The sequence below is a fragment of the Streptomyces sp. NPDC033131 genome, from assembly GCF_055578365.1.
Genome location: NZ_JBVIPA010000034.1, coordinates 1 through 108,241, shown reverse-complemented (window position 1 = coordinate 108,241; position 108,241 = coordinate 1). Strand labels below are relative to the sequence as shown.

Genomic DNA, 108,241 nt, shown 5'->3' with positions numbered 1-108,241 from the left:
GTCGCAATCCACACCGAACCCGAAAGGCCCTCACCCGTTCAAGATCCCCCAGCCGAGATCTGACTCACCTGTCCACAACCTCCCGAGACAGAACACCTAGTCCTCCGGGAGTTCCACGGGCGCGATCTCGTCGTACACGTCCCCCGGTCCGGGGTTCGTCGCGTCGGTCGCCCCGCCGAAGTGGTGCATGACGCCCCACACCGCGTTCAGCGCGGTCTGGACGGCGCCCTCGGCCCAGCCGGCCGTCCAGGAGATGTCGTCTCCGGCGAGGAAGACGCCCCGCTTGTCCTCGGGCAGCCGGTCCTGCATGAAGTGGGTGAACAGGCGCCGCTGGTAACGGTAGTGGCCGGGCAGGTTGGCCTTGAACGCGCCCATGAAGTAGGGCTCGTTCTCCCAGGAGACCGTCACCGGGCTGCCGATGACGTGCTTCCTGATGTCGACCTTCGGGTAGATCTCGCCGAGCGACTTCAGCATGACCTCCATCCGCTCGCCCGCGGACAGCGGCAGCCACTTCAGGCTGTCGTCGCACCAGGTGTACGACAGACAGATCACGGCCGGCTTGTCCGGACCGTCGTCGAGCAGATAGGTGCCGCGCGTCATCCGGTCGGTGAGCGTCATCGACATGACGTCCCGGCCCGTCTCCTCGTCCTTGTCCAGCCAGAAGGGCCGGTCGACCGGGACGAACAGCTTGCTCGACTCCATGTAGTGGGTCCGCTCGATCGCCGTCCAGTGGTCGATCGGGAAGAGCGAGTCGTCGCAGGCGATCTTCGACAGCAGCATCCAGGACTGGGCGGTGAAGATCGCCGCCTGGAAGGTGCGGATGTCGCCGCCCGCGTCGGTCACGGTGATCCGGTTGCCCGCGGTGCGGTGCAGCCGGGTCACGGCCGGGCGGGGCTCGCCGCCCTTGTGGAGGCTCGCGAGCGACGTGCCGTACGGCCAGTGGACGATCTTTTCCGGCTCGCGCTCCCACAGGCGCAGCGGCAGCTGCTGGGAGCCGCCGACGATGCCGCGGTGGTGGTCGTCGGCCTCGCTGTAGACGACGCGGAGGATTTCGAGGATGGAGTTGGGGAAGTCCGTGTCCCAGCCTCCCGTCCCGAAGCCGACCTGGCCGAAGATCTCGCGGTGCCGGAAGGACCTGAAGGCCTCGGAGTCGCAGAGGAAGCCGTAGAAGGTCTGGTTGTCGAGCTTCTCGACGAGCTTGGCCCAGATCTCGCGGATGCGCGGCACGTCCCGTTCGCGCATGGCGTGGTTCATGTCGGAGAAGTCGGCACCCTCTTCGAGGCACTTGTTCCAGGCGGCGGCGACGTCCCGGTAGACCTGCGGCAGGTCGTCGGCCCTCTCGGCGTAGTGGGACTCGCCCTTGAGGTCGACGACGGTCGAAGGCGTGGTCTCCGCGAGGGGGTTGGGGAAGGGCCGGGTCTTGAGGCCCACCAGGTCGATGTAGTGCTGCAGCGCCGTGGAGGAGGGCGGGAAGCGCATCGCGCCCATCTCGGCGGTGAGGGAGGGGTCGCAGCCGTCGAAGCCGACGGTCCGCAGCCGGCCGCCGATCCGGTCGGCCTCGTAGACGACGGGCCTCAGGCCCATCTTCATCAGCTCGTACGCCGCCACGATCCCGGACAGGCCGCCGCCGATGACCGCGACCTCGGTGCCGTGCTCGGTCGCGGGTATCTGGCCGAGCCCGGCCGGGTGGGCGAGGAAGTCGTCGTACGCGTAGGGGAAGTCCGGGCCGAACATGGTGATCGGCGGCTGCTGCTCGTCTGCGTGCTCGACGGCGTTGGGCACGGTGGACGTCATGGGGTACGGACTCCTTGCACGAAAAGAATCGGGGGGAAGCTGAGGGGGTTTTCAGACCAGGGACCCGTAGAGGCCGGGGCGGCGGTCCTGCAGATACGGGTTCGCCTCGCGGGACGCGGCGAGGAACGCGGGGTCGACATCGGCGAGGAGAAGTTCCTCACCGCGTCCGGCGCGGGTGCGGGCTACACCGTCGGGCCCGGCGAGGGCGGAGAGTCCGACGAAGTCGAACTCCCCTTCCCGGCCGACCCGGTTGACGTACGCCACGTACATCTGGTTCTCGAAGGCCCGCACCGGCACGACCGACTCGGCGACGAACTGGAACGGGTGCATCTGCGCGGTCGGTACCAGGAGGAGGTCGGTACCGGCGAGGGCGTGGGCGCGGACGTTCTCCGGGAACTCGACGTCGTAGCAGATCATCAGCCCGACCCGCAGGCCGTGGAGCTCGGCCTGTACGACGGTCTCGTCGCCCGGCGTGAAGTGGTCGCGCTCGAAGCAGCCGAAGAGGTGGGTCTTGCGGTAGTTGGCGAGGCGGGTGCCGTCGGCGGAGATCAGCTGGGCGGAGTTGTACACCACGTCCGCGGCCCGCTCGGGATAGCCGTAGGCGATCGCCAGGCCGTGCCGACCGGCGATCTCGGCGATCGCGTCCGCGGCCTCGCCGTCGGCGGGCTCGGCGAGGCGGCCGATGTCGTCGCCGATCGCGTACCCGGTGAGGAACAGCTCCGGCGCGGCCAGGAGCCCGGCGCCCGCGGCGGCGGCCCGGCCCGCGGCCTCGTCGAGGACCTTGAGGTTCCAGGCGCTCGAGCCGGGGCGGCCGGAGCTCTGGAGCAGGGCGGTGCGCATGCGTGTTCCTCACCGGGGGCGAAGGGTTTGGGGGGGCCTTGTAGACGGTACGGTCGGCGGGCTCGGGCGGACAAGAAGGAGCCGTTGCGCGTCGATGCGCTGATCGTTGCGTGCGCAGGCCGTCCGGCGGCGATTCGTTGCGCTCACCCCGCCGGGCACCGGGCGGGCTAGGTCACGGCCCGCCGCGCCCTGGCCGCCAGCACGACCGCCGTCACCAGGTACGGCACGGCGAGCATCGCGAACACGGTGCTGTGCGAAGCCCGCGTGCCGAGCGTCGCGTACACGCCGAACACTGCGACCGTGACCAGTTCGGTGCCCAGGCTCGCGACCGAGGTCAGGGTGGCCCGGCCGGTGCTGTCGATCCGGTGCTGGAGGCGGACGTCCGCGAGCACCTCGGCCAGCTGGAAGCCGCCGAAGGCGAGGGCCACCAGGGCGATGCCGGCCGGCGTCCCGGCCACGGCGCCCGCGGCCAGGGCGAGCGCGCCGCCCGCGAGCAGCACGGCGAGTCCGGTCGTGCCGAGGCGTTCGGCCGCTCCGGCGAGCAGGCTCGCGGCGGTGACGCCCGCCCAGATCAACAGGACCAGGTAGGGCACCGTCTCGTCCGCCACTCCGAGGTCGCGGATCAGCAGCGGTGTGTACTCGTCGAGTGCGCCCCACACCGCGGCGACGGCCGGCACCAGCAGGAGGGCGCCCCGCACGGACCGGTCCCCGCGGGCCTCGGCGAGTCCGGCGCGCAGGGTCGTCGCCCAGCCGCCGTCTCCGGCCGCCGACGGCACCCGGTGCTCGGGGAACCGGGTGGCGGTCGCCGCGGTCAGCAGGCAGGCCAGGACGCTCGCCGCGCCCACGGCGGGATAGCCGCCCAGCGCGAGGACCGGTCCGGCCAGACCCACCGACGCCGTCGTGCCCAGCAGGCGCGCCGCCCGGGCCCGGCCCGTGACGCGCGCGTACCGGCCGGCGGCGCCGAGCCGGTCCAGTTCGTCGTAGACCAGCGCCTCCTGGGCGCCGGAGCCGAGCGCTCCCCCGGCGCCCCACAGGACGAAGCCGAGCGCGAAGGCGCCGTACGACGGGACGGTCACCCACAGCGCGAAGCCGACTGCGGTGAGCAGCGGGCCGATCCACAGCAGTGTGCGTCGGGACACGGCGTCGGCCCAGACGCCGGAGGGGACCTCCAGGAGCACGGACGTGAGCGACCAGAGGGCGAAGAGGGAGGAGATCTGCCACAGGGACAGACCGGTGTCGGCGAACAGCAGCGCGTACACCGGGTACAGCAGGACGAGGTCGTCGAGGAACGCGTAGCCGTACAGCGTGGTCGTGAGCCGCCGCACACCGGTGGTGTCGGGCACACGCGCAGGTGAGAGTGTCATGAGGCCTTCCCGCAGGGACGGATCGGATGCCGGGGGTACGGCGTCCGAGGCGGCCCTCGGGGGGCGCGGCTGCGGGAGGCACTGCTGGGGGATCAATGTCGCCAGGTCATGGAACCGATGTTAGACCGGCTCCGCCTGGCTGCCCAGCGAGAATGTGGTGATCACCGCCGCGTGGTCGGACGGCCAGTCGTTGTCCTCGACGTCCGGCCAGGGCCGGGGGCGGCAGCTGACGTATGTCCGGGAGTCGAGGCCGTCGGCGGTCTGCTGCCCGCCGAGACCGACCTCACGGCGCACTACGGCGTCTCGCGCGGCACCGTCCGCCAGGCCGTCGCGGCGCTCACCGCCGAAGGGCTCATCGGCTCACGCCAGGGCGCCCGCCGCATAGTCCTGGCCGGCCGCCGCAGCCAGAGCTTCGCCGAACTGCGCAGCTTCGCCCAGTGGGCGCGCGCGATGGGCCGCGAGGCGAGTGGCCGGGTGGTCGCGCAGGAGTACCGTCCGGCGACCGCCGAGGACGCCGTCCGCCTTCAACTGCGCGAAAAGACCCCGGTGTTGCACGTCCTGCGGCTGCGCGGCCTGGACGGCGAGCCGGTCCTCCTGGAGCGGACCGTGTACGCCGACTGGATCGCCCCCCGCCGTCGAGCCGATCGAGCCGGACTGCCCCTCGGTCACCCAACGCCTCCTCGACGACACCGGCCTGGTCTTCGCCTACGGTGAGCACGTCATCGACGCGGTGGCGGCAGGCGCCCGGGACGCGGAGCTGCTGGGCATCCGGCGGACGAGTCCGCTGCTGCGCGTCCCCCGGGTGACGACGACCCGCGAAGGGCGCCCGGTGGAGTGGTCCGACGACCGCTACCGCTCGGACGCGGTCAGCTTCAGCGTGCACAACTCGATAGCGAACAACGCGCTCGCCCGTAAGACGGCCGACTGAAGGAGTCCTCCGTGGAGATCGCCGCCCTGCCCCGCGTCGACGAGCACGCCACCGAGGTCGCGGCGGACGCCGACGCCGTCTGGCGGGGCATCGGCGACGTCCTGGACCACTCCGAGCTCGGACCCGGCTACGCGCGCCTCGTGGGCTGCGCGGACCATGCGGCGTCCGGGCCCCGGCCGCTGGCCCTGGGCTCGACGGTGCCCGGCTTCCGGGTGGCCTCCGCGGACCGGGGCCGGGAGCTGGTCCTGATCGGCCGCCACCACTTCGCCACGTACGCCCTGGTCTTCCGCCTCGACGAGGCGGGCCCGGGCCGCACCCGGCTGCGCGCCGAGACCCGGGCCAGGTTCCCCGGCCCGGGCGGCGGCCTCTACCGGCTGCTCGTCGTCCGCACGGGCGGGCACGCCGTTCTCACCCGGCGCCTGCTCTCGGCGATCGGCAGCCGGGCGGAACAGGGCTGATCAGGTGGGCGACCCGGAGGAGAACCGGCGCAGCAGCGGGGACAGCACCAGCACGGACTTCGTGCGCTCCACGAACGGCTCCCCCGCGATCCGCTCCAGGACCCGCTCGAAGTGCCGCATGTCCGCGGCGAAGACCTGCACGACCGCGTCCGCGTCACCGGTGACGGTCGAGGCGGCCACGACCTCCTGGTAGCGCTCCAGGCCCCGCCGGATGGTGTCCGGCGAGGTGTTGTGCCGGCAGTAGATCTCGACGAACCCCTCCGTCTCCCAGCCGAGGGCGGCCGGGTCCACCCGTACGGTGAAGCCGGTGATGGCTCCGGTGGCGCGCAGCCGGTCCACCCGCCGTTTCACGGCGGGCGCGGACAGGCCGACCAGCTGCCCGATGTCCGCGTAGGAGCGGCGGGCGTCCTCGGCGAGGGCGTGCACGATGCGTTCGTCGAGATCGTTCAGCACTGCGGGTGGTTCACTTCGCTTCAAGTGGGGCAAGACGGGAGCGGCGATGGCCGTACCCGAAGTAGAACACGAGCCCCACGGCCATCCAGACTCCGAAGACCGCCCAGGTGATCGCCGAGAGGCTGCCCATCATCCAGACGCAGAAGCCGAGGCCCAGGGCGGGCAGGACCGGCGACAGCGGCACCCGGAAGGTGCGGGGCATGTCGGGACGGGTCCGGCGCAGCACGACGACGGCGATGTTGACCAGCCCGAAGGCGAACAGGGTGCCGATGCTGGTGGCGTCGGCCAGTTGGCCCAGCGGTACGGCCGCGGCCAGCACACCGCAGAACAGGGACACGATCACCGTGTTGGCGCGGGGCGCCCCGGTCTTGGGGTGGACGCGGCCGAACACCTTGGGCATCAGCCCGTCCCGGGACATCGCGAAGAGGATGCGGGTCTGGCCGTACAGGACGGTCAAGACGACGCTCGCGATGGCGATGACCGCGCAGAACGCGAGCAGGGTGCCCCAGAAGGTCTGTCCGGTGACCTCGCGCATGATCTGGGCGAGCGCGGCCTCGGAGTCGGTGAACCGCTGCCAGGGCTTCGCACCGACGGCGACGGCCGCGACGAGGACGTACAGCGCGGTCACGATGACGAGCGAGAGCATGATCGCGCGGGGCAGGTCGCGTTGCGCGTTCTTCGCCTCCTCGCCGGCGGTGGAGGCGGCGTCGAAGCCGATGTACGAGAAGAACAGCGTCGCCCCGGCCGCGCTGACCCCGGCCATGCCGAGCGGCATGAAGTTCTCGTAGTTGCCGGAGCGGAAGCCCTGGACGCCGATCGCGCAGAACAGCACCAGCGCGGCGATCTTCACGACGACCATGACGGTGTTGGCGCGGGCGGACTCGCGGGCGCCGCCGAGCAGGAACGCCATGGCGAGCAGGACGACGATCAGCGCCGGCAGGTTGAAGACGCCGCCGTCGCCGGGCGGGGCGGACAGCGTCGCCGGGATGGTGACGCCGAGGGTCCCGTCGAGCAGTTCGTTCAGGTACTCGCCCCAGCCGACCGCGACGGCGGGCGACCGAGACGCCTTACTCCAGGACCAGGCACCAGCCGCAGATCCAGGCGACGAGTTCGCCCATGGTGGCGTACGCGTACGAGTACGAGGATCCGGCGACCGGGATGGTGCCGGCCAGTTCGGCGTAGGACAGGGCCGAGAAGAGCGCGGTGAGGCCGGCGATCACGAAGGCCAGGGTGACGGCCGGACCGGCCTTGGGGACGGCCTCGCCGAGGACGACGAAGATGCCGGTGCCGAGGGTGGCGCCGATGCTGATCATGGTCAGCTGCCACAGCCCGAGGGTGCGGCGCAGGCTGCCGCCCTCGCCCTGGCCGCCCTCCGCGACCAGGCGCTCCACCGGCTTGCGACGCATGAGGCGCGCACCGAGGCCCGGGGACGGGGGCCCGTTCTGACTGCGCTGGTTCGGGGGTGCGCCTTGGTCGAGCACGCGCTGACTCCTTCGTCGCTGCCGCTGAGGGCGGCGGGGACCGACGGCACCCCTGCACGAGCAGGAACCCACCGAGCGGGGTCCCCGCCACGCCACGTACAGCGCATGACCCTATGAGCCGGGGCATCACGGTCGTAATGCGGCAACCTTGCGCGTCTCCGCAAGATCGTTGCGTTCATGGCGGATGCGCGGGCGTTCGTTGCGCGGGGAGTTCCGACCGTTGCGCAGGGCCCTGATCAGCACCCTTGCGGCAGCTCTTTGACGAGGAAGGTGCACTGCTCGGAGCATTCCCGGGTCGTGCCCTCGTGGTCCTCGTAGGCGTACCGGTCGACGTAGTCGACGAGGGGGCGGTAGCCGAGCCGGGCGTAGAGGGCGGCCGCGCGCGAATTGTCCCTTCCGACGCCGATGCCGACCCTCGTCAGGCGCCGCTCGCGGGCCAGGTCCTCGGCGGCGCGGATCAGCGCCCTGCCGATGCCGCGCGAGCGGAGTTCCGCCGGCCACACACTCAGCCCGCCGATCTCGGGACAGTCCACCGTGACGTCGGGCGCCGCGCAGCCGAGCCAGCGCATCTCCGTGTGCCCCACGGGCCGCCCGTCCAGCCAGGCGACGAGGTATGTGCACTCCCCCGTCTCCTGCCGCGCGAAGCGTCGGGCATGGAACGAGGTGACGCCGGGCGAGCCCATGTACCGGTCGAGCAGCGCCACGTCGGCGGGCGCGCAGACGGTGATCTCCATTCACCCGACGCTAGCGGCCGGCTGCCCGGACGGCCCCCCGTTTTTCCCCGGCGAGCGGGGACAACGGGGGCCGTACCGAAGGGAGTTGCTCAGACCCAGCTGGCGTGCAGCGGCTTGCCCTCCGCGTAGCCGGCCGCGCTCTGGATGCCGACGACGGCCTTCTCGGCGAACTCCTCCAGGGAGCCGGCCCCTGCGTACGTGCAGGAGGAACGGACGCCCGCGATGATCGAGTCGATCAGGTCCTCGACGCCGGGGCGGTCCGGGTCGAGGAACATGCGGGAGGTGGAGATGCCCTCCTCGAACAGCGCCTTGCGGGCGCGGTCGTACGCCGACTCCTCCGACGTACGGTTGGCCACCGCACGCGCGGAGGCCATGCCGAAGGACTCCTTGTACAGGCGTCCGTTGGCGTCCTGCTGGAGGTCGCCCGGGGACTCGTAGGTTCCGGCGAACCAGGATCCGATCATCACGTTGGACGCGCCGGCCGCGAGCGCCATGGCCACGTCGCGAGGGTGACGGACTCCGCCGTCGGCCCACACGTGCTTGCCGTACTTCTTCGCCTCGGCGGCGCACTCCATGACCGCGGAGAACTGGGGGCGGCCCACGCCGGTCATCATGCGGGTGGTGCACATGGCGCCGGGGCCCACACCGACCTTGACGATGTCCGCGCCGGCTTCGATCAGGTCCCTGACTCCCTGCGCGGCGACGATGTTGCCCGCCACGATCGGCACGTGCGGGTCGAGGCCGCGCACCAGCCTGACCGTGCTGATCATCGACTCCTGGTGGCCGTGTGCCGTGTCGATGACGAGGGTGTCGACGCCCGCGTCCAGCAGTTGCTTGGCCTTGGCCGGTGCCTCGCCGTTGATGCCGACGGCGGCGGCGATGCGCAGCCTGCCGTTCGCGTCCACGGCCGGCGTGTAGAGCGTGGCGCGCAGGGCGCCCTTGCGGGTGAGGATGCCGGCGAGGCGGCCGTCCTTGTCGACGGCGGGGGCGTAGCGGCGGTTGGCGTGGTCCAGCCGGTTGAAGGCCTCGCGCGGGTCGATGTCCGCGTCGAGCAGCAACAGGTCCTTGGACATGACCACTTCGAGCTGGGTGAAGCGGTCCACACCGGTCAGGTCCCGGTCGGTGACGACACCGATGGGCCGCTGCTCCTCGTCGACGACGACACCGGCGTTGTGCGCGCGCTTGGGCAGCAGGGACAGCGCGTCGGCGGCGGTCTGGTGCGGGGCCAGCACGATCGGGGTGTCCAGGACGTGGTGACGGCTCTTCACCCAGGAGACGACCTCGGTGACGACCTCGATCGGGATGTCCTGCGGGATGACGACCAGTCCACCGCGCCGGGCCATCGTCTCGGCCATGCGGCGCCCGGCAATGGCGGTCATGTTGGCGACGACCAGCGGGATGGTGGTGCCCGTGCCGTCCGGGGAGCTGAGGTCCACGCCCTGCCGCGAGCCGACCGCGCTGCGGCTCGGGACCATGAACACGTCGTCGTACGTCAGGTCGTACGGGGGCTGGAGGTCATTGAGGAAACGCACGTGCTGCACATCCCAGTCGATCAGAGGTGGCCCCCGGACAGGTCAGCCAGGGGGAAGAGCACGTACTTCATTGTCCCATGGCGGCCGGCACGCGAGGCACGGGCGAAACATCCAGGCAGGTCAGAGGGACCTTAGGAGGAACCTCCAAGGTCCAGCGCCACGGAGAGCGCCGGCGTCCGGTCGGCCGCCTCGGCGAACACCTCCCGGGCGGTCTCCCACTCGTCCGGCCGCGCCTTCGCGTACGGCTGCCAGTTCCGTACGACGATCAGGAGCCCCCGCTCGACGGCGCCCTCGGGCCACACGGTGTGATCGCCGAGGGAGTCGGCCAGCGCGTCCCAGTTGCGGCCGAACCAGTCGGGCAGCTCCAGGGCCCGGGCGCAGCGGTCCATCAGCCCCGCCTTGTCGGTGACCTCGTCGAGGTCCAGCGTGACCACGCGCCGGCCCGCCAGATCGTCGGTCATCTCGGCGCCTCCCGAGGAGTGGGGGTGATCGTCGGTGCAGTGGACCACAAAGGGGGGCGGCCATGGCGGCGTACCGCCACGACCACCCCTCCTTGCGGACGGTTCGTCAGATCCCGTCGGGGTCGGACCGGTTGAGCGCCGGCTTCGGCGGGGGCCCCGCCGTCATCAGGTAGTCCGCGGCCGACGTGTCCGTCACCAGGCTGGTGACGAGCCCCGACCGCAGCACCGCGTCGATCGCGGCCGCCTTGCGCTGCCCGCCCGCGATCGCGACGACCTCGGGGATACGGCGGAGCTGGTCGGCCTTGACGGTGATGCACCGCTCGCCCAGATCCCGCCCGACCCGGCGGCCGTCGGAGTCGAAGAGGTGCGCGGACATCTCGGCGGCGACACCGAGCGAGGCGTAGTGCGACACCTCCTCGTCGCTGAGCATGTCGTGCACGGTCGAGATGCCCGGCTCCCACGAGCCGATGGAGACGCAGGCGACCGTGACCTTGTCGAAGTACTCGAAGGCCCGGGCGATCCCCGTCTGGTTGCGCAGCGCGATCGCCGTGGCGGCGTCCGGCAGCAGCATCGGCGCGTAGATGGGATGGGCGTCGCCGCCCGACACCTGCGCGGCACGCCGTACCGCCTCCACCGAGCCGCGCTCGGCGGTCCCGGCGTCGTACACACCCGTCAACTGCACCACCGTGCACGGTGGCAGCCGGTCCAGTGCCGCCGCCATGTGGATGGTGGAGCGGCCCCAGGCCAGGCCCAGCACATCACCTTCGTTCAGGAGCTCGCCGAGCAGGTCGGCGGCCACCTCTCCCAGGTTCTCGGGGTCGGGCGTCTCCTCGGCCTCGGCCGGGGACTCGACCACCACTGCGTGCCTGAGGCCGTAGCGGGCGCGGAGCGCGTCCGAGCGCTCCGCGTCCAGCTCGGCCGGGACGCGGATCTCGATTCGTACGAGATCCCGTTCGAGAGCGGTTTCCAGGACCCGGGCCACCTTGAAGCGGCTGACGCCGAACTCCTCCGCGATCTGGATCTTGGACTTGCCCTCGAGGTAGAAGCGGCGGGCCATGGCCGCCGCCTGCACCAGCTCAGCGGGTCCCATCCGCATGGCTGACCGGCCCGCCGACATACCCGACACGGCGATCTCCTCACTGCTGTTCACACTCTGGATTCGCCGTTCATCCTTGCAGATGTGGCGCACTTGATCAGCCCTGATGAGAGCCGTTCACGTTCCCGTGGTTCAGTGGCCGCATGCCCAGGAGGCCTTGGCCGTCGCCCCCTCCGCCTGCGTGCGCAATGCACGTACCGCCTCGGCCGGGTCGGATGCGCCGTAGACCGCCGAGCCGGCGACGAACACGTCGGCTCCCGCGTCCGCGCAGCGCTCGATGGTGGAGGCCGAGACTCCGCCGTCGACCTGGAGCCACAGCTCCAGGCCGTGCTTGCTGATCAACTCGCGGGTGCGGCGAATCTTGGGGAGCATGATGTCGAGAAAGGCCTGACCCCCGAAGCCCGGCTCGACCGTCATGATCAGCAACATGTCGAGTTCGGGAAGCAGGTCCTCGTACGGCTCGATGGGCGTCGCGGGCCTCAGCGCCATGGAGGCGCGGGCGCCCTTGGCCCGGATCTCCCGGGCGAGCCGGACCGGAGCGGCGGCCGCCTCGACGTGGAAGGTGACGGACGAGGCCCCCGCCTCCACGTACTGGGGCGCCCACCGATCGGGGGCCTCGATCATCAGATGGCAGTCCAGCGGGGTGTCCGTCGCACGGGCCAGCGACTCTACGACCGGCACGCCGAGGGTGAGGTTCGGGACGAAATGGTTGTCCATCACGTCTACGTGGAGCCAGTCGGCTCCCTCAACCGCCTTCGCCTCGTCCGCGAGGCGGGCGAAGTCGGCGGACAGGATGCTGGGATTGATCTGCGCGGCCATGCCCCAAGACTGCCATGTCCGGGCACGAATGTTCGCGCCGGTCCAGACCTGAGCCGTCCACCGGATGTTGCACCGGGGCTGCCCGTGCCATGCTGGGCGGCCGATCGGCTCCACGAGCGGCTGTGGGGGTGGCCATGACGGGGATCCAGGGGAACGGACAGGGGCAGCGGGGCATCGCACATCTGGTGTGCGGGCGGCGTGCCAAGTGGCTGGTGCTGGTGCTGTGGCTGGTGGTGCTGTTCCTGACGGCACCGTTCGCCTCGAAGCTCACCGACGCCCAGGACAACGACGCGGCCTCCTGGCTGCCCGGCTCCGCCGAGTCGACCCAGGTCCTGGAGATCTCCGAGGACTTCAGGCCCGAGCAGATCCCCGCGATCGTGGTGTACGCCCGCGAGGACGGCCTGACCGCCCAGGAACGGGCGCAGATCACCGAGGACACGGCCGAACTCAAGCAGTTGACGGCTCACGGCATCCGCGGTGACGAGACCCGGGGCCCGGTCTACGACCGGCAGACCGACCCGCGCGCCGCCCAGGTCCTGGTGCCGATCACCATGGACGAGAAGGGCTGGGAGGAGATCGCACCCGCCGTCGACTCCATCCGCGAGATCGTCGGTGAGGGCGGCGACGGGCTCGCCGTGCACATCACCGGCCCGGGCGGCACGTCCGCCGACTTCTCCGAGGCCTTCGAGGGCATCGACTCCACGCTGCTGATCTCGGCGATGGCCGTGGTCATCGTGATGCTGCTGCTCACCTACCGCAGCCCGACCCTCATCCTGGTCCCGCTGGTCGCGGTGATCGCCGCGCTGCTCACCGCCCAGGCGCTGATCTACTTCCTGGCGGAACACGGGGGCCTGACGGTCAACGGCCAGAGCGCGGGCATCCTGACCGTGCTCGTGTTCGGCGCGGGGACGGACTATGCCCTGCTGCTGGTCGCCCGCTACCGCGAGGAACTGCGCCGCCACGAGGACCGCCACGAGGCGATGGCACTCGCCCTGCACCGCGCGGGCCCGGCGGTCCTCGCCTCCGGCGCGACCGTCGTGCTGAGCATGCTGGTGCTGCTGGCCGCCGAGATGAACTCCACCAGGGGTCTCGGGCCGGTGGCGGCGATCGGCGTCGCGGTCGCCCTGCTGGCGATGATGACGCTGTTCCCGGCGCTGCTGGTGATCTTCGGCCGCTGGATCTTCTGGCCGGTGATTCCGCACCTCGGCACGCCCAACCCGGCCGACCGGGGCTTCTGGGCCCGGATGGGCGGCCGTATGGCCGTGCGCCCCCGCATGGTCTGGGGCGTCACCGCGGTGGTGCTGGCGATCTGCTCGCTCGGCCTGATCCAGCTGCGCGCCGAGGGCATCAGCAACGCGGACGCCTTCACCGGGAAACCGGACTCGATCGTCGGCCAGGAGGTCTCGGCACGCTACTTCCCGGCCGGAAGCGGTGATCCGCTGGTCGTCGTCAGCAACCAGGCGCAGGCGCGGCAGGTCGGCGAGACGGTCGCCGCCACCCGGGGCGTCGTCCCCGAGTCGCTCGGTCTGCCACCGGGCACCAAGCCGTCCTTCGAGGGCAAGGTGCTGTTCGAGGCCACCATGACCGATCCGGCCGACAGCGAGGCCGCGAAACAGACCGTGGAACGGGTGCGCGACGCCGTGCACGCGGTGCCGGACGCCGACGCCCAGGTGGGCGGCGGTACGGCAGCGCTGCTGGACATGGACGAGGCGACCACGCACGACAACAGACTGATCATCCCGCTGGTGCTGGTCGTCGTGCTGCTGATCCTGTGCGTCCTGCTGCGCGCGCTGATCGCCCCGCTGCTGCTGATCGGGACGGTGATCCTGTCGTTCACGGCGGCCCTCGGCATCAGCGCGCTCGCGTTCCGCCACGTCTTCGACTACGCGGGCGAGTCGACGGACTTCCCGCTGTTCGTGTTCGTCTTCCTGGTCGCCCTGGGCATCGACTACAACATCTTCCTGACCACCCGCATCCGTGAGGAGGCCGCCCATCAGGGCACCCGCAAGGGCACGCTGACCGGCCTGGCCGCGACCGGGGCCGTCATCACCTCGGCGGGCCTGGTCCTCGCGGGCACCTTCGCCGCCCTGGCCACCCTGCCGATGGTCGCCTTCGCCGAACTCGGCTTCGCGGTGGCCCTGGGCGTGCTCCTCGACACGTTCATCGTGCGGTCGGTGCTGGTGACGTCCCTGTTCCTGGACGTGGGCCCGAAGGTGTGGTGGCCGCACCGGCTGGCCCGGGAGGACGGCGGGTCCCCCGACGCCCGGGCGGTGGGGGCCGGAGTCAGCCGGTCCGTCGAATGAGCGCCAGGTACATGGCGTCGGTTTCGTGGCGATGCGGCCACAGCTGTACGTCGGGACCCTCGCCGAGGTCCGGCACTCCGGGCAACAGGGGCCGGGCGTCGACGAGTTCGGCCTCGGGGTGTTGCTTGAGCACGTCGTCGACGACGGCCCGGGTCTCCGCGAGATGCGGCGAGCAGGTGGCGTAGCCGACGATCCCGCCGACCCGCACGGAGTCGAGCGCGGAGTGCAGCAGGTCGCGCTGCAGCGGCGCGAACCCCTCGAGGTCCTCGGGGCGCCTGCGCCAGCGGGCCTCGGGCCGCCGCCGCAGCGCGCCGAGCCCGGTGCACGGCACGTCCATCAGCACCCGGTCGAAGGAGCCGGGCCGCCACGGCGGCCGGGTCCCGTCGGCGGCGATGACCTGGTAGGGCCCGGGGTTGCCGTCGAGGGTCCTGGCGACGAGCCCGGCCCGGTGCGGCTGCACCTCGGAGGCGAGCAGGAAAGCCCCGCGCTCGGCGGCGAGAGCGGCGAGCAGCGCCGCCTTGCCACCGGGCCCGGCGCATCCGTCGAGCCACTTCTCGTCCCGCCCTTCGAGGGGCGCGTGGGCGAGGGCCAGGGCGACGAGCTGGCTGCCCTCGTCCTGCACACCGGCCCGGCCGTCCCGTACGGCCTCGATGGCACCGGGCTCGCCGCCCTCGGCCAGCCGCACGGCGTACGGCGACCAGCGGCCCGCCACCGCGGCCTCCTCCCGAAGCAGCTCGTCGGTGGTGGACCGGCCCGGCCGCGCCACCAGGGTCACCTCGGGCCGCTCGTTGTCGGCCGCCAGCAGTTCCTCGATGCCGGCCCGCCCGCCGCCGAGCGAGTCCCACAGCGCGGAGACGACCCAGCGGGGGTGCGAGTGCACGACGCCGAGATGGTCCTCGGGGTCCTTGTCGTAGGGCGGCGCGACCTTCGCGACCCACCCGTCGAGGTCGTCCTGCGCGACCTTGCGCAGCACGGCGTTGACGAACTTCGCCCGCCCGTCGCCGAGCACCACCCGGGCGAGCTCGACGGACGAGGACACGGCGGCGTGCGTCGGGATCCGCGTCCCGAGCAGCTGGTGCACGCCGAGACTGAGCACGTCGAGCACCGGCGGGTCGACCTCGCGCAACGGCCGGTCGATACAGGCTTTGATGACGGCGTCGTACGTTCCCTGCCGGCGCAGCGTGCCGTACACCAGCTCGGTCGCCAGCGCCGCGTCCCGCCCGTCGAAGTCGCCCTTCGCCCGCGCCTTCCGCAGCAGCGGCGGCAGGACGAGGTTGGCGTACGCGTCCCGCTCGTCCACGGCTCGCAGCGCCTCGAAGGCGAGGAAGCGGACGGGGTCCTTCTGCGGCCGGCGGTAGGGCTTGCCGGCGGGGCGGGGCCGACGGGGCTGGTCACTCACGAAAAAGGTGCTCCGGGTTCAGAGGGGATACCCGCCAAGGGTAAGTCCGTGGCCCCTCGTATCACGCGCCGAGGGTCTCGCCGTCACCGATGCGCACCCCGCGCGCCCAGTCGGCGGCCTTCATCGGCTTCTTGCCCTGGGCCTGCACCCACACAAGCTCGACGGCGTAGGAGCCCGTGCCGACGTGGACGTCGTTCTTGCCGACGGAGAGCACGCCGGGGGCCAGGTCGGTCCGCTGGGGCACGGGCCGGGCCTGGATGAGCTTGAGCCGTTCGCCCCGGAAGACCGTCCAGGCGCCGGGCGCCGGAGTGCACCCGCGCACCACCCGGTCCACCCGCAGCGCCGGCGTCGCCCAGTCCACCCGGGCGTCCTCGACGGTGATCTTCGGGGCGAGGGTGATGCCCTCGGCGGGCTGCGGTACGGCCTTCAGCGCGCCGTCCGCGATCCCGTCCATGGTCGCGGCGAGCAGCCCCGAGCCCGCGAAAGCGAGCCGGGTCAGCAGGTCGCCGCTGGTGTCGGTGGGCCGGATCTCCTCGGTGACCGTGCCGTAGACGGGCCCGGAGTCGAGCCCCTCCTCGATCAGGAAGGTCGAGGCGCCGGTGATCTCGTCTCCCGCCATGATGGCGTGCTGCACCGGGGCGGCCCCGCGCCAGGCGGGCAGCAGCGAGAAGTGCAGGTTGACCCAGCCGTGGGCGGGGATGTCGAGGGCCACCCTGGGCAGAAGCGCGCCGTAGGCGACGACGGGGCAGCAGTCCGGGGCGATCTCCCCGAGCCGCTCCAGGAACTCCGGATCCCGCGGCCTGACCGGCTTCAGCACCTCGATCCCGGCTTCCTCGGCCCGCTGGGCGACGGGAGAGGCGACCAGCCTCCGCCCACGTCCGGCCGGCGCGTCGGGCCGCGTGACGACGGCGGCCACCTCGTGCCGCCCGGAGGCGAGCAGAGCGTCCAGAGCGGGAACGGCGACCTCGGGGGTACCGGCGAAGACGAGCTTCATGGGTGGGTTCGGGCCTCTCGGGCGGGGGCGGGGCGGGCAACGCCCAAGTCTATGACCACGTATGGAACAGCGATGGGGGACCAACCCGACGCCCGGGATCGAGGCGCAGACCCCCCTCCGGGGGCGTACGCATATGCCCATACGCCCCCGGTGCGTGACCAGCGGAGCACAGACGCGTTGGTCAAGACAGAGTTGACCAACGCGGGCCGTACATCGCGCGGCCCGATCCTTTTCATCGCCGGTTCGAGAGGCTTGTTCATGGCCGACCACGCAACCCACGACGCCCAGGCTCGGGCCAGCCTGCACTTGCTGGTGCGGGACATCGAGCGGGTCCGCCGGCAGGTGGACGCACTGCGCACGCTCACCGCCCAGCTGGGCAACGTCTACCGCCCGCGCCGCTCCGGCCCGTCCACGGGCTTCGTCGTCTACGGACGCGCCCCCGCCCCGACGGTCCGACTCGCCCAGGAACTGCGGGACAGTGTCGAGACGCTGGTCACGGCCGCCGTGGACTTCGACCGCTCGCTCGGCTTCTCGTGGGACGCGGTGGGTTCCGCCCTCGGAGTCACCAAGCAGGCGGTGCACCGCCGTTACGGCGCGCGCCGCGCCACGGCCCAGACGGTGACCGAGCCCGAGCGGACCACGGACGCCGCGCCTTCCCGCACGGTCAACGTGGGCTCCGGCATCACCACCGTGCCCACGGTCCCCGCCGCACGCTCGATGCCGTCCCAGCCGACGGCAGGCAGCCCGTCCCTTCGCGACGAGGCCAGGCCGACCGCCTTCCCCGCCCCCCGCAACGGCTGACCGATCCCCTTCCCTGCCCTCCCGGCGCATCCGGGAGGGCAGCCGCATGTCACGGGTCTCCACCGCGCGCGACCGCGTTTCCGGCGCGCGTGAACGCTCTGCGCGCAGCACCGCTTTCCAGCGCAGCACCGCGTCCCGGCCCGCCACCGCGTCCCAGCCCGTCACCGCGTTCCGGCGTATCGAGGCACCGAGGCATCCCTGGCGGCCTCGTTGCCCAGACTCCCGGCGGCCAGGTCCGGACCGCCGCGGCGGCCGTCGTCCCCCTCCGCCTCAGCCGATGTCGGGCGGATCGATCCGCACCCGGACCCCCGCCTCCCCGCCCCCACGCGCCATCCGCGCCGCCTGCGCGGCCTTCAGCGCGGACGCCAGCGCCGACCCCGTCCCCGGCGGCACCCGGATCAGCGCCCGCTCCCAGTGCTCCCCGGGCGGCGGCGCCCCGGCCCGGCGCGGACGCCCGGCGGTCGTGACGGGCACCGGCACGGGCCCCAACACCTCGGCCTCCGAGGGCAGTTCCACCGCCCCCAGGAACTCGGCGAGCGCCTCCGCGGGCGCCGACACCGCCGCCATCCGCGACACCGGGGGAAATCCCAGCTCGGCCCGCTCCGAGAGCTCCCGCACCGCATGGCCGACGGGGTCCCATCGCACGAGGGCCTGCACGGGCCGCAGCGTGGGTTCGGCGACGATCACGACCGTGCCCCCCGCACCCTGCGGCCGCACCAGCGCCGCCGCCCCGAGCCACCGCCGCAACGCGTCCTCACCGGCGCGCAGATCGGGTCGCCCGAGCATGGCCCAGCCGTCCAGCAGCAGCGCGGCCGCGTACCCGCCCTCGGCGACGGGTTCGGCCCCCGGTGTGCTCACCACCAGTGCGGGCGCCGACGCCACGGTGTCCAGCACCTGCTCGCGTCCGGAGGTCCGCACCGGCACGGCCGGAAACGCCCGCCCCAGCTCCTCCGCGGTCCGTCGCGCCCCCACGACCTGCGCCCGCAGCCGGAACGCACCGCACTCCGGACAGTGCCAGGCACCCTCGTCGCGCCCGCACCACCCGCACCGCAGCGCGGCACCGGACTCCTGCGCCTCCAACGGCCCGGCGCAGTGCCGACAGCGCGCGGGCGCCCGGCAGTTGGCGCACGCCATCCGCGGTACGTACCCCCGCCGGGGCACCTGGACGAGCACCGGCCCCTGCCGCAGCCCCTCCCTGACGACCTGCCAGGCGAGGGTGGGCAGCCGGGCGGCCCGGGCGGCCTCGTCCCGGGCGAGATCGCCGTCACCGACGGTCCGGACGAGCGGAGCGGCGCCCCGCACCTGCTCCCGCCCGGCGACGAGCGGCCGGGCCCATCCGCTCTCCACGAGCTGCGCCGCCTCGACGGTGCAGCTCCAACTCCCCAGCAGGAACGCGCACTTGTCGAGCGCGGCCCGCAGCAGCAGCACCTCCCGGGCATGGGGCTGGGGCGCGTGCTGCTCGCTGTGGCTGTCGTCGCCGTCCTCCCAGATGGCGACCAGCCCGAGATCCTGAACGGGGGCGAACATGGCGGCCCGCGTGCCGATGACCGCCCGTACGGAACCGCGTCGCACGGCCAGCCACTCCCGATACCGCTTCTCGGGCCCGGCGTCGGCGGTGAGCACGGCGTGCCGCCCCTCCCCCAGCAACGCCGTCAACGCGGCGTCGGCCCGCGCGACCGCCCGCCCGTCCGGCAGCACCACCAGCGCGCCGCGCCCGGAGGCCAGCGTCGCCGCCACGGCCCGCGCCAGCTCCTCGCTCCACTGCGGCCCGGGCAGCGCGTTCCACACGGCCCGCGGGGCGCCCCCCGAGGCCAGCGCCTCCACGAACGCCGCCCCGTGCTCGTACCGCTCCCAGGACCCCGCCTCGGGCGCGCTCGGCGGCGGCAGCGGCGCGGGCGACGGCCGCTGCTCGGCCCTCGCGCTGCGCGGCGGAACGGCAAGCTGCAGGACGTCGGCAAGACTCCCGGCGTACCGATCGGCGACAGCCCGCGCCAGCCCCAGCAACTCCTCGCCGAGCACCGGTTCCGGCGACACGACCTGGGCCAGCGCGGCAAGCGGCCCGGAGTAGTCGGACTCGGCGAGCCGCTCGACGAGGAACCCGTCGATCAGCCCGCCACCCTCACGCCGGCCGTCCCGCACCCGGTGCCGCCCGGCCCCGAACCGCACCCGCACCCGCACCCCGGGCTGCGCGTCGGCGTCCAGCTCCTCGGGCACCGCGTAGTCGAAGTACCGGTCGAGATGCAGCACTCCCTTGTCCACCAGCACCCGGGCGACGGGCAACTCCTTGGCCAGCGCGGCCCCGCGCCAGGTCCGCGGCTTGGCCCGGGGCTTCTTCGCCTGCCGCACACTGTCCCGGATGAGCGCAAGCTGCTCGGGCGGCGCCCCTTCGGCCCCACCGTCCACCGACCCGTTCTCGCTGCTCACACCTGCATTCTTACCAAACGCGACTGACAACCGACGACGCCCAAGGCCTTGGACGGCAACGCCGAGCACTCCGCCGCGGGCCACGACGAGCGCGCTCCGTGCGCCGGCCTCGAGAACGTGCGGCTCCACCGGGCAAGGCCGCCTCGCCTCGCCGGCACGCTTCGCGGAGTACACCGGCCGGCTGGCCCGGAGGCAGGCGACGAATCGGCAGTCCTGCACGGGACCGGCCCGCCGCAGACATCGCCGTGTCGGCCCGTGACCGCCAGTCGGCGTACGCCCTGGACCGACGTGAGCGACGACGACGCGCGACGAGGCCCGGCCCCCACCGGGGGGCCGGGCCTCGAAACGGAGCAGGTCGAGCTACGGTCTACAGCCCCGCGGCCTTCCGCAGCGCGTCCACGCGGTCCGTCTTCTCCCACGTGAACTCGGGCAGTTCGCGGCCGAAGTGGCCGTACGCCGCCGTCTGGGCGTAGATCGGGCGGAGCAGGTCGAGGTCGCGGATGATGGCGGCCGGGCGGAGGTCGAAGACCTCGTCGATGGCCTTCTCGATCCGGTCGGTGTCGACCTTGGCGGTGCCGAAGGTCTCCACGAACAGGCCGACCGGCTCGGCCTTGCCGATCGCGTAGGCGACCTGGACCTCGCAGCGGGTGGCGAGACCCGCGGCGACCACGTTCTTGGCGACCCAGCGCATCGCGTACGCCGCCGAACGGTCCACCTTGGACGGGTCCTTGCCGGAGAACGCGCCACCGCCGTGGCGGGCCATGCCGCCGTACGTGTCGATGATGATCTTGCGACCGGTCAGGCCGGCGTCGCCCATCGGGCCGCCGATCTCGAAGCGGCCGGTCGGGTTGACCAGGAGACGGTAGTTCTCGGTGTCGAGCTTGATGCCGTCCTCGAGGAGGGCCTTGAGCTCCGCCTCCACCACGAACTCGCGGATGTCGGGGGCCAGCAGCGACTCCAGGTCGATGTCCGACGCGTGCTGCGAGGAGACGACGACCGTGTCGAGACGGGCGGCCTTGTCGCCGTCGTACTCGATGGTGACCTGCGTCTTGCCGTCGGGGCGCAGGTAGGGGATGGTGCCGTTCTTGCGGACCTCGGACAGGCGCTTGGACAGGCGGTGCGCCAGGAAGATCGGCAGCGGCATCAGCGTGGGCGTCTCGTCGCACGCGTAACCGAACATCAGGCCCTGGTCACCCGCGCCCTGGCGGTCCAGCTCGTCCTCGTCGCCCTCGACCCGGGACTCGTAGGCGGTGTCGACGCCCTGCGCGATGTCCGGGGACTGCGCGCCGATCGACACCGAGACGCCGCAGGAGGCGCCGTCGAAGCCCTTCTTCGAGGAGTCGTAGCCGATCTCCAGGATCTTGTCGCGCACCAGCTGGGCGATCGGCGCGTACGCCTTGGTCGTTACCTCTCCGGCCACGTGCACCAGGCCGGTCGTGATCAGCGTCTCGACGGCGACCCGGGAAGTCGGGTCCTCCTTCAGGAGCGCGTCGAGAATGGTGTCGCTGATCTGGTCAGCGATCTTGTCGGGGTGACCCTCGGTCACGGACTCCGAGGTGAACAGGCGACGGGACACAACGCTCCCTGGGGTTGCAGCGGCTGCTGGCTGATCATTGGCGGACGGTCGGGGGCTGCGCCCGGCGTCGTCCGAGAACAGTTTATCGGTCGTACTCGGCCACCGGCCTCCCCGTCTCGTCTCTCGGGAGGGCTGTGACCTGCGGCACAGGCATTCTGCCCAATGGCGAGCGAGCTTGGCCAGGGGCGCCACGCCCCAATCTGCGGGGCTCGAGCGATCCTTGGGCGTAAAGAGACGGTCAGCCCAGGCGTTCGGCCACCAGGTCCCACACGGTTTCGGCCAGGGCTTCCTTCGGGCCGTGCGGGACCGGCGTCTCGCTGCCGTCGGCGCCCAGCACGAGGGCCTCGTTCTCCTCGGAGCCGAAGGTCTTGCGCTCCCCCACCTCGTTCACCACGAGGAGGTCGCAGCCCTTGCGCCGCAGCTTCGTACGGCCGTTGGCCAGCACGTCGTCCGTCTCGGCGGCGAAGCCGACGACCACCTGCCCGGGGCGGGCGCGGTCGGCGGAGATCTCCGCGAGGATGTCCGGATTCCGTATGAGCACGATGGGGTCGGGGTCCTGGCCGTCCTTCTTCTTGATCTTTCCGGCGGCGTACGTCTGCGGCCGGAAGTCGGCCACCGCCGCGGCCATGACGACCACGTCGGCGTCCGCGGCGGCCTTCAGCACCGCCTCCCGCAACTGTACGGCCGTTCCGACCGGGACGACGTCCACGCCCGCCGGGTCGGGCAGGCCGGTGTTCGCCGCGATCAGCGTGACCCTGGCCCCCCGCGCCGCGGCGGTGCGGGCGAGGGCGTAGCCCTGCTTGCCGGAGGAGCGGTTGCCGAGGAAGCGGACGGGGTCGAGGGGTTCGCGGGTGCCGCCGGCGCTGACGACGACGTGCCGGCCCGTGAGGTCGGGTTCGGTGACGCCCCGGGCCAGGACGCGCCGGCAGACCTCGAAGATCTCGGCGGGATCGGGCAGCCGGCCCTTGCCGGTGTCGACGCCGGTCAGGCGGCCCACGGCCGGTTCGACGACCACGGCGCCCCGGCGGCGCAGCGTCGCCACGTTCTCCCGGGTGGCCGGGTGTTCCCACATCTCGGTGTGCATCGCGGGCGCGAAGACGACCGGGCAGCGGGCGGTGAGCAGGGTGTTGGTGAGGAGGTCGTCGGCGAGGCCGTGGGCCGCCTTGGCGAGCATGTCCGCGGTGGCGGGGGCGACGACCACCAGGTCGGCGTGCTGGCCGATGCGGACGTGCGGCACCTCGTGGACGTCGTCCCAGACCTCGGTGGAGACCGGGTGGCCGGAGAGCGCGGACCAGGTGGCGGCGCCGACGAAGTGCAGGGCGGAGGCGGTGGGCACCACCCGGACGTCGTGCCCGGACTCGGTCAGTCTGCGCAGCAGCTCACAGGCCTTGTACGCGGCGATGCCACCGCTGACGCCCAGAACGACCTTCGGCTTGTCCACCGTTTCTCCCCGCACCTCGGAAAACGTACGCCGCGGCTCCCGCCGTACACGACTCCATCACACACCACAGGCCCGGCAGTCGCGCTGCCGGGCCTGTGGAAAAGCTCACCGCAAGCTGAAAATGCTACTGCGCCGGGCCTTCGACAGCCTCGGACGTCAGCAGACCCGCGTTGATCTCGCGCAGGGCGATCGACAGCGGCTTCTCGTGGACGTGGGTGTCAACGAGCGGGCCGACGTACTCGAGGAGACCCTCGCCGAGCTGCGAGTAGTACGCGTTGATCTGGCGGGCCCGCTTGGCCGCGTAGATGACGAGGCTGTACTTCGAGTCCGTGGCCTCGAGAAGCTCGTCGATCGGCGGGTTGATGATGCCCTCGGGCGCGGAGATGGAAGAGGACACGCTCTACCTTCCGATGGATGGGAAAAGATCAGTCATGATCACACAACTTCCATCAAGGCTAGCAGCTCGCGCGCTACATCCTCGACGGAGGTGTTGACCAGGGTCACGTCGAACTCCGGCTCGGCCGCCAGTTCGATCTTCGCCGCCTCCAGGCGGCGCTCGATCACCTCGGGCGGCTCGGTGCCTCGACCGGTGAGTCTGCGCACCAGCTCCTCCCAGGAGGGCGGAGCCAGGAACACCAGCTGGGCGTCCTTCATGGACTCGCGGACCTGCCGGGCACCCTGGAGGTCGATCTCCAGGAGCACGGGCTCGCCCGCCTCCAGGCGCTCCAGCACGGCCGCACGCGGCGTGCCGTAGCGGTTGCCGGCGAACTCGGCCCACTCCAGCAGCTCACCGTTGGCGATCAGCTTGTCCATCTCCTCGTCGGTGACGAAGAAGTACTGGACTCCGTGCTTCTCGCCAGGACGAGGCTTGCGGGTCGTCGCCGACACCGAGAGCCAGACCTCGGGGTGTTCCTTGCGCATATGAGCGACGACCGTGCTCTTGCCGACCCCGGAGGGGCCGGAGAGCACGGTCAGCCGCGGACGTTCACTCATGCAGCGATTATTCCAGCAATCCCGGAGTGCCCGGGACTCCCTTCCCGGAGTGACCCGGGGTTCAGGAGCCGGTGCTGCCGAACTCACGTTCCAGGGAGGCGATCTGGTTGGAACCGAGGCCGCGCACACGGCGGCTTTCGGAGATGCCGAGTCGCTCCATGATCTGCTTGGCGCGGACCTTGCCCACGCCTGGCAGGGACTCGAGCAGCGCGGAGACCTTCATCTTGCCGATGACGTCGTTCTCCTGGCCCTGCTTGATGACCTCGTGCAGGGAGGCGCCGGAGTGCTTGAGTCGATTCTTGACCTCGGCCCGCTCCCGGCGAGCCGCGGCGGCCTTTTCGAGCGCGGCTGCGCGCTGTTCAGGGGTAAGGGGCGGAAGAGCCACGCCTACGTCACCTCGGATGTCGAACTGTCGGATACGGACCGGTGAGGAACCTAGTCGCCCCACACCTGGGGAGCTACGAGCAACACGCTTGCCCGTTCGCTCTCGTCGGAGACTAGCGGCCAAGTGCGCCAGAGTCAGCGAGAACAGCGGAAAAGTCCTGGTCAGCCTCCGCCAGGCCGGACATTTCAGACATATTGCCCAGGATTTGAGGATGTATTCAGACTCAAGTCGGCTCCGGACCACTCATCGGAGGACTCGAGCACCGAGGCGAAGGCCTCAGGCGGCCGCCACCGCGGCCCGGATCTCCTCCGCGAAGCGGTCCGCGGCGTCACGCAGTGCGACGACGTCGGGACCGTGGCGCAACACACCCCGGCTGACGTTCGGCACGACGTTGCGCACGACCGCACCGAAAACGCCCGGAAGGTCGGCCGGAGTGGCCCCCTGGGCGCCGATCCCGGGCGCCAGGAGCGGCCCGTTGATGTCCAGGTCGTACGACGACAGGTCGCCCAGCGTGGCGCCCACGACGGCCCCGAAGGACCCCAGGGGCCCCTCTCCCGCGTTCTCGGCGGCCAGGTGGGCCAGCATCGTCGCTCCGACGTCGCGGCCGTCGGCGCGGACCGCGTGCTGGACCTCGCCGCCCTCCGGGTTCGACGTCAGGGCGAGCACGAACAGGCCCGTGCCGGTCTCCCGCGCCAGCTCGACGGCCGGCCCGAGCGAGCCGTAGCCGAGGTACGGCGAGACGGTCAGCGCGTCGGAGAACAGCGGCGCGTCCTTGAGCAGGAAGGACTCGGCGTACGCGGCCATGGTCGAGCCGATGTCGCCGCGCTTGGCGTCCATCACGACCAGCGCGCCTGCCGCTCGCGCCTCGGCGACCGTCTTCTCAAGGACGGCGACGCCTCGCGAGCCGAAGCGCTCGAAGAAGGCGCTCTGCGGCTTGAGGACGGCGACCCGGTCGGCCATCGCCTCGACGACCGTGCGGCTGAACCGCTCCAGGCCGGCCACGTCGTCGTTCAGGCCCCACTCGGTGAGCAGGGCGGCGTGCGGGTCGATGCCTACGCACAGCGGGCCGCGGTAGTCCATGGCGCGGCGCAGCCGGGCACCGAAGGGCTCGGTCATGCCGTCTTCCTCACGTCGGCGCCGACCGCGTCGGCGAGGGTCGCGTAGGGGCTCGTGCGCAGACGCGCGGCGAGTCCCTTGTGGATGGCGCGGCCCCAGAAGGGGCCCTCGTAGATGAAGGCGCTGTACCCCTGGACCAGTGTGGCGCCCGCCAGGATGCGCTGCCAGGCGTCCTCGGCGTTCTCGATGCCGCCGACGCCCACCAGGGTGATCCGGTCGCCCACGCGCGCGTAGAGGCGGCGCAGCACCTCCAGGGAACGCGCCTTGAGGGGCGCTCCGGACAGCCCGCCGGTCTCCTTCACCAGGCCTGGCGCGGACGTCAGGCCGAGGCCCTCGCGCGCGATGGTGGTGTTGGTGGCGATGATCCCGTCCAGGCCGAGCTCGACGGCCAGATCCGCGACCGCGTCGACGTCCGCGTCGGCGAGGTCCGGCGCGATCTTCACCAGGAGCGGGACGCGGCGCGAGGTGGCCGCGCGGTCGGCGGCCTCGCGGACGGCGCTCAGAAGGGGCCTCAGCGCCTCGGTGGCCTGGAGATTGCGCAGCCCCGGGGTGTTCGGCGACGACACGTTCACGACCAGGTAGTCGGCGTACGGGGCCAGCCGCTCGGCCGACTTCACGTAGTCGCCGACGGCCTCCTCCTCCGGGACGGCCTTGGTCTTGCCGATGTTGACGCCGACGACGGTCCTGAAGACGGGCGTGCGGGAGGCCAGGCGGGCGGCGACGGTCAGCGAGCCGTCGTTGTTGAAGCCCATGCGGTTGATCAGCGCGCGGTCCTTCACGAGCCGGAACAGCCGCTGCTTGGGGTTGCCGGGCTGCGCCTCCCCCGTGACCGTGCCGATCTCGACGTGGTCGAAGCCGAGCATCGACATGCCGTCGATGGCGACGGCGTTCTTGTCGAAGCCGGCGGCGAGCCCGAAGGGGCCGTGCATCCGCAGCCCGAAGGCCTCCGTGCGCAGCTCCTTGTGGCGGGGCGCGAGGGCGGCGGCGACGAACGTCCGCAGGACGGGGATCCGGACGGCGAGCCGGATCCAGCGGAAGGCCAGGTAGTGGGCTTTCTCGGGGTCCATCCGGGTGAAGACCAGACGGAAGAAGAGCTTGTACATCGCGAGAGTCCTCTGGGGTCCTCATGAAGAGGGGGACACCTTCCGGTGTCCCCCTCAGGGCTGCTAGTCGCGGGCCGCGGTCAGGTGTCGCGCGTGTTCCTGGAGCGATCGGACGCCCACGTCTCCGTGGTTGAGGGCGTCGATGCCCTGGACGGCCGCCGCGAGCGCCTGGACGGTCGTCAGACACGGCACGGACCGCGCCACGGCCGCCGTACGGATCTCGTAGCCGTCGAGGCGGCCGCCGGTGCCGTACGGGGTGTTGACGATGAGGTCGACCTCGCCGTCGTGGATGAGCTGGACGATGGTCTTCTCGCCGTTCGGACCGGTGCCCTCGGACTGCTTGCGCACGACCGTGGCGTTGATGCCGTTGCGCTTGAGGACCTCGGCCGTGCCGGAGGTGGCGAGCAGCTCGAAGCCGTGGGCGACCAGTTCGCGCGCCGGGAAGATCATCGAGCGCTTGTCGCGGTTGGCGACCGAGATGAAGGCGCGGCCCTTGGTGGGCAGCGGGCCGTAGGCGCCGGCCTGCGACTTGGCGTACGCCGTGCCGAAGACCGAGTCGATGCCCATGACCTCGCCGGTGGAGCGCATCTCCGGGCCGAGGACCGTGTCCACGCCCCGCCCGTGGATGTCGCGGAAGCGCGACCACGGCATGACGGCCTCCTTGACGGAGATCGGCGCGTCGAGCGGGAGTTCGCCGCCGTCACCGGTCGCCGGGAGCAGCCCCTCCGCGCGCAGCTCGGCGACGGTCGCGCCCAGGGAGATCCTGGCGGCGGCCTTCGCCAGCGGCACCGCGGTCGCCTTCGAGGTGAAGGGGACGGTGCGGGAGGCACGCGGGTTGGCTTCGAGGACGTACAGGATGTCGCCGGCCATCGCGAACTGGATGTTGATCAGGCCGCGGACGCCGACGCCCTTGGCGATGGCCTCGGTGGAGGCCCGCAGGCGCTTGATGTCGAAGCCGCCGAGCGTGATCGGCGGCAGCGCGCACGCCGAGTCGCCGGAGTGGATGCCGGCCTCCTCGATGTGCTCCATGACACCGCCGAGGTAGAGCTCCTCGCCGTCGTACAGGGCGTCGACGTCGATCTCGATCGCGTCGTCGAGGAAGCGGTCGACCAGGACCGGCCGGGAGGGGCTGATCTCGGTGGACTCGGCGATGTACGACTCCAGGCGGGTCTCGTCGTAGACGATCTCCATGCCGCGGCCGCCGAGGACGTACGACGGCCGCACCAGGACCGGGTAGCCGATCTCGTCGGCGATGGCCTTGGCGCCCGCGAAGGTGGTCGCGGTGCCGTGCTTGGGGGCCGGGAGACCGGCCTCGGCGAGCACGCGGCCGAAGGCGCCGCGGTCCTCGGCGGCGTGGATCGCCTCGGGCGGGGTGCCCACGACGGGTACGCCGTTGTCCTTGAGGGCTTGCGCCAGACCCAGCGGGGTCTGGCCGCCGAGCTGCACGAGCACGCCCGCGATCGGGCCGGCCTGGGCCTCCGCGTGGACGATCTCCAGCACGTCTTCCAGCGTCAGCGGCTCGAAGTACAGGCGGTCGGAGGTGTCGTAGTCCGTGGAGACGGTCTCCGGGTTGCAGTTGACCATCACGGTCTCGTACCCGGCGTCGCTCAGCGCGAAGGAGGCGTGGACACAGGAGTAGTCGAACTCGATGCCCTGGCCGATGCGGTTGGGGCCGGAGCCCAGGATGATCACCGCGGGCTTCTCGCGGGGCGCGACCTCGGTCTCCTCGTCGTAGGAGGAGTAGAAGTACGGCGTCTTCGCGGCGAACTCGGCGGCGCAGGTGTCGACCGTCTTGTACACCGGGCGCACGCCCAGCGCGTGCCGCACCTCGCGCACGACGTCCTCGCGCAGCCCCCGGATCTCACCGATCTGCTGGTCGGAGAAGCCGTGCCGCTTGGCCTCGCCGAGCAGCTCGGCGTCCAGGCGCTCGGCGGCGGCGAGTTCGTCGGCGATCTCCTTGATCAGGAACAGCTGGTCCACGAACCAGGGGTCGATCCTCGTGTACTCGAAGATCTCCTCGGGCGTGGCACCGGCGCGGATCGCCTGCATGACCGTGTTGATCCGGCCGTCGGTGGGGCGGACCGAAGCCTCCAGGAGCTCCTTCTTGTCGCCCGTCTCGCCGACGAAGGTGAACTGCGAGCCCTTCTTCTCCAGCGAGCGCAGCGCCTTCTGGAACGCCTCGGTGAAGTTGCGGCCGATGGCCATGGCCTCGCCGACCGACTTCATGGTCGTGGTCAGCGTCGAGTCGGCCGAGGGGAACTTCTCGAAGGCGAACCGCGGGGCCTTGACGACCACGTAGTCGAGGGTCGGCTCGAAGGATGCCGGGGTCTTCTCCGTGATGTCGTTCGGGATCTCGTCGAGGGTGTAGCCGACGGCCAGCTTGGCGGCGATCTTGGCGATCGGGAAGCCGGTGGCCTTGGAGGCGAGGGCCGAGGAGCGCGAGACGCGCGGGTTCATCTCGATGACGATGATGCGGCCGTCGACCGGGTCGACCGCGAACTGGATGTTGCAGCCACCGGTGTCGACGCCGACTTCGCGGATGATCGCGATGCCGATGTCCCGCAGGCGCTGGTACTCGCGGTCGGTCAGCGTCATCGCGGGGGCGACGGTGATCGAGTCGCCGGTGTGGACGCCCATCGGGTCGAAGTTCTCGATGGAGCAGACGACCACGACGTTGTCGTTCTTGTCGCGCATGAGCTCCAGCTCGTACTCCTTCCAGCCGAGGATGGACTCCTCCAGGAGCACCTCGGTGGTGGGAGACAGTGTGAGGCCCTGACCGGCGATCCGGCGCAGCTCCTCCTCGTCGTGCGCGAAGCCGGAGCCGGCGCCGCCCATGGTGAAGGAGGGACGGACGACGACGGGGTAGCCGCCGAGCTGCTCCACCCCCTTCAGCACGTCGTCCATCGAGTGACAGATGTAGGACCGGGCGGACTCGCCGTGCCCGATCTTCTGGCGGACGGCCTCGACGACGTCCTTGAAGAGGTCGCGGTCCTCGCCCTTGTTGATCGCTTCGACGTTGGCGCCGATCAGCTCGACACCGTACTTCTCCAGCACACCCTGCTCGTGCATGGAGATCGCGGTGTTGAGGGCGGTCTGGCCCCCGAGCGTCGGCAGCAGCGCGTCCGGCCGCTCCTTGGCGATGATCTTCTCGACGAACTCGGGGGTGATCGGCTCGACGTAGGTGGCGTCGGCGATCTCCGGGTCGGTCATGATCGTCGCCGGGTTGGAGTTGACCAGGATGACGCGCAGGCCCTCGGCCTTGAGGACGCGGCACGCCTGGGTGCCGGAGTAGTCGAACTCGGCGGCCTGGCCGATGACGATCGGGCCGGAGCCGATGACCAGGACGGACTGGATATCGGGGCGCTTAGGCACGCTGGCCCTCCATCAGGGATACGAAGCGGTCGAACAGGTAGGCGGCGTCGTGCGGGCCGGCTGCCGCTTCGGGGTGGTACTGGACGCTGAAGGCGGGGCGGTCGAGGAGCTGGAGCCCCTCCACCACGTTGTCGTTGAGGCACACGTGGGACACCTCGGCGCGGCCGAACGGGGTGTCGGAGACCTTGTCCAGCGGGGCGTCGACGGCGAAGCCGTGGTTGTGCGCGGTGACCTCGACCTTGCCGGTGGAACGGTCCTGCACCGGCTGGTTGATGCCGCGGTGGCCGTACTTCAGCTTGTACGTGCCGAAGCCCAGCGCGCGGCCCAGGATCTGGTTGCCGAAGCAGATGCCGAAGAGCGGGGTCCCGCGCTCCAGCACCGCCCGCATCAGCGCGACCGGGTGGTCGGCGGTGGCCGGGTCGCCGGGCCCGTTGGAGAAGAACACGCCGTCCGGGCCGGCCGCGTACACCTCCTCGACCGACGCCGTCGCCGGCAGCACGTGCACCTCTATGCCGCGCTCGGCCATGCGGCGCGGGGTCATGCCCTTGATGCCGAGGTCGATCGCGGCGACGGTGAACTTCTTCTCGCCGATCGCCGGGACGACGTACGTCTCCTTGGTGGCGACCTCCGCGGAGAGGTCCGCGCCCTTCATCTCGGGGGCCTGGCGGACCTCGGTGAGCATGGTGTCCTCGTCGGGCAGCGCGTGGCCGGAGAAGATGCCGACGCGCATGGCGCCGCGCTCGCGCAGGTGGCGGGTCAGCGCGCGGGTGTCGATGCCGGAGATCCCGACGACACCCTGCCGGCGCAGCTCGTCGTCGAGCGAGCGGCGGGAGCGCCAGTTGGACGGCACGCGCGCGGGGTCGCGCACGACGTATCCGGCGACCCAGATCTGCTTCGACTCGTGGTCTTCGTCGTTGACGCCGGTGTTGCCGACGTGCGGGGCGGTCATCACGACGACCTGGCGGTGGTACGACGGGTCGGTGAGCGTCTCCTGGTAGCCGGTCATCCCGGTGGAGAACACGGCCTCGCCGAAGGTCACCCCCACGGCCCCGTAGGCACGGCCGCGGAAGGTGCGGCCGTCCTCCAGGACGAGTACGGCGGGAGGCGCCTTCGTGTCGGAAGCGATTCCCTTGGCGGAGGTCGTCATCGTTCGGCGCCTTCCCTGGTGGTTGTTTTGATCATGGAGTTAATGACGTCGACCCACTCGTTGTGCTCGGCCGCGCGCTCGGAGCGGAACCCGGAGTCGAGCAGCCTCTCGCCGTGCGCCCAGGTCACCACGAGCAGTCCGCCCTCGGTCAGCACCTTGCCGGCGATGCCCTTGTCGAGCCGGGCCTCGCGCAGCGCCTCGAGAGGGACGAAGAAGTCCGTCGCTCCCGGACGTACGACGTCCAGCCCCGCGTCCGTCAGCGTGAGCTCGACCCGGCTGCGGGTGCCCAGGCCGTGCGCCACGATGCGGTCGAGCCAGTGACCGGCGGTGGTGGAGCCGTGGTAGCGGCCGCTCATCGTCAGTCTCGCCGCGCCGGGCTCCTGCGGCGCGGTGGGCAGCTCGGGCAGGTCGCCCTGGAGGGTGCCGCGCCACTTCCAGCCCTCGCGCATCAGCCAGTAGACGAGCGCGACGAACAGGGCGAGGCCGACCAGCCAGCCGATGCGGGCGGCCCAGTCGGTGACCTGAGCCGATTCCTTCTCGGCGGCCAGCAGAATTACAGGTGTCACGTGAGCTTCCCGTCGACGAACGTGGCCTTGCCCCGGAGCCAGGTGTGCGTGACACGGCCCGGCAGCTCGCGCCCCTCGTAGGGCGTGTTGCGGCTGCGCGAGGCGAAGCCCGCGGGGTCCACGGATCCACGGTATTCCGTGTCGACGAGAGCGAGGTTGGCGGGCTCACCTGCCGAGACGGGACGGCCGTGGCCCTTGGCCTGCCCGATCCGGGCCGGCGCGAAGGACATACGGTCGGCGACCTGCGCCCAGTCGAGCAGTCCGGTGTCCACCATCGTCTCCTGGACCACCGACAGCGCCGTCTCCAGACCGACCATGCCCATGGCGGCCGCGGCCCACTCGCAGTCCTTGTCCTCGTGCGGGTGCGGGGCGTGGTCGGTGGCCACGATGTCGATCGTGCCGTCGGCGAGCGCCTCGCGCAGCGCGAACACGTCGCGCTCGGTGCGCAGCGGCGGGTTGACCTTGAAGACCGGGTTGTACGTCCGTACCAGCTCGTCCGTGAGCAGGAGGTGGTGCGGGGTGACCTCGGCGGTGACGTCGATGCCGCGGGACTTGGCCCAGCGCACGATCTCCACCGAGCCCGCGGTCGACAGGTGGCAGATGTGGACGCGGGAACCGACGTGCTCGGCGAGCAGGACATCCCGGGCGATGATCGATTCCTCGGCCACCGCCGGCCAGCCCCCGAGCCCCAGCTCGGCGGAGACGACGCCCTCGTTCATCTGGGCGCCCTCGGTCAGCCGCGGCTCCTGCGCGTGCTGGGCGACGACCCCGCCGAACGCCTTCACGTACTCCAGCGCCCGGCGCATCATCACGGCGTCGTCGACGCACTTGCCGTCGTCGGAGAAGACGGTGACGCCGGCGGCCGACTCGTGCATGGCGCCCAGCTCGGCGAGCTTCTTGCCCTCCAGGCCGACGGTGACGGCACCGATGGGCTGGACGTCGCAGTAGCCGTGCTGCTGTCCCAGCCGGTAGACCTGCTCGACCACTCCGGCCGTGTCGGCCACCGGGAAGGTGTTGGCCATGGCGAACACGGCGGTGAAGCCGCCGGAGGCGGCCGCGCGCGTGCCGGTCAGCACGGTCTCGGAGTCCTCGCGGCCCGGCTCGCGCAGGTGGGTGTGCAGGTCCACGAGACCCGGCAGGAGCACCTTGCCGTCGGCGTCGACGACCTCCGCGCCCTCGGCCGGCAGACCGACGCCCACCCCGGCGATGGTCGCGCCGTCGATCAGCACGTCCTGCGGCTCGCCGCCGAGCACCTTCGCACCACGGATCAGGATCTTGCTCATCTGTCTTACTTCTCCTCGGTACGGGTGTGGCTGACGGCGGGTTCGTTGCCGCCCAGGAGCAGGTAGAGGACGGCCATCCGGATGGAGACCCCGTTCGCGACCTGCTCGACGACGGTGCAGCGGTCGGAGTCGGCGACCTCGGCGGTGATCTCCATGCCGCGGACCATCGGACCGGGGTGCATCACGATGGCGTGCTCGGGCATCCGCGCCATGCGCTCGCCGTCGAGGCCGTAGCGCCGCGCGTACTCGCGCTCGGTCGGGAAGAACGCGGCGTTCATCCGCTCCCGCTGGACGCGCAGCATCATCACCGCGTCGGACTTGGGAAGCGTGCTGTCCAGGTCGTACGAGATCTCGCAGGGCCAGGTCTCGACGCCGACCGGCACCAGGGTGGGCGGGGCGACGAGGGTGACCTCGGCGCCGAGGGTGTGCAGCAGGTCGACGTTGGAGCGGGCGACCCGGCTGTGCAGGACGTCGCCGACGATCGTGATCCGCTTGCCGTCGAGGTCCTGCCCGAGCCCGGCATCCCGGCCGACGAGCCGGCGGCGCATGGTGAAGGCGTCCAGCAGCGCCTGCGTGGGGTGCTGGTGGGTGCCGTCACCGGCGTTGATGACGGCCGCGTCGATCCAGCCGGAGTTGGCCAGGCGGTACGGCGCTCCGGAGGCGCCGTGCCGGATGACGACGGCGTCCACGCCCATGGCTTCCAGGGTCTGGGCGGTGTCCTTCAGGGACTCGCCCTTGGACACGCTCGACCCCTTGGCGGAGAAGTTGATGACGTCGGCGGACAGGCGCTTCTCGGCGGCCTCGAAGGAGATCCGGGTCCGGGTGGAGTCCTCGAAGAAGAGGTTGACGACGGTACGGCCGCGCAGGGTCGGCAGTTTCTTGATCGGCCGGTCGGCGACCCGGGCCATCTCCTCGGCGGTGTCGAGGATCAGGACGGCGTCGTCGCGGGTGAGGTCGGCGGCCGAGATGAGATGACGCTGCATCTGTCAGGCTCCGTAAGGCAGTTCAGGAGAATGCGGGCATGCAAGCGCGCGGTCGCGCACTCAGGGGCGTACCGCTGGGCGCTACTGCTCGCCCGGGGCGGCCGGCTTCACCCCGAGCAGCACGGTGTCGCGACCGTCCTCCTCGGCGAGCTGGACCTTGACCGTCTCCCGCAGTGACGTGGGGAGGTTCTTGCCGACGTAGTCGGCGCGGATGGGCAGTTCGCGGTGGCCTCGGTCCACGAGGACCGCGAGCTGGACCGCGCGGGGGCGCCCGATGTCGTTCAGGGCGTCGAGGGCGGCTCGGATGGTGCGGCCGGAGAAGAGCACGTCGTCGACGAGGACGACCAGTCTGCCGTCGATGCCGTCACCGGGGATGTCGGTACGGGCCAGCGCACGCGGCGGGTGCATGCGCAGGTCGTCGCGGTACATGGTGATGTCGAGGGAGCCGACCGGGATCTTGCGGTCGGTGATCTCCTGGAGCTTGGCGGCGAGCCGCTGGGCGAGGAAGACGCCCCGCGTCGGGATGCCGAGGAGCACCACGTCGTCGGCGCCCTTGGCGCGCTCGACGATCTCGTGGGCGATGCGGGTCAGTACCCGCGCGATGTCAGGGCCTTCGAGAACCGGCCTTGCATCGGACGCTTGAGTGTCCATAGAAAACGGACCTCCTTCTCCGCCTCACGGGACGGACCTTAAAGGACGTCGGATTTGCGCCATCCACGGTAGCAGGCCCGGACGGCGTCCCAGATCACCCCCCTGGCCCAACCGGTCACCGATACCACGGAAGCGTCGGTGCGGACCATTCGGCTTGACGCGGCAGAGTAACGCTGCGTAACCTCACAGTGAGTTACCAGCCGCGCGGCACGGAACAGACCCAGCCGCGTCGACACAGTGTCCGGGGAGCTATATGTCCAGCGAATACGCCAAACAGCTCGGGGCCAAGCTCCGGGCCATCCGCACCCAGCAGGGCCTTTCCCTCCACGGTGTCGAGGAGAAGTCCCAGGGGCGTTGGAAGGCCGTCGTGGTCGGTTCGTACGAGCGTGGCGACCGCGCCGTGACCGTGCAGCGACTCGCCGAGCTGGCGGATTTCTACGGCGTTCCGGTGCAGGAGCTGCTGCCGGGCACCACTCCGGGCGGGGCCGCCGAGCCGCCGCCGAAGCTGGTCCTGGACCTGGAGCGGCTGGCACACGTGCCGGCCGAGAAGGCGGGTCCCCTCCAGCGGTATGCCGCCACGATCCAGTCCCAGCGCGGTGACTACAACGGCAAGGTGCTCTCGATCCGTCAGGACGACCTGCGCACACTCGCCGTCATCTACGACCAGTCGCCCTCGGTCCTCACCGAGCAGCTGATCAGCTGGGGCGTCCTGGACGCCGACGCGCGGCGTGCGGTCGCCTCCCACGAGGACAGCTGAGCCGCTTCTCATCTGAGCAGAAACGTGCCGCCGGGGTGGCCGGAACTTCACGGTTCCGGCCACCCCGGCGGCTTTCTGCGGGCCTGAAGGCCCCCAGAGGCACGGGAACGCCATCAGGCGCACCAGGAACGCCAGAGGGCCCACAGCATCACTGCTGTGGGCCCCTCGGCAATGCGTACCTCTGGCGCCAGGTCTGTCCTGGGCTCGTCTACGCCTGGTCGCGGCGCAGCGAGGGCTTGAGGTCCTTGAACCGGCCGAGCAGGCCGTTCACGAACGAGGGCGACTCGTCCGTGGAGAACTCCTTCGCCAGCTGCACCATCTCGTCGAGCACGACCGCGTCCGGCGTCTCGTCCGCCCAGATCAGCTCGTAGGCGCCGAGGCGCAGGATGTTGCGGTCGACGACGGGCATCCGGTCGAGCGTCCAGCCGACCGAGTACTGGGCGATCAGCTCGTCGATGCGCGTCGCGTGCTGCGCGTACCCCTCGACCAGCTGCATCGTGTACTCGCTCACCGGCGGCTGCCGGGTGTCTCCCCGGGAGAGCCGGATCCAGTCCGCGAGGACGGTCAGGACGTCCGCGTCGCGCTGGTCGCCCTCGAAGAGGATCTGGAAGGCGCGCTTGCGGGCCGTATTGCGGGCAGCCACGGTTAGCTGTTCACCCGGCCGAGGTAGTCGCTCGTGCGGGTGTCGACCTTGATCTTCTCACCGGTGGTGATGAAGAGCGGGACGTTGATCTGGTGACCGGTCTCCAGGATGGCGGGCTTGGTGCCACCGGTGGAACGGTCGCCCTGGACGCCCGGCTCGGTCTCCTGGATGACGAGCTCGACGGCGGCGGGCAGCTCGACGAAGAGTACCTCGCCCTCGTGCTGCGCGACGGTGGCGGTGAAGCCCTCGATCAGGAAGTTGGCGGCGTCACCGACGGCCTTGCGGTCGACCATGAGCTGGTCGTAGGTCTCCATGTCCATGAAGACGAAGTACTCGCCGTCCATGTAGGAGAACTGCATGTCGCGCTTGTCGATCGTGGCCGTCTCGACCTTGACGCCGGCGTTGAACGTCTTGTCGACGACCTTCCCGGAAAGCACGTTCTTCAGCTTGGTGCGCACGAAGGCCGGGCCCTTGCCGGGCTTGACGTGCTGGAACTCGACGACGGACCACAGCTGGCCTCCGTCGAGCTTGAGCACCAGGCCGTTCTTGAGGTCGTTCGTGGAAGCCACGGTTGCGGAATCTCCTGGACTGACGTGGACGACCCCGGCGCACGCGCGGCTAAAGCGCGAGCAGCTCCTTGGTCGTGATGGTGAGTAGCTCTGGGCCGCCGTCCGCCTCGGGGCGGACGACGAGCGTGTCATCGATCCGGACACCGCCCCGGCCCGGGAGGTGGACCCCCGGTTCGACGGTGACCGGCACGCAAGCGTCCAGTTTACCCATGGCCGCGGGGGCCAGCTGCGGGTCCTCGTCGATTTCGAGTCCCACACCGTGCCCCGTCAGGGCCGGAAGGCTTTCCGCGTACCCCGCGGAGTCCAGCACCTGGCGTGCGGCACGGTCCACGTCGCGGTAGGCGGCGCCGGGGACCAGGCTCTCCCGGCCGGCCCGCTGAGCGGCGAAAACCAGGTCGTACAGCTCGATCTGCCAGTCCGCCGGGGACGTACCGATGACGAAGGTGCGGCCGATCTCGCACCGGTAGCCGCGATAGGTCGCGCCGAGGCAGACGGAGAGGAAGTCGCCCTCCTCGACCCTCCGGTCGGTGGGGCGGTGGCCGGGTCTGCCGGAGTTCGGGCCGGTGCCGACGGAGGTCGCGAAAGCGGGGCCGTCGGCGCCGTGGTCGACGAGGCGGCGTTCCAGTTCGAGAGCCAGGTGACGTTCGGTGCGGCCGACGAGGATGGACTCCAGCAGTTCGCCGAGGGCCTGGTCGGCGATCTCGGCGCCGATCCTGAGGCAGGAGATCTCCTCCTCGTCCTTCACCAGGCGCAGCTGCTCCACCCCGCCGCCCAGGTCGGCCAGGCGCAGCCGGGGCACGACCGAGCGGATGGCGCGATGCCGGGCGACGGTCAGGTGGTGCTCCTCGACGGCAAGGGACTCGCCGCCCTGCCCGGCCGCGAGGTCGGCCGCCGCGACGGCGGGATCACCGCCGGAGCCGGACAGCCGCTGCACGCGCAGCGCCTCGTCGGGCCGCCCGTCCGCGGGGCGGTCGTCCGGCGGGCCGGGACACAGCAGCAGGTCCTCGATCCTGCCGAGCAGCAGGACGGCGCCGCGCGGGGCGGTGCCGGCGAGGTAGCGGACGTTGGCGGGGCGGGAGACCAGCGCGGAGGAGCTGCCGCCGGCTTGGCAGCGTTCCCGTAGGCGGGCTCGGCGGGCAGCGTAGACCTCTGACATGACACGAGCGTAGGAGGGGTGCCCGGATTGTGCTGGTTGGGAGGGTGCCGTTTGGGGGACCGCGGTGCGTGATCCCGTTGTTTTTCCGGGTGCGGGCCGGTGGGGGCCGGCCGCGCCCACGCGGCGGAGCCGCATGTCGGTACGGCCCCGCGCACCTGGCGCCGGCTCAGTCCGCCGCGTTCACCAGCTCGGCGGGCTCGCTATCGACCTGGCCAGTACGTCGTCCAGGATCTGGGCCGTCTGCGGTACGTCCAACTGGGAGTTGTCGATGATGGGCAGGCCCGAGCCGTACCAGCCCGCCATGCGGCCGTGGATGCGGGCGACCTCGTCGTCGGTGAGGCGGCGGTTTCCGGAGCGCTCGGCGTTGCGCTCCAGGACGATCTCCAGGCCCGGCAACAGAACCACCGGCAGCAGGCCGGGGCCCACGTGGCGCTTCCAGCCGCCGAGGCCGACGACCGGGCGGTCGGGGAACACGGCGTCGTCGAGGATGCACGAGATGCCGTTGGCCAGGAAGTTGCGGGCGGCGAAGCCGCAGGTGCGGCGGGCCAGGCGGTACTGGGCCTCGGAGTGGTCGTTCCACCCGGACTGCGGGTCGGCGAAGCCCGAGCGGACCCATTCGCGTACGTCGTCGAGGCTGATGTGGGCGGTGGGGACCCGGCGGTGGTCCGCCCAGTACTTGGCGACGCTGGTCTTGCCGGCACCGGCCGGGCCGATGAGCAGGACCGCGAGGGTGGTGCCGGCCGGGTCGGCGGCGGCCGGGGCGGGCGGCGCGCTCGGCATGGCGACGGGGGCGCCGGACGGCAGCGGCAGATGGCCGGTGGTGTCCGGCACCGGCGAGGCCGGGGCGTGCTGCGGCGCGGGCGGTACCTGCGCCGACGGGGCGCCGGCGAAGCCCGGAGCGGGTACGGGCGGCGGGGGCACGGGGGCGGAACCCTGATGTGCGCCCGGGTGCTGCGGACCCGGGTGGTGTGCGGCCGGCGACCAGCCGACGGCCGGTCCGTGCCCCGGCTGGTGGGGCGGCGGCAGCGGAGAACCCACTGCGTGCTGCATCCGGTGCCACTCCGTCTCGTACAGGCAATGGGTGCTGACAGCGCGGGTAAGTCCCGCTCCCCCACAGCCTAAAGGGCGTGGGAGGGGCTCCCGTCGGAACGGTACCGCCCCCGGCCGTCGTTTGGTGCAACGGCCGGGGGCGGTCCGAAGTGCCCCATCAGGCAAGGGGAATCGGTCGGAAGGCGCACTCGGGGATCTACTCGCCCACTTCGCCGTACGCGGCGAGGAGGACGGCCGGGTCGGGGCCCTCCAGGACGGTGGGCTTGGCCAGCCCGTCCAGGACGATGAAGCGCAGCAGGTCGCCGCGGGACTTCTTGTCGACCTTCATGTTCTCCAGCAGCTTGGGCCACTGGTCGTAGCGGTAGTGCAGGGGCAGCCCGACCGATTCCAGGACCGTGCGGTGGCGGTCGGCCGTGGCGTCGTCCAACCGGCCCGCGAGGCGGCCGAGTTCGGCGGCGAAGTGCATGCCGACCGAGACCGCCGCACCGTGGCGCCACTGGTAGCGCTCGTTCTTCTCGATGGCGTGCGCGAGCGTGTGGCCGTAGTTGAGGATCTCCCTGAGGCCCGACTCCTTCAGGTCGGAGGAGACGACCTCGGCCTTGACCCGGATGGACCGCTCGATGAGCTCCGCGGTGTGCGGGCCCGCCGGAGTGCGCGCGGCCTCCGGGTCGGACTCGACGAGCTCCAGGATCGTCGGGTCGGCGATGAAGCCGGCCTTGATCACCTCGGCGAGCCCGGAGACGTAGTCGTTGACCTGGAGGGAGTCCAGCGCGGCCAGGTCGCACAGCACGCCGGCCGGCGGGTGGAAGGCGCCGACGAGGTTCTTGCCCTCGGCGGTGTTGATGCCGGTCTTGCCTCCGACGGCCGCGTCCACCATGGCCAGCACGGTGGTGGGGATGGCGATCCAGCGCACCCCGCGCAGCCAGGTCGCGGCCACGAACCCGGCGAGGTCCGTGGTCGCACCGCCGCCGACTCCGACGACGACGTCCGTGCGGGTGAAGCCGGACTGGCCGAGCGCCTTCCAGCAGTAGGAGGCGACCTCGGCGGTCTTGGCCTCCTCGGCGTTGGGCACCTGGATGGCGACGGCCTCGAAGCCCTGCTCGGCCAGGTCGGCACGGAGCGCTTCGCCGGTCTCGGCCAGCGCCTCGGGGTGCACGATCGCGACCCGCTTGGCCCTGTCGCCGATCAACGCGCCGAGTTCGCCCAGGAGTTGCCGGCCGACGAGGACCTCGTAGGGCTCGCTGCCCGCGGTACCGCCGACCTGGATGCGGGTGACTGCCTCGCTCATGCTTCCTTCAACTCCAGTGCGTCCATGGCCGCTTGGGTGACCGCTTCGGGCGTACGGCCGTCCGTGGACACGACCGCGGTGGCGATTTGCTCGTACAGGTGCCGCCGCGCCTCCATCAGCTCGCGCCACTGCTTGCGCGGATTGACGGCGAGCAGTGGCCGGGCCGCGTTCAGGCCGGTGCGCTTGACCGCTTCCTCGACGTCCATGGAGAGGTAGACGACGCGCTGCCCGGCGAGCAGCGCGCGGGTGTCCTCGTCCAGGACCGCGCCGCCGCCCAGCGCGAGGACGCCGTCGTGGTCGGCGAGTGCCGTGTGCACGGCCCGCTTCTCGATCGCGCGAAAAGCCGGCTCGCCCTCGTCGACGAAGATCTCGGCGATGCTCCGGCCCTGCTCGGCGACGATGTCCTCGTCGGTGTCCCGGTAACCGACCCCGAGCCGCTCGGCGAGGAGCTGTCCGACGGTGGACTTGCCGACGCCCATCGGGCCGACCAGGACGACCAGCGGCACAGCGCTCATCGGACCGGGAGGTTGTCGAGGTACGACCGCACGTTGCGGTGGGTCTCGGCGACGCTGTCGCCGGCGAACTTCTCCGCGACGGCGTCCGCGAGGACCAGCGCGACCATCGCCTCCGCGACGATGCCGGCGGCCGGCACCGCGCACACGTCCGAGCGCTGGTGGTGGGCCTGAGTGGCCTCGCCGGTGACGACGTCCACGGTCTTCAGTGCCCGGGGCACGGTCGCGATCGGCTTCATCGCGGCCCGCACCCGCAGCAGCTCACCGGTGGTCAGGCCGCCCTCTGTGCCACCGGAACGGCCGGTGGCCCGCCGGATGCCCTCGTCGGTGGCGACGATCTCGTCGTGCGCCTGGGAGCCGGGCACCCGCGCCAGGTCGAAGCCGTCGCCGACCTCGACGCCCTTGATCGCCTGGATGCCCATGAGGGCGGCGGCCAGCCGGGCGTCCAGCCTGCGGTCCCAGTGCACGTGCGAGCCCAGGCCCACCGGCACGCCGTAGGCCAGCACCTCGACCACACCGCCGAGGGTGTCGCCGTCCTTGTGGGCCTGGTCGATCTCCGCGACCATCGCCTTCGACGCGTCCGCGTCCAGGCAGCGCACCGGGTCGGCGTCCAGCTTCTCGACGTCCGAGGGCCTGGGGTACACGCCGTACGGCGCCTTCGCGGCGGCCAGCTCGACGACGTGCGAGACGATCTCGATGCCGGCCGTCTCCTTGAGGTACGACCGGGCCACCGCGCCCAGCGCCACCCGGGCCGCCGTCTCTCGGGCGGAGGCGCGCTCCAGGATCGGCCGGGCCTCGTCGAAGCCGTACTTCTGCATGCCGGCGAGGTCGGCGTGGCCGGGGCGCGGGCGGGTCAGCGGGGCGTTGCGGGCCAGGCCCGCGAGGATCTCGGAGTCGACGGGGTCGGCCGCCATGACCTGCTCCCACTTCGGCCACTCGGTGTTGCCCACCATGATCGCGACGGGCGAGCCGAGGGTGAGGCCGTGCCGCACACCGCCGATGAACGTGATCTCGTCACGCTCGAACTTCATGCGGGCGCCGCGTCCATAGCCGAGTCGGCGCCGGGCCAGGTGGTCCGCCACCATCTCCGTGGTGATCGGCACGCCGGCGGGAAGTCCCTCCAGCGTCGCGACGAGTGCGGGACCGTGGGACTCGCCCGCGGTCAGCCAGCGCAACCTGCTCAACGGTGCTCCTCAGTGCTCGCGCCCTGGTACTGCCCTTCGTACACGTGTCCTCGCGTACGGCGACGGCCCGACCAGGTGCGCGGCCCTGGCCCGCCACCTCCGATCCTCCCACGTCCGGGCGCCGGGACAGGCCGCCGGTCCACAGGGCGGACGGGATCCCGCCGCCGGGGCCCGGGACCGAGCGGGTCTCAGCGCGTCCTGACCTGCCCTAGCGGGCCGCGAGCGCGTGCTCGCCCGCCTTGCGCATGGCGTCCAGCGGGGCCGGGGCACGTCCCGTCATCTGCTCGACCTGCAGCACCGCCTGGTGCACCAGCAGGTCGAGCCCGCTGACGACGGCCCCGCCGTACGCGGACCAGCGGGCGGCGAGCTCGGTGGGCCACGGGTCGTAGAGCACGTCGAAGAGGGTGGCGGGCCGCTCCGGCAGCGCCGAGGCCAGCGCGTCGGTCGCACCGGCCGGAGTCGTCGCGATGACGAGCGGTGCGTGCAGGGCCTGCCCGGCGTCCGCCCAGTCCGCCGTCCGGACCTCGACGTCCAGCCGCTCGCCCCACTGCCGCATCTCGGCGGCGCGTGCCCCACTGCGTACGTAGGCGACGACCTCACCGGTGCAGATCCGGGCCAGCGCGGCGAGCGCGGAGGAGGCGGTGGCGCCGGCGCCGAGGATGGCGGCGGAGTCGACCTGTTCGATGCCGTGTTCGCGCAGGGCCGCGACCATGCCGGGGATGTCGGTGTTGTCGCCGACCCGGCGGCCGTCCTCGGTGAACACGACGGTGTTGACCGTGTCCACCGAGGCGGCCGTCTCACTGATCTCGTCGAGCAGCGGGATGACCGCCCGCTTCAGCGGCATGGTCACCGAGAGCCCGGCCCACTCCGGGCCGAGTTCGGCGAAGAACCCGGGCAGCGCGGCCTCGTCGAGCTCGAACCGGTCGTACGACCAGTCGGCGAGTCCCAGCTCCTTGTACGCGGCGCGGTGCAGCACCGGCGAGAGGGAGTGGGCGATGGGCTTGCCGAGCACGGCGGCCCGGCGGGCGTCAGCTGCCCGAGCTGGCATCGAACTTGTCCTTGAGCTTGAGGAACGCGGCATGCGTCTTGGCGAACTCGGTCTTGCTGACGCCGTCGACGGCCACGAAGTAGTACCAGCCGTCGTCCGTCGGATCCAGTGTCGCCTTGATCGCACCGTCGCCCGGGTTTCCGATCGGACCGGGCGGCAGACCCTTCTGCGTGTACGTGTTGTACGGGTCCTGGTTGCTGTTGATCTCGGACTCACTGATGTTGATGTTGCTCTCGTTCTTCAGGTAATTGAAGGTCGAGTCGAACTGCAGCAGTCCATAGGTCTCGGGGTTCGCGAGATCGAGGCGGTTGTAGACGACCTCCGCCATCTTGCGGTAGTCGTCGTCGGTCTTGCCCTCCGCCTGGACGAGACTCGCGACCGTGATGACCTGCAGCGGGTTGTCCAGCTTCAGCGCCTTGGCCTTGGCAGTCAGGTCGAGCGCCTCGTACTTCTCGGCGGCCTGGCTCACCATCTCCTTCAGGACCGTCTCGGGCTTCATGCCCTTGGCCGCGGGATAGGTGCCCGGATAGAGGAAGCCCTCCAGCGGGTCCTTGATGTCCTTGTTGCTGTTCGCCCAGCTCGGCAGACCGAGGCTCTTGTACCCCTTGTCGGCGGCTTTCCTGGTGGTGCCGGCCGACAGTTCGAGCTGCTGGTCGATCGCCTTGTAGACGCTGATATTGCGCTCGCCCGGCCTGACCAGCACGTTGTTCTGGCTCTTGGGGTCGAGCATCATTTCGATGGCGCTCGCGGCGGACATCTGCTTCTTCAGCAGATAGGCGCCCGCCTGCAGGGTCTTCCCCTTGGAGTTCTGCTCCTGAGCCGCGACGAAGGCGTCGACGCTCTTGACGACCCCCGCCTCTTTCAGCTTCTGGCCGATGGTCGATCCGTAGGCACCCTTCGGGATGACCACGGACACCACCTCGCCCGTGCCGTCCCCCGCGTAGTCCGGAGCCGTGCCGAAACGATCCTTGTAGAACTGGTACCCGAAGTAGCCGACCCCGCCCAGGCCTCCGCCGAACACCAGCAGGACCACCAGACAGGCGCACCCGCTGCGGCGCTTCTTGGGCTTGCCACCCCGGCCTTTGCGGTCGCCGCCGCGGCCGCTCTTCGGGTCGTCCCTGTCGCCCGCGTCGTCCTCGTCGTCGTCGGCGCCCGAGAAGAAGGCGTGCTCGCCCTGGTCGGGGCCGGGATCCCAGTCGGCCTGCTGCGGTTCGGGTTCGGTGCGCCGACGCGCGGGCGGCTCCGGCGGCGGGTAGGCGTCCGGCGTGCCGTAGAAGTCGGGCTGCTGCTCCGCGCCGTACGCCACGCCCTGCTGCTGCTGTGCGTACGGGTCCGACGGGTCGGTGTACGGCACGTGCGCGTGCGTGCCGGTGCCCCAGGAACCGTTGTCGTACTGCTGCTGGGGCTGGGGCGCGTACTGCTGCTGGCCGTACTGCTGCTGGTCGTACTGCTGCTGGTACTGCTGGTCGCCGTACTGCTGCTGACCCTGCTGCTGACCGTGCTGCTGCTGGTCGTACTGCTGCTGGTACTGCTGTTGCGCCTGACCGTATGCGGCCTGCTGGCCGTCGCCCCAGCTTCCATCGTCGTACTGCGGCTGCTGCGGCTGCTGCGGATAGTGCTGCGGCTGGCCGCCGTAGGGGGACTGCTGGCCCGTGTGGGCCTGCTGTCCGCCCCATCCGCCGTCCCCGTACAACGGGTCCTCCGGATGCCACGGTTCGGAGCCTTCGCCCCGGCCATACTCAGTCATCGATCCCCTTGAGCCGCGAGGCGGCGGTCGCGCGGCTTTCGGCTCGGCTCCCGTTCCGCCTCTCTTTGTGCGGTGGCTGTTCGAACACCTCCACATCGCGCGGAACGTTACCGTATCGCGATCAGATGACCACTTCGACGTCCTCGCCGGGTGCTTTACCTGACACTCGTTCGGATTCCAGGGCCTGCTGGAGGATGATCACGGCTGCCACCTGGTCGATGACCGATCTGCCCTTTTTCGACTTCACACCCGAAGCGCGAAGCCCCTGACTGGCCGTCACCGTGGTCATCCGTTCGTCCACGAGCCGGACCGGGACGGGGGCGATCCCCCGGGCGAGCTCCTGCGCGAAGCCGCGGACCTTGACCGCGGCCGGGCCCTCGCCCCCCTTCAGGGAGCGCGGGAGGCCGACCACCACCTCGATCGGCTCGTACTCCTCGACCAGTTGCCGGAGCCTGCGGTGAGCTGCGGGAACGTCGCGGCCGGGGACCGTCTCCACCGGGGTGGCGAGGATCCCGTCGGGGTCGCACGAGGCGACCCCGATGCGGGCGTCCCCGACGTCGATCGCGAGACGACGGCCGCGGCGCATGCCGCGACCGTCGCCCGCCTGGATTTCGGCGCTCACTTGGCCGTTTCCGCCACGAGCCGCTCGACGGCGTCGACGGCCTCGCCGATGGCGGCGGGGTTCTGGCCGCCGCCCTGGGCGACGTCCGGCTTGCCGCCACCGCCGCCACCGAGGGTCTTGGCGGCCGTACGGACCAGGTCACCGGCCTTGAGGCCGCGCTCGCGGGCGGCTTCGTTGGTGGCGATGACGGTCAGCGGCTTGCCGTTGTTGACCGCGAACACGGCGACCACGGCGGCACGTCCGCCCTGGATGCGGCCGCGCACGTCGAGGACCAGCCGGCGCAGGTCGTCGGGGGTCGTACCGTCCGGGACGCGGCCGGTGACGACGGCGACACCGTGGACGTCCTTGGCGGACTCGGCGAGACCGGCGGCGGCCTGGAGCACCTTCTCGGCGCGGAACTTCTCGATCTCCTTCTCGGCGTCCTTCAGCTTGCCGAGCATGGCGGAGACCTTCTCCGGAAGTTCCTCCGGACGGCCCTTGATCAGCTCCTGGAGCTGGGCGACCACCGTGTGCTCACGGGCGAGGAAGTTGTAGGCGTCGACACCGACCAGGGCCTCGATACGGCGCACACCCGAGCCGATCGACGACTCGCCGAGCAGCTTCACCAGACCCAGCTGGGCGGTGTTGTGCACATGCGTGCCGCCGCACAGCTCCTTGGAGAAGTCGCCGATGGTGACGACCCGGACGCGTTCGCCGTACTTCTCGCCGAACTCGGCGATGGCACCCTGCTTCCTGGCCTCGTCGATGCCCATGACGTCGGCACGGACGTCCAGGTCGCGGGCCAGCACCTCGTTGATCTTCTGCTCGACGTCGGTCATCACGGCCGTCGGAACGGCGGACGGCGAGCCGAAGTCGAAGCGGAAGCGGCCGGGCTGGTTCTCGGAACCGGCCTGGGCGGCCGTCGGGCCGAGGGCGTCGCGCAGGGCCTGGTGGGTGAGGTGGGTGGCCGAGTGGGCGCGGGCGATGGCCGTGCGGCGGCGGTTGTCGATCGAGGCGTGGGCCTTGGAACCGACGGTGACCTCGCCGACCTGGACGACGCCCTTGTGGACGTACACGCCGGGCACGGGCTTCTGGCAGTCGCGGATCTCGATGACGGCACCGGTGTCCACCTTGATGCGGCCGGTGTCGCCGATCTGGCCGCCGCCCTCGGCGTAGAAGGGGGTGCGGTCCAGGACGATCTCGACCTCGTCGCCCTCGGTGGCGGCCGGGGAGGAGGCGCCGTCGACGAGGATGCCGACGATCGTGGACTCGCCCTCGGTGTCCGAGTAGCCGATGAAGTCGGTCTCGCCGGCCTTGTCGGCGATCTCGCGGTAGGCGCCGACGCCGGCGTGGCCGGTCTTCTTGGCCTGGGCGTCGGCCTTGGCGCGCTCCCGCTGCTCCTTCATCAGGCGGCGGAAGCCGTCCTCGTCGACGGACAGGCCCTGCTCGGCGGCCATCTCCAGGGTGAGGTCGATGGGGAAGCCCCAGGTGTCGTGGAGCAGGAAGGCCTTGTCGCCGGACAGGACCTTGCCACCGGCCTGCTTGGTCTCGGTGACGGCGGTGTCGAGGATGTTGGTGCCGCCCTTGAGGGCCTTGAGGAACGCGTTCTCCTCGGCGACGGCGACCTTCTCGATCCGCTCGCGGTCGGTGACGAGCTCGGGGTACTGCTGCCCCATCATCTCGATGACCGTGTCGATCAGATCCTTGACGACCGGGCCGGTGGCACCGAGCAGACGCATGTTGCGGATGGCACGGCGCATGATGCGGCGCAGGACGTAGCCGCGGCCCTCGTTGCCGGGGGTCACGCCGTCGCCGATGAGCATCACGGACGTGCGCATGTGGTCGGTGACCACGCGCAGGGAGACGTCCGAGTCGTGCGAGTCGCCGTACTCGACACCGGTCAGCTCGGTGGCCTTCTTGATGACGGCCATGGAGGTGTCGATCTCGTACATGTTCTGCACGCCCTGCAGAATCATGGCGAGCCGCTCCATGCCGAGGCCCGTGTCGATGTTCTTGCTCGGCAGGTCTCCGAGGATCTCGAAGTTGTCCTTGCCGATGCCCTCGCCGCGCTCGTACTGCATGAAGACGAGGTTCCAGATCTCCACGTACCGCTCGTCGTTGACGGCGGGGCCGCCCTCGACGCCGAATTCGGGGCCGCGGTCGTAGTTGATCTCGGAACAGGGACCGCACGGGCCGGGAACGCCCATGGACCAGTAGTTGTCCTTCATGCCGAGGCGCTGGATGCGCTCCTTGGGCACACCGATGTTCTCGTGCCAGATGCGCTCGGCCTCGTCGTCGTCCTTGTAGACGGTGATCCAGAGCTTCTCCGGCTCCAGGCCGTAACCACCCTTGTCCTGGGGCGTGGTGAGCAGCTCCCAGGCGTACTTGATGGCGCCTTCCTTGAAGTAGTCGCCGAAGGAGAAGTTGCCGCACATCTGGAAGAAGGTGCCGTGCCGCGTGGTCTTGCCGACCTCTTCGATGTCGGGCGTGCGCACGCACTTCTGCACGCTGGTGGCGCGCGACCACGGCGGCTTGACCTCACCGAGGAAGTAAGGCTTGAAGGGCACCATGCCGGCGGGGACCAGGAGCAGAGTCGGGTCGTCCGCGATGAGCGACGCCGAAGGGACGACGGTGTGCCCGCGCTCCTCGTAGAAGCTCAACCAGCGGCGACGAATCTCGGCCGACTCCATCAGTGGTCCTCATTCCGGTTGTACGTGTACGTCGTCCTGTCGTTGTCGACGGACTTCGGATTGCTGCGGTTCTCGATGGCGGTGTACCGCCGGGGTGCGGGGAGTTCGGGGTCGACGGAGGCGTTCAGCCCGAGCGCGTCGCCCAGTTCCTCCTCCCGCTGGGCCATGTTGTCGCGGACGTCCAGCGCGAAGCCCACCGCGCGGTCCTTGATGCGGTGACCGGCATCGAGCGCCTTGTTCGCCGCGGTCACGGCGAGGTTCTCGGGGGTCAGCTGCTTCAGCTTGCGATTGACCTTGGTGGTGGCCCACACACCGGCGGCGACGCCCGAGGTGAACCAGAAGGTACGGCGGAACATCGCTGGCTCTCAGTCCTTCTTTTTGCGGAGGTCTCGCTTGTCCCGCCGAGAGACCGTGCGGCCCACGATCACGGTACGCCGGGGTGCCTTCGCGGGCACGTCTTCCTTGCTGCCGCCGAGGGCCCGGCGCACGCCGTAGCCGAAGGCGGCGACCTTCACCAGGGGGCCGCCGAAGGTCGAGGCGACCGTGGTCGACAGCGCGGAGGCGTTCGACGTGACCTCCTGGACGTCGGAGGCGATCGCGTCGACCCGGTCGATCTGGGTCTGCGCGGAGCGCACCGCCGAGGAGGCGTCGGCCAGCAGCGGGACGGCCTGGTCGGTCACGTCCGCCACGAGCTTGGTGGTCGCCCTGAGCGTCTGGGCCAGCCTCGCCAGCGCGACGGCGAGGAAAGAGACCAGAATCGCCCAGAAGACGGCCACCAGGATCCCGGCCACCTCTCCACCGGACACTGTGTGCACCCGCTCCCTGAAACGTGCCTGCGTATCGGAAAAGTCGTACGCCGAGCCTATCGCGCCGGGGTCCTGACTCCGAACCGGATTAGGGCCCGCGCGCGGCCGCACCGCGGGAGGCGATTGTACGGACCGAACACATCTCAGTACGTTCCGTGGTCCACGTGCGCCCATCAGCCCGGCGGCACCTCGATGAGCGGCGATCTGCCCCTGGATCCCGACGCGTTCGCGGCCGCACGGCCGAACTCTCCGGGCCGGCGCGGGCGCTCGGCCCCTCGCGGCTCGTCACGGTCGAGGGTGTGGGCGGGGTGGGCACGTCGCGTCTGGCGGCGCGCGCGGCCGCGCGGTCCGCCGCCGACGGCGTGTGGCGTGTCAGCTCGCACCGGTGCGCGATCCGGAGTTCGCCGCCACGCTTTCGTGGCGGCGCTCGGGCTGACGGACCACACCGCCCGGCTGCCGCGCGAGATCCTGCTCGCGTATCTCGGCGGGCGCCAACTCCTGCTGCTCAGCAACGGGTTCGAGCACCAGCCGGACGCGTGCGCCGACCAGGTCGGCGACCCGCTGCGCCGGGCGCCCGGCCTCGGGGTGCTCGCCGGGGGACGCCGGCCGTGGCGGGCGAGCGGGTGTTCACGCTGGGGCCGCCGGCCGAACAGGGGCAGACCCCACCGACGGCCACATCGCGGCGGCGCCCTGCAGCAGCGCGGCCTCCGCCGGGTCGCCCTCCGTGGCCGTGAGCAGGGCCGGTGGCTCGATCGTCGGCCTCGTCCTGCGCGAGGCGATCGCCCGGGGATGCGGCTGACGGGCCGTACGGGGCGGGCGTACGGCAGGGCGCGCGGCTCGGCCGGGACGCGACGGCCGCCCAGGCCTGCGCTGGGCTCTGCGGGAACGCCGGCTGGTGCGGCCACACGACGGCGACCCTGGCCCCGACACGCACGAACCCGCCGCCTCGCCCACCCGGAAGGGCGGCGAGACGACGGGCTGAGGTGGTGCTACGGCCTGCTGGTGATCAGCGGGCGTAGTACTCGACGACGAGCTGCTCGTCGCAGATCACCGGGATCTCCTTGCGGTTCGGCTCGCGGTCCAGGCGGAAGGCCAGGGCGCGGAGGTTCACCTGGAGGTAGCGCGGGGTCTCGCCGTCGGGGGCGAAGCCACCCTCGCGGGCGATCGAGAACAGGGTCTTCTCGCGGCTGCGCTCGCGGACCATCACGACGTCGTCGGGCTTGACGCGGAAGGACGGCTTGTCGACCTTCTGGCCGTTGACCTCGATGTGGCCGTGGACGACCATCTGGCGGGCCTGGTAGATCGTGCGGGCGATGCCCGAACGCAGGACCAGCGCGTCGAGACGGCGCTCGAGCTCGATGACCAGGGCCTCACCGGTCTTGCCCTGGGTCTTGGCGGCACGCTCGTAGGCGCGGACGAGCTGACGCTCGGACACGTCGTACTGCGCGCGCAGACGCTGCTTCTCGAGCAGACGGACCTTGTAGTCCGAGTTCTGCTTGCGGCCACGGCCGTGCTCACCCGGCGGGTAGGGGCGGGCCTCGAAGTACTTGACGGCCTTCGGGGTCAGCGCGATGCCGAGGGCACGCGACTTCTTCACCTTGGGGCGGGACTGGTTCGGCATGAACCAAACACCTCGTGTTTCTGATGCGAATACGGCTTCACCAGGGTTAGGGGAGGTCGCATCCGCAGCCGGGGAAACCCCGCCGGTCCACTGGGGACCTGCCGGGCAGCCGCTCCCTGGTCTGGGCACAACGTGCAGCACGCGAGTGGCCCACCGGCCGTTCCCGGGAATCCGGGTGGTGGTGGGCTGCCCGCGACACCGTTCGACGGTGCGCGACGCTCCTGGAGATCCTGGCGGACCAGGCCTCCGGCTGGATGTCCCGTTCTGGTGAACCGGCCTGAGCCGGACACGGGACGCAGCACTTCGGGCGAGTCTACAGGGTGCTCAAGGCCGCTTGCGACCGAGGTGCTTCCTGGTCCACTCCACCGCGTCCGCGTACCGGGCCTCGGCGCCGTGCCGGGTGGGGGTGTAGTACTCGCGGTCCTGGATCGCGTCCGGAGCGTACTGCTGGGGCGCGATGCCCTCGGGCAGGTCGTGCGGATACACGTACCCCTGCGCGTGGCCGAGCTTGGCGGCGCCCTTGTAGTGCCCGTCGCGCAGATGCGGCGGCACGGCACCGGCCAGTCCCTTGCGCACGTCGTCCAGGGCGGCGCCGATCGCCGTGGTCGCGGCGTTGGACTTGGGGGCCAGGGCGAGGGCGATGGTGGCGTGGCTGAGGGTGAGGGCGGCCTCGGGGAAGCCGATCATGGCGACGGCCTGGGCGGCGGCGACCGCGATCGGCAGGGCGTTCGGGTCGGCGAGGCCGATGTCCTCGCTGGCGGAGATCATGAGGCGACGGGCGATGAAACGGGGGTCCTCGCCGGCCTCGATCATGCGGGCCAGGTAGTGCAGGGCCGCGTCGACGTCGGAGCCGCGGATCGACTTGATGAGGGCACTGGCCACGTCGTAGTGCTGGTCGCCGTCCCGGTCGTACTTCACGGCGGCCCGGTCGACGGTCTCCTCGAGCGTCTGGAGGGCGACCTCCGTCTCGCCCTTGTCCAGGGCCGCCCCGGCGGCGGCCTCCAGGGCGGTCAGGGCGCGCCGCGCGTCGCCGCCGGCGATGCGCAGCAGGTGGTTCTCGGTGTCCTCGGGAAGGGTGACGGCGTCCCCCAGCCCGCGCTCGTCACTCACCGCACGCCGGACCAGGGAACGCAGGTCGTCGTCGGTGAGGGGTTCGAGGGTGAGGAGGAGGGAGCGGGACAGCAGCGGGGAGATGATCGAGAAGTACGGGTTCTCGGTGGTCGCTGCGATCAGGGTCACCCAGCGGTTCTCGACGGCCGGAAGAAGGGAGTCCTGCTGGGCCTTGCTGAAGCGGTGGATCTCGTCGAGGAAGAGGACGGTCTCCTTGCCGTAGCCACCGGTGGCGCGGCGGGCTCCGTCGATGACCGAGCGGACCTCCTTGACGCCGGCGGTGATCGCCGACAGTTCCACGAAGCGCTTGTTGGTCGCCTTGGAGACGACGTAGGCCAGGGTGGTCTTGCCGGTGCCGGGCGGGCCCCAGAGGATCACCGAGGAGGGCCCGGCGGGGCCGCCGGCGCCCTCGCCGACCAGTCTGCGCAGCGGGGAGCCCGGCTTCAGCAGGTGCTGCTGGCCCACGACCTCGTCGAGGGTGCGCGGGCGCATCCGGACCGCCAGGGGGCTGCTGGACGGGTCCTTCTCCTGGCGTTCTTCTGCTGCGGCGGTGAACAGGTCGGGCTCCACGAGGAAAACCCTATGTCACACCACTGACAATCCGGTCGGGGCCGTCGCAAGGCCCCGGACCCCGGGCGGTCAGCTGGTCCAGAAGTCCCACCAGCGGGTCAGGATCAGCATGCCGATGATGCCGATGTGCAGGACCGGCATGACCCAGGTGAACTCGCCGAAGAAGTTCTTCAGCCAGCGCGGGGCGGGCAGGAGGTCGTTGCGGATGTTGAACGAGGTCACGTACCAGAACATGATGATCGTCGCGACCCAGGCCAGGCAGCACCACAGGCACAGCGCGTTGATCCGGTACAGCGACTGGAACATCAGCCAGGCGCAGAAGCCGACGCCGAAGAGGGTGCCGGCGTTGAGGGTGAGCCAGTACCAGCGCGGGAAGCGGGCGCGGGCGAGCAGGCTCATGCCGACGGCGATGACGATGCCGTAGCAGACGAGGCCGAGCATCGGGTTCGGGAACCCGAAGGCCGAGGCCTGGTCGCTCTCCATCACGCTGCCGCAGGAGACGACGGGGTTCAGGCTGCAGCCGGGGGTGAAGGACTTGCCCTCGACCTTCGCCTCGAGCAGCTTGAACTTGTCGATCGTGATGACCCACGCCGCGAGCAGACCCGCCGCACCGGTGATCACGAGCAGCAGCGCGAACGCACGGCTGCCGCCCACCGACCGCGGGGCGGCCTCGGTGCGCTCCGGCCCCGGTTCGGTGGAGACGTCCTTGACTGTCGTCTTGCTCATCACGCCGATTCCATCACTTGAGAGGTGGACCTTCCGCGGACAGCGCTCATTGTGCCGTACGCAGGCGTGTGTCCACCGTTCGGTGGACGTAAGGACGTACGCACGGTCGTCCCGGAGCGCTCGGTTCCCAACGAGGCTCGTCTGCATGACAGCACACGCGAACGAACTCGCTGTGGATGTACGAGGGCTGCGCAAGCGGTACGGCGACGTGACCGCCGTCGACGGCATCGATCTCGGTATCCGCAGGGGAGAGGTCTTCGGCCTGCTGGGACCCAACGGGGCGGGCAAGAGCACGACGGTGGAGATCCTTCAGGGCAACCGCGGCAGGGACGCGGGCGAGGTGTCCGTGCTGGGGGCGGATCCGGCGCACGGCACACGCGCGTGGCGCTCACGCGTCGGAATCGTCTGGCAGGACGAATCCGCGCCCGCCGAGTTGACGGTCCGCGAGACCGTGCGGCACTTCGCCCGCTACTACCCAAGGCCCCGGGACCCGGAGGAGGTCATCGGCCTGGTCGGTCTGCGGGCCAAGGCGGACAGCCGGATCAAGGCCCTCTCCGGCGGGCAGCGCCGCAGGCTCGACGTCGCGCTCGGAGTGATCGGCGGCCCCGAGCTGCTGCTCCTGGACGAGCCGACGACGGGATTCGACCCGGCGGCTCGCCGCCAGTTCTGGGACCTGATCCGCAAGCTGTCCGCCGAGGGCACGACCATCGTGCTGACCACGCACTACCTGGAGGAGGCGGAGGCCCTGGCGGACCGGCTGGCGGTCGTCGCCCGGGGGCGGGTCGTCGCCGAGGGCGATCCGGCGGGCCTGCGGGAGCGGTACGGCACGGGCGCCACCGTCGCGTGGACCGACCCGGACGGCACCCCGCGCACGGAACGCACGGACACGCCCACCAGGACGGTCGGCGCGCTCATGGGCCGCTTCGACGGCGAGATCCCGGGGCTGCGGGTGAGCCGCCCCACGCTGGAGGACGTCTATCTCCGGCTGACCGGACAGGAGGACGCGCGATGACCACGACCGCCGCACGACCACGGTCTCTGGCGCCCGACGAGCGGCTGCCCGGTGTCTGGGGCATCGGTCTCGGGCGCGGCGCCCTGGAGCTCCGGCAGTTCTTCCGGCAGCGCGACCACGTGGTGTTCACCTTCGCCTTCCCGGTGGTGTTCCTGTTCCTGTTCGCGTCGATCTTCCGCGACGACGTGCGGGGCGCTGGCATCAACGCCTCGCAGCTGTACGTCCCGGCGATGATGGCCGCCGGCATCATGTCGACGAGTTTCCAGTCCCTCGGCGTCTCGATCGCCATCGAGCGGGACGAGAAGGTGCTGCGGCGGCTGCGCGGCACGCCGATGCCTCCGGCGGCGTACTTCCTCGGCAAGATCTGGCTGGTTCTGGTCACCGGTCTGCTGGAGACCGCGATCCTGCTGCTCGTCGGCACGGCCTTCTACGACATCGATCTGCCCTCGGACGCGGGCCGGTGGCTCGACTTCGCCTGGATCTTCGTTCTCGGTCTGACGGCGTGCTCGCTGCTCGGGATCGCGATCAGCTCGATCCCGAAGACCGGCAAGAGCGCGACCTCCGTGGTCGTCCTCCCGTTCCTGGTCCTGCAGTTCATCTCCGGGGTGTACATCGCGATCGACACCATCCCGGGCTGGATGCTGAACATCGGCGCGCTGTTCCCGCTGAAGTGGATGTGCCAGGGCCTGCGCGGGGTGTTCCTTCCGGAGTCGGCGCAGGTCCTGGAGCAGGCCGGGGACTGGGAGTTCTGGCGGATCGCCCTGGTGCTGGGGGCGTGGTGCGTCGGAGGATTGCTGCTGTGTCTGCTGACCTTCCGATGGAAGAACCGGCGCGACGGGTGACCGGCCCGGACGATGTCGTCGGCGCCTACAGCTGGGCGCGGTCGTTCCGGATCTGGGACACCTACTTCGCGCTCATCTGGCTGGCCACCCTGGTGTTCGTGCTCGGCACGGCGAACCCGGGGTGGCCGGTCCGCCTCGCCGCGGCCGCGCTGCTCGTGCCTCTCATCCCCCTGTTCGTGTGGGTGGGGCGGCCCATCCTGCGGGGCGATCCGCCCGAGGAACGACAGGCGCTCGGCTACCTGGTGGCGGCGATGGCGCTGTTCCTGCCGTCGGCGATCCTCGTGGGCGAGACCCGGCTGATGACCTTCGCGCTGGTCCCCCAGTGCTTCATGTCGTTGCGGATCCGGCGGGCGCTGACGGCGGTGGCCGTCATCAATCTCGCGCCCGTGGCCGGCTGGGCCCTGCTGTGGTGGCCGAGCGACCAGGACGTCTTCTTCAACGGGCTGTTCGCCGTGGTCACCCTCGTCTTCTCGGTGGCCGTCGGCACCTGGGTCATCCGGATCATCGAGCAGAGCCAGGAGCGGGCCGAGCTGATCGCCGAGCTCGACGCGAGCCGCCACGAGGTCTCCCGGCTGTCGGCCGCGCACGGCGCCCTGGCCGAGCGGGAGCGGATGGCCCGGGAGATCCACGACACGCTCGCGCAGGGCTTCACCAGCCTGCTGATGCTGGTCCAGGCCGTCGAGGCGGAACTCGACCACGACGTGTCCCAGGCCCGCCGGCATCTGGCGTTGATGGACGAGACGGCCCGGCTGAACCTCGCCGAGGCCCGCGCCCTGGTCACCGGGGGCGGACCCGCGGACCTGGCCGGCGCCTCCCTGCCGGACGCGCTGCGCAGACTGGCCGCCCGCCACGAGGCGACGCTGGAGGTGACCGGTCCCCTGCGTCCCCTCCCCGCCGGTCCCGAGGTGGTCGCCCTGCGCGCCTGTCAGGAGGCGCTGGCCAACACCCGCAAACACGCGGGGAGTCCGATGTCGGTCGGCATCACCGTCGGGTACACCGACGACACGCTCACCGTGTCCGTACGCGACGACGGCTGCGGCTTCGACCCGTCCGCCGCCGGCACAGGTGCCGGCGGCTACGGTCTGGCGGGGCTGCGGGCCCGGGTCGTCGAGGCGGGCGGGACGGCCCAGGTGCGCAGTGCCCCCGGCGCCGGCACGACGGTGACCGTCCGCCTGCCCGTACCGCCCCCGAGGAGTTCACCGTGATCCGGATCATCCTGGCCGACGACCATCCCGTCGTACGGGAGGGACTGCGGGCGATGCTGAGCGCGGAACCGGACCTGGAGGTGGTCGCCGACGCGTCCAGTGGGCCGCAGGCGGAGGCGCTGGCCGCCGCGTTGCGGCCCGACATCGTGCTGATGGACCTGCGGATGCCGGGCGGCGGGGGCGTGGACTCCATCGTGCGGATGAGCGAGGCGGGCCTGCCGTGCCGGGTGATCGTCCTGACGACGTACGAGACGGACCGGGACATCCTGCGGGCCGTGGAGGCGGGAGCGGCGGGCTACCTGCTGAAGGATCTGCCGCGCGCGGAACTGGCGGAGGCGGTGCGCGCGGCGGCCCGGGGCGAGACCGTGCTGGCGCCGTCCGTGGCGGCACGGCTGGTGGACCGGCTCCGCACGAGGCCGGAACGACCGCGGTTGTCGGAGCGTGAGACGGCGGTCCTGCGGCTGGTGGCGGAGGGCTGCACGAACGCGGAGATCGGGCGCCGGCTGTTCATCGGCGAGTCGACGGTGAAGACCCATCTGCTGCGGGCCTTCGGCAAGTTGGGGGTGGACGACCGGACGGCGGCGGTGACGAGTGCGATGCGGCACGGCCTGCTCGACTGAGGGAGCCCGCCCCCGCCGCCCCTTCCCTCTCCCGTCGTTCTGGGGCTCCGCCCCAGACCCCGCTCCTCAAACGCCGGAGGGGCTGAATTTCAGCCCGTCCGGCGTTTGAGGACGAGGCCTTTCGGGCCGAAGCGGGGGTCTGGGGGCGCAGCCCCCCGGGGACGGGACGGGTAGGGGCGGCGGGGGCGATGAAACACCCCCGCGCGCACCCCCGTCACTCCCCTCAGCCCAGCCTCGACTCCAGTTCCGCCACGATCTCGTTGACCCCGACCGCCGTCTGCTCGCCGGACTCCATGTCCTTGAGCTGGACGACGCCCTCGGCGAGGTCGCGTTCGCCGGCGACGACGGTGTAGCGGGCGCCACTGCGGTTGGCGTTCTTCATGGCGCCCTTCAGCCCCTTTGCGCCGTAGGAGAAGTCCGCGGCGATACCCACCTTGCGCAGCTCGGTGACCTTGGCGAACAGCACCCGGCGGGCCTCCTCGCCGAGCGGCACCGCGAACACGCTGGTGAGGGAGGGGAGTTCGAGCGCGACGCCCTCCGCCTCCAGGGCCAGGACCGTGCGGTCGACACCCAGCGCCCAGCCGACGGACGGCAGCGCGGGACCGCCGATCATCTCGGACAGGCCGTCGTAGCGGCCGCCGCCGCCCACCGCGGACTGGGAACCGAGACCGTCGTGGACGAACTCGAAGGTCGTCCGGGTGTAGTAGTCCAGGCCGCGCACCAGCTTCGGGTCGTCCTCGAAGGAGACGCCAGCGGCCGTGATCAGCTCACGCACCTCCTCGTGGTACGCCTTGCAGGCGTCACACAGGTAGTCGCGCAGGATCGGGGCGTCGGCGAGCTGCTTCTGGACGTCGGGACGCTTGTCGTCCAGGACCCGCAGCGGGTTGATGTCCGCGCGGCGCAGCGTCTCCTCGTCCAGGTCCTGGCCGCGCAGGAAGTCCTGCAGGGCGGCCCGGTACACCGGACGGCACTCCTTGTCGCCCAGGCTGTTCAGCAGGATCCGGAAGCCGCGCAGGCCCAGCGAGCGGTACGCCTGGTCGGCCAGGATGATCAGCTCGGCGTCCAGCGCCGGGTCCTCGGCGCCGATCGCCTCGGCGCCGACCTGGGAGAAGTGACGGTAACGGCCCTTCTGGGGACGCTCGTAGCGGTAGTACGAGCCGGAGTACCAGAGCTTGACCGGGAGGTTGCCCGCCTTGTGCAGGTTGGCCTCGAGCGCGGCCCGCAGCACGGAGGCCGTGCCCTCGGGGCGCAGGGCGAGCTGGTCGCCGCCCTTGGTCTCGAAGGCGTACATCTCCTTCGTCACGATGTCGGTGGACTCGCCGACACCGCGCGCGAACAGTTCGACGTTCTCGAAGCCGGGCGTCTCGATGTAGCCGTAGCCGGAGTTGCGCAGCGGCGCGGCGATCGCCTCACGGACCGCCAGGAACTTGGCGCTGTCCGGGGGGATCAGGTCGTACGTGCCCTTGGGGGCCTTGAAGGTGCTCACGGAAGGTCTCGTCACATTCCTCGTCGGGGGGCGTCCACGCTGCCGCGTTCCTCGCGGCCCGCGGCCACCTGCCGCAGATACGGGTTGGTGGCGCGCTCCTGGCCGATGGTCGTCTGGGGGCCGTGACCGGACAGCACCACGGTCGAGTCCTCGAGCGGCAGGCACACGCGGGCCAGCGAGTCGAGCATCTCGTCCATGTCACCGCCGGGCAGGTCGGTGCGTCCGATGGAGCCGGCGAACAGCAGGTCGCCCGAGAAGAAGACCGGCGGGATGTCCGCGGCCTCGGGCATCCCGAAGGTCACCGACCCCTTGGTATGGCCGGGCGCGTGCGCGACGGACAGCTCGAGGCCCGCGAGCTCAAGCCTCGCGCCGTCGGTCAGCTCCTTGACGTCGTCCGGTTCCCCCACGGTCAGCTCGCCCATCAGCTGCGTCCCGATCGACCGGCCGAGACCCATCGACGGGTCGGTCATCATGTACCGGTCCTCGGGGTGGATCCACGCCGGTACGCCGTGCGCGCCGCACACCGGGACGACCGAGGCCACGTGATCGATGTGGCCGTGCGTGAGGACGACGGCGACGGGCTTGAGCCGATGCTTCTTCAGCGTCTCCTCGACTCCCTGGGCGGCCTGGTGGCCGGGGTCGATGATCACGCACTCCTCACCGGCGGCGGGGGCGACGAGATAACAGTTCGTCCCCCAGGCCCCGGCGGGGAACCCGGCAATGAGCACGATCGTCCTTCGTTTGTGTCGATACGGGCGGGCTTCGGAATGGCTGCGCCTGTGGTCAGAGCCTACCGGCGCTGCCGATTACTCAGCGAACCCATATACGGTACGGGGCACACGCAGGCGGTCGGCTCACAAGACGCACGCGTCCCAGCAGGCGTACGAGACGCATGAGGAGAGAATCCGGTGGTCACCCAGGAACAGCGGAAGCGGCAGCTTGCCCGGGAGAAGTTCTTGCGGCAGCAGCAGCGGCGCACATCCGCGCGACGCAAGGCGCGCATGCGCAACTCGGTGATCGCGTCCGTGCTCGGCGTGGTCGTGATCGGCAGCCTCGCGCTGTACACGACCGGCGCCCTCAAGGACGACGACAAGACCAACGCGAGCTCCGAGACGACGCCGAGCGCGGCGCCGACCAGCAAGGCGCCGGACCCGTGCGAGAAGCCCGCCGCCGGCAAGGTCAAGACGGCGACCTGGAAGAAGGAGCCGGCGGTCACCATCGACAAGTCGGCGAAGTACACGATGACGTTGGCGACGACGTGCGGTGACATAGAGATCGCGATGAAGACGTCGGCCGCGCCGCACACCGTGAACTCGTTCAGCTTCCTCGCCGGCAAGGGCTACTTCGACCACACCAAGTGCCACCGGCTCACCACCAACGGCATCTACGTGCTGCAGTGCGGCGACCCGACCGGCTCCGGCAGCGGCGGCCCCGGTTACACGATCCCGGACGAGAACCTGAAGGACAAATCCCTCAAGGACAACGTCTACCCGGCGGGCACGGTCGCGATGGCGAACACCAGCCAGCCGAACACCGGCGGCAGCCAGTTCTTCCTCGTCTACCAGGACAGCCAGTTGCCGCCCAGCTACACACCGTTCGGCACGATTTCGGAAGGCGGCATGAAGGTTCTGAAGAAGATCGCCGCCGCCGGAGAGAGCACCGGAGCGGGCGACGGAGCGCCCAACGCAACGGTCGTCATCAACAAGGCAACCGTCACCAAATCCTGACCCCCAACTGCGAAATTTCGGTCGCGCGGGATGCGGACAGGCAACCCGCCGGTCGCCTATGTTGGCCGTGACGAAACTGTGGACGATGCTCGGGGGCGCTGAGGCCCTCGCAGGCATCATGTGGAGGAGGCGCTGTGAGCAGCGACCCGTGGGGCCGCGTCGACGAGACGGGGACCGTGTACGTGCGTACGGCCGACGGCGAGCAGGTCGTCGGTTCCTGGCAGGCCGGCTCCCCTGACGAGGCACTGGCCTACTTCGAGCGCAAGTACGAGGGCCTGGTGGTCGAGATCGGCCTCCTCGAGAAGCGAGTCAAGACCACCGATCTGTCGGCGAAGGACGCGCAGGCCGCGATCGACCACATCCGCGAGCAGGTCGACGCGCACCACGCGGTCGGCGACCTGGACGCCCTGCGGGTCCGGCTGGACGCGCTCGTAAAGACCGTCGAGAAGCGTCGCGAAGAGCGCAAGCAGCAGCGCGCGAAGCAGTCCGACGAGGCGCGTCATGCCAAGGAGGCGCTGGTCACCGAGGCGGAGGAGCTGGCGCAGTCGGACCAGTGGCGGGCGGCCGGTGAGCGGCTGCGCGCCCTGGTGGACACCTGGAAGGGCCTGCCGCGCCTGGACCGCAAGTCGGACGACGAGCTGTGGCACCGCTTTTCCCACGCCCGTTCGGCGTTCTCCAAGCGCCGCAAGGCGCACTTCGCGTCGCTGGACGCGCAGCGCGAGGAGGCCCGGAAGACCAAGGAGCGCCTGGTCGGCGAGGCCGAGGCGATGTCCGGCTCGACGGACTGGGGGCCGACGGCCGCGCGCTACCGCGAGCTGATGGCCGAGTGGAAGGCCGCGGGACGCGCCCAGCGCGAGCACGAGGACGACCTGTGGAACCGCTTCCGCGGCGCCCAGGACGTCTTCTTCGCCGCCCGCAGCTCGGTCTTCGCCGAGCGGGACGCCGAGCAGTCCGAGAACCTGAAGCTGAAGGAGGAGCTGGCCGAGGAGGCCGAGAAGCTCCTGCCGATCGGTGACCTGAAGAGCGCGCGTGCCGCGTTCCGCTCGCTCAACGAGCGCTGGGAGGCCGTCGGTCACGTGCCGCGTGACGCGCGGCCGAAGGTCGAGGGCCGGATGCACGCGGTCGAGCGGGCCCTCCAGGAGGCCGAGGAGAGCGAGTGGCGCCGGTCGAACCCGGAGGCACGCGCGCGTGCCGAGGGCCTGACCGGCCAGCTCCAGGCGGCCGTCGACAAGCTGCAGGGCCAGATCGAGCAGGCGCGGTCCCAGGGCAACAACGCCAGGGCCGACAAGCTCGCGAGGGAGCTGGAGGGCCGCCAGGCCCTGCTGGACCAGGCGCTGAAGGGTCTGCAGGAGTTCGGCGGCTGACGCTCGTCACGCAGGTGCGAAGTGGGGCTCCCGAACCGGCAGGGTTCGGGAGCCCCACTTCGTGCGTGGCGCCGGTGCCTACCTGCTGCGGGCCGACGTCACCCGGTACACGTCGTACACGCCCTCGACTCCCCTGACCGCCTTCAGGACGTGCCCCAGGTGCTTGGGGTCGCCCATCTCGAAGGTGAAGCGGGAGGTCGCGACGCGGTCCCGGGAGGTCTGGACCGCCGCGGACAGGATGTTGACGTGCTGGTCGGACAGCACCCGCGTGACGTCCGACAGGAGCCTGGAGCGGTCCAGCGCCTCGACCTGGATGGCGACCAGGAAGACCGACGACTGCGTGGGCGCCCACTCGACCTCGAGGATGCGCTCGGGCTCGCGGGACAGCGAGTCCACGTTCACGCAGTCGCTGCGGTGAACCGATACGCCACTACCGCGCGTGACGAATCCTATGATCGGGTCGCCGGGGACCGGCGTACAACAGCGGGCGAGTTTGACCCACACGTCGTCGACGCCCTTGACCACGACACCCGGGTCGGTGCTGGTGCGACGCTTGCGGCCGCGACCACGGGACGGCGGGACCGACTCGTCGATCTCCTCGGTGGCCGCCTCCTCGCCGCCGAGCGCCTGCACGAGCTTCTGCACGACGTTCTGCGCGGAGACGTGTCCCTCGCCGATCGCCGCGTACAGCGCGGAGATGTCCGGGTAACGCATCTCGTGGGCGAGCGTCACGAGCGAGTCGCCGGTCAGGATGCGCTGGATCGGCAGGTTCTGCTTGCGCATGGCGCGGACGATGGCGTCCTTGCCCTGCTCGATCGCCTCGTCGCGGCGCTCCTTGGAGAACCACGCCCGGATCTTGTTGCGGGCGCGCGGCGACTTCACGAAGTTCAGCCAGTCCCGGGACGGGCCGGCCCCGGCCGCCTTGGACGTGAAGACCTCCACCAGGTCGCCGTTGTCCAGGGTGGACTCCAGCGGGACGAGGCGGCCGTTGACGCGGGCTCCTATGGTGCGGTGGCCCACCTCGGTGTGCACCGCGTACGAGAAGTCCACGGGCGTGGCGCCGGCCGGCAGCGCTATCACGTCGCCCTTCGGCGTGAAGACGAAGACCTCGTTGCGCGAGAGGTCGAAGCGCAGGGACTCCAGGAACTCGCCGGGGTCCTCGGTCTCCTTCTGCCAGTCCAGGAGCTGGCGCAGCCACGCCATGTCGTTGAGGTGGTCGTCCTTGCCGGTGGTCCTCGGCTGGTCGGAGCGCACCTTGGAGGCGCCGGCGACGGCCTCCTGCTTGTACTTCCAGTGCGCGGCGATGCCGTACTCGGCGCGGCGATGCATGTCGAACGTTCGGATCTGGAGTTCGACCGGCTTGCCGTTGGGTCCGATGACCGTCGTGTGCAGCGACTGGTACATGTTGAACTTGGGCATCGCGATGTAGTCCTTGAACCGCCCCGGAACCGGGTTCCAGCGGGCGTGCACGGTGCCCAGCGCCGCGTAGCAGTCGCGGACGGTGTCCACCAGGACGCGGATGCCCACCAGGTCGTAGATCTCCGCGAAGTCACGGCCGCGGACGATCATCTTCTGGTAGACGCTGTAGTAGTGCTTCGGGCGGCCGGTGACGGTCGCCTTGATGCGGGCGGCGCGCAGGTCGGACTGGACCTCGTCGGTCACTATGGCGAGGTACTCGTCGCGCTTGGGGGCGCGCTCGGCGACGAGGCGGACGATCTCGTCGTACATCTTGGGGTAGAGGATCGCGAAGGCGAGGTCCTCCAGCTCCCACTTGATGGTGTTCATGCCCAGCCGGTGGGCGAGCGGCGCGTAGATCTCGAGGGTCTCGCGCGCCTTCTTCTCCTGCTTCTCGCGCTTGAGGTACCGCATGGTGCGCATGTTGTGCAGGCGGTCGGCGAGCTTGATGACCAGGACGCGCGGGTCCTTGGCCATCGCCACGACCATCTTGCGCACGGTCTCGGCCTGCGCGGCCTCGCCGAACTTGACCTTGTCCAGCTTGGTGACGCCGTCGACGAGGAGGGCGACGGAGTCGCCGAAGTCGCGGCGGAGCTGGTCGAGGCCGTACTCGGTGTCCTCGACGGTGTCGTGCAGGAGTCCGGCCATGAGGGTGGCGGGGTCCATGCCGAGCTCGGCGAGGATCGTGGTCACCGCGAGCGGGTGCGTGATGTACGGGTCGCCGCTCTTGCGCTTCTGGCCGCGGTGCCAGCGCTCGGCGACCTGGTAGGACTGCTCGATCTGGCGCAGCGTCGCCGTCTCGATCTTGGGGTCGTTGCTGCGGACTATCCGCAGCAGGGGCTCCAGGACCGGGTTGTACGGGTTGGAGCGCTGCACGCCGAGACGGGCGAGGCGGGCCCGTACGCGGTTGGAGGAGCCGGTGCGGGCGGGCTGGCCCGCGGTGGGGCGGGCCGTGGGCGAGTTCGTGGCCCGCTGGGGCGCCGGGGCACCCCCCGCTCGCGCGGCGTCGGGGGTGGGCGGCAGGGGCTTGGGACGCGTCTGCTCGGCCGACTTGTCGACGGGCGCCGACTGGGCGTGCTCGACCGGCCCGCGGGGGTCGTTCTTCGCCTGGGCCGCGTCGGTCGGCGCGGGCTTCGCTGCGGGCCCCGAGGCGGACTCGGGCTTTGCGGCGGTCAGGTGTTGGGCCTCGTCTGGCAAGAGGACTCCTCGTGCGCGATCCGGGTCCCCCGGTCAGGCTCCGGAGACCCCATGGTAGCGAGCCCGCGCCCAAGGATCGCCTTCAGCCCGATGTGAGGGCCGTCCACCGGTGAAACGCGAGAGGCGGGCACCGGACTTCTCCGGGCCCGCCTCTGCGGTGTCCTGCGGGTGGCACACGCCTTGCGCAGGGGTTTCGTGCGGGTGCTCAGACCTTGAGCAGCGCCTCCAGCGGGGCGCAGGCGAGGGCCGGCTCCAGGCGGGCACGGCCGCCCAGGAAGGTCAGCTCCATCAGAACGGCGAGGCCCGCGACCTCGGCGCCCGCCCGGCGGATGAGCTGGATCGACGCCTCGGCCGTGCCGCCGGTGGCGAGGACGTCGTCGACGACCAGCACGCGGTCGGCCGCGCTCAGGTCCTCGGCGTGCACCTCGATCTCGGCGGAGCCGTACTCCAGGTCGTACGCCTGGCTGAGCGTGGCTCCGGGGAGCTTGCCCGCCTTGCGCACGGGGATGAAGCCGAGGCCGGCACGGACGGCCACCGGGGCTCCGAGGATGAAGCCGCGGGCCTCCAGGCCGACGATCTTCGTGGCGCCGGCGTCCGCGGCGATCGCGGCGAGGGCGTCGGTGAGCGCGGTGAACGCCGCCGGGTCCGCCAGGAGCGGGGTGATGTCCTTGAACATCACGCCCGGCTCCGGGTAGTCCGCCACGTCACGGATCCGGCTGAGCAGCAGTTCCTCGATGCCGGTCATCGGCGCTTCCCGGAGGGCCGGCCGCGTCCGCGGTTGCGGGCCGCGGGCTGGCTGCGCGGGCCGACGACCGCGGGGGTGGCGTCCTCCGGCTCGTCGTCGTACTGGTCGTCGACGACCTCGTTCTCCGGCGTCTCGCCCTTGGCGGTGGCCTGCGCACGCTTGGCGAGTACCCGCTTCCTGAGGGCCTTCATCTGCGGCTCGCGCTCCTTGAGGTCGGCGACGAGCGGCGTGGCGATGAAGATCGAGGAGTACGCACCGGCCGCGAGGCCGACGAACAGCGACAGCGAGATGTCGTTCAGCATGCCGGCGCCGAGGACACCGCCACCGATGAACAGCAGGGCGGCCACCGGCAGCAGCGCGACCACCGTGGTGTTGACGGAGCGGACCAGGGTGCTGTTGATCGAGCGGTTGGCGATGTCGCTGTACGTCCAGCGGGTCTGTTTGGTGATGTCCTTGGTCTGCTCCTTGAGGCTGTCGAAGACGACGACCGTGTCGTACAGCGAGTAACCGAGAATGGTCAGCAGACCGATCACCGTGCCCGGCGTGACCTCGAAGCCGACGAGGGCGTAGATGCCGACCGTGATGGTGATGTCGTGGATCAGCGCGATGAACGCGGCGAGCGCCATGCGCCACTCGAAGGCGATCGCCAGATAGATCACGACGAGGACCAGGAAGATCCCGAGGCCCTGCCAGGCCTTGTTGGCGACCTGGTCACCCCAGCTGGGGCCGACCAGGTCGGCGTTGATCTGCTCGCTGTCGACCTTCAGGTCCTTGGCGAGCTCCTGCTTGATCTGCCCGGACGTGTCGGTGTCGATGCCCGCGAGCTGGATGCGCAGGCTGCCGTCGCCGAGCTTCTGGACGATCGCGTCGTGCCCGGAGGCCTCCTCCGCGTACGTCTCCGCCTGCGACACCGAGACGCTCGTGTTCTTCGGGGTGGTGAAGACGGCACCGCCCTCGAACTCGATGCCCATGTTCAGGCCGCGCACCGCCAGGCCGACGATGGCCGTGATGGTGATCAGGATCGAGAGGCCGTACCAGATCTTGCGGTTGCCGACGAAGTCGTAGCCGACCTCGCCACGGTGCAGTCGGGCGCCGAGGTTGCCGAGCTTCGACATCTCACGCCTCCTTCGGGTCGACAGGGCCGGCGGCAGGCTGGGCGGGACGGCGGGTGCGGCGCAGCGGGGGCTTGGCGCCCAGCCGCTTGGGGTCGAGGCCGGACCAGCTGTGACCGCTCGAGAAGAACGTGCTGCGCGAAACGAGCGTCAGCAGCGGCTTGGTGAACAGGAAGACCACCACCACGTCGAGGAGGGTGGTCAGACCCAGCGTGAACGCGAAGCCCTGGACCTTGCCGACGGTGACGATGAAGAGCACCGCCGCGGCGAGGAACGACACGAAGTCGGAGACCAGGATGGTGCGCCGGGCTCGCGGCCAGGCCCGCTCGACGGCGGGGCGCAGCGAGCGGCCCTCGCGGATCTCGTCCCGGACCCGTTCGAAGTACACGATGAACGAGTCCGCCGTGATGCCGATCGCGACGATCGCACCGCACACGGCCGGGAGGTTCAGCGCGAAGCCGATGCCCGGGCCGAGCAGCGCCATGATCACGTAGGTGAGGGCCGCGGAGACCAGCAGCGAGGCGACGGCGATGAGCGCCAGGCCGCGGTAGTACGCCACCAGGTAGATGACGACCAGGGCGAGACCGATCGCGCCCGCGATCAGACCGGCTTTCAGCTGCTCGCCACCGAGCGCGGCGGTCACCGTGGTGACGCTGTCCTCCTTGAAGGTCAGCGGCAGGGCGCCGTACGACAGCATGTTGGCCAGGCTCTCGGCCGACTCCTGGTTGAAGTTTCCGGAGATCTCCGCGTTGCCACCGGTCAGCGCCTGGCTGACGGACGGGTCGGAGACCACGTCGCCGTCGAGGACGATGGCGAACTGGTTCTGCGGGGGCTGGTTCTGGGCCAGCTTGCCGGTGATGTCGCCGAACTTCTTGGCGCCGCCGGACGTGAACTGCATGGTGACGGTCCAGCCGGCGCCCGTCGTCGTGTTGAGGACGGCCTTTGCCTCGTCCACGTCGGTGCCGTCGACCTCGGCCGGGCCCAGGACGTACTTCTGCCACTGGCCCTGCGAGTTCTGGCCGCAGGCCACGGTGGAGTCACCGGGCTTGGCGCCTTCGCCGGCCTTGGCTCGGGCCGTCGCCTTCGTGCAGTCGAGGGCGGCGTACTGGGCCTCGAGCTGACCGGCCGCCGCACTCGCGTCGCCACTGCTCGCGGACGGGGAGGGGCTGGCGCTCGCGGAGGCCGAGGCGCTCGTCGACGGCGTCGGGTCGGCCTTCAGGGCGTCGGTGACCGCGCGGCCCTGCGAGGTGGGGGTCGCCGACGGGGTGGTGGAGCCGGAGGGAGAAGACGACGAGGTCGCCTTGTCCGTGGCCTTGTCGCCGCTGCTGGAGGCACTCGGCGACGGGCTGGCCGGCGCTTCCGCGCCCGAGACCTCGGTGGTGAGGACCGGCCGGAAGTACAGCTTGGCGGTGGTGCCGACCTGCTTCTGGGCCTCCTCGGAGTTCGTACCCTTGGGGATGTTGACGATGATGTTCTTGTCGCCCTGGGTCTGAACCTCGGCCTCCGAGACGCCAAGACCGTTGACACGGCGGTTCATGATCTCGACCGCTGTGTCCATGTTGGTCTTGTTGATCGCGGATTCCTGGCCGACCTCCGGGACCGCCCGGAGCGTGATGCTCGTACCACCGGCAAGGTCGATGCCGAGACGCGGAGTGGTGTGCCCGGAGAGGAACATTCCTCCGGTGAGCGCCACGATGGCGATCAGGATGAGGACCAGCGAGCGCCCCGGCCTGCTCTGGGCGCTCGCGCTCCGGCCCTTCTTAGGTGCTGCCACCTTCTCGTACTCCCTCTCGGGCCGCCTCGCGCCGGATCTGCGGGCGGACGGCCATGACTGGTGTCGGGATCCCGTGCGAGCTGTGCACGTCCCAGGGCACGCGGAGCCGGCCCGCGGCGCCCGGGGTGCGGCTACTTCGCCTCGGAGTCGCCGTCGGTCTTCTTCGGCTCCTCGTCCGTCTTCGCCTCGGCGGCCTCGGTGTCGGCCGGGGCCTCGGCGGTCTCCTCGGCCGTGTCCTTCTTGCCGAGGTCGACGGGCTTGTCGTCGGAAGCGGCGGCAGCGTCGGCGGCGGGCTCGTCGGTCTCGGTGAGGGAGGAGGCGTCGTCCGGGACGACGTCGGAGTCGGACTTCAGGTCGTGCTCGACGCCGTGGACGATGCGGTTGTACTCGTCGTCCGACAGGACGGCACCGATCGCGTTCTTCGCGAAGAGGAGGTCGACGCCCGGACCGGCATCGACGAGGACCGTGTCCTCGTTGACTTCCTTGACCGTCGCGTACATCCCCCCGATGGTGCGGATGCCACTGCCGGGCTGCATTTCGTTCCGCATGTTCGCGGCCGCCTGCTGCTTCTTCTTGGCGGAGCGGGTCATCAGGAACATGGCCCCGATGAGCACGATGAACGGGAGGAGGGTCACGAGACTCACGGGTCGGTACTTCCTTCACGTGACCGCGATGGTGAGCGGCCTGATGGTTGGGGGTATGTACACCGCCGACAAAGGCGGCATCGGCGGAGTCTAAGCGAGTCCGCGCGCAGGGAACAACGCTCAGCATGGCACCAGGGTTCCTGACCCGGCCACCACGCTCCCCGTCACGCCCCGAACAGGTCCTGTTGTCCGTTTCCTGTGGCCGTGGAGCGGGGCGGGGTGAGGCCGAGATGCGCCCACGCGGCGGGCGTGCCCACCCGTCCGCGCGGGGTGCGGGCGAGCAGCCCCTCCCGGACGAGGAAGGGTTCGGCGACCTCCTCCACGGTCTCACGTTCCTCCCCCACGGCGACGGCGAGCGTGGACAGGCCGACCGGGCCGCCGCCGAACAGCTTGAGCAGCGCCACCAGAACCGCGCGGTCCAGACGGTCCAGGCCGCGGGCGTCGACCTCGTAGACGGCGAGTGCCGCCTGGGCGATGTCACGGGTGATCAGGCCGTCGGCCTTGACCTGGGCGTAGTCGCGCACACGGCGCAGCAGACGGTTGGCGATACGGGGCGTGCCGCGGGAGCGGCCGGCGATCTCGGCGGCACCGTCGGCGTCGATCTCCACATCGAGCAGGTTCGCCGAGCGGTGGATGACGCGCTCCAGTTCGGCGGGCTCGTAGAACTCCATGTGCCCGGTGAAGCCGAAGCGGTCGCGCAGCGGGGGCGGCAGCAGACCCGCGCGCGTCGTGGCGCCGACCAGGGTGAAGGGGGGCAGTTCGAGCGGGATGGCGGTGGCGCCGGGGCCCTTGCCGACGATGACGTCGACGCGGAAGTCCTCCATCGCCATGTAGAGCATCTCCTCGGCCGGCCGGGACATGCGGTGGATCTCGTCGAGGAAGAGGACCTCGCCCTCCTGGAGGGAGGAGAGGATCGCGGCCAGGTCGCCGGCATGCTGGATGGCGGGGCCGCTGGTGATGCGGATGGGGGCGTTCATCTCGGCCGCGATGATCATCGACAGCGTGGTCTTGCCGAGGCCGGGGGCGCCGGAGAGCAGCACGTGGTCGGCGGTGGCGCCCCGCGCGCGTGCGGCGCGCAGGACGAGGTCGAGCTGTTCGCGGACCTTTTCCTGGCCGATGAACTCGCCGAGGTCCTTGGGGCGCAGGGCGGCCTCGACGGCCTGGTCCTCGCCATCGGCTGACGCGCCGACGAGCCGCTCGGCGGCGGGGGTGTCGGTCGTGTCGTCCCAGTTCACTGCAGTTCTCCTCGCGGTGGCGCGCCGGTCGGTCGGTCGGCCGTGGGTCCCGGGGCCGTCTCCCGAAGGACACGGCATCGAGTGTGCCTCGCGGTCTCGTGACGGCGCGGCGGTTCGGCGTTCAGCGGGCTCGGTTCAGGCTCTGCAGAGCCGCCTTCAGCAGCTGGCCGACCTGGGGCGTGCCCTCGGCCGCCTCCGCCTGCGGGGCCACCGCGGACACGGCCTCGTCGGCCTCCCGGGTCGCGTAGCCGAGGCCGATCAGGGCGGCGTGCAGCTGGTCGCGCCAGCCGGTGCTGATCGCGGTGCCCACCGCGGGCGCGCCGATCGGCTCGCCGAGACGGTCCTTCAGCTCCAGGAGCAGCTTCTGGGCGCCCTTCTTCCCGATGCCGGGGACGGCGATCAGCGTCTTCTCGTCGCCGGTGGAGACGGCCCGGCGCAGGGCGTCCGGCGAGTGCACGGCGAGCATCGCCTGGGCGAGGCGCGGTCCGACGCCACTGGCGGTCTGGAGCAGTTCGAAGGTCTGCCGCTCGTCGTCGTCCGCGAAGCCGTACAGGGTCAGTGAGTCCTCGCGGACCACCAGGGAGGTGGCCAGCTTGGCCTGCCGGCCCATGCGCAGCCCGGAGAGGGTGTTCGGTGTGCACTGGACGGCGATGCCGATCCCGCCCACCTCGACCACCGCGGAGTCGGGGGCGAGGGCGGCGACCGGACCGCTGACGTAGGCGATCATGCCGTACGGCCTTTCGATGCGTGCAGGGCGACGGCCTGCTGGAGTCGGTTCTGGGCGGGGGCGCGCCAGATGTGGCAGATGGCGAGCGCGAGGGCGTCGGCGGCGTCGGCCGGCTTCGGCGGTGCGCCGAGCCGCAGCAGGCGGGTGACCATGGCACCGACCTGGGCCTTGTCGGCGCGGCCGCTGCCGGTGACGGCGGCCTTGACCTCGCTCGGGGTGTGCAGGGCGACGGGGATGCCGCGGCGGGCGGCGCACAGCATGGCGACGGCACTGGCCTGGGCGGTGCCCATCACGGTCCGGACGTTGTGCTGGCTGAACACCCGCTCCACGGCGACGCATTCGGGCCGGTGCTCGTCCAGCCACTGCTCGATGCCCTGCTCGATCACGACGAGGCGCTGCCCCAACTCGGCGTCCGCCGACGTCCGTACGACACCGACGCCGAGCATGGTGAGCGGCCGGCCCGCGACGCCCTCGACGACACCGACACCGCACCGCGTGAGTCCGGGGTCCACCCCGAGTACGCGCACCCGTGCCTCCCTTCGATCACCTGTTTGTGCAGGCTATCGGGTGCCACCGACAACGGCCGCCAGCAACGCCCGGCAGAGCGACGGGCCGACGGGGCGTGTCCCGTCGGCCCGTTGAGACCATTCCGCTCGCGGCAGCGTTACGCGTCGACCTTCTCCATGACCTCGTCGCTGACGTCGAAGTTGGCGAAGACGTTCTGCACGTCGTCGCTGTCCTCGAGCGCGTCGATCAGCTTGAAGATCTTCTTCGCGCCCTCTTCGTCGAGCTCGACCTGCATGGTGGGGACGAAGTTGGCGTCGGCGGAGTCGTAGTCGATGCCGGCGTCCTGGAGGGCGGTGCGCACCGCGACCAGGTCGGTGGCCTCGCTGATGACCTCGAAGGACTCACCGAGGTCGTTGACCTCCTCGGCGCCCGCGTCCAGGACGGCACCGAGCACGTCGTCCTCGCCCAGCTCGCCCTTGGGGACGATGACGACGCCCTTGCGGTTGAAGAGGTACGACACCGAGCCCGGGTCGGCCATGGAGCCGCCGTTGCGGGTCATGGCGACGCGGACGTCGGAGGCGGCGCGGTTGCGGTTGTCGGTGAGGCACTCGATGAGCACCGCGACACCGTTCGGACCGTAGCCCTCGTACATGATCGTCTCGTAGTCGGCGCCACCCGCCTCGAGACCGCCGCCGCGCTTGACCGCGGAGTCGATGTTCTTGTTCGGGACCGACGACTTCTTCGCCTTCTGGATGGCGTCGTAGAGAGTCGGGTTGCCCTCGATGTCGACGCCGCCCATCCGGGCCGCGACCTCGATGTTCTTGATCAGCTTCGCGAAGAGCTTGCCGCGTTTGGCGTCGATCACGGCCTTCTTGTGCTTCGTCGTAGCCCATTTAGAGTGGCCGGACATCTGCCTGTCTCCTTCGCGTAACCCAACTCCGTACGAACGCAGAGATCCTACAAGGACTCCGCCGTCCGGTTCGCGCGCACCATGTCGACGAACAGGGCGTGCACACGGTGGTCGCCGGTCAGTTCCGGGTGGAACGACGTGGCGAGCGCGTTGCCCTGGCGGACCGCGACGATGTGGCCGTCGTGCTCGGCGAGCACCTCGGTCTCGGCGCCGACGGACTCGACCCAGGGGGCGCGGATGAACACGCCCTCCACAGGATCGCCCGCGATGCCCTGCACGTCGAGCGAGGCCTCGAAGGACTCGTTCTGGCGCCCGAAGGCGTTGCGGCGCACGATCATGTCGATGCCGCCGATCGTCTCCTGGCCCGAGCGCGGGTCGAGGATCTTGTCGGCGAGCATGATCATGCCCGCGCAGGTGCCGTAGACGGGCATGCCGGCCCGCACGCGCGCGCGGAGCGACTCCATCACGCCGAACAGGACGGCCAGCTTGGAGATGGTGGTGGACTCGCCGCCGGGGATGACCAGGCCGTCCACCTCGGCGAGCTCTTCGGGGCGCCGCACCGGCCTGGCCACGGCGTCGGCCGCGGCCAGGGCGATGAGGTGCTCCCGTACGTCGCCCTGGAGTGCCAGGACGCCTATGACAGGTGTGTCAGACATGTACGTGCAGTCCTCAGGGGGTGTCTTACCAGCCGCGGTTGGCGTAGCGCTCGGCCTCGGGGAGGGTGTCGCAGTTGATGCCGACCATGGCCTCGCCCAGGTTGCGGGACGCGTCCGCGATGATCTTCGGGTCGTCGTAGAAGGTGGTCGCCTTCACGATGGCGGCGGCGCGCTTGGCCGGGTCGCCGGACTTGAAGATGCCCGAGCCGACGAAGACGCCCTCGGCGCCGAGCTGGCGCATCAGCGCGGCGTCGGCGGGGGTGGCGACGCCACCGGCGGAGAACAGCACGACCGGGAGCTTGCCGAGCTCGGCGACCTCCTTGACGAGCTCGTACGGGGCACGCAGGTCCTTGGCGGCGGCGTACAGCTCGTTGTTGTCGTAGCCGCGCAGACGGGCGATCTCGTTCTTGATCTGGCGCAGGTGACGGACCGCCTCGACGACGTTGCCGGTGCCGGCCTCGCCCTTGGAGCGGATCATCGCGGCGCCCTCGGCAATGCGGCGCAGGGCCTCGCCCAGGTTGGTGGCACCGCAGACGAAGGGGGTCGTGAACGCCCACTTGTCGGAGTGGTTGACCTCGTCGGCCGGGGTGAGGACCTCGGACTCGTCGATGTAGTCGACACCGAGGGACTGCAGGACCTGGGCCTCGACGAAGTGACCGATGCGGGACTTGGCCATGACCGGGATCGACACGGCCTCGATGATCTCTTCGATCATGGTGGGGTCGGACATCCGGGCCACGCCGCCGTCCTTGCGGATGTCGGCGGGCACGCGCTCCAGAGCCATGACGGCGACGGCGCCCGCGTCCTCGGCGATCTTCGCCTGCTCGGCGTTGACGACGTCCATGATCACGCCGCCCTTGAGCTGCTCCGCCATGCCGCGCTTCACGCGCGCGGTGCCGGTCTCGGGGGTCTGGTTGTCGGGGAACGTGCTGGACACGGGTGACCTCGCTGAAGTGAAAGAGGGATCTGCAGCACCGAGGAAACGGGACTGGACCAGTCCACAGCAAGGGCCAATGGGGAGACGGTGGATCGTTTTCCGGCCAGGGGCCGGTGAGAGTGGCTCGGGCCGGTCCGCAGTGCAGCCCTAGGTCGGGCGATCCGCCAGGGCCGAGGGCGGCTCGTCGTCCATCTCGAAGGCCAACGGGAACGGCGCGTGCCCCGCCAGCCGGAACCAGCGCACCTTGCGGTGCCGGCGCAGGGCCCGGGCCGCCCGCACGGAGTCGTTGTGGAAGCGCCGGGCCATCGGAACCCTGCGCACCGCCTCGGTCAGTTCCCGGGTGGCCTGCTCTCCCCCGGGGGCCTCCCGTACCGCCTCCACCTGCTGCGTCTCGGCGAACACGGCCCGCAGCGCCTGGCTCAGGTCGCTCTCGGCGACCTCCCGCTGCTCCTCCTCGGCCTGCCGCGCGGCGTGCGCTGCCTCGTACAGGACGATCGAGGCGGCCGGGTCGAGCACCCCGGAGGTGGCCAGTTCCTGGGCCACCGAGGCGCGGCGCAGCAGTTGGGCGTCGAGACCGGCGCGGGTGGCGTCGATGCGGGCGTGCAGCCGGTCCAGTCGCCCGGCCGTCCAGCTCAGGTAGAGGCCGATCGCGACCAGCGCGACGAGGATCCAGATCAGGGTTGCGGTCACGGGCGGCAAGGCTACCGGTGCGCTCCGCCGGGGTTGGCCGGGTGTCGTGCGGGGCGTCGGTGGGGGCGTTCCGGGGGCTGCCGCCCCCAGGCCCCCGCTTCGGCCTGAACGGCCTCGTCCTCAAACGCCGGACGGGCTGAGATTGCCCGGACCGGCGCCGGCACACACTCCCCGATGACTGGTCAGTCCCGCGCCAGCCCCAGCCGCGCCCGCAGCCCCGTCGCCCGCTCGTCCTCCGCCGCCGCGACCGCCGCCGCGCCGGACGTCACCGTCTCGTACACGGACAGGATGTCCGCGCCGACCGTCGACCAGTCGAACCGCCGTACGTGCGCGCTGCCGCGCTCGCGCAGCTCGGTCAGCCGTACCGGGTCCCCGAGCAGCCGTACGGCGGCCTCGGCGAGCGCGTCCGCGTCCTCGTTGGCGAACAGTTCGCCCGCCGCGCCCTGGTCGAGCACCTGGGTGAAGGCGTCCAGGTTCGAGGCCAGCACCGGGGCCCCCGCCGACATCGCCTCGACCAGGATGATGCCGAAGCTCTCACCGCCGGTGTTGGGGGCGACGTACAGGTCGACACTGCGCAGGAAACGGGCCTTGTCCGTGTCGCTGACCATGCCGAGGAACTCGACGCGCGGGCGCAGTTCGGCGGGCAGCGACTCGACGGCCTCCTTCTCGTCGCCGCGCCCGGCGACCAGCAGCCGGGTCTGCGGGCGCTCGGCGAGGATCTTCGGCAGTGCCTTCATCAGCACCGGCAGACCCTTGCGGGGCTCGTCGATGCGACCGACGAAGCCGATCGTGTCCCCCTGCCATTCGGGCTTGGGTTCGGCCCGGGCGAAGAAGCCGACGTCGACGCCGTTCGGGATCACCACGGCGTCGCCGCCGAGGTGTTCGACGAGCGTGCGGCGGGCGTACTCGCTCACGGCGATCCGCGCGCTGATCTTCTCCAGGGCGGCCTGCAGGATCGAATACGCGGCGATCATGGCGCGGGAGCGCGGGTTGGAGGTGTGGAAGGTGGCGACGATGGGGCCCTGCGCGGCCCAGCACGCCAGCAGGCCGAGGGACGGTGAGGCCGGCTCGTGGATGTGGATGACGTCGAACTCGCCGTCGTGCAGCCAGCGCCGCACCCGGGCCGCCGACAGGAAGCCGAAGTTCAGGCGGGCCACCGAGCCGTTGTACGGCACCGGCACCGCGCGGCCGGCCGAGACGACGTACGGCGGCAGCGGGGTGTCGTCGTCGGCCGGGGCGAGGACGGACACCTGGTGGCCGAGGCGGATGAAGTACTCGGCGAGATCGCGGATGTGGAACTGGACGCCACCCGGTACATCCCAGGAGTACGGGCAGACGATGCCGATCCTCACGCGGTCCCCCCGGCGGGAGAACGCGCGGGATCAAGGTCCTTGAGCCACAAGCGCTGCAGCATGTGCCAGTCCTCCGGGTGGTCGGCGATCCCTGTGGCGAAGGCATCGGCCAGCGCCTGTGCCATGACAGACGTCTTCTCGGCCCGCGTACCTGTCCCGGGGGCCTCGATCGGGGGATGCACCCGGCCCCGCATCACCGGCGAGTCGTCGTACCAGAGCGTCACCGGCAACAGCCTCGCTCCGGTCTGCTGTGCGAGCAGCGCCGGGCCGGCCGGGATCCGGGTGGCCTCGCCGAAGAACTCGACCTCGACGCCGGAGGAGGAAAGGTCACGTTCGGCGACCAGGCAGACCACGCCGCCGTCGCGCAGCCGCCGGGCCAGCGTGCCGAAGGCGGTGCCGCCGCTGTGCGGCAGGACCTCCATGCCGAGGCCCTCCCGGTAGGCGACGAACCGGTCGTACAGCGTCTCCGGCTTGAGGCGCTCGGCGACCGTGGTGAAGGGGATGCCCAGCTTGGTGGTGAGCCAGGCGCCGGCGAGGTCCCAGTTGGCCATGTGCGGCAGCGCGAGGACGACGCCCTTGCCGGCCGCCATGCCGTCGGTGAGGTGGTGCAGGTCCTTGGCCTCGAAGCTGCTCCTGACGCGCTCCGCGTTCCAGGCGGGGAGCCGGAAGGACTCCATCCAGTAGCGCAGATACGAGCGCATGCCCGCTCGCGAGAGCTCGGCGAGGCGCTCGGGGGTGGCGTCGGGCACCACGCGCGCGTAGTTGCTCTCCAGCCGCTGGACGCCCTTGCCGCGCCGTTTCCAGGCGAGGTCGGCGATACTCCGGCCCAGACGCACGGCGACCGGCTCGGGGAGCTTCTTGACCACGCCCCAGCCGAGGCCGTACAACGCGTCGGCGAACCGCTCCTGCGCGCTCACTTCGCCGCCTCACTCCCGTGCGTCTCCTGCTGGGCGGCGGCCTCTGCCTCGGCAGACTCCCGGCGGACCGTGACGACCCGCTGGATCAGCGTGACCAGGCTGCCGACGGCCACGATCCACAGGGCGATCGGCAGCAGGTACTGGATACCGGGTACCCCGAACTTGTGCAGACCCGCGAGCCCTGCCAGGACGAGGGCGATCACCAGGCGCTCGGCACGCTCGACGAGTCCGTTCACGGCGACCGGCAGGCCGATCGACTCGCCCCGGGCCTTGGTGTACGACACCACCTGGCCGCTTGCCAGGCAGAAGATCGAGACCGCGCACAGCACGTTGTCGTCGCCGTGACCGGCGTACCAGAGGGCGAAGCCGCCGAAGATCGCGCCGTCGGCGACCCGGTCCAGCGTGGAGTCGAGGAAGGCGCCCCAGCGGCTGGAGCGGCCGAGCTGGCGGGCCATGTTTCCGTCGACGAGGTCGGAGAACACGAACAGTGTGATCACGACCGTGCCCCAGAAGAACTCGCCCATGGGGTAGAAGACCAGCGCCCCCGCGACGACACCGGCGGTGCCGATGAGCGTGACCGCGTCGGGGCTGACGCCCCTGCGGATGAGAAACGCGGCGAACGGTGTGAGGACACGCGTGAAGAATGCACGCGCGTACTTGTTCAGCATGGCCTTCCCGAGGGTCGGTGTGGCCGAGCGGCCCCTGCTGGCCACCGGCTGGCCCATCGTAGCCACGCGCGCGCGTGGCCGACGGCCGGGCACCACGTCCCGTGATCCCCCGTACGGCCCGCGGCCGACGGTGGGCCGCCGGATCGCGTCCGTCGTATGGACGCACCGTGACGGGAGTGGAAAGCTCGAAGAACATCGCGGGCGTCACCGGAGCCGCCACCGCTGGGGGTCCCCGGACGGAGTCCGGGGCAGGGTCCGCATGTCCGCGCCCACAGTGACCTCACCGTGCACGGGAGGCAAGGCCATGGGTGACAAGGCGAACGCACACCCCGGAGCCGCCGGCAGGGCAACAGCGGCCGACCAACCCGCGTCCGTACGGAATGTGGTGCTGGTCGGCCACTCCGGATCGGGCAAGACGACATTGGTGGAAGCTCTCGCACTCACGACGGGAGCGGTCAACCGGGCGGGCCGCGTGGAGGACGGCGGCACCGTCTCCGACTACGACGAGATCGAGCACCGGCAGCAGCGCTCGGTGCAGCTCTCCCTGGTACCCGTCGAATGGGACGGTTACAAGATCAATCTTCTCGACACCCCCGGATACGCCGACTTCGTCGGAGAACTCAGGGCCGGTCTGCGAGCGGCGGACGCGGCCCTCTTCGTCGTCTCGGCCTCCGACGGGGTGGACGGCTCGACGCGCATGGTGTGGGAGGAGTGCGCGGCCGTCGGCATGCCGCGGGCGATCGTCGTCACGCACCTGGAGTCCGCCCGGGCGAACTTCGAGGACATGACACGGATCTGCGCCGAGACCTTCGGCGGCGACGACCCCGACGCCGTACTGCCCCTGTACCTGCCGCTGCACGGCCCGCAGGCCCCGGACGGGCACGCGCCCGTGACCGGGCTGATCGGGCTGCTGTCGCAGAAACTGTTCGACTACTCGTCCGGGGAGCGCAAGGAGTCCGAGCCGGGCGAGGACCAGCTGCCACTGATCGAGGAGGCCCGCAACCGGCTGATCGAGGGGATCATCTCGGAGAGCGAGGACGAGACCCTCATGGACCGCTACCTCGCCGGCGAGGTGATCGACGTCGCGACGCTGATCGAGGACCTGGAGCGGGCCGTGGCACGCGGGGTCTTCTTCCCGGTCCTGGCGGCCGCTCCGGCGGCCGGGGGCGCTCGGCAGGGGCTCGGCACGGTCGAACTCCTCGACCTGGTCACACGCGGGTTTCCGACGCCGCTGGAGCGCGAGGCACCGAGGGTCACCACCGTCGACGGCAAGCCGCGCGAGCTGAAGCTGTGCGACCCGGACGGGCCACTGGTCGCGGAGGTGGTGAAGACGTCGTCCGACCCGTACGTGGGCCGGGTCTCGCTCGTGCGGGTCTTCTCCGGGACCCTGCACCCGGACGAGACCGTGCACGTCTCCGGGCACGGGCTCGCCGGCCGCGGGCACGAGGACCACGACGTCGACGAGCGGATCGGCGCGCTGTCCGCACCGTTCGGCAAGCAGCAGCGGGTGCTCACCCACTGCATCGCCGGCGATCTCGCGTGCGTGGCGAAGCTCGGCCGCGCCGAAACCGGGGACACCCTCTCGGCCAAGAACGACCCGCTGCTCATGGAACCGTGGGAGATGCCCGACCCACTGCTGCCGCTCGCCATCCAGGCGCACAGCAAGGCCGACGAGGACAAGCTCTCCCAGGGGTTGTCCCGGCTGGTCGCCGAGGACCCGACCATGCGGCTGGAACAGAACCAGGACACCCACCAGGTGGTGCTGTGGTGCCTGGGTGAGGCACACGCCGACGTCGCGCTGGAACGGCTGCGCAACCGGTACGGCGTCCAGGTCGACGTCGTCCCGCACAAGGTCTCCCTGCGGGAGACGTTCGCGGTCAGGTCGGCGGGCCGCGGCCGTCATGTGAAGCAGTCCGGCGGCCACGGTCAGTACGCCATCTGCGAGATCGAGGTGGAGCCGCTGCCCGGCGGCTCGGGCATCGAGTTCGTGGACAAGGTCGTCGGCGGGGCGGTGCCGCGCCAGTTCATCCCGTCCGTCGAGAAGGGCGTAAGGGCCCAGGCCGCCAAGGGAGTTGCCGCCGGTCATCCGCTCCTCGACATCCGGGTCACGCTGCTGGACGGCAAGGCGCACTCCGTCGACTCCTCCGACGCCGCGTTCCAGACGGCCGGCGCGCTGGCGCTGCGGGAGGCGGCGGCCGACGCGAAGATCCATCTGCTGGAGCCGGTGGCCGAGGTGACCGTCCTGGTCGGCGACGACTACGTGGGAGCCGTGATGAGCGACCTGTCCGGCCGGCGTGGCCGGGTGCTCGGCACGGAACAGATAAGCGGCGGGCGGACCTTGGTGCGGGCGGAGGTCCCCGAGATCGAGATCGGCCGGTACGCCGTCGACCTGCGCTCCCTGTCCCACGGCACGGCACGCTTCAGCCGCTCCTACGCACGGCACGAGCCGATGCCGCCGCAGGTCGCGGAAAGGCTCCGCGAAAAGGTGGGCAGCAGCTCGTAGTTGGCGTCGAGCCCGCCACAAGTGACCTTCACGCAACGCTCCCCTCCGCGTCGGCGGGCGGCTTCGGCCGTCCGCCGACCGGATGTTGTGCCTCAGCCGACCGGTTGTCGTACGTCCGCAGACGGATGTCCGTGCCTGCGGATACGCTGATCACCTGATCAACAGGTGTGCGAAGCAAGGAAGTCGGGAAGGCCGCATGAGCAGGAGTCGCGGCGATCGGGGGCGGGAATGACCGTTGACAGCGGTTACGCGGACATCTTCGGTCCGCAGGTGCCGCGCACGGGCGACGAGGGGCAGACGGCGACGTTCGCGCTGGCCTCGGCGGCCTATCGGGACAATCCCGTGGGGGACATCCTCGCGGCCAACAGCGAGTGGCATCAGTCGACCGTCTCGGACGGCCGCAGGTGGGCGCGGATCTTCCGGCCCAACCTGGGCGAGGCCTTCTCCGGGGCCGTGATCGCCCGCATGCTGGGGGCCGGCCGCAAGCCGCTCATCCAGTCCTTCGGTGCCGAGCCACAGGCCGTGGTCGAGCACTGTCTCGCGGCGAACAACATCCGCAGGGACCGCGACAGCCTGCTGACCATCGTCATGGTGCTGTGCGGTGTGCTGTTCCTGCCCGGGCTCCTCATCTGGCTGCTGGTCTTCCAGATCCGTACCACCGTGGCGAGGACCGAGAACAAGCAGGCCGGCGCGCTCGCCACCGCCCTGCTCGTCGGAGTGGGCGCGCTCGCCGTGATCTTCCTGGTGCGCACGCCGTTCGACGGATTCTGGGCGTGGTACGCACGCGCGGCGATCGTGATGCCGGTGGTCGGCTGGTTCTGGGCCAAGCAGATCTGCGAGCGGACGGCCAGGGACCTGCGGGAGCGCTGGAACAGCCTGCTCTCCGGCAGCAGCGTCGGGGCGAAGGTGCCCGAGGCGGTGCCGAGCAGCCCGCGCGAGACCGCTGCCGAGCAACTGCGCCAGTCCCTCGCCCAGCTGAGCGCCGAGCAGCAGTCCAACTCCGTGTTCTACGCCGGGCCCAAGGGCATACTCGGCATGGGCACCCGCTGGGGCAGCTGGCAGCTCGCCGAGGACCTGGTCTCACGCCATCCGGACCGGGAGATCCACCCCTTCCGCAGCTGGGACGTCATACGGTCCATCCACGACAAACTGCGCATGCTGGAGCGGAACACGCTGAACACCGGCGGCTTCCCGAAAGCGTCCGTACGGCACTGGGTCGTCACCCCGGTCGGGGAGAACGCGAAGGCGGTCTCCCGGCCCGAGGGCACGGACGTGAGCGCGTACCAGGTCAAGCCGCACGCCATACAGGACATCTGCAACAAGCAGCAGTTCGGCGCGGGCGACCGGCACTACCTGGGTGTGCAGTGGACGCTGTGGGACGGGCAGCTCGTCATCACCATGATGATCACCGTGACCGTGCTGCACGAGACGCTGCGCATCGAGGTGACCGGCCACGCGCTGGGCCCGGTGCACTCGCTGTTCACCACGAAGCCGGAGGCCAAGGAGAAGGAAGTCGCCAAGCAGGTCAAGTTCTGGGAGACCCGGAAGGTGAAGCTCCCGCTGGTCGACGCGGACGAGGTGGTACGCCTCGCCGCCCGGGCGCCCCTGACCAGGTATCCGCCGCTGCTGAACTGGCTCGGCGGCGCGCTGACCCTCCCCGAGCCCTTCGGGCTGCGGCACGCCTGGGCGGACAAGCCGTGGCGGCACCGCTTCATGGCCGACGACGCGCTGCGCGCGGCCACCCCGGTGCTGCGGGTGGTGCACGCCGCGGCGATCCGGGTCCTGGAGGAGAACGGCGTGGACACGGAGAAGTTCGGCAACCGGTCGGCGTTCCTCAGCACGGCGGTGCAGGATCCGACACCGCGGAAGGCCGACGTGTACGACGCGTAGGCGTGGTGGGGGCCGTGCTCACGGCCCCCGCCCCCGCCCGGGAGGTCAGGTTGTGGGCCAGGCCTCCGCCAGCATCTTCCGCGTGTCCGCGAGCAGCTGCGGCAGCACCCTCGTGTGTCCGACCACGGGCATGAAGTTCGTGTCGCCGCCCCAGCGCGGGACGATGTGCTGGTGCAGGTGGGCCGCGATGCCGGCGCCGGCCACCGAGCCCTGGTTCATGCCGATGTTGAAGCCCTGTGCTCCGGACGCGGTGCGCAGAGCCGTCATGGCCTGCTTGGTCAGCGCGCCCAGCTCGGCCGTCTCCGCGTCCGTGAGGTCCGTGTAGTCGGCGACGTGGCGGTAGGGCACGACCATCAGGTGGCCGCCGTTGTACGGGTACAGGTTCAGCACCGCGTAGACCTGCCCACCGCGCCTGACGATCAGCCCGTCCTCGTCGGATTTGGCCGGGATCGAGCAGAAGGGGCAGCCGTCTTCGGCGCCCGGGCCGGTCGGCTTGTTCTCACCCTGGATGTAGGCCATCCGATGGGGCGTCCACAGACGCTGGAACGCGTCCTGGGTCCCCACGCCCCACTGCTGCTCCGGCTCACTCGTCATGCAGTGCAGCATATGACTTCGCCCGTTCGCGCCGTGTCGGCGGGTTGTGGGAAAAGCGTCCGGGGCCAAGCTGGGCCGGTGAACGATGCGCATGCGCTGGACGACGACACTCCCTCGGCCCGCTGGGAGCGGCGCACGGAGGTCCCGCTCGCCGTGGCCTCGCTGGTCTTCCTCACCTCGTACGCGATCCGCGTGCTCGTCGACGACCTTCCCGAGGGCCTGCTCGGCCTGTGCCTCGCGCTGACCGTGGCCGCCTGGGCACTGTTCGCCGTCGACTACGCGGTGCGCTGGCGGCTGAGCGGTCAGCGGCTGCGCTTCGTACGGACGCACTGGCTGGCCACCGTCGTGCTGGTCCTGCCGCTGCTGCGGCCGCTGCGGGTCGTCCAGGTGTACGAGGCCGTGCAGCGGCGGCACGGTAAGCCCCGGCTGGCGCTGCACGCGCGCGTGATCGCCTACGCCGGGCTGTCGACCGTCCTCCTCGGCTTCACCGGTGCCCTCGCCGTCTACCAGCAGGAGCACGGAGCACCGGACGCGAGCATCCTGACCTTCGGGGACGCCGTGTGGTGGACCTGCGCCACCCTCGCCACCGTCGGGTACGGCGACGTCGTCCCCGTCACGCCGGTCGGACGCCTGATCGCGGTCGGGATGATGGGCATCGGGATGGCCCTGCTCGGCGCCGTGACCGGGACCTTCGCCTCGTGGCTGCTCCAGGTCTTCTCCAGCGAGGACGACGAGAGGCCCCCGGCGGGATGAACGCGCCGGGGGCCTCGTCTGCGACGGATCAGATCTGCGCCCGCTCCTCGACGACCTTCCCGATCTTCGCGATGGCCTCGTCGAACGGGATGCCGTTCTCCTGCGAGCCGTCGCGGTAGCGGAAGGACACCGAGCCGGCCGACATGTCCTCGTCGCCCGCGATGACCATGAAGGGCACCTTCTGCTTCTGGGCGTTGCGGATCTTCTTCTGCATGCGGTCGGAGGAGGAGTCGACCTCGACCCGCAGCCCCTTCTTCTTGGCCGCCGCGGCGAACTTCTCCAGGTACTCGACATGCGCGTCGCCGATCGGGATGCCGACCGCCTGGACCGGGGCCAGCCACGCCGGGAAGGCGCCCGCGTAGTGCTCCAGGAGCACCGCGAAGAACCGCTCGATGGAGCCGAAGAGCGCACGGTGGATCATGACCGGGCGCTGCTTGGAGCCGTCGGGGGACGTGTACTCCAGCTCGAACCGCTCCGGCAGGTTGAAGTCGAGCTGAATGGTCGACATCTGCCAGGTGCGGCCGATGGCGTCCTTGGTCTGGACGGAGATCTTCGGGCCGTAGAAGGCGGCGCCGCCCGGGTCGGGGACCAGGGGCAGGCCCTGCTTCTCGGCGACCTGGCGCAGCGTCTCCGTTGCCTCGTCCCAGGCCTCGTCGGAGCCGACGAACTTCTCCGGGTCCTTGGTCGACAGCTCCAGGTAGAAGTCGGTCAGGCCGTAGTCCCGCAGCAGGCCGAGGACGAAGGTGAGCGTCTTGTCGAGCTCCTCGGACATCTGCTCGCGCGTGCAGTAGATGTGCGCGTCGTCCTGGGTGAAGCCGCGGGCACGGGTCAGGCCGTGCACGACGCCCGACTTCTCGTACCGGTACACGGTCCCGAACTCGAAGAGGCGCAGCGGCAGTTCACGGTAGGAGCGGCCGCGCGCGTCGAAGATCAGGTTGTGCATCGGGCAGTTCATGGGCTTCAGGTAGTAGTCCACGCCCTCGTCGAGCTGCATGGGCGGGTACATGCCGTCGGCGTACCAGTCCAGGTGGCCCGAGGTCTCGAAGAGCTTCCCCTTCGTCGCGTGCGGGGTGTAGACGAACTCGTAGCCCTCCTCCTCGTGACGGCGGCGCGAGTAGTCCTCCATGACCCGGCGGATGATGCCGCCCTTGGGGTGGAAGACGGCGAGGCCGGAGCCGATCTGCTCGGGGATCGAGAACAGGTCGAGCTCGGAGCCCAGCTTGCGGTGGTCGCGCTTCTCCGCCTCGGCGAGGAAGTCGAGGTGGGCCTTCAGCTCGTCCTTGGTGGGCCAGGCGGTGCCGTAGATGCGCTGGAGCATCGGGTTCTTCTCGCTGCCGCGCCAGTAGGCGGCCGCGTTGCGCATCAGCTTGAACGCCGGGATGTTCCGGGTGGTGGGCAGGTGGGGACCGCGGCACAGGTCCTTCCAGCACAGGTCACCGGTCTTGGCGTCCAGGTTGTCGTAGATCGTCAGCTCGCCCGCGCCGACCTCGACGTCCGCGCCGTCGTCCGTGGAGGCGGAGCCCTTGATGCCGATCAGTTCCAGCTTGTACGGCTCGGACGCCAGCTCCTCGCGGGCCGCCTCGTCGGTGACCACACGGCGGGAGAACTTCTGTCCGCGCTTCTGGATCTCCTGCATCTTCTTCTCGACGGCCTTGAGATCCTCGGGCGTGAACGGCTTCTCGACGTCGAAGTCGTAGTAGAAGCCGTCCTTGACCGGCGGGCCGATGCCCAGCTTGGCCTCGGGGAAGAGCTCCTGCACGGCCTGCGCCATCACGTGCGCGGTGGAGTGGCGCAGGATGTTCAGGCCGTCCTCGGAGGAGATCTGGACGCCCTCGACCTCCTCGCCCTCGGACAGGACGTACGACAGGTCCTTCAGCTCGCCGCCCACGCGCGCGGCGATGATCGAACGCTCGCCGGCGAAGAGCTCGGCGGCCGTGGTGCCCGTCGTCACCACGCGCTCTTCCCGCTCGGAATCGCGATGGATGATCACACGGACGTCTGACACCGGTCTCTCCTGACTGAAGGCGGATGCGGCGCCATACCGAGAGCGCGCGCAATAGGGGATCGTACCGACCCGGGCCCGCCCTGAGCGAAATCAGTCCCCGCCGCAGGCCTCCTCGAAGAAGGCCGTGATCTCCGCGGTCTCCTGGAGCGACTTCATCAGCCGGTCCCGCTCGGCCTCGTCCACCTGCACCGGTTCGACCCCGGAGGCGTCCGTGAGGCGCCGGAAGCCGCCCCTGCTCTCCAGCCGCCCGTGCACCCGTACCGGCAGTCCGACGAGGTGCGCGTGCCCGGCGATCCGGTAGGACTCCTCGTCCAGTGTCAGTCGTATGTGCGGGATGTCGGCGCCCGCGATCACCCGCAACCGTACCGATCCCTCCCCGCGCGGCCCCGATCTGCGCATCCGGACCACCGTCCCGGTGATCCGGACCGGCATGGAGGGCTCCTCGCGCAGATAGCGGGCGCCGGCCTCACGGAGCACAGGCAGGTCTCCGGGCGAGAACTCGACGGCCTCGGCGGGCGCCGCGCATCCTTCGGGTACACCGGCGGCCGGTGCCCACTCCACGCCGATGCGCGCCCCCTCCGTACCGCGCACCAGGGCGATCAGGGCCTCGGTGAGCTCGCGGCTGACGCCCGCCGCGACGGCGCCGTCGAAGGCGTCCATGCCGCCGGTGGCCCGCTGGTAGTCGATGGCCTCGCGGGCGGCGTACAGGGCCTGGTGCAGGCGTACGGCGAGCGGACGGCCGGTGCCGACGGGCACGAAGGCGGTCAGGCGACGGCCGCCGGCCGCGGATCCTACGAGGACGTTCTCCAGGACCGAGGCGGCGGAGCGGCGGTAGCGGGCGCCGTAGTAGCCCGCCCGCGCGCGGGTGGCGAGTGCTCCGGCGAGCAGCGTCTGGCGGGCGGCCGAACGCAGCTGTTCCTCGACCGTCCAGGGGACGGTTCCGGCCGGACCGGTCGGTACGTCGCGCCGCCAGCGGATCTCGTCGCTGGGCACGGCGAGGGAGACCAGCACCTCGCGCGCGGAGGGTGTGCCGCTGCGGGACAGCGCGAGCAGCGCCTCGGCGAGCAGGTCCTCGCTGTCGGGGAAGGCCCGGCTCTCGGGCACGAGCAGGCTCGTGCCGCCGGCGCCCGGTCCGGGCGGGGTCCAGCGGCCGTAGTGTCCGGCCGCTCCCCCGCGCCGCTGCCAGCCGTGCCGGCGCAGCAGGGCGCCGAGTACGGCGGGGTCGACCTCGCCGGGCTCGGGGGGACGCCTCCAGGCGGCGGTCTGGTCGACGGGGTGTGGTCGTACGAGCCGCAGTGGCTCTTCCGTCGGGCGGTGCGTCATGGTCTGCCTCCCGTCCCGACGCGCGTCATGATCTCGCAGAGCGCCCGGTCGTCGAAGATGCGCGAGGTCGGTATCCGCACGGTGGTCCGGTTCCGGCCGGTGATGGCGTGACCGGCGAGGTTGACCCAGTAGCAGCAGTGCCTGAGGTCCAGTCGGTCGTGGCCGGCCCGCAGCCATTGATCCTGTGACCGCGGGACCAGCATCACGACCAGGATCTTGTGGACCGAGACCGGGGTGCGGGCGAGCTTGCGCAGGTGGTCGTTGTCGAGCGTGAAGGAGAAGGTGCGGCCGGGGGGATTCGGCGGGACCTGGTAGGTGCATTTCAGCTGCACCTTGATGGTCACCTCGTCGTCGACGGTGTGCCCCGGTGAGCCGTGGCTGACGTGCCAGTCGATGCCGTTGTCCGGGAACGGCTGGGACAGCGAGCAGCCGGCGGCCGCCGCGACCGCGTGCAGGTAGCCCACCTGCAAGGTCTCCATGCAGGCGGTGGTGGCGAGTGTGCCGCGTTGGGGGCCGGTGCGTTCGGGCAGCAGCCCGCCCCGCTCGGGCTGGGCTATCGCCATGACGAACAGCCTTCCAAGCCAAGTGATATGCCCACACCTGGGCCGAGTGAATCCCACGTCGGGTCGCTGAACTGCAAAGACCCGTACTCCTGTTGTGTCCTTCCGGCGTACGGCGCAAACAGCCCGGGTATCACCAAACGGGGCAGACGACGGGGCGTCAGCTGCCGTGGGTGAACGAGGGGTTGAGTAAATATGACGTGCTGGTACGAAGGGCCCCTGGCCGCTTTCGACACGGAGACCACGGGTGTCGACGTCGAGACCGATCGGATCGTGTCGGCCGCCGTCGCCGTCCAGGACGCCCCGGGCACCCGGCCGCGGGTGACCCGGTGGCTGGTGAACCCGGGTGTGACGGTGCCCGCCGGGGCGACGGAGGTGCATGGACTGACGGAGGAGCATCTGCAGCGCAACGGCCGCTGGCCGGCTCCGGTGATGTACGAGATGGCCGAGGCGCTGGCCGAGCAGGCCGCGGCGGGCCGGCCGCTGGTGGTGATGAACGCGCCGTTCGATCTGACGCTGCTGGACCGGGAGTTGCGCCGTCATCGCGCCTCGTCCCTGGACCGCTGGTTCGAGTCCTCGCCCTTGCTGGTGCTGGATCCGCGGGTCCTCGACAAGCATCTGGACCGCTACCGCAAGGGCCGCCGCACCCTCACCGACCTGTGCGCGCACTACGGCGTCGAGCTGGAGGGCGCGCACGACGCGGGCGCCGACGCACTGGCCGCGCTGGAGGTCGTCCGAGCGGTGGGGCGCCGGTTCGCGGTCCGGCTGGAGCGGCTGAGCCTCGCCGAACTGCACACCCTGCAGGCGGTGTGGCACGCGGGGCAGGCGCGCGGTCTGCAGGCGTGGTTCGCGCGCAGCGGCACGGAGGAGGCGGTGGACCCGGCGTGGCCGCTGCGTCCGGACCTGCCGGCGGCGGCAGCGTAGGGGACGCGCGGGGGCAGCAGAAAGCCGGTCCGTCTGGGACGGACCGGCCTTTCCCGGTGGGCGATACTGGGTTCGAACCAGTGACCTCTTCGGTGTGAACGAAGCGCTCTCCCACTGAGCTAATCGCCCGGGAACGCACTGAACAATACAGGTCCCCGCGCCTTTCCTTCAAACCGCTTCCAGGTGGCCGGCGAGACCTCGCCGCCCGGCCCGCATCATCAGCCGGTGGTTGGCGCGGAACACCGGCCGTCCCGGTACGGCCAGCCGCCGCAGGAGCGGCTTGTTCACGTGGACCTCCTGCTCGTAGCGGGCCAGGCTGCCCGTGCCGTCCGCGGTGATCGTCCAGCGCGCCCAGCCGTCGATGTCCCCGGACACGGCGATCTCCAGGACCCCCGCCGCCGGGTCGCGCCGCACCTCGCGGGCGGTGAAGGTCATGCCGTACGGCAGCAGGGAGCGGATACGGACGACGGCGGTCGTGCCGTCGGTCCGGTGCACCTCGCGCACCTGGCGCCACCAGTGCGGATACTCCTCGACCCGCTCGAGTGCGCGGTACACGACGGCGGGCGCCGCGGACAGGTGCCAGCGGCTGTGGAAGCGGTAGTGGGTCCAGTCCATGAGCGGAGTCTGCCCGTACGCAGCCACCGTGAGGCGTATCTGAGTACGTCCTGAGTACCCGCACTCATGGCGAACGGCGTGACGCGGACCACACTCGACGGCATGACGCACATTCCGCCCCCGGCCGAGGAGTTGCGGCTCCTCGACGCCGAGCTGTGGCACTTGGACGCCCGCCGGGCCCAGTTGCTGACCCGTCGTGCGTGGCTGGTCGCGGCCCTGCACCACGCTCCGCCGCCCGCGCCTGTCGCGCCGCCCCGTCCCGAGACTCCCGCACCGCGTGTCCAGAACGTGCTCCTCCTGCTCGGCGGCATCCTGCTCACCATCGCTGCGATGGTGTTCACACTGGTCAGCTGGGGGCATCTGGGCATCGCCGGGCGGGCCGTGGTGCTCGGCGCGGTCACGCTGGCCGCGCTCGCGGCGCCGGTGCCGCTCCTGAAGCGGGGCCTGCGCTCGACGGCCGAGTCGGTGGCGGGCCTCGGGCTCGCGCTGACGGTGCTCGACGCGTACGCGCTGCACGAGGCCGCCCTCGCGGAGGTGGACGGCACCGGGTACGCGGCCCTCGCGTCGGCGGTGCTCGCGGTGCTGTGGGCCGCGTACGGTCTGCTGCCGGCGACCGCCGGTCTGCGTCTGCCCTTCCCGGCCGCCCTGGCCCCGGCCCAACTCCCGCTGCTGCTCTGGTCGGTGGCTGCCGACGCCGGTCCCTACGGGATCACGGCAGCGCTCCTGCTGACCGCCGCGTTCGACACGGCCGTGGCGCTGCGGTCGCCGGCCGCGTCCGTACGGACCGCCGCCGCCGTCGGGGCGTACGGCACGGGTGCCTGGGGCGTGATGGCCGCCGGCTGGCTGTCCTTGACGGCCACCGGCGCGAGCGCCGCCGCCCGTGCGGCGGCGCTCCTCCTCCTCGCGGCGACGATCGCGCTGGTCGCGGCGTGGCGGAGCGAGGGCGAGAAGCGAGCCCTCGGTCTCGCCGTCACCGCCGGACTGCTCACGGTCGCCGCGCTCGGCGGTGCGGTGCGCCCCGCGCTCGCTGAGGCATGGACGGTCCCGGTCCATCTGGCCTGCGGGATCGCCCTGCTGGCGGCGGTGCGGGCCGGCCGGCTCCCGGAGGCGGTGCGAGGCGGCCTCCTATGGGCCTCGGGCACCGTGCAGGCACTCGCCGTGCTGTGGGCGCTGCCGGTCCTCGTGGTCACGCTGCTGGGTCCGGCCGGCTGGTCGGGGCACCCATGGACCGGCGCTCCTTCGGACGCGCGTGCCGCGGTGACGGTCGACGCGCCCTGGCCGCCGCACGCGGCGACGGTCCCGCTCGTGCTGGCGGCCGTCGCGGCCGTACTCGCCCTGGCGGTCCGTGACACGACCTGGCGCCCGCGGGCCCTGGCCGGTGCGGTGGGTCTGGCCTGGGCCACCGTGCTCACCCTGGCACCGGTCCTGGAACTGCCCTATACCGTCGGTGTGTCGGTCGCGGGGGTCACGACCGCCGGAGAGCTCGCGGTGGCGGCGTACGCGCTCCGCGCCCCGTCCGAGCACCGGCTCACGCACCTCACGGCCCTCGTCCTCGCGTCGGCCACCTCCCTCAGCCTCGCCTGCCTCTCCCTCGCCACGCAGACCGCGACCCTGACCGTGCTCTCCGCCCTGACGGCGCTGTTCGCGGCGGCCTCGTGGCGGTCGCGCCTCGCCCCCGTGACGGCCCCGGCCGCCCTCGCGTACGCCGCCGCACTCGCCTGCGCGACCGGTGCCGCCGCCGACTGGCCGCCCTCGCACACCGCTCTGCTCGTGCTCGCGGTGCCCGCGGTCGCGGCCCTGCTCGCGGCACGGCTCGGAGGTTCCCCGGCGACCGTGCCGGTCGAGGTGGCGGGTGCCGCCGCCGGTCTGCTCGCCGTGGCCCTCGCCCTCACCGACCCGCCGCTGCTCGCCCTGGTCCTGGCCCTGTGCGCGGTGATCACCGCCGGCACGGCCGTCCGCCCGGACCGCCACGCCCTCGGCTACGCGGCCACCGCCCTCTTCGTGCTGGCGGCCTGGGTCCGGCTGGCGGCCTGGGACATCGGAACGCCGGAGGCGTACACCCTCCCGGTCACCGTCCCGGCGCTGCTGGTCGGCGCCCTGCGCCGGCGCCGCGATCCGCAGGCGTCCTCCTGGACGGCGTACGGCCCCGGACTCGCCGCCACGCTCCTGCCGAGCCTCGTCGCGGCCTGGGGCGACGCCCACTGGACGCGCCCCCTGCTGCTGGGCGTCGCGGCACTGCTGGTCACCCTGTTGGGCGCCCGGCACCACCTCCAGGCCCCGCTCCTGCTGGGCGGCTGGGTACTGGCCCTGGACGCGCTGCACGAGCTCGCGCCCTACCTCGTCCAGGTCACCGACGCACTCCCCCGCTGGGTGCCTCCCGCCCTCGCCGGCCTGCTGCTGCTCGCACTCGGGGCGACGTACGAGCAGCGACTGCGTGATGTCCGGCGGGTGCGGGAGGTCCTGGGGAAGATGAACTAGCGGACGGTTACGGCATCTTGTCCCCCAGCAGCGCCAGGTTCTCGATGGCGGCGAGGCCGTAGAGCGAGGTGTCGTTCGTGGACACCCAGGTGGCCTCGCTGCCCGGGACCAGCGCGGCCGGGCCGCTCAGCTTCTCGGTCCTCCAGGGCGAGGACTCCTTGTACCCGTCGGAGTTGTAGAACTTGTCCCAGGCCCGCTTGGCGAGCTTCTCGTCCCCGGTCTTGACGGCGGCGTACGCGTCGAGGCGCGAGTGGCCCTGGAACAGGAGCAGGGAGCCGAAGTTGGAGCCGTAGCGGGCGGCCTGCTCGGCCTTCGTCGCGTTGAAGTAGCGGCAGTAGTCGAAGTAGGCCTCGTTGAACTTCGGCATGTCGACGAGGTCGATGAGCTCGGCGCACAGCTCGTTGAGGCCGAACACGGCGGAGAGGTGCGAGACGCCGACCACCGGCTTGTCGGCGACGGCGAACCTGCCCGTGTCGAGGTCGTAGAGGCCGGTGCCCTGCACGAAGCCGTTGGGCTGGGCGGCGATGGTCTCCATGGTCGACAGGATGCGCGCCTTGGCCTTCTCCCACTTGGGCCCCTTGCGCTCCCACTCCGTCAGCCAGGCCGACACCAGACCGCTCCAGTCCGTGCCGAAGCCGATCGACAGGGCGTGCCGGTCGGGCGTGTAGGGCTCGGTGCGGATCTTGCGGATCGGGTCGAGGACGAGGAACGTCTCGTCGGAGTCGACGTTGGCGTGCATGAGGTCGCCGACCCGCTCGTCGGCCGTGAGGAAGTAGTAGTAGCGGCGGTACGTCGTGTTGGCGATGCGCTGCTGCTTGGCGCTGTCGGCGTAGTGCTGCACGCCGTGCCGGGTGCCGAGGCCGGCCCACTTGCCCAGGTGGTAGACGTCGACCTCACCGGTGTGGCGGGTCATCGCCTCGGCGAAGCGGAAGATGTCCGCCCGGCCGGAGCGCAGGTACGCGAACCACAGCCACAGGTCCGGCGACAGCTCGGAGTTGTCCCAGGCGTATCCGCCGATGTCGTACCGCCACTGGTGCCGGACCGTGTCGTACGTGTGCATGATGTCGCCGTAGTCCCAGAAGCCGTACCAACGCCGCTGCTCCACCTGGTCCTTGTAGTACGTGAAGAGGAAGTCGAGGTGGTCCTCGATCTTGGCCTTGGCGGGCGTGGAGCGGTCCGGCTCGGAGTACAGCCCCGGGCCGAAGACCCCGGCCTTGATGAGCTGCCTGGGCGGGGCGGCCAGCTGCGGCAGCACCCGTACGGCCTCGACCTGTTCGGCGAGTGTCTCGGCGCTCGGCGTGGACTCGTTCGCCCAGAAGAGGAGTTCGGAGGTGCGGGCGATGCCGTAGGGGGTGCCGAACTCGGGCTCGTAGTCCTCGTACGTGATGTTGAGGCCTTCGAGCTGCTCGGCGAAGGTGTCCTGGCCCATGCCGTCGTGGTAGAAGCGCAGGTCCATGGGCTGCGCCTCGGGCGACCAGAGCCAGAGGGTGACCTCGGCCTCCTCGGTCTGGGCGTCGCGAATGTCCAGCTGGGCAGGGAACTTCTCCCAGAAGTCCCGCAGGCCGAAGGAGAAGCCGCCGCTCGCCCCGCCGACATATCCGAACCCGGAGGCGCGCTTGCCGCCGCCGGCGCCGATCCAGCCGTGGCCCTTCTTGGTGCGCTTGCGCAGGCCGAAGCCGTCGGCCGAGAGCTGGGAGAGGGTGTAGTCGCCCCACTCGGGGATGTACTGGAGCCGCGTGGTGACCCGCTGGTCCCAGGTGGAGGGGTCAGGCAGCTTCTTTCCCTCGTACTGCGCCGCCTGCACGGCCGCGCCCGGGTCGCGGCGCAGTCCGGTGATGCCCTTGACGGCCTCGCGCAGCAGACCGGTGCCGTCGCCGCCGATGCGGATGTGGCGGTCGTACGACTGGTCGCGCATCGGAACGGTGAACCGGACGCCGAGGCCGCGGATGAAGTCGCCGCTGGCCTTGCCGGGCTCCTGGGTGCCGTCGAAGGTGATGGTGTGCACCATCCGGAAGGAGTCGGCGCCCGCGTAGAAGTACAGCCGGATGGAGAACGGCAGCCAGCTCCGGCTGCCCTTGCGGTGCTTGCCGTCGATGCGGACGACCGCGCGGACCGGGCCCTCCTGCTCGACCTCGACCTTCGAGATGGCGCCCTCGAAGCGCTCGGTCTTGACCGCGCCCTGGTCCTCGTCCTCGATCTCGGGCTGGCGGATGAGGACGAGCCGGCCGTTCTTGGCGATCTCGGTCGATCCGCGGGTGACCGACTTGATCAGCGTGGCACCGGACTTGCCGATCTTCGCGGTGATCACGCCGGTCGATATGTCGATGGTGCCGCCGCTCTTGTCGACGGTCACCTTCTTGGCGGGGGCGGCGGCCTCGCCCGCGGCCAGGGTGAGCTTGCCGGTACCCGAACTGACGGCGTGCGCGGTCCACTTGAGCGAGCCGTCGGGCCAGTAGGCGATCGGCCACGACTGCGCGGGCACGGCCTTGCCGTCCGCGTCCGTGATCGCGAACTTCTGGTCCTTCTGATAGGTGCCCTTCGGCCAGGGGACACCGACGGTGGAGCCGGGGGCCGCGCCCAGGCCGCCGTCCTCCAGCCAGTCCAGGGTCACCGGATCGGCGTCGGCCTCGGCGGCTCTCGGCGCCGCCTGAGCGTCCTTGGCTCCTAGCGCCCAGCTGAACTGTGCGGCGGCTCCGGCCACGGCGGCTGCTTTGAGGATGGACCTGCGGGGGATGGGAGACATGGGAATCCAGCCTTTCCTTTCCACATGCGGATGGTCAGGGGCATGACAGAGAGAGGTGCGACGCCCAGGGCGCCGACCTTGTGCGAGGGCACCGCGGGTCAGCGGTGCCGGTACCGCTCCTCCACGGCGACGGCCGCCGCCGCGACGGCCCCCAGGACGGGGACCGCCAGCGGTGCGACGAACATGGCGGACAGGGTGACGACAGCCAGCCCGCAGACGATCAGGAAGGACCCGGCGGGATCGAGCACGGTCCGCCGCCCGGCGTCCGCGAGCAGCGCCCGCCAGGTGGCACCCGGCGTCCAGACGGCGGCCGCCCGCAGCAACGCCACGGTGAGTCCGATCAGCGCGAAGATGCCGACCGCCCCGACGAAGGGCCCGCCGGGAATCCCGGCCCGTGCGGCCAGGACGTCCACCCAGACCGCGGCGGCCGCCACCCAGCCGACGAGCCCGACGAGCCACCCGGCGCGCGCGGCCGTACGGAAGTCCGCGACGAACTCCCGCCAGCCACCGTCCTCGTGGGTCGTACGGCGCCGCAGGTGCCGCGCGCCGGCGGCGAAGGCCGCGGGGTAGGTGACGACCCCGAGACAGGCCACGGCGATCCACACGCCGGTGAGCAGACACTCGGCGAAGAGCGCGAAGCGTTCGCCGAACATGGACCCCCTGCGCCGGGAACGGGCCTTCACACGTGCTTCCGCCATGGTGACCGCCTCAGCCCTTTCTGCTCACTTCAGTCCGGACGTCGCCATACCGTCGATGAGGTACCGCTGGAAGGCCATGAAGAAGGCGATGACCGGCACCAGCGCCACCAGCGACATCGCGATCATGCTGCCGTAGTTGGAGATGCCCTCCTGATCGCGGAACATCATCAGGCCGAGCGAGACGGTGTACTTCTCGGGGGTGTTGAGGTAGATCAACGGCCCCATGAAGTCGTTCCACGCGTTGATGAAGGTGAAGATGGCACTGGTGATGATGGCGGGGCGGCTCAGCGGCAGCACGATGGACCAGTAGGTCCTGAAGTGCCCGCAGCCGTCGAGCTTGGCCGCCTCGTCCAGCTCGCGCGGCAGCCCGCGCATGAACTGCACCATCAGGAACACGAAGAAGGCTTCCGTTGCCAGGAACTTGCCCGCGACGAGCGGCACCAGGGTGTCGGTGAGCTCAAGGTTGCGGAAGAGCACGTACTGCGGGATGAGCAGCACGTGGTACGGCAGCAGCAGCGTGCCGATCATCAGCGTGAAGAGCAGGTTCCGCCCCGCAAACCGGATCTTGGCGAAGGCGTAGGCGGTCAGCGAGCTGGACACCACGACACCGACCACGGCGAGGACCGCGTACATCAGCGAGTTCCAGAAGAAGCTGCTGATGGGGATGCCGGAGATACCGTCGGCGAGCCCGGAGAAGTTCGCCCAGACCGGCTGCGTGGGCAGCAGGTCGATGCTGGCGATGATGTCCTTGCTGGGCTTGAACGAAGCACCGACGACCCAGATCACGGGATACAAAACCACCGCGAGGACGGCGAGCGCGCCCACGTGCCAGGCGATGGACCCGGTGCGCCGCCGCTCGTTCGGGGTGCGCACCACAGGCGTGCTGACACTGGTCACTTGGCGGCCTCCTCGTAGTGCACCCACTTCTTCTGCGACCAGAACAGAACCGCCGTGACGAGCGCCACCGCGATCACCAGCGTCCAGGCCATCGCGGAGGCGAAGCCCATCTGGGCCTCCTTGAAGCCCTTCTGGTAGAGGTAGCAGGTATAGACGAGCGTGGCGTCGGCAGGCCCGCACCGGGTGTCGGAGACGACGTACGCGGAGCCGAACACCTGGAACGCGTGGATGGACTCCAGCAGCACGTTGAAGAACAGCACCGGCGAGATCATCGGCAGGGTGATGTTCCAGAACCTCCGCAGGGGTCCGGCCCCGTCCACCTCCGCGGCCTCATACAGCTCCTGCGGTACCTGCTTGAGGCCGGCCAGGAAGATGACCATCGGTGCGCCGAACTGCCAGATACTCAGGGCCACCAGGGCGTAGATGACGTAGTCCGGATTACCGATCCAGCCCCCAACGTCGAGGCCGAAGATCTTCTGCGTACGGTCCACGACCGCGTCGTCCGAGAACAGCGCCCGCCAGACGAAGCCCACGGAGACACTGGCGCCGATGAGCGAGGGCATGTAGAACGCGGCCCGGTACACACCCTGTCCGCGCCGCTTCTGTGCGAGCAGCAGCGCGACGCCGAGCGCGAGCAGCAGCTTCAGCGGAGTGGCCACGACCACGTACTTGAGGGTGACCTCCACCGACTTCTGCCAGCGTGGGTCCTGGAACATCGTCGTGAAGTTGTCGAAGCCCACCCACTGGGGCGGGGTGAACAGGTTGTACCGGGTGAACGCGTAGTACAGCGACGCGATCATCGGTCCCGCCGTGAGCAGCAGGAATCCCGCGATCCACGGCGACATGAAGAGATAGCCGGCGAGGTTCTCGCGGCGCCGCCCGCGCCGCCCGGCGGCAGGAGCGGCGGACCGCTTCTTCACCGGGCGCGCGGGCGCTTCCTTGACGAGCGTCATGGTGGTACGTCCCCTCAGCCCGCGAACGCGGCCTTGGCCTCGCTGAACAGCGCCTTGGCGGCGTCGGCCGGCTTGGTCTTGCCCTGGGAGACCTCACCGCCGATCCGCAGGAACGCCGCCTCGATGACATCGGCGCCCGACGGGTGCGGGGTGATCTTCCCGAGCACGCCCGCCTTGGCGACCTCGTCCTCGTAGGCCGCGACACCCTTGTTGTTGGGGTCGGTGGGCTTGAAGGCGTCGTACTGCTCGGTCGTGGCGAGGATGCCGCGGTCGTAGCCCATGATCTTGCCGACCTCGGGGTCGTGGACCATGAAGCTGATGAACTGCGCGACCTCCTTCGGGTGCTTGGTCCCGGAGAATGCGCTCATCATCAGCGAGCCGAGGTACTGGCCGGTGTCCTTGCCGTCCGTGGTGGGGATCGGCGCGAGCCCGTAGTCCGACTCGCCCTCGCCCTCGTACCGGATGGAGAAGTTGTCCCAGGTGAACTCGGACGCGGCGAGCCCCGCCGAGAGACCGGACTTCGGCTTGGCCTGCTCGATCTTCTTCGGGTCGGCGACGAGCCCGGACCTGACGCGCTTGTAGCCGTCCTCCCACCACTGCGTCAGATCGTCCTCGGTGAAGCCGAGATCGGAGTCGGTGAAGAAGGCCTTGCCGTTCTGGCGCAGGTACAGGTCGTAGAGGTACATGATGGCGAAGTAGCCGGTGTCACCGGCGATCTTCAGCTTGTCCTGGATCGTCTGGAGCGCGTCGAAGTACTCGTCCCAGGTCCAGCCGAACTTCGGCTCGACGCCCGCCTTCTGGAAGGCCTTGAGGTCGATGACGAGCGCCATGGTGTTGGCGCCGACGGGTACACCGATCTGCTTGCCGTCGACCTGACCGTTCGCCAGAACGCCGTTGCGGAAGTTCTTCAGGTCCAGATTCCCGGCGTCCGCCTGCGGCTTGAGATCCATCAGAACACCGCGCTTGTCGTACTTGCGCAGGAAGCCGACCGCATTCTGGAAAACGTCCGGCGGATTCCCGCCGGAGGCCTGGGTCTGGAACTTCTCCCAGAACGCCTCGTAGTCGGTGAATTCAGGCTTGATCTTGATCTTCGGGTACTTCTTCTCGAAGAGCGCGATCGCCTTCTTCATGGCGATGGTGCGCGGCTCGCCACCCCACCATGCATAACGGAGCGTCACCGTCCCGTCCGAGGAGGTACCGCCGTCTCCCCCGCACCCCGTGGTCGCGGCCAGGCCCAGTGTGGCCGCCGTCGCTCCCGCGGCCTTCAGGATCGTACGCCTCTCAACATTCCTGCTGGTTCCCACAGTCGGACCCTCCCCGCAGCGTCGTTGCCGCCTGCATGAATCGTTTCAAGTAAGCGCTTGCTGGCACAAGCTACGGAGGGCCTCGGGGTGCGTCAATGATTCGGACAGGATTTTCTCGTGGACCGTCGTGGCAAGTTGACGGTGCGTCGGGAGCGGAGCGGGCCGCGGGCCGGGCGATGTCGCAGGTGAGGCGCACGGGATCGACCGGTCGAACGCCAACCGGCCCTCGCTGAGCGGATGTTGATCGGCCAAAACTCGCCGGGGGTTGCGCGGCCCTTCCGGCGGGGCCGGGCCCCGCCCGGGACGCACACATGACGACGGCCCGCCTGCTGTCTAGCAGACGGGCCGTCGTGTCCGGGTGGGCGATACTGGGTTCGAACCAGTGACCTCTTCGGTGTGAACGAAGCGCTCTTCCACTGAGCTAATCGCCCGGACGCAGGCAGAACATTACCCCATGTCAGGGGGTACGGGTGACCGGTACCGGCCGGCCCGCGCACCCCCTTGGCGGCTCACTGGTTCTTGATCTTCCAGGGCATCACGAGGCCGAACTTCCACAGGTACACGCTGCCGATGGCGGCCACGACCACCAGGCCGACCGATGTCAGGATGATGTTGCGCCGCCGGACCTTGGGGTCGAGGGCACGCTGGGCCGCCTCGGTGACCTTGCGCTTGGTCCAGCGGAGCACCAGCTGGGCCCAGACGAACTCGGTCGCCCAGATCGCCATGCCACCGAAGATCACGACCCAGCCCGGTCCGGGCAGCGGCAGCATGACGATGCCGAGGCCCACGACCGCGAGTCCGATGATGAAGACACAGACCTGCCAGCTGAGGTGCAGCATGCGGCGTGCCTTGATGAATTCGGGCGCTTTGGAGCCGAGCACGTGCTCGCCCTTCACGCCGTCGGTCTGCGTCTTGTCCACCGCCACGGCAACCTCGCCCGACTCGTCACTCCCCGTGTTCATACGGCCAAACCCTACCGGACGGAAACCGGTCACCGAAATGGGCGTACCGTGCGAACGCACTCTCGGCCGGAAGAGTTACGTAAAGGCACGCAAAACACTCAGAGGGGTTTACAACGGCACCGTAGGTGGCATGTCGATTTCGCCGACGTGCGAATCCCCGAGCGCACACTGAGCGAAAGGCCCTGGCGCTTATGAACACCACGGTCAGCTGCGAGCTGCACCTGCGCCTCGTTGTGTCGAGCGAGTCCTCCCTGCCTGTCCCCGCAGGCCTGCGGTACGACACGGCCGACCCCTACGCCGTGCACGCCACCTTCCACACCGGAGCCGAGGAGACCGTCGAGTGGGTGTTCGCCCGCGACCTGCTCGCGGAGGGTCTCCACCGGCCCACCGGCACCGGCGACGTCCGTGTCTGGCCGTCGCGCAGTCATGGTCAGGGCGTCGTCTGCATCGCCCTGAGTTCGCCGGAGGGCGAGGCCCTGCTGGAGGCCCCGGCGCGGGCCCTGGAGTCCTTCCTGAAGCGGACCGATGCCGCTGTGCCTCCCGGCACGGAGCATCGCCACTTCGATCTCGATCAGGAGCTCTCGCACATCCTGGCGGAAAGCTAAGGGGCGAGGCTGCACAGAGCCGCCCGGCGCCGTCCACTCGGGGAGACGGCTCGGGCTCAGACAACCGCATAGGGCATGCGCAGGCGTCGTCACCGTGGATCCCCACGGGGGCGGCGCCGGCGTGCGTCGTGCGACCGTCGACTCCCTGGCGGGCGCGACCCATTACCATCGGCCAGCATCGGCGGGCGTCCGCCCGACCCCCAGGCCAGGGAGCGAAACGTGCTGATCACCCACGACACCCGGTGCGCCCTCGACACCGTGGTGGATCTGGTGAACACCGCCCCGGAGGACGACGCGGCTCAGGACGCGCTGCCGGATGTCGCGGCTCTCGAGGATTTCGTACGAAACCACGAAATCAGCGATGTCGGAGTGCTCTCGGAGTTCGATCTCTCGGCGGTGCGCAAGATCCGCGGGCGGTTCGCCGCGGTCTTCGCCGCACCGGACCCCCGGGCCGCCGCCGCGCTGATCAACGACCTCGTCGCCGCCGCGGGCACCACGCCCCGGCTCACGGACCACGACGGCTACGACTGGCACGTGCACTACTTCGCGCCCGGCGCCTCCGTCGCCGATCACCTGGCGGCCGACTGCGGGATGGCGCTGGCCTTCTTCGTGGTGGCCGGCGAGCAGGAGCGGCTGCGCCGCTGCGAGGCGCCCGACTGCCGCCGGGCCTTCGTGGACCTCTCCCGCAACCGCTCGCGGCGGTACTGCGACAGCCGCACCTGCGGCAATCGACTGCATGTGGCCGCGTACCGGGCGCGGCGCAAGGAGGCGGCGGGCTGAAGGCCCGGACGAGCGCTGGTGTCCTCGCGGTCCCCGGCGGGTGACGCCGGGGACCGCGGGTATGGCTCACAGCAACAGCAGGTCGTGCAGCGCAGCCGTGAGCAGCAGACACCCGATCACCGCAAGGAAGATCATCAGCGGTGGCTGGGAAAGGGCGAAGAGGCATCCGCGCGGCTCGTCCTGAGGTGGCGCGGCGTCGCTCTGTGTCGTGTCCAGCATCTCGCGGCGATGATGACGCAGTCCGGGCCTGTGGCGCGATGAACACGCCCGTAATGCGCGGGAGTTCGCCGAATTCCGTGATGTCCGGTTCGGGTCGTGATCATTTCCGGACGCGCAGGGACTCGCTGTGTCGTTTCAGCGGCTCACGCGGACGTCGGATGCCGTCGTCCGTGCACGTCAGATGCCGTGCTTCTTGAGGATGGCCTCGATGTCGCTGAAGTCGTCCGCGGCGGGCTTGCCGCGGGGCGGGCTCGCGGGTGCGGCCGCCGGGCGGGCGCCCGAACCCAGGGAGGGCGCCGAGGCCGCCGGCGCCACCGCCTCGCTCCGGGCGGCACCCCTGGCCGCCTCCCTGCGCTCCTTGCGGGTACCGCCTCGGCGGCGCTCCACCGCGCGCGTGCCCGCGAACAGCAGCCAGGAGACGCCGAGCACCCCGAAGCCCGCCCAGGCCGTCGGGCTGAACGCGGTGTCCGCCAGCCACTCCACGACGCCGGTCATGACCAGACCGAGCGGCACGAGCGAGTACGCGGCGATGCGGACGGCGGAGAGAAAACGCCTGCGGTAGGCCGTGACCGCCGCGATGCCCAGTCCGGCTGCGGCGACGGCGGAACAGACGGTCTCGGCAATCATCCGGTCCTCCAGGGCAGGGCACGGTCGGGCAGGGGCACTACGTCCCTTCCATCCTGCACCCCCGGCACCCCGCCGGGCCATGCTCCGACCGGACATCAGGGACATCTCCGGGTCGGCTCCTCCGCAGGTGCCGGTCGGGTCGTCCACCTCAGGGCCGGTCGGATCGCCGTCGCAGGTGGCGTCCGGGCCGGACCGGGGTCCGGTGGGGGCGTCCGGGCCGGGGCTGGGAGAATGGGGGCATGAGTGACTCCTCCCCCGTGCGTGCCGCCCCCGTTCTCGACGTCTGGTGCGACCTCCAGTGCCCGGACTGCCGCAGCGCCCTGGACGACCTCCGTGTCCTGCGCGCCCGCTACGGCGACCGGCTGGAGCTTCGGTTGCGGCACTTCCCGCTCGACAAGAACAAGCACGCCTTCGCCGCCGCGCAGGCCGCCGAGGAGGCCGCGGAGCAGGGACAGGGGTGGCCGTACGTCGAGGCGGTGCTGGCCCGGGTGGCGGATCTGGACCGTGAGGGGGAACCCCTCCTGGTCGAGGTCGCCCGTGAACTGGGCCTGGACGCGGAGGAGTTCGACACCGCGCTGATCGACGGCCGGCACATCCTGATCGTGGACGCCGACCAGGCCGAGGGCAAGGCGATCGGCGTGAGTGGCACCCCCACCTACGTCATCGACGGCGAGCGCCTCGACGGCGGCAAGAGCCAGGAAGGGCTGCGCGAGCGCATCGAGGAGATCGTGGACCGGCTGCCGGCCGAGGGTGCCTGAATCCCGGACGGGCTCCTTTGCGTCAGAGCAGTTCCTTGTACATGTGGTGGGTGCGCGTCCGGTAGCCGAGTGAGTCGTAGAGCCGCTCGGCCGGGGTGTTGCCCGCGAACACGTTCAGCCGGACACCGGGCCACCCGGCCGCGACGGCCTGCGCCTCCGCCAGCAGCATGAGCGTCCGGCCGTGGCCCTGGCCCCGGTGGCCGGCGTCGGTCTCGACGTCGTAGACGAAGGCACGTTCGTCACGCGATCCCAGCCACAGCGTGCCGACCCGGACCCCGTCGTGCTCCAGCACGCTGAACCGCATGCCCTCGGTGGCCGGGCCGTCGGGCAGCATGGTGGCGTGGTCCTTCTCGGCCTTGGCCCGCGCCTCGGGCTCGGGCACGCCGCGGGAGATCCAGCTCTGCGCGTAGGCCTTCTTCTCGTGTTCCTGCCAGGCGGCGAACTCCGTCTCGGTCATGGCACGGCTCCGGCTCCCCGCGGGCAGTTCCGGCGGGGTCTCACCGAGGCCCTTCTCCATCAGCCGGTTTCGGACGACGTACCCGAGCGCGGTCGCCGCCCGCAGCGCCGCCTCCGCCTCGGCCGGCACCGCCGCCTCGATCCGCCTGCAGCCCCAGCCGCGCACCACCTCCTCCGCGGCGAGCGCGGCCACCGTGCCCCGGCCGCGTCGCCGGTCCGGCTCGTCGATGTGCAGGTGCAGGATCCGGGCCACCGCGTCGCCGAAGACGGGGGACGTGCCGAGATGTATCTCGCCGACGGGACGGCTGTTCACGCATACCTGGTAGCGGCGTGAGCGCGTCCCGTCGGCCGTGCGCTGGAGCGGCTCGGTCGGCCGCAGGGTCGTGGTCATCACGGGTGTTCTACCCGGTGCCGGGCCCTGGGGCAGCCGAATATGCCGCGCTTTTACGGATCGAGATCGTGACCCGACCGCTCCTCGAAGATCCGCATGGCCTTGGCGGTCACCGGGCCCGGTGCGCGGGCCGGTTCGCGGTCGTCGACCCGGTGCACGGCCTGAACGTCCCGCAGGGTGGAGGTCAGGAAGATCTCGTCGGCCCGCTCCAGGACGTCCAGCGGCAGGTCCGTCTCCTTGGCCCCCGTCCACTCGACGGCCAGGGCGCGGGTGATGCCGGCGAGGCAGCCGGAGGCGAGGGGCGGGGTGTGGATCTCGCCGTCGAGGACGACGAAGACGTTCGACCCCGTGCCCTCGCAGAGCTGTCCGACCGTGTTGCCGAACAGCGCCTCGGTGGCGCCCTGTTCACGGGCACGGGCGAGGGCGACGACGTTCTCGGCGTACGAGGTCGTCTTGAGGCCGGTGAGCGCGCCGCGCTCGTTGCGGGTCCAGGGGACCGTGATCACGGCCGTGGAGTCGGGGCGGCGGGCGGACTCGCCGAGGGCGACCACCAGGGTCGGGCCGTGCTCGCCGCGGTCGGAGCCCAGCGGGCCGTAACCTCCGGTGTACGTGATGCGCAGCCGGCCGAGCGGCATCGGGTTGGCCTCGACGACGGCGGCGCAGGCGCGGCGGACCTCGTCGAGGTCGGGGTCGGGCAGGCCGAGGCCGCGCGCGGAGCGGGTCAGCCGGTCGAGGTGCCGGGTGAGTGCGAACGGCCGGCCCTCCACCACCTTCAGCGTCTCGAAGACACCGTCGCCCACGGTCAGCCCGTGGTCGAAGACGGAGACACGGGCGGACTCGATGTCCTGCAGCCCACCGTCGAGCCAGATCGTCACTTCGGGATCCCTCCAGTCACCTCGTACGTTCCCGACGCTACCGCGAGCAGCCGGGACGCCTTCAGTTCGGTCTCCCGCCACTCCGCCTCGGGGTCGGACCCCCAGGTGATGCCGGCGCCGGTCCCGAAGCGCAGAACGCCCTCCGCGCGGTCGATCCAGAAGGTGCGGATGCCGACCGCCAGCTCACCGACGCCCCGGTCGGCGTCGACCCAGCCGATGCCGCCGCAGTACGGTCCCCTGGGTGCCGTCTCCAGCTCCTCGATGATCCGCAGCGCGCTCGACTTGGGCGCACCCGTGACCGAACCGGGCGGGAAGGCCGCGGCGAGGAGTTCGGGCCACCCGGCGTCCTCGCGCAGCTCGCCGCGGACGGTCGAGACGAGGTGGACCAGGCCGGGGTGCTTCTCCGTCACGCACAGGTCGGGAACGGTCACACTGCCGGTCGCGCAGACCCGCCCGATGTCGTTGCGGACGAGGTCCACGATCATCACGTTCTCGGCGTAGTCCTTCTCCAGCAGGTCCGCCTCGGTACGTCCGGTGCCCTTGATCGGGCCGGACTCGACGGCCCGGCCGTCGCGGCGCAGGAACAGCTCCGGGGAGGCGGTGGCGATCTCCACTCGGTGGCCGGGCAGGCGGATCGTTCCTGCATACGGCGCCGGGTTACCGCGCGCCAACAGCGCCGTGAGGGCGTCCACGTCGGCGTCCGGCGCGACGGGCGCGGACAGCACCCGGCAGAGGTTCGCCTGGTAGACCTCGCCGGCGGCGATGTCCTCACGGATGCGCCGCACGCCCGCCGTGTACGCGGCGCGGTCGAGGGAGGACGTCCAGTCACCGGCGGCCGGCCCCCGCCACTTGCCCGGCACCGGGGCGGGCACCGGCTCCTGGCGTACGTCCGCGAAGCGGGCACAGGTCAGCCGGCCCTCGAAGTCCGCGCAGAGGGCCCAGAAACCGGTGGAGTCGAGCGCGGCGGGATCGCTGGTGACGTCGAGGAGACCGGTGGCCGCACGGTCGCCGAAGCGGGCGAGGGGAGGGAGGTCGGGCACGCAGTCGAGTCTAGGGTGGGTACCCGGCGCGTGACCTGGCCGTGTCCCCGCGGGAGCCCCGGGGCACGTCCCTGAGCAGGCGCAGCGCAGCACGCTGCGCAAACGCGTTTTTGTGCTGGCCCGGGAATCCGCTAGAGTTCAGACGTCGCCGGGACGCGGGAGCGGACCGAAACGACAGGCGGACGTAGCTCAGTTGGTAGAGCGCAACCTTGCCAAGGTTGAGGTCGCGAGTTCGAACCTCGTCGTCCGCTCGAAGGAACAGGGGTCTTCCCGGGCCCCTACACTCCTGGTGGAGTGGCCGAGAGGCGAGGCAACGGCCTGCAAAGCCGTCTACACGGGTTCAAATCCCGTCTCCACCTCCAAGGACGATTAGCTCAGCGGGAGAGCGCTTCCCTGACACGGAAGAGGTCACTGGTTCAATCCCAGTATCGTCCACTGGATCTTCGAAGATCCGGACCCGCGCGATTAGCTCAGCGGGAGAGCGCTTCCCTGACACGGAAGAGGTCACTGGTTCAATCCCAGTATCGCGCACGCAGTTTCCACCGCCCGCGGGCTGTGGTCCCGAGGACGATTAGCTCAGCGGGAGAGCGCTTCCCTGACACGGAAGAGGTCACTGGTTCAATCCCAGTATCGTCCACGCACCGAAGCCCCCGGCCCTGCGGCCGGGGGCTTCTTCGTCTGCCGGCCGGCTGTCAGCTGGAGAACAGCATGCGGCCGAAGCCCTTGTTCCGGTGATGGCCATGGTGACCCTGCTGGCCGTAGTGGCCGCCCTGCGGGGCGCCCCAGGCAGGGGCGGAGTGTGCGCCGGGAGCCGCCGGGTACTGCGGGGCGGCGGGGGGCGGCGGTACCGCGGGCTGGGCCCACTGGGACTCCAGGCGGGTCAGCGACTCCAGCTCGCCGTAGTCGAGAAAGATGCCGCGGCAGCCGCTGCACTGCTCGATCTGGACGCCATTGCGGTTGTACGTGTGCATCGGAGCATGGCACTTCGGACACTGCATGGTCGGTTCAACTCCTCGCCGGTAGGTCCTGCTTGGTGCTTCGCCAGGACAGACTCTGTCCGGCTGCGGTCGGTTGCACCCTACTTCGCGAAACCCCGCGCCAACTGCGGCGGGGCGGAATCCATGCGGTCGCAGGCGTCGACGAGCGCCTGCTCCACCTCGTCCAGAGGGCGGCCCGCCGCGGCCGCCTTGGCGATGGACCGGGCGGCGGTCTGCACGGTGAGCGCGCGGGCCGGTACGTCCAGCGCGGGCCAGGGATCGCCGGCCGCCGGGACGGCCGGGCCGCCCGCCGCTCGGTAGGCGGTCAGGAAGCGGGTCCACTCCTCGGGCGGGAGCAGTCCGCAGGCGTACCAGGCGGCCGGGCGGGCCAGGTCCCAGGCCGGGACGCCGACACCGAGGTCGTCGACGTCGATGAGCAGCCACGGGCCGTCGGGGGCGGGGTGCCGGACCAGTTGGCCGAGGTGGAGGTCGCCGTGGCAGAGGGTGGTGGTGTCCGGCATGGGGGCCTCGTCGCGGGCCCAGGCCGGGAGGGTGGACCAGGCCCGCAGAACGGGGGTGGTGGCCGCGTGGTGGGCCGCCGTGGCGCGGAGCCGGGCGATCGCGAGGGCGGCTTTGGCGGGGCCGCGCATGGGAGGCGGAGCGAGGAGGGCCGGGGAGGTGTGCGCGCCGGTGAGTGGCGGGGGTGCGGGTGTGGACAGGGCGGCGGTGGGGGTCCGGTGGAGGCGGGCCAGGAGGGTGGCGGCGTCCTCCCAGGGGGCCGCGTCCGGATCCTCCGGGTCCACGGGGGTGCCGTAGGGCCAGAACGTCACGAGCCTGCCGTGCAGGTCGACCGGGGTCGCCCCGAGCGGGGGCAGGAGTATGCCGGGGAGGTGGGCGGCGGCGGTGAGGCGGGGTGCCAGGCCGGTGCGGGTGGTGTCCGGGGCGTGCGCCTTGGCCACGGTCCCGGCGTGCCGGACGACTGTGGCGTCGGGGCGGTCGGCGAGGGTGGCGGTTGCTCCGCCGGTTGCTCCGCAGGGGCAGGCGGATGGGACCGAGTGGGCCTTGGCCCTGGCTCGGGTGGCGAGGTCGGTCAGCAGGGGGTGGGTCACGGGGCTCCTGGCGCGGGCACGCGGGTCGTTCGCGAGGGTACGCATGTCGTACGCGGCTCGTCACCCTGCGTCGGTGCGGGCGTCGGCTGAGGGCTCCGCCCCCAGACCTCCGGGCCGGTGCCCACCCTGCCGCCCGTCTCGGTCGGTTGAGACAGGGACCGTTGCCCTAAGGCTGCCTCGCCGAGACCCCCGCGACCGCTCAGCCCGGCACACGCATCGGCCCGTTCAGGTTCGGGGCAAAGCAATGCCGGCGCAGCTCCCCAGCTGCGCCGGCATTTTTTGCCGTCCGCCGCACCCCCGTCCCCACGGGGTTTCATGGGTGGATGTCCCCGCCCGGACCGCTCTTCCGGGCCTGGGGTCGCCGCTCAGCGCCCCAGCATCACTCCCACGGACGACGCTTGTATGGCCACTGTCTCCCAGCCGTCGAAGACGAGGAGGAGCAGTGCCGCCAGGGGAAGGGCCATGAGTGTCGCCACCAGGGGGTGGCGACGGCCTGTTCGGCGATGGCGGAGCGCGATGCGCTCCTGGGTACGGACCAGTGTCCGCGGTGCCGTGTAGGCCATGGTCCCTCTCCTGACCGTCTCTGTTTCGTTGGCAGCGGCGGGTGTCTGACCTCGGGGGACGAGTGCTGCACCCGCCGCTTGACCTCAAATCTAGGCGTCCGGCGGTCGGAGGACGTCATGCCCTCGTACCGATTGCCGGGCCTCCCGGAGGATGAGCCGTGACCTGCGGTGTACTCCCGTGGGTGGAGACCGGGACCTAGGTCTCGGGGTCTTCCCGGAGGGGGCGTCCGCTGTGCCCCGCTTTCTCCGAGCTGTCCTCACGCGGGACGGGCTGCTCGACCAGCGCCAGGACCCGGTTCGCCATGAAACGGGCCGTGCGGACGACGGAGCCGTTACGGGTGACTTCGCTCACTTCCACCACCCCTCGGCGCACCGCTGTCTCCACCCGGCGGCCCGCTCGGCTCGCCACCACCTCGTACGTACGCGTCGTGTCCCCGGCGTCCACGACTATCTCCACGCGATCACCCTTCACGGGTTCAATCCCCCTTCTGCGACGGATGGTTGAGGTCACGGACCGGCCCAAGTCGCCCTGCCCGTGAGCTCTCTGACCACTCTTCAATTCTCCCACCCGGCACTGACAATCGATCGGGCCGAGAGGGCGCGGCCTCTGCGCGCGGCGGGCCGTGGAAACGTAAGCTGTGGCACGTCATACGGACCGGGCAGCGGGGATGAACATGGCGATGATGCGCCTGAGGCGCGAGGACCCGCGCGTCGTCGGCTCGTTCAGGCTTCACAGACGGCTCGGCGCGGGCGGGATGGGCGTGGTCTATCTCGGCTCCGACCGCAAGGGTCAGCGGGTCGCCCTCAAGGTGATCCGGCCTGATCTGGCGGAGGACCAGGAGTTCCGCTCGCGGTTCGCGCGCGAGGTGTCGGCGGCACGGCGCATCCGCGGCGGATGCACGGCACGGCTGGTCGCCGCCGACCTCGACGCCGACCGGCCGTGGTTCGCCACGCAGTACGTGCCCGGCCCCTCTCTGCACGACAAGGTCGTCGACGAGGGGCCGATGGGCGCCGCCGACGTGGCCGCCGTCGGGGCCGCCCTGTCGGAGGGGCTGGTGGCGGTGCACGAGGCCGGTGTGGTGCACCGGGACCTCAAGCCGTCCAACATCCTGCTGTCCCCCAAGGGACCGCGGATCATCGACTTCGGCATCGCCTGGGCGACGGGTGCCTCGACGCTCACCCATGTCGGTACGGCCGTCGGCTCCCCCGGCTTCCTCGCCCCGGAGCAGGTGCGCGGCGCCGCGGTGACGCCCGCCACGGACGTGTTCTCCCTCGGCGCGACCCTCGCGTACGCGTCGATGGGCGACTCGCCCTTCGGGCACGGCAGTTCCGAGGTGATGCTGTACCGCGTGGTGCACGAGGAGGCACAGCTGCACGGCGTGCCGGACGCGCTGGCCCCGTTGGTCCGGGCCTGTCTGGCGAAGGACCCCGAGGAGCGGCCCAGCACCCTGCAGCTGTCCATGCGGCTGAAGGAGATCGCCGCCCGGGAGACGCAGGGTCTCGCGGATGTACGGCCGCCCGCGCCGCGCGGCGGTGAGGCGGACCGGCCCACCGGGCGGCTCGCCGACACCTACCCGGAACGGGCGCCGCAGCGGCGTCCGCAAGGGCAGCAGGGCGCCTCGGGTACCCAGGGCACGCCCCCGCCGCGCAGCGGTCCCGCGTCACGGGGTCAGGCCCCGGTGCGGGGCGGGGCTCCGTCGCGGGGTGGCAGCGCCTCGCGGGGCGGCGGTCCCTCGTCGCGGTCCGGGGCGGCCGGGCGGAACACGACGCGGTCCAGCAGCGGGAGCCGTCCGGCTTCGCGCGGTGGTGCCGGCCGGCCGGCGCCCAGGGGCACCGGAACGGGGCGGCGGCCCGCCAATCCGCGACTGCTGCGCCAACGCCTGTTCGTGTTCGTCGTCGTCACGCTGTTGGTGGCGCTCGGCATCGCCGCGGCGCAGGGCTGCCAGGGGCCCCCGCGAGGGCTCGGGGGCGAGGGGAACGTCGTACGGAATGAGCAGCGACAGCCGGTGCGGGCCGTGCGGCCGGGCGACGAGCCGTCAGCCGCGCCGGCGATGCCGTCCGAGCGGCACGAGTCGACGCTCACGACGTCCGGCTAGTGTCCTGCGCCAGTAGTTGATCGTTAGTTGTGGTGTGACTTCTGCTGCTGGTGCGTCAGTTCCTCGTCGGGGCCCGAAGCTGGAGCCGTTACTGCTGTCCGCGGATGAGCGGGCAGTGTTGGAACGGTGGACGCGTCGGGCGACATCGGCCCAGGCCCTGGCCCTGCGTGCGCGGGTTGTGCTGGC

98 protein-coding genes, 7 tRNA genes and 3 pseudogenes are annotated in these 108,241 nt (G+C 70.9%); 25 read left to right on the top strand and 83 right to left on the bottom strand.

Annotated features, from left to right (window positions below):
* Positions 1 to 96 precede the first annotated feature (96 nt).
* The 4 genes and pseudogenes from ACZ5XS_RS33765 to ACZ5XS_RS33750 all read right to left on the bottom strand — a co-directional run.
* Positions 97 to 1,794: a flavin monoamine oxidase family protein gene (locus tag ACZ5XS_RS33765; RefSeq protein WP_468657798.1), complete on the bottom strand. Its 1,698-nt coding sequence runs from the start codon at positions 1,792 to 1,794 to the stop codon at positions 97 to 99.
* Between the two features lie 51 nt (positions 1,795 to 1,845).
* The gene (locus ACZ5XS_RS33760) at positions 1,846 to 2,634 is read right to left on the bottom strand and encodes a carbon-nitrogen hydrolase family protein (protein WP_468657796.1); all 789 of its coding nucleotides are present in this window, start codon (positions 2,632 to 2,634) and stop codon (positions 1,846 to 1,848) included.
* A 167-nt stretch (positions 2,635 to 2,801) separates the two neighbouring features.
* Positions 2,802 to 3,998 carry an MFS transporter gene (locus ACZ5XS_RS33755; protein WP_468657794.1) on the bottom strand — a complete coding sequence of 399 codons (1,197 nt, stop codon included), beginning with the start codon at positions 3,996 to 3,998 and terminating at the stop codon, positions 2,802 to 2,804.
* 120 nt (positions 3,999 to 4,118) lie between these two features.
* Positions 4,119 to 4,247: pseudogene (locus tag ACZ5XS_RS33750) on the bottom strand (HAD-IA family hydrolase); the annotation flags it as partial.
* Between the two features lie 3 nt (positions 4,248 to 4,250).
* On the opposite strand from ACZ5XS_RS33750, the pseudogene ACZ5XS_RS33745 reads away from it, so the two are divergent.
* Both ACZ5XS_RS33745 and ACZ5XS_RS33740 read left to right on the top strand, forming a co-directional pair.
* Positions 4,251 to 4,926, top strand: a pseudogene (locus tag ACZ5XS_RS33745) (GntR family transcriptional regulator); the annotation flags it as partial.
* Between the two features lie 11 nt (positions 4,927 to 4,937).
* The gene (locus tag ACZ5XS_RS33740; RefSeq protein ID WP_468657792.1) at positions 4,938 to 5,384 is read left to right on the top strand and encodes an SRPBCC family protein; all 447 of its coding nucleotides are present in this window, start codon (positions 4,938 to 4,940) and stop codon (positions 5,382 to 5,384) included.
* Here ACZ5XS_RS33740 and ACZ5XS_RS33735 read toward each other — a convergent pair whose 3' ends face one another.
* The 7 genes and pseudogenes from ACZ5XS_RS33735 to rpe form a co-directional block, all read right to left on the bottom strand.
* A complete protein-coding gene (locus ACZ5XS_RS33735) occupies positions 5,385 to 5,837 on the bottom strand; it encodes an Lrp/AsnC family transcriptional regulator (RefSeq protein ID WP_217239586.1) in 453 nt (150 codons plus the stop codon).
* Positions 5,838 to 5,847: 10 nt separating this feature from the next.
* Positions 5,848 to 7,318 (bottom strand): annotated as a pseudogene (locus ACZ5XS_RS33730) (amino acid permease).
* 236 nt (positions 7,319 to 7,554) lie between these two features.
* Positions 7,555 to 8,052, bottom strand: coding sequence for a GNAT family N-acetyltransferase (locus tag ACZ5XS_RS33725; RefSeq protein WP_468657789.1), 498 nt, complete (start codon positions 8,050 to 8,052; stop codon positions 7,555 to 7,557).
* A gap of 89 nt (positions 8,053 to 8,141) precedes the next feature.
* Positions 8,142 to 9,584: a GuaB1 family IMP dehydrogenase-related protein gene (locus ACZ5XS_RS33720; protein WP_468657787.1), complete on the bottom strand. Its 1,443-nt coding sequence runs from the start codon at positions 9,582 to 9,584 to the stop codon at positions 8,142 to 8,144.
* 131 nt (positions 9,585 to 9,715) lie between these two features.
* Positions 9,716 to 10,045, bottom strand: coding sequence for a barstar family protein (locus ACZ5XS_RS33715; protein WP_468657785.1), 330 nt, complete (start codon positions 10,043 to 10,045; stop codon positions 9,716 to 9,718).
* Between the two features lie 106 nt (positions 10,046 to 10,151).
* Positions 10,152 to 11,195 (bottom strand): sugar-binding transcriptional regulator, encoded by a 1,044-nt coding sequence (locus ACZ5XS_RS33710; RefSeq protein WP_468657783.1) that lies wholly within the window; start codon positions 11,193 to 11,195, stop codon positions 10,152 to 10,154.
* A 78-nt stretch (positions 11,196 to 11,273) separates the two neighbouring features.
* On the bottom strand, positions 11,274 to 11,960 hold the full coding sequence (gene rpe / locus ACZ5XS_RS33705; protein ID WP_217239591.1) for a ribulose-phosphate 3-epimerase: 687 nt from the start codon (positions 11,958 to 11,960) through the stop codon (positions 11,274 to 11,276).
* A gap of 134 nt (positions 11,961 to 12,094) precedes the next feature.
* Here rpe and ACZ5XS_RS33700 point away from each other — a divergent pair, with 134 nt between their 5' ends.
* Positions 12,095 to 14,263: an MMPL family transporter gene (locus ACZ5XS_RS33700; RefSeq protein ID WP_468657781.1), complete on the top strand. Its 2,169-nt coding sequence runs from the start codon at positions 12,095 to 12,097 to the stop codon at positions 14,261 to 14,263.
* On the opposite strand, the gene ACZ5XS_RS33695 is transcribed toward ACZ5XS_RS33700, so the two are convergent.
* Together ACZ5XS_RS33695 and fmt are read right to left on the bottom strand one after the other, a co-directional pair.
* Positions 14,244 to 15,662: an RsmB/NOP family class I SAM-dependent RNA methyltransferase gene (locus tag ACZ5XS_RS33695; RefSeq protein ID WP_468657779.1), complete on the bottom strand. Its 1,419-nt coding sequence runs from the start codon at positions 15,660 to 15,662 to the stop codon at positions 14,244 to 14,246. The genes ACZ5XS_RS33700 and ACZ5XS_RS33695 overlap by 20 nt on opposite strands.
* A gap of 61 nt (positions 15,663 to 15,723) precedes the next feature.
* Positions 15,724 to 16,656, bottom strand: coding sequence for a methionyl-tRNA formyltransferase (fmt, locus tag ACZ5XS_RS33690; RefSeq protein WP_468657777.1), 933 nt, complete (start codon positions 16,654 to 16,656; stop codon positions 15,724 to 15,726).
* A gap of 258 nt (positions 16,657 to 16,914) precedes the next feature.
* On the opposite strand from fmt, the gene ACZ5XS_RS33685 reads away from it, so the two are divergent.
* On the top strand, positions 16,915 to 17,457 hold the full coding sequence (locus ACZ5XS_RS33685; protein WP_217239595.1) for a hypothetical protein: 543 nt from the start codon (positions 16,915 to 16,917) through the stop codon (positions 17,455 to 17,457).
* Positions 17,458 to 17,727: 270 nt separating this feature from the next.
* On the opposite strand, the gene ACZ5XS_RS33680 is transcribed toward ACZ5XS_RS33685, so the two are convergent.
* The 14 genes from ACZ5XS_RS33680 to pyrR form a co-directional block, all read right to left on the bottom strand.
* Positions 17,728 to 19,881: a primosomal protein N' gene (locus tag ACZ5XS_RS33680; RefSeq protein ID WP_468657775.1), complete on the bottom strand. Its 2,154-nt coding sequence runs from the start codon at positions 19,879 to 19,881 to the stop codon at positions 17,728 to 17,730.
* A gap of 367 nt (positions 19,882 to 20,248) precedes the next feature.
* Entirely contained in the window at positions 20,249 to 21,457 is a 1,209-nt protein-coding gene (gene metK / locus ACZ5XS_RS33675; protein WP_217239597.1) for a methionine adenosyltransferase, read from the bottom strand.
* 238 nt (positions 21,458 to 21,695) lie between these two features.
* Positions 21,696 to 22,898 (bottom strand): bifunctional phosphopantothenoylcysteine decarboxylase/phosphopantothenate--cysteine ligase CoaBC, encoded by a 1,203-nt coding sequence (gene coaBC / locus ACZ5XS_RS33670; protein WP_468657773.1) that lies wholly within the window; start codon positions 22,896 to 22,898, stop codon positions 21,696 to 21,698.
* A gap of 124 nt (positions 22,899 to 23,022) precedes the next feature.
* A complete protein-coding gene (gene rpoZ, locus ACZ5XS_RS33665) occupies positions 23,023 to 23,295 on the bottom strand; it encodes a DNA-directed RNA polymerase subunit omega (protein ID WP_003988945.1) in 273 nt (90 codons plus the stop codon).
* A 38-nt stretch (positions 23,296 to 23,333) separates the two neighbouring features.
* Positions 23,334 to 23,891, bottom strand: a complete 558-nt coding sequence (gmk, locus tag ACZ5XS_RS33660) for a guanylate kinase (protein WP_217239599.1) — start codon at positions 23,889 to 23,891, stop codon at positions 23,334 to 23,336.
* 61 nt (positions 23,892 to 23,952) lie between these two features.
* Positions 23,953 to 24,276, bottom strand: a complete 324-nt coding sequence (locus tag ACZ5XS_RS33655; RefSeq protein WP_003977346.1) for an integration host factor — start codon at positions 24,274 to 24,276, stop codon at positions 23,953 to 23,955.
* Positions 24,277 to 24,552: 276 nt separating this feature from the next.
* Entirely contained in the window at positions 24,553 to 25,392 is an 840-nt protein-coding gene (gene pyrF, locus ACZ5XS_RS33650) for an orotidine-5'-phosphate decarboxylase (RefSeq protein WP_468657771.1), read from the bottom strand.
* Entirely contained in the window at positions 25,389 to 26,495 is a 1,107-nt protein-coding gene (locus ACZ5XS_RS33645; protein ID WP_468657769.1) for a quinone-dependent dihydroorotate dehydrogenase, read from the bottom strand. Before ACZ5XS_RS33645 ends, pyrF begins: the two co-directional genes overlap by 4 nt.
* A 63-nt stretch (positions 26,496 to 26,558) precedes the next feature.
* Positions 26,559 to 29,867: a carbamoyl-phosphate synthase large subunit gene (gene carB, locus ACZ5XS_RS33640; RefSeq protein WP_468657767.1), complete on the bottom strand. Its 3,309-nt coding sequence runs from the start codon at positions 29,865 to 29,867 to the stop codon at positions 26,559 to 26,561.
* Positions 29,860 to 31,014, bottom strand: coding sequence for a glutamine-hydrolyzing carbamoyl-phosphate synthase small subunit (gene carA / locus ACZ5XS_RS33635; RefSeq protein WP_468657765.1), 1,155 nt, complete (start codon positions 31,012 to 31,014; stop codon positions 29,860 to 29,862). The genes carB and carA overlap by 8 nt, the downstream gene beginning before the upstream one ends.
* Entirely contained in the window at positions 31,011 to 31,580 is a 570-nt protein-coding gene (locus tag ACZ5XS_RS33630) for a PH-like domain-containing protein (protein WP_468657763.1), read from the bottom strand. The genes carA and ACZ5XS_RS33630 overlap by 4 nt, the downstream gene beginning before the upstream one ends.
* Positions 31,577 to 32,863 carry a dihydroorotase gene (locus ACZ5XS_RS33625; RefSeq protein ID WP_468657761.1) on the bottom strand — a complete coding sequence of 429 codons (1,287 nt, stop codon included), beginning with the start codon at positions 32,861 to 32,863 and terminating at the stop codon, positions 31,577 to 31,579. Before ACZ5XS_RS33625 ends, ACZ5XS_RS33630 begins: the two co-directional genes overlap by 4 nt.
* A 5-nt stretch (positions 32,864 to 32,868) precedes the next feature.
* The gene (locus tag ACZ5XS_RS33620) at positions 32,869 to 33,846 is read right to left on the bottom strand and encodes an aspartate carbamoyltransferase catalytic subunit (protein ID WP_468657759.1); all 978 of its coding nucleotides are present in this window, start codon (positions 33,844 to 33,846) and stop codon (positions 32,869 to 32,871) included.
* 81 nt (positions 33,847 to 33,927) lie between these two features.
* Complete coding sequence (gene pyrR / locus ACZ5XS_RS33615; protein ID WP_217239607.1) at positions 33,928 to 34,497, bottom strand: bifunctional pyr operon transcriptional regulator/uracil phosphoribosyltransferase PyrR; 570 nt, start codon at positions 34,495 to 34,497, stop codon at positions 33,928 to 33,930.
* A 253-nt stretch (positions 34,498 to 34,750) separates the two neighbouring features.
* Here pyrR and bldD point away from each other — a divergent pair, with 253 nt between their 5' ends.
* Positions 34,751 to 35,254 (top strand): transcriptional regulator BldD, encoded by a 504-nt coding sequence (gene bldD / locus ACZ5XS_RS33610; protein WP_217239608.1) that lies wholly within the window; start codon positions 34,751 to 34,753, stop codon positions 35,252 to 35,254.
* Between the two features lie 208 nt (positions 35,255 to 35,462).
* Here bldD and nusB read toward each other — a convergent pair whose 3' ends face one another.
* From nusB to ACZ5XS_RS33525, 17 genes are all read right to left on the bottom strand, one after another.
* The gene (gene nusB / locus ACZ5XS_RS33605; protein WP_217239609.1) at positions 35,463 to 35,897 is read right to left on the bottom strand and encodes a transcription antitermination factor NusB; all 435 of its coding nucleotides are present in this window, start codon (positions 35,895 to 35,897) and stop codon (positions 35,463 to 35,465) included.
* 2 nt (positions 35,898 to 35,899) lie between these two features.
* The gene (gene efp / locus ACZ5XS_RS33600) at positions 35,900 to 36,466 is read right to left on the bottom strand and encodes an elongation factor P (protein WP_030038547.1); all 567 of its coding nucleotides are present in this window, start codon (positions 36,464 to 36,466) and stop codon (positions 35,900 to 35,902) included.
* Positions 36,467 to 36,515: 49 nt separating this feature from the next.
* Entirely contained in the window at positions 36,516 to 37,622 is a 1,107-nt protein-coding gene (locus ACZ5XS_RS33595; RefSeq protein WP_468657756.1) for an aminopeptidase P family protein, read from the bottom strand.
* 180 nt (positions 37,623 to 37,802) lie between these two features.
* Positions 37,803 to 38,672 (bottom strand): Pro-rich N-terminal domain-containing protein, encoded by an 870-nt coding sequence (locus ACZ5XS_RS33590; RefSeq protein WP_468657754.1) that lies wholly within the window; start codon positions 38,670 to 38,672, stop codon positions 37,803 to 37,805.
* A gap of 196 nt (positions 38,673 to 38,868) precedes the next feature.
* Entirely contained in the window at positions 38,869 to 39,960 is a 1,092-nt protein-coding gene (gene aroB / locus ACZ5XS_RS33585; protein ID WP_468657752.1) for a 3-dehydroquinate synthase, read from the bottom strand.
* Entirely contained in the window at positions 39,957 to 40,475 is a 519-nt protein-coding gene (locus ACZ5XS_RS33580) for a shikimate kinase (RefSeq protein ID WP_468657750.1), read from the bottom strand. Before ACZ5XS_RS33580 ends, aroB begins: the two co-directional genes overlap by 4 nt.
* The gene (gene aroC / locus ACZ5XS_RS33575; RefSeq protein ID WP_468657748.1) at positions 40,472 to 41,656 is read right to left on the bottom strand and encodes a chorismate synthase; all 1,185 of its coding nucleotides are present in this window, start codon (positions 41,654 to 41,656) and stop codon (positions 40,472 to 40,474) included. Before aroC ends, ACZ5XS_RS33580 begins: the two co-directional genes overlap by 4 nt.
* 208 nt (positions 41,657 to 41,864) lie before the next feature.
* Positions 41,865 to 42,704, bottom strand: coding sequence for a shikimate dehydrogenase (locus ACZ5XS_RS33570; protein WP_468657746.1), 840 nt, complete (start codon positions 42,702 to 42,704; stop codon positions 41,865 to 41,867).
* Entirely contained in the window at positions 42,685 to 44,451 is a 1,767-nt protein-coding gene (mltG, locus tag ACZ5XS_RS33565; protein WP_468657744.1) for an endolytic transglycosylase MltG, read from the bottom strand. Before mltG ends, ACZ5XS_RS33570 begins: the two co-directional genes overlap by 20 nt.
* A gap of 121 nt (positions 44,452 to 44,572) precedes the next feature.
* On the bottom strand, positions 44,573 to 45,037 hold the full coding sequence (gene ruvX / locus ACZ5XS_RS33560; RefSeq protein WP_307679980.1) for a Holliday junction resolvase RuvX: 465 nt from the start codon (positions 45,035 to 45,037) through the stop codon (positions 44,573 to 44,575).
* A 32-nt stretch (positions 45,038 to 45,069) separates the two neighbouring features.
* Positions 45,070 to 47,742: an alanine--tRNA ligase gene (gene alaS, locus ACZ5XS_RS33555; protein ID WP_468657742.1), complete on the bottom strand. Its 2,673-nt coding sequence runs from the start codon at positions 47,740 to 47,742 to the stop codon at positions 45,070 to 45,072.
* Positions 47,742 to 48,098, bottom strand: a complete 357-nt coding sequence (locus tag ACZ5XS_RS33550; protein WP_468657740.1) for a hypothetical protein — start codon at positions 48,096 to 48,098, stop codon at positions 47,742 to 47,744. The genes alaS and ACZ5XS_RS33550 overlap by 1 nt, the downstream gene beginning before the upstream one ends.
* Positions 48,099 to 48,107: 9 nt before the next feature.
* Positions 48,108 to 48,557, bottom strand: coding sequence for a DUF948 domain-containing protein (locus ACZ5XS_RS33545; RefSeq protein ID WP_217239620.1), 450 nt, complete (start codon positions 48,555 to 48,557; stop codon positions 48,108 to 48,110).
* Positions 48,558 to 48,920: 363 nt separating this feature from the next.
* The gene (locus ACZ5XS_RS33540; RefSeq protein WP_468657738.1) at positions 48,921 to 49,073 is read right to left on the bottom strand and encodes a hypothetical protein; all 153 of its coding nucleotides are present in this window, start codon (positions 49,071 to 49,073) and stop codon (positions 48,921 to 48,923) included.
* Between the two features lie 481 nt (positions 49,074 to 49,554).
* A complete protein-coding gene (rpsD, locus tag ACZ5XS_RS33535) occupies positions 49,555 to 50,169 on the bottom strand; it encodes a 30S ribosomal protein S4 (RefSeq protein ID WP_053748612.1) in 615 nt (204 codons plus the stop codon).
* A gap of 324 nt (positions 50,170 to 50,493) precedes the next feature.
* The gene (locus tag ACZ5XS_RS33530; RefSeq protein WP_468657735.1) at positions 50,494 to 51,849 is read right to left on the bottom strand and encodes a replication-associated recombination protein A; all 1,356 of its coding nucleotides are present in this window, start codon (positions 51,847 to 51,849) and stop codon (positions 50,494 to 50,496) included.
* 69 nt (positions 51,850 to 51,918) lie between these two features.
* The gene (locus ACZ5XS_RS33525; protein ID WP_468657733.1) at positions 51,919 to 52,575 is read right to left on the bottom strand and encodes a vitamin K epoxide reductase family protein; all 657 of its coding nucleotides are present in this window, start codon (positions 52,573 to 52,575) and stop codon (positions 51,919 to 51,921) included.
* Between the two features lie 145 nt (positions 52,576 to 52,720).
* On the opposite strand from ACZ5XS_RS33525, the gene ACZ5XS_RS33520 reads away from it, so the two are divergent.
* From ACZ5XS_RS33520 to ACZ5XS_RS33505, 4 genes are read left to right on the top strand one after another with little or no spacing between them, the layout of a single operon-like run.
* Entirely contained in the window at positions 52,721 to 53,587 is an 867-nt protein-coding gene (locus ACZ5XS_RS33520) for an ABC transporter ATP-binding protein (protein ID WP_468657731.1), read from the top strand.
* Entirely contained in the window at positions 53,584 to 54,429 is an 846-nt protein-coding gene (locus ACZ5XS_RS33515) for an ABC transporter permease (RefSeq protein ID WP_468657729.1), read from the top strand. Before ACZ5XS_RS33520 ends, ACZ5XS_RS33515 begins: the two co-directional genes overlap by 4 nt.
* Entirely contained in the window at positions 54,405 to 55,634 is a 1,230-nt protein-coding gene (locus tag ACZ5XS_RS33510) for a sensor histidine kinase (protein WP_468657806.1), read from the top strand. The genes ACZ5XS_RS33515 and ACZ5XS_RS33510 overlap by 25 nt, the downstream gene beginning before the upstream one ends.
* Positions 55,631 to 56,254, top strand: a complete 624-nt coding sequence (locus tag ACZ5XS_RS33505) for a response regulator (RefSeq protein ID WP_468657727.1) — start codon at positions 55,631 to 55,633, stop codon at positions 56,252 to 56,254. Before ACZ5XS_RS33510 ends, ACZ5XS_RS33505 begins: the two co-directional genes overlap by 4 nt.
* A gap of 223 nt (positions 56,255 to 56,477) precedes the next feature.
* Here ACZ5XS_RS33505 and hisS read toward each other — a convergent pair whose 3' ends face one another.
* Entirely contained in the window at positions 56,478 to 57,740 is a 1,263-nt protein-coding gene (gene hisS, locus ACZ5XS_RS33500) for a histidine--tRNA ligase (protein WP_468657725.1), read from the bottom strand.
* Positions 57,741 to 57,751: 11 nt separating this feature from the next.
* Positions 57,752 to 58,468, bottom strand: coding sequence for an MBL fold metallo-hydrolase (locus ACZ5XS_RS33495; protein WP_217239629.1), 717 nt, complete (start codon positions 58,466 to 58,468; stop codon positions 57,752 to 57,754).
* 180 nt (positions 58,469 to 58,648) lie between these two features.
* Here ACZ5XS_RS33495 and ACZ5XS_RS33490 point away from each other — a divergent pair, with 180 nt between their 5' ends.
* Positions 58,649 to 59,467, top strand: coding sequence for a peptidylprolyl isomerase (locus ACZ5XS_RS33490; protein WP_468657723.1), 819 nt, complete (start codon positions 58,649 to 58,651; stop codon positions 59,465 to 59,467).
* Between the two features lie 134 nt (positions 59,468 to 59,601).
* Entirely contained in the window at positions 59,602 to 60,831 is a 1,230-nt protein-coding gene (locus ACZ5XS_RS33485; RefSeq protein WP_468657721.1) for a DUF349 domain-containing protein, read from the top strand.
* Between the two features lie 78 nt (positions 60,832 to 60,909).
* On the opposite strand, the gene ACZ5XS_RS33480 is transcribed toward ACZ5XS_RS33485, so the two are convergent.
* From ACZ5XS_RS33480 to pgsA, 15 genes are all read right to left on the bottom strand, one after another.
* Positions 60,910 to 63,483: a RelA/SpoT family protein gene (locus tag ACZ5XS_RS33480; RefSeq protein WP_468657719.1), complete on the bottom strand. Its 2,574-nt coding sequence runs from the start codon at positions 63,481 to 63,483 to the stop codon at positions 60,910 to 60,912.
* 205 nt (positions 63,484 to 63,688) lie between these two features.
* The gene (locus ACZ5XS_RS33475; protein WP_468657717.1) at positions 63,689 to 64,228 is read right to left on the bottom strand and encodes an adenine phosphoribosyltransferase; all 540 of its coding nucleotides are present in this window, start codon (positions 64,226 to 64,228) and stop codon (positions 63,689 to 63,691) included.
* Complete coding sequence (gene secF / locus ACZ5XS_RS33470; protein WP_468657715.1) at positions 64,225 to 65,343, bottom strand: protein translocase subunit SecF; 1,119 nt, start codon at positions 65,341 to 65,343, stop codon at positions 64,225 to 64,227. The genes ACZ5XS_RS33475 and secF overlap by 4 nt, the downstream gene beginning before the upstream one ends.
* A gap of 1 nt (position 65,344) precedes the next feature.
* Complete coding sequence (secD, locus tag ACZ5XS_RS33465) at positions 65,345 to 67,114, bottom strand: protein translocase subunit SecD (RefSeq protein WP_468657713.1); 1,770 nt, start codon at positions 67,112 to 67,114, stop codon at positions 65,345 to 65,347.
* Positions 67,115 to 67,245: 131 nt separating this feature from the next.
* On the bottom strand, positions 67,246 to 67,758 hold the full coding sequence (gene yajC / locus ACZ5XS_RS33460; RefSeq protein WP_468657711.1) for a preprotein translocase subunit YajC: 513 nt from the start codon (positions 67,756 to 67,758) through the stop codon (positions 67,246 to 67,248).
* A 164-nt stretch (positions 67,759 to 67,922) separates the two neighbouring features.
* Positions 67,923 to 68,993, bottom strand: a complete 1,071-nt coding sequence (ruvB, locus tag ACZ5XS_RS33455) for a Holliday junction branch migration DNA helicase RuvB (protein ID WP_217239637.1) — start codon at positions 68,991 to 68,993, stop codon at positions 67,923 to 67,925.
* Positions 68,994 to 69,114: 121 nt separating this feature from the next.
* Positions 69,115 to 69,720, bottom strand: coding sequence for a Holliday junction branch migration protein RuvA (ruvA, locus tag ACZ5XS_RS33450; RefSeq protein ID WP_468657709.1), 606 nt, complete (start codon positions 69,718 to 69,720; stop codon positions 69,115 to 69,117).
* The gene (gene ruvC, locus ACZ5XS_RS33445) at positions 69,717 to 70,247 is read right to left on the bottom strand and encodes a crossover junction endodeoxyribonuclease RuvC (RefSeq protein WP_468657707.1); all 531 of its coding nucleotides are present in this window, start codon (positions 70,245 to 70,247) and stop codon (positions 69,717 to 69,719) included. Before ruvC ends, ruvA begins: the two co-directional genes overlap by 4 nt.
* A gap of 137 nt (positions 70,248 to 70,384) precedes the next feature.
* The gene (locus ACZ5XS_RS33440) at positions 70,385 to 71,137 is read right to left on the bottom strand and encodes a YebC/PmpR family DNA-binding transcriptional regulator (RefSeq protein ID WP_057614183.1); all 753 of its coding nucleotides are present in this window, start codon (positions 71,135 to 71,137) and stop codon (positions 70,385 to 70,387) included.
* A gap of 47 nt (positions 71,138 to 71,184) precedes the next feature.
* A complete protein-coding gene (gene pdxT, locus ACZ5XS_RS33435; protein ID WP_468657704.1) occupies positions 71,185 to 71,793 on the bottom strand; it encodes a pyridoxal 5'-phosphate synthase glutaminase subunit PdxT in 609 nt (202 codons plus the stop codon).
* A 25-nt stretch (positions 71,794 to 71,818) separates the two neighbouring features.
* Positions 71,819 to 72,730, bottom strand: a complete 912-nt coding sequence (gene pdxS, locus ACZ5XS_RS33430) for a pyridoxal 5'-phosphate synthase lyase subunit PdxS (protein ID WP_217239641.1) — start codon at positions 72,728 to 72,730, stop codon at positions 71,819 to 71,821.
* Between the two features lie 147 nt (positions 72,731 to 72,877).
* Positions 72,878 to 73,420, bottom strand: a complete 543-nt coding sequence (locus ACZ5XS_RS33425; protein WP_468657702.1) for a hypothetical protein — start codon at positions 73,418 to 73,420, stop codon at positions 72,878 to 72,880.
* A 182-nt stretch (positions 73,421 to 73,602) separates the two neighbouring features.
* A complete protein-coding gene (locus tag ACZ5XS_RS33420; protein ID WP_468657700.1) occupies positions 73,603 to 74,772 on the bottom strand; it encodes a glycosyltransferase family 4 protein in 1,170 nt (389 codons plus the stop codon).
* Positions 74,769 to 75,689 carry a phosphatidylinositol mannoside acyltransferase gene (locus ACZ5XS_RS33415; RefSeq protein ID WP_468657698.1) on the bottom strand — a complete coding sequence of 307 codons (921 nt, stop codon included), beginning with the start codon at positions 75,687 to 75,689 and terminating at the stop codon, positions 74,769 to 74,771. Before ACZ5XS_RS33415 ends, ACZ5XS_RS33420 begins: the two co-directional genes overlap by 4 nt.
* The gene (gene pgsA, locus ACZ5XS_RS33410; protein ID WP_468657804.1) at positions 75,686 to 76,414 is read right to left on the bottom strand and encodes a phosphatidylinositol phosphate synthase; all 729 of its coding nucleotides are present in this window, start codon (positions 76,412 to 76,414) and stop codon (positions 75,686 to 75,688) included. The genes ACZ5XS_RS33415 and pgsA overlap by 4 nt, the downstream gene beginning before the upstream one ends.
* 247 nt (positions 76,415 to 76,661) lie before the next feature.
* Here pgsA and ACZ5XS_RS33405 point away from each other — a divergent pair, with 247 nt between their 5' ends.
* Positions 76,662 to 78,860 carry an elongation factor G-like protein EF-G2 gene (locus tag ACZ5XS_RS33405; RefSeq protein WP_468657696.1) on the top strand — a complete coding sequence of 733 codons (2,199 nt, stop codon included), beginning with the start codon at positions 76,662 to 76,664 and terminating at the stop codon, positions 78,858 to 78,860.
* A 228-nt stretch (positions 78,861 to 79,088) separates the two neighbouring features.
* Positions 79,089 to 80,750: a hypothetical protein gene (locus ACZ5XS_RS33400; protein ID WP_468657695.1), complete on the top strand. Its 1,662-nt coding sequence runs from the start codon at positions 79,089 to 79,091 to the stop codon at positions 80,748 to 80,750.
* A 45-nt stretch (positions 80,751 to 80,795) separates the two neighbouring features.
* Here the strand turns inward: ACZ5XS_RS33400 and ACZ5XS_RS33395 are convergent, their stop codons facing one another.
* Positions 80,796 to 81,356: an HIT family protein gene (locus ACZ5XS_RS33395; protein WP_468657694.1), complete on the bottom strand. Its 561-nt coding sequence runs from the start codon at positions 81,354 to 81,356 to the stop codon at positions 80,796 to 80,798.
* Between the two features lie 84 nt (positions 81,357 to 81,440).
* On the opposite strand from ACZ5XS_RS33395, the gene ACZ5XS_RS33390 reads away from it, so the two are divergent.
* Complete coding sequence (locus ACZ5XS_RS33390; RefSeq protein ID WP_468657802.1) at positions 81,441 to 82,097, top strand: potassium channel family protein; 657 nt, start codon at positions 81,441 to 81,443, stop codon at positions 82,095 to 82,097.
* Between the two features lie 28 nt (positions 82,098 to 82,125).
* Here ACZ5XS_RS33390 and thrS read toward each other — a convergent pair whose 3' ends face one another.
* From thrS to ACZ5XS_RS33375, 3 genes are all read right to left on the bottom strand, one after another.
* The gene (thrS, locus tag ACZ5XS_RS33385) at positions 82,126 to 84,102 is read right to left on the bottom strand and encodes a threonine--tRNA ligase (RefSeq protein ID WP_468657693.1); all 1,977 of its coding nucleotides are present in this window, start codon (positions 84,100 to 84,102) and stop codon (positions 82,126 to 82,128) included.
* A gap of 90 nt (positions 84,103 to 84,192) precedes the next feature.
* Positions 84,193 to 85,425, bottom strand: a complete 1,233-nt coding sequence (locus tag ACZ5XS_RS33380; protein ID WP_468657691.1) for a hypothetical protein — start codon at positions 85,423 to 85,425, stop codon at positions 84,193 to 84,195.
* Complete coding sequence (locus ACZ5XS_RS33375; RefSeq protein ID WP_307673501.1) at positions 85,422 to 85,988, bottom strand: DUF4365 domain-containing protein; 567 nt, start codon at positions 85,986 to 85,988, stop codon at positions 85,422 to 85,424. Before ACZ5XS_RS33375 ends, ACZ5XS_RS33380 begins: the two co-directional genes overlap by 4 nt.
* A 192-nt stretch (positions 85,989 to 86,180) precedes the next feature.
* On the opposite strand from ACZ5XS_RS33375, the gene ACZ5XS_RS33370 reads away from it, so the two are divergent.
* Entirely contained in the window at positions 86,181 to 86,909 is a 729-nt protein-coding gene (locus ACZ5XS_RS33370) for an exonuclease domain-containing protein (RefSeq protein ID WP_468657689.1), read from the top strand.
* A 57-nt stretch (positions 86,910 to 86,966) separates the two neighbouring features.
* Here the strand turns inward: ACZ5XS_RS33370 and ACZ5XS_RS33365 are convergent.
* Positions 86,967 to 87,038 (bottom strand) — tRNA-Val (locus ACZ5XS_RS33365).
* Positions 87,039 to 87,077: 39 nt separating this feature from the next.
* Entirely contained in the window at positions 87,078 to 87,524 is a 447-nt protein-coding gene (locus ACZ5XS_RS33360; RefSeq protein WP_468657687.1) for an SRPBCC family protein, read from the bottom strand.
* Positions 87,525 to 87,590: 66 nt separating this feature from the next.
* On the opposite strand from ACZ5XS_RS33360, the gene ACZ5XS_RS33355 reads away from it, so the two are divergent.
* On the top strand, positions 87,591 to 90,002 hold the full coding sequence (locus ACZ5XS_RS33355; RefSeq protein ID WP_468657685.1) for an SCO7613 C-terminal domain-containing membrane protein: 2,412 nt from the start codon (positions 87,591 to 87,593) through the stop codon (positions 90,000 to 90,002).
* 7 nt (positions 90,003 to 90,009) lie between these two features.
* Here ACZ5XS_RS33355 and ACZ5XS_RS33350 read toward each other — a convergent pair whose 3' ends face one another.
* The 7 genes from ACZ5XS_RS33350 to ACZ5XS_RS33320 form a co-directional block, all read right to left on the bottom strand.
* The gene (locus ACZ5XS_RS33350; RefSeq protein WP_468657683.1) at positions 90,010 to 92,745 is read right to left on the bottom strand and encodes an exo-rhamnogalacturonan lyase family protein; all 2,736 of its coding nucleotides are present in this window, start codon (positions 92,743 to 92,745) and stop codon (positions 90,010 to 90,012) included.
* Positions 92,746 to 92,843: 98 nt separating this feature from the next.
* On the bottom strand, positions 92,844 to 93,443 hold the full coding sequence (locus ACZ5XS_RS33345) for a hypothetical protein (protein WP_468657681.1): 600 nt from the start codon (positions 93,441 to 93,443) through the stop codon (positions 92,844 to 92,846).
* A 24-nt stretch (positions 93,444 to 93,467) separates the two neighbouring features.
* Positions 93,468 to 94,340 carry a carbohydrate ABC transporter permease gene (locus ACZ5XS_RS33340; protein WP_468657679.1) on the bottom strand — a complete coding sequence of 291 codons (873 nt, stop codon included), beginning with the start codon at positions 94,338 to 94,340 and terminating at the stop codon, positions 93,468 to 93,470.
* Positions 94,337 to 95,293 carry a carbohydrate ABC transporter permease gene (locus tag ACZ5XS_RS33335; RefSeq protein WP_468657677.1) on the bottom strand — a complete coding sequence of 319 codons (957 nt, stop codon included), beginning with the start codon at positions 95,291 to 95,293 and terminating at the stop codon, positions 94,337 to 94,339. Before ACZ5XS_RS33335 ends, ACZ5XS_RS33340 begins: the two co-directional genes overlap by 4 nt.
* A 14-nt stretch (positions 95,294 to 95,307) precedes the next feature.
* The gene (locus tag ACZ5XS_RS33330) at positions 95,308 to 96,597 is read right to left on the bottom strand and encodes an ABC transporter substrate-binding protein (RefSeq protein WP_468657675.1); all 1,290 of its coding nucleotides are present in this window, start codon (positions 96,595 to 96,597) and stop codon (positions 95,308 to 95,310) included.
* Positions 96,598 to 96,956: 359 nt separating this feature from the next.
* Positions 96,957 to 97,028: transfer RNA gene (locus ACZ5XS_RS33325), tRNA-Val, on the bottom strand.
* Between the two features lie 78 nt (positions 97,029 to 97,106).
* Entirely contained in the window at positions 97,107 to 97,559 is a 453-nt protein-coding gene (locus ACZ5XS_RS33320) for a TIGR02611 family protein (protein WP_468657673.1), read from the bottom strand.
* Positions 97,560 to 97,750: 191 nt separating this feature from the next.
* Between ACZ5XS_RS33320 and ACZ5XS_RS33315 the strand changes: the two genes are divergently transcribed.
* Together ACZ5XS_RS33315 and ACZ5XS_RS33310 are read left to right on the top strand one after the other, a co-directional pair.
* Positions 97,751 to 98,164 (top strand): SsgA family sporulation/cell division regulator, encoded by a 414-nt coding sequence (locus ACZ5XS_RS33315; RefSeq protein WP_004002642.1) that lies wholly within the window; start codon positions 97,751 to 97,753, stop codon positions 98,162 to 98,164.
* A 219-nt stretch (positions 98,165 to 98,383) separates the two neighbouring features.
* On the top strand, positions 98,384 to 98,944 hold the full coding sequence (locus tag ACZ5XS_RS33310) for a CGNR zinc finger domain-containing protein (RefSeq protein ID WP_468657671.1): 561 nt from the start codon (positions 98,384 to 98,386) through the stop codon (positions 98,942 to 98,944).
* A 66-nt stretch (positions 98,945 to 99,010) separates the two neighbouring features.
* On the opposite strand, the gene ACZ5XS_RS33305 is transcribed toward ACZ5XS_RS33310, so the two are convergent.
* Positions 99,011 to 99,163 (bottom strand): hypothetical protein, encoded by a 153-nt coding sequence (locus tag ACZ5XS_RS33305; protein WP_164873000.1) that lies wholly within the window; start codon positions 99,161 to 99,163, stop codon positions 99,011 to 99,013.
* Between the two features lie 177 nt (positions 99,164 to 99,340).
* Positions 99,341 to 99,790, bottom strand: coding sequence for a hypothetical protein (locus ACZ5XS_RS33300; RefSeq protein WP_468657669.1), 450 nt, complete (start codon positions 99,788 to 99,790; stop codon positions 99,341 to 99,343).
* A 239-nt stretch (positions 99,791 to 100,029) separates the two neighbouring features.
* Here ACZ5XS_RS33300 and ACZ5XS_RS33295 point away from each other — a divergent pair, with 239 nt between their 5' ends.
* Positions 100,030 to 100,548 carry a DsbA family protein gene (locus ACZ5XS_RS33295; RefSeq protein ID WP_468657666.1) on the top strand — a complete coding sequence of 173 codons (519 nt, stop codon included), beginning with the start codon at positions 100,030 to 100,032 and terminating at the stop codon, positions 100,546 to 100,548.
* A 22-nt stretch (positions 100,549 to 100,570) separates the two neighbouring features.
* On the opposite strand, the gene ACZ5XS_RS33290 is transcribed toward ACZ5XS_RS33295, so the two are convergent.
* From ACZ5XS_RS33290 to ACZ5XS_RS33280, 3 genes are read right to left on the bottom strand one after another with little or no spacing between them, the layout of a single operon-like run.
* A complete protein-coding gene (locus ACZ5XS_RS33290; RefSeq protein WP_468657664.1) occupies positions 100,571 to 101,395 on the bottom strand; it encodes a GNAT family N-acetyltransferase in 825 nt (274 codons plus the stop codon).
* A 53-nt stretch (positions 101,396 to 101,448) separates the two neighbouring features.
* Positions 101,449 to 102,270, bottom strand: a complete 822-nt coding sequence (locus ACZ5XS_RS33285; RefSeq protein WP_468657662.1) for an aminotransferase class IV — start codon at positions 102,268 to 102,270, stop codon at positions 101,449 to 101,451.
* Positions 102,267 to 103,310 (bottom strand): chorismate-binding protein, encoded by a 1,044-nt coding sequence (locus ACZ5XS_RS33280; RefSeq protein ID WP_468657660.1) that lies wholly within the window; start codon positions 103,308 to 103,310, stop codon positions 102,267 to 102,269. Before ACZ5XS_RS33280 ends, ACZ5XS_RS33285 begins: the two co-directional genes overlap by 4 nt.
* A gap of 178 nt (positions 103,311 to 103,488) precedes the next feature.
* On the opposite strand from ACZ5XS_RS33280, the gene ACZ5XS_RS33275 reads away from it, so the two are divergent.
* The 5 genes from ACZ5XS_RS33275 to ACZ5XS_RS33255 all read left to right on the top strand — a co-directional run bounded on the left by ACZ5XS_RS33275 (position 103,489) and on the right by ACZ5XS_RS33255 (position 103,947).
* Positions 103,489 to 103,561 (top strand) — tRNA-Gly (locus tag ACZ5XS_RS33275).
* A 37-nt stretch (positions 103,562 to 103,598) separates the two neighbouring features.
* Positions 103,599 to 103,672: transfer RNA gene (locus tag ACZ5XS_RS33270), tRNA-Cys, on the top strand.
* A 1-nt stretch (position 103,673) separates the two neighbouring features.
* Positions 103,674 to 103,745: transfer RNA gene (locus tag ACZ5XS_RS33265), tRNA-Val, on the top strand.
* Between the two features lie 24 nt (positions 103,746 to 103,769).
* Positions 103,770 to 103,841, top strand: a tRNA-Val gene (locus ACZ5XS_RS33260).
* A gap of 34 nt (positions 103,842 to 103,875) precedes the next feature.
* Positions 103,876 to 103,947, top strand: a tRNA-Val gene (locus tag ACZ5XS_RS33255).
* A 55-nt stretch (positions 103,948 to 104,002) separates the two neighbouring features.
* On the opposite strand, the gene ACZ5XS_RS33250 is transcribed toward ACZ5XS_RS33255, so the two are convergent.
* The 4 genes from ACZ5XS_RS33250 to ACZ5XS_RS33235 all read right to left on the bottom strand — a co-directional run bounded on the left by ACZ5XS_RS33250 (position 104,003) and on the right by ACZ5XS_RS33235 (position 106,431).
* Positions 104,003 to 104,308: a TFIIB-type zinc ribbon-containing protein gene (locus ACZ5XS_RS33250; protein WP_468657658.1), complete on the bottom strand. Its 306-nt coding sequence runs from the start codon at positions 104,306 to 104,308 to the stop codon at positions 104,003 to 104,005.
* Between the two features lie 80 nt (positions 104,309 to 104,388).
* Complete coding sequence (locus tag ACZ5XS_RS33245; RefSeq protein ID WP_468657656.1) at positions 104,389 to 105,441, bottom strand: phosphotransferase; 1,053 nt, start codon at positions 105,439 to 105,441, stop codon at positions 104,389 to 104,391.
* 320 nt (positions 105,442 to 105,761) lie between these two features.
* Positions 105,762 to 105,959 carry a hypothetical protein gene (locus ACZ5XS_RS33240; RefSeq protein WP_217239670.1) on the bottom strand — a complete coding sequence of 66 codons (198 nt, stop codon included), beginning with the start codon at positions 105,957 to 105,959 and terminating at the stop codon, positions 105,762 to 105,764.
* Between the two features lie 196 nt (positions 105,960 to 106,155).
* A complete protein-coding gene (locus ACZ5XS_RS33235) occupies positions 106,156 to 106,431 on the bottom strand; it encodes a hypothetical protein (protein WP_468657654.1) in 276 nt (91 codons plus the stop codon).
* A 196-nt stretch (positions 106,432 to 106,627) separates the two neighbouring features.
* On the opposite strand from ACZ5XS_RS33235, the gene ACZ5XS_RS33230 reads away from it, so the two are divergent.
* Complete coding sequence (locus tag ACZ5XS_RS33230; RefSeq protein ID WP_468657800.1) at positions 106,628 to 108,055, top strand: serine/threonine-protein kinase; 1,428 nt, start codon at positions 106,628 to 106,630, stop codon at positions 108,053 to 108,055.
* The last annotated feature ends 186 nt before the right edge of the window (positions 108,056 to 108,241 follow it).

Excerpts from the sequence above, each read along its gene's own strand:
- ACZ5XS_RS33765 (WP_468657798.1), bottom strand. The coding sequence starts at position 1,794 with ATGACGTCCACCGTGCCCAACGCCGTCGAGCACGCAGACGAGCAGCAG.
- ACZ5XS_RS33760 (WP_468657796.1), bottom strand. The coding sequence starts at position 2,634 with ATGCGCACCGCCCTGCTCCAGAGCTCCGGCCGCCCCGGCTCGAGCGCC.
- ACZ5XS_RS33755 (WP_468657794.1), bottom strand. The coding sequence starts at position 3,998 with ATGACACTCTCACCTGCGCGTGTGCCCGACACCACCGGTGTGCGGCGG.
- ACZ5XS_RS33725 (WP_468657789.1), bottom strand. The coding sequence starts at position 8,052 with ATGGAGATCACCGTCTGCGCGCCCGCCGACGTGGCGCTGCTCGACCGG.
- ACZ5XS_RS33715 (WP_468657785.1), bottom strand. The coding sequence starts at position 10,045 with ATGACCGACGATCTGGCGGGCCGGCGCGTGGTCACGCTGGACCTCGAC.
- rpe (WP_217239591.1), bottom strand. The coding sequence starts at position 11,960 with ATGGCCGCGCAGATCAATCCCAGCATCCTGTCCGCCGACTTCGCCCGC.
- ACZ5XS_RS33700 (WP_468657781.1), top strand. The coding sequence starts at position 12,095 with ATGACGGGGATCCAGGGGAACGGACAGGGGCAGCGGGGCATCGCACAT.
- fmt (WP_468657777.1), bottom strand. The coding sequence starts at position 16,656 with ATGAAGCTCGTCTTCGCCGGTACCCCCGAGGTCGCCGTTCCCGCTCTG.
- ACZ5XS_RS33685 (WP_217239595.1), top strand. The coding sequence starts at position 16,915 with ATGGCCGACCACGCAACCCACGACGCCCAGGCTCGGGCCAGCCTGCAC.
- gmk (WP_217239599.1), bottom strand. The coding sequence starts at position 23,891 with ATGAGTGAACGTCCGCGGCTGACCGTGCTCTCCGGCCCCTCCGGGGTC.
- pyrF (WP_468657771.1), bottom strand. The coding sequence starts at position 25,392 with ATGACCGAGCCCTTCGGTGCCCGGCTGCGCCGCGCCATGGACTACCGC.
- ACZ5XS_RS33645 (WP_468657769.1), bottom strand. The coding sequence starts at position 26,495 with ATGTACAAGCTCTTCTTCCGTCTGGTCTTCACCCGGATGGACCCCGAG.
- carA (WP_468657765.1), bottom strand. The coding sequence starts at position 31,014 with ATGACGACCTCCGCCAAGGGAATCGCTTCCGACACGAAGGCGCCTCCC.
- ACZ5XS_RS33625 (WP_468657761.1), bottom strand. The coding sequence starts at position 32,863 with ATGAGCAAGATCCTGATCCGTGGTGCGAAGGTGCTCGGCGGCGAGCCG.
- ACZ5XS_RS33620 (WP_468657759.1), bottom strand. The coding sequence starts at position 33,846 with ATGCAGCGTCATCTCATCTCGGCCGCCGACCTCACCCGCGACGACGCC.
- pyrR (WP_217239607.1), bottom strand. The coding sequence starts at position 34,497 with ATGGACACTCAAGCGTCCGATGCAAGGCCGGTTCTCGAAGGCCCTGAC.
- bldD (WP_217239608.1), top strand. The coding sequence starts at position 34,751 with ATGTCCAGCGAATACGCCAAACAGCTCGGGGCCAAGCTCCGGGCCATC.
- ACZ5XS_RS33595 (WP_468657756.1), bottom strand. The coding sequence starts at position 37,622 with ATGTCAGAGGTCTACGCTGCCCGCCGAGCCCGCCTACGGGAACGCTGC.
- ACZ5XS_RS33590 (WP_468657754.1), bottom strand. The coding sequence starts at position 38,672 with ATGCAGCACGCAGTGGGTTCTCCGCTGCCGCCGCCCCACCAGCCGGGG.
- aroB (WP_468657752.1), bottom strand. The coding sequence starts at position 39,960 with ATGAGCGAGGCAGTCACCCGCATCCAGGTCGGCGGTACCGCGGGCAGC.
- ACZ5XS_RS33580 (WP_468657750.1), bottom strand. The coding sequence starts at position 40,475 with ATGAGCGCTGTGCCGCTGGTCGTCCTGGTCGGCCCGATGGGCGTCGGC.
- ACZ5XS_RS33570 (WP_468657746.1), bottom strand. The coding sequence starts at position 42,704 with ATGCCAGCTCGGGCAGCTGACGCCCGCCGGGCCGCCGTGCTCGGCAAG.
- mltG (WP_468657744.1), bottom strand. The coding sequence starts at position 44,451 with ATGACTGAGTATGGCCGGGGCGAAGGCTCCGAACCGTGGCATCCGGAG.
- ruvX (WP_307679980.1), bottom strand. The coding sequence starts at position 45,037 with ATGCGCCGCGGCCGTCGTCTCGCGATCGACGTCGGGGACGCCCGCATC.
- alaS (WP_468657742.1), bottom strand. The coding sequence starts at position 47,742 with ATGGAGTCGGCCGAGATTCGTCGCCGCTGGTTGAGCTTCTACGAGGAG.
- ACZ5XS_RS33550 (WP_468657740.1), bottom strand. The coding sequence starts at position 48,098 with ATGTTCCGCCGTACCTTCTGGTTCACCTCGGGCGTCGCCGCCGGTGTG.
- rpsD (WP_053748612.1), bottom strand. The coding sequence starts at position 50,169 with ATGCCGAACCAGTCCCGCCCCAAGGTGAAGAAGTCGCGTGCCCTCGGC.
- ACZ5XS_RS33525 (WP_468657733.1), bottom strand. The coding sequence starts at position 52,575 with ATGAGCAAGACGACAGTCAAGGACGTCTCCACCGAACCGGGGCCGGAG.
- ACZ5XS_RS33520 (WP_468657731.1), top strand. The coding sequence starts at position 52,721 with ATGACAGCACACGCGAACGAACTCGCTGTGGATGTACGAGGGCTGCGC.
- ACZ5XS_RS33515 (WP_468657729.1), top strand. The coding sequence starts at position 53,584 with ATGACCACGACCGCCGCACGACCACGGTCTCTGGCGCCCGACGAGCGG.
- ACZ5XS_RS33510 (WP_468657806.1), top strand. The coding sequence starts at position 54,405 with ATGGAAGAACCGGCGCGACGGGTGACCGGCCCGGACGATGTCGTCGGC.
- ACZ5XS_RS33475 (WP_468657717.1), bottom strand. The coding sequence starts at position 64,228 with ATGACCGGCATCGAGGAACTGCTGCTCAGCCGGATCCGTGACGTGGCG.
- secF (WP_468657715.1), bottom strand. The coding sequence starts at position 65,343 with ATGTCGAAGCTCGGCAACCTCGGCGCCCGACTGCACCGTGGCGAGGTC.
- ruvA (WP_468657709.1), bottom strand. The coding sequence starts at position 69,720 with ATGATCGCCTACGTCAGCGGTCCGGTCGCCGCCCTCGCCCCCGACTCC.
- ACZ5XS_RS33440 (WP_057614183.1), bottom strand. The coding sequence starts at position 71,137 with ATGTCCGGCCACTCTAAATGGGCTACGACGAAGCACAAGAAGGCCGTG.
- pdxT (WP_468657704.1), bottom strand. The coding sequence starts at position 71,793 with ATGTCTGACACACCTGTCATAGGCGTCCTGGCACTCCAGGGCGACGTA.
- pgsA (WP_468657804.1), bottom strand. The coding sequence starts at position 76,414 with ATGGGCCAGCCGGTGGCCAGCAGGGGCCGCTCGGCCACACCGACCCTC.
- ACZ5XS_RS33405 (WP_468657696.1), top strand. The coding sequence starts at position 76,662 with ATGGGTGACAAGGCGAACGCACACCCCGGAGCCGCCGGCAGGGCAACA.
- ACZ5XS_RS33400 (WP_468657695.1), top strand. The coding sequence starts at position 79,089 with ATGACCGTTGACAGCGGTTACGCGGACATCTTCGGTCCGCAGGTGCCG.
- ACZ5XS_RS33395 (WP_468657694.1), bottom strand. The coding sequence starts at position 81,356 with ATGCTGCACTGCATGACGAGTGAGCCGGAGCAGCAGTGGGGCGTGGGG.
- ACZ5XS_RS33380 (WP_468657691.1), bottom strand. The coding sequence starts at position 85,425 with ATGACGCACCGCCCGACGGAAGAGCCACTGCGGCTCGTACGACCACAC.
- ACZ5XS_RS33375 (WP_307673501.1), bottom strand. The coding sequence starts at position 85,988 with ATGGCGATAGCCCAGCCCGAGCGGGGCGGGCTGCTGCCCGAACGCACC.
- ACZ5XS_RS33370 (WP_468657689.1), top strand. The coding sequence starts at position 86,181 with ATGACGTGCTGGTACGAAGGGCCCCTGGCCGCTTTCGACACGGAGACC.
- ACZ5XS_RS33360 (WP_468657687.1), bottom strand. The coding sequence starts at position 87,524 with ATGGACTGGACCCACTACCGCTTCCACAGCCGCTGGCACCTGTCCGCG.
- ACZ5XS_RS33355 (WP_468657685.1), top strand. The coding sequence starts at position 87,591 with ATGGCGAACGGCGTGACGCGGACCACACTCGACGGCATGACGCACATT.
- ACZ5XS_RS33350 (WP_468657683.1), bottom strand. The coding sequence starts at position 92,745 with ATGTCTCCCATCCCCCGCAGGTCCATCCTCAAAGCAGCCGCCGTGGCC.
- ACZ5XS_RS33345 (WP_468657681.1), bottom strand. The coding sequence starts at position 93,443 with ATGGCGGAAGCACGTGTGAAGGCCCGTTCCCGGCGCAGGGGGTCCATG.
- ACZ5XS_RS33335 (WP_468657677.1), bottom strand. The coding sequence starts at position 95,293 with ATGACGCTCGTCAAGGAAGCGCCCGCGCGCCCGGTGAAGAAGCGGTCC.
- ACZ5XS_RS33320 (WP_468657673.1), bottom strand. The coding sequence starts at position 97,559 with ATGAACACGGGGAGTGACGAGTCGGGCGAGGTTGCCGTGGCGGTGGAC.
- ACZ5XS_RS33315 (WP_004002642.1), top strand. The coding sequence starts at position 97,751 with ATGAACACCACGGTCAGCTGCGAGCTGCACCTGCGCCTCGTTGTGTCG.
- ACZ5XS_RS33305 (WP_164873000.1), bottom strand. The coding sequence starts at position 99,163 with ATGCTGGACACGACACAGAGCGACGCCGCGCCACCTCAGGACGAGCCG.
- ACZ5XS_RS33300 (WP_468657669.1), bottom strand. The coding sequence starts at position 99,790 with ATGATTGCCGAGACCGTCTGTTCCGCCGTCGCCGCAGCCGGACTGGGC.
- ACZ5XS_RS33295 (WP_468657666.1), top strand. The coding sequence starts at position 100,030 with ATGAGTGACTCCTCCCCCGTGCGTGCCGCCCCCGTTCTCGACGTCTGG.
- ACZ5XS_RS33290 (WP_468657664.1), bottom strand. The coding sequence starts at position 101,395 with ATGACCACGACCCTGCGGCCGACCGAGCCGCTCCAGCGCACGGCCGAC.
- ACZ5XS_RS33250 (WP_468657658.1), bottom strand. The coding sequence starts at position 104,308 with ATGCAGTGTCCGAAGTGCCATGCTCCGATGCACACGTACAACCGCAAT.
- ACZ5XS_RS33245 (WP_468657656.1), bottom strand. The coding sequence starts at position 105,441 with ATGCGTACCCTCGCGAACGACCCGCGTGCCCGCGCCAGGAGCCCCGTG.
- ACZ5XS_RS33240 (WP_217239670.1), bottom strand. The coding sequence starts at position 105,959 with ATGGCCTACACGGCACCGCGGACACTGGTCCGTACCCAGGAGCGCATC.
- ACZ5XS_RS33230 (WP_468657800.1), top strand. The coding sequence starts at position 106,628 with ATGAACATGGCGATGATGCGCCTGAGGCGCGAGGACCCGCGCGTCGTC.